Source organism: Pseudomonas sp. NFACC41-3 (genome assembly GCF_900109505.1).
GTDB classification, from domain to species: Bacteria; Pseudomonadota; Gammaproteobacteria; order Pseudomonadales; family Pseudomonadaceae; genus Aquipseudomonas; species Aquipseudomonas chlororaphis.
In genome coordinates this window covers 492,086-606,512 of the sequence record NZ_FOAE01000005.1, presented here as the reverse complement: position 1 = coordinate 606,512, position 114,427 = coordinate 492,086, and the positions used below count along the sequence as shown (strand labels likewise).

The window sequence follows — 114,427 nt, the reverse complement described above, 5'->3', positions numbered from 1 at the left end:
GAGGTCGGCGGGCGAGGCGGGGCTCGACAGGCGCGCGAGAAAGTCCGGGTGGCCGACCAGGCACTGGGTGCTGTTGCCCAGCACCTTCATCACCAGGTCGCTGCTTTCCAATGGCGGGAAGCGCACCCGCAGGGCGATGTCGAAACCTTCGTGGATCAGGTCGACCCGGCGGTTGGTGCTCTCGATGAACAGCTCCACCAGCGGGTACTTGAGCATGTAGCGGGTCAGCATCGGCCCGACCCAGGAGTTGAGCAGCGCGGTCGGGCAACTGATGCGCACCAGGCCCTGGGGCTCGGAACGGTTGCGCTCGATGACTTCCGCGGCGCTTTCCGCTTCCACGCGCATGGCCAGGCAACGCTGGTAGTACTCATGACCGATTTCGGTGAGCGAACAGTGGCGGCTGGTGCGGTGAATCAGGCGCACGCCGAGGCGTTCCTCGAGCTGGGCAATGCGTCGGCTGAGCTTGGACTTGGGCATGTCCAGGGCGCGTCCGGCGGCGGCGAAACCACGGTGTTCGACGACCTGGGTGAAGTAGTAGAGGGTATTGAGGTCTTCCACCATCGTTCTCCAAATAGAACGCTAAGAGCGATTTTTGCAGTCTAGTGCATCAAAGGTATGAGTTTTAAGGTGTATCCAACGAAATAACTCACCCATTTCGGAGGCACCCGCATGAAAAACATCATCGGTATCTACACCAGCCCACGGGCCCATTGGGTGGGCGACGGCTTCCCGGTGCGCACGCTGTTTTCCTACGACAACCTGGGCAAGCACATCAGCCCGTTCCTGCTGCTCGACCACGCCGGCCCGGCTGAATTCACCCCGACCCAGGGACGGCGCGGCGTGGGCCAGCATCCCCATCGCGGCTTCGAAACCGTGACCATCGTCTACAAGGGCGAGGTGGAGCACCGCGACTCCACCGGCAGCGGCGGCAAGATCGGCCCTGGCGACGTGCAATGGATGACCGCGGCCTCGGGGATTCTCCACGAGGAATTCCACTCCGCAGCGTTCGCCAAGTCCGGCGGCACCCTGGACATGGTCCAGCTATGGGTCAACCTGCCGGCGCGGGACAAGATGGCCGCGCCCGGTTACCAGACGATCCTCGATGGCGACATTCCGGCCATCGCCCTGAAGGACAAGGCCGGCACCCTGCGGTTGATCGCCGGCGAGTACGATGGCACCAAGGGCCCGGCCCGCACCTTCACCCCGATCGACGTCTGGGACATCCGCCTGAATGCCGGCAAGCCCCTGACCCTCGACCTGCACGAGGGGCGCAACACCGCCCTGGTGCTGCTGCGCGGCACGCTCCAGGTCAACGGCCAGGAACGGGTGCGCGAAGGCCAGCTGGTGCTGTTCGAGCGCGACGGCGACCAGCTCAGCCTGGAAGCCAACAACGACGCGGTGGTGCTGCTGCTCAGCGGCGAACCGATCGACGAGTCCATCGTCGGCCACGGCCCGTTCGTGATGAACAGCGAGGCCGAGATCCACCAGGCCTTCGTCGACTTCCAGTCCGGTCGTTTCGGCCAGATGCCTGGCTGACCCCGCGTACCGACTTGCACAGGACGTGTCGGCCGGTTCAGGGCCAGGGATGGCTGATGCCTTCAATAAATGCCCTAGACGAAAGAGGAACTGCACATGAACAACTTCAATGCTGCCAACTTCAATGGCGCCAAGCCGACCATCGACCCCAACGACGCGGCGATGCTGCTGATCGACCACCAGAGCGGGCTGTTCCAGATCGTCAAGGATATGGACGTGCCGCAACTGCGAGCCAATGCCATCGCCCTGGCGAAAGCCGCTACTTTGCTGAAGATGCCGGTGATCACCACCGCATCGGTGCCCCAGGGCCCCAACGGCCCGTTGATCCCGGAAATCCACCAGGAGGCACCTCATGCCCAGTACGTGGCGCGCAAAGGCGAGATCAACGCCTGGGACAATCCCGAGTTCCGGGCGGCGGTCGAGGCCACCGGCAAGAAAACCCTGGTGATCGCCGGCACCCTGACCAGCGTCTGCCTGGCGTTCCCGTCGATCGCCGCGGTGCATGAAGGCTACAAGGTGTTCGCGGTGGTCGATGCCTCGGGCAACCATTCGCGGCTGGCCACCGATCTGACCATCGCCCGCCTGGCCCAGGCCGGGGTGGTGCCGATCGACATCATGGCCACGCTTTCCGAGCTGCAGGGTTCGTGGAACCGCCCGGACGCCGAGCAGTGGGCCGCGGTCTACGCCCAGGCCATGCCGCATTACCAGTTGCTGATCGAGAGCTACCTCAAGGCCCAGCAAGTGGCGAACGAGCACGAAGTGCTGGACTCCCAGCGCTGAACCTGCACCCCCACGCCGACGTCCAGTCGGTATCGACAAGAAGCGAGGACTACCCCATGACTACTGCCTACAAGCGTCTCGACAAAGACAACGCCGCCGTGCTGCTGGTGGATCACCAGGCCGGCCTGCTGTCCCTGGTGCGCGACATCGACCCGGACAAGTTCAAGAACAACGTGCTGGCCCTGGCCGACCTGGCCAAGTACTTCAAGCTGCCGACCATCCTCACCACCAGCTTCGAAACCGGCCCCAACGGCCCGCTGGTGCCCGAGCTCAAGGCGCTGTTCCCGGACGCGCCGTACATTGCCCGGCCCGGGCAGATCAACGCCTGGGACAACGAAGACTTCGTCAAGGCGATCAAGGCCACCGGCAAGAAGCAGCTGATCATCGCCGGCGTGGTGACCGAGGTTTGCGTGGCGTTCCCGGCGCTGTCGGCCCTGGAAGAAGGCTTCGAGGTGTTCGTGGTCACCGATGCCTCCGGCACCTTCAATGAGCTGACCCGCGATTCGGCGTGGAACCGCATGTCCACCGCCGGCGCGCAATTGATGACCTGGTTCGGCCTGGCCTGCGAGCTGCACCGCGACTGGCGCAACGACATCGAGGGCCTGGGGACCTTGTTCTCCAACCACATCCCGGACTACCGCAACCTGATCACCAGCTACACCACCCTGACCCAGGGCAAGTGACCTGCCAGCGGCGGCTACACAAGGCAGCGAGCACGACCGGGCTATAGGAGGTGTCGCCATTCCCTGTAGCCGCTGCCGCAGGCTGCGATAGGACCGAAGGTCCTCCAGCGGTTTCAAGACCCTGCGCCTGCTGCGCAGTCGATCGCAGCCTCGCAAGCTCGGCAGCGGCTACAGGGTTAGCGCCGATCGGTAGGTCACAACCCCTGTAGCCGCTGCCGCAGGCTGCGATAGGGCCGAAGGTCCTTAAGCGATCTCAAGATCCTGCGCCCCCTGCGGGGTCGATCGCAGCCTCGCGGGCTCGGCAGCGGCTACGGAGTGAGCAACATCGTTGCAGGCAGGGGCCTCCCATGAGGCCCCTGTTTTTGTTTCTCCGGCTATACCTGCAAGGTCGCTTGTGTGAGATTGTCGCGCCTCTGACCGTGCTGGAGTTGCTTGATGCCGAACCTGTTCGCCGACCACCCGCTGTTCGCCGCGCTGGTCCTGATCCTGCTGGACATGCTGCTGTGGCGCCTGATCGGCGCGCGGGGCGGTTACTGGAAGCTGCTGGTGCGGGTGCTGATCTTCACCCTGTACAGCGTGCTGCTGTTCAACCAGGGCCTGAACCCGATGCAGGCGGCGCCCTGGCCGGAGGACGTGCCGCTGCACCTGGCCGCCACCGGGTTGCAGATCGCTTGGTGGCTGTTCGGCGCGCGGACTCTGACGGTGTTGCTCGGCACCCTGATGATGCAGCGGGTCGGGCATACCGGGCGGCTGTTGCAGGACTTGATGGGGGCGGTGATTTTCCTGATCGCCATCATCGCCGCCATGGCCTATGTGCTGGAGCTGCCGGTCAAGGGCGTGCTGGCCACCTCCGGCGCGGTGGCGATCATTGTCGGCCTGGCGCTGCAAAGCACCCTCAGCGACGTGTTCTCCGGCATCGTGCTGAACACCACCAAGCCGTATCAGCTCGATGACTGGATCTCCATCGACGGCACCGAAGGCCGGGTCACCGACATCGACTGGCGCGCCACTCGGCTGCAGACCTCCCAGGGCAGCATGGCGGTGATCCCCAATTCCCTGGCGGCCAAGGCCAAGATCATCAACTTCAGCCGTCCCGCCGATATGCACGGGCTTTCCATCAGCCTCCAGGTCAGCCCCCATGCGCGGCCGCAAACGGTGATCGAGGCGCTGGAGCGGGCCATGCTCGGTTGCCGTTTCCTGCTCCCCAAGCCGGCCCCCAGCGTGGCCCTGAAAAGCTCGGGCAATGCCGGGGTGGAGTACGAGATCAGCGGTTTCGTGGCCTCCATGGGGCAGAAGCGCGAAGTGCGCAACCAGCTGTTCGACCTGGCCTTCCGGCACTTGCAGGCGTCCGGCGTCAGCCTGCTGTCCAGCGGTGAAAGCAGCATGGCGGCCCAGCTGTCGCGCCCGCGGGCGCTGCTGGACAGCTCGAGCATCTTCTCCACCCTGCGCCAGGAAGAGAAGGAAACCTTCAGCCAGAACATGACCCTGCAGACCTTCCGCGCCGGCGAGACCATCCTGCCGGCGGGCGAGGTCAGCGATCACCTGCTGATCATCGAATCGGGGGTGGTCTCGGTCAGCCTGATCCGCGATGGCAAGCCTTTCGAGGCCGGGCGCATGGGGCCGGGCGAAGTGATAGGCGAGGCGGGGGTTGCCGATCAGGCGACCGCGGCGGACTTCTCGGCCAAGACCTTCTGCACCCTGTACCGCATCGAAAACGAATACCTCAAGCCGTGCCTGGACGCGCGGCGCGACATCAGCGACGCGATGAAAAACCTCCTGGATTTCCGCCAGCACATCGCCCAGACGCTGACCCAGGAAACCCCGCGGCCGGCGGTGAAAAAAGGTTTTATGCAGTGGCTGCGCCGGCGCGCCTGAGCGTCCATGCACGGCCCCTGCAGGCGCGCAGCTTGCGCGCGATCCGCGTAGCGGCCACCGGACGCCAGGGCAATCGAGCGTCGAGTGGCCGCTCCCACAGAAGACCGGGGACATTGGTCACCTGGTCTTAGGCGCAATTGGTTATTGGTAGGGACCGGGCCCGGGCTTAACGTAGCGCCACATTCACTGGATCTGGAGCCACACATGCAACCGCGTATCGACTTCTACACCGCTTCGCCGGACGCCCTCAAAGCCATGATCGCGCTGGAAACCGCGGTCTCGAAACTGCCCCTGGAAAAGTCGCTGATCGAGCTGGTGAAGCTGCGCGCCTCGCAGATCAACGGCTGCGCCTTCTGCGTCGACATGCACACCGCCGACGCGCGCAAGAGCGGGGAAACCGAGCGTCGCCTGTACGCGGTCTCGGTCTGGCGCGAAACGCCGTTCTTCACCGACCGCGAACGGGCGGCCCTGGCCTGGACCGAGTCCCTGACCCGGGTCAGCGAAACCCACGCCCCGGATGCCGACTACGAGCTGCTGAGCAGCCAGTTCAGCCCCAGCGAGCAGGTCGACCTGAGCCTGGCCATCGCCACCATCAACAGCTGGAACCGCCTGGCGGTGGGTTTCCGCAAAATGCCCCAGGCCTGATTCTCCCGGGCTCAATGGCCGTCGGCTGATGGCGCCGACGGCGGGGTGACCTTGCGCATCAGGGGCACCATGGCCGTGGCGATGATGAAACACACCATGATCATCAGGAACGCGTCGCCGTAGGTTTGCGTCTGCGCTTCGCGGTAGGTCAGTTGCCAGAGCTGGCGCAGGCTGGCGCTGACGCCTTCGTCACCGCTCTGGCCCAGCGCCGCGAAGTTGCCGCCGACCCGGGCCAGCCATTGGTTGAGCGCTTCGTTGCTGCTGTTGAGGTGTTCGGCCAGGCGGGTGAAGTGCAGGTTGGTGCGGTCGTTGAGAATGGTGGCGCAGGCAGCGATGCCGATGGCGCCGCCGAGGTTGCGCATCAGGTTGAACAGCCCCGAGGCATGTTTGAGCCGCGCCGGCGCCAGCCCGCCCAGGGTCAGGGTCACCGCCGGTGGCACCGCCAACTGCTGGGCGATACCGCGCAAGGCTTGCGGCAGCAGCAGTTCCCTGGCCCCCCAGTCATGGGTGATGGGGCTGAAATCCCACATCGACAAGGCGAACAACCCCAGGCCCGCCATCATGATCCAGCGCAGGTCGATGCGGTTGGCGAGAAACGCATACAGCGGGATCGCCAGCACCTGGAACACCCCGGTGGAAAACACCGCCATGCCGATATCCAGCGCGCTGTAGCCACGCACCCGGCCGAGAAACAGCGGCGTCAGGTAGATGGTGGCGAACAGGCCGATGCCGGTGACGAAGGAGAAGAAACAGCCGAGGGCGAAATTGCGCTCCTTCAGGGCGCGCAGGTCGACGATCGGGTTGGCCACGCGCAGGGTGCGGCCGATAAAGGCCAGCCCGGCCAATCCGCAAATCCAGGCGGTGGCGAGGATGGTGCTGTCGCTGAACCAGTTCCAGCGCGGGCCTTCTTCCAGGGTGTACTCCAGGCAGCCGAGAAACAGCGCGAGCAGCAGCATGCTCAGGTAGTCGGCGCCCTTGAGCAACGCCAGTTCCGGCTGGTCGATCCGCACCAGCATGGGCACCGCCACGGCGACGAAAATCCCTGGCAGCAGGTTGATGTAGAACAACCAGTGCCAGCTCGACACTTCGGTGATCCAGCCGCCGATCACCGGGCCCAGGGTCGGCGCCAGGGACGCCACCGCGCCGATGGTCGCCGCGGCGATCACCCGCTGCTTGCCAGTGAAGAAAAAGAATGCGGTGGTGAACACCAGGGGGATCATCGAGCCGCCGAGAAACCCTTGCAGGGCGCGGAACACGATCATGCTCTGGATGTTCCAGGCCAGGCCGCACAGCAGGCTGGCCAGGGTGAAGCCGACCGCCGAGGCGCAGAACAGCCAGCGCGTGGAGAACACCCGCGACAGCCAGCCCGACAGCGGGATGACGATGATTTCGGCGATCAGGTAGCTGGTCTGCACCCAGGCGGTTTCATCGGTGCCGGCCGACAGCCCGCCGCCGATATCGCGCAACGAGGCCGAGACGATCTGGATATCCAGCAGGGCGATGAACATGCCCATGCACATAGTGGCGAAGGCGAAGACCTTGGTCGCCGTGGCCATGTTGGCCGGATTCAGGGGCTGGGCCGGGGCGGCGAGGGCGCGGCTCATGGCGCGCTGGCCACGGCGGGTTCAGGCGCCGCCGGTTCGCTGCGGGTGTTGACCGCGGCCGTCACCGACAGGCCGGGGCGCAACTGGCCGAGCACCGCGTCCTGCGGATCGAGGATCACCCGCACCGGCACCCGCTGGACGATCTTGGTGAAGTTGCCGGTGGCGTTCTCCGGTGGCAGCACGCTGAACTGCGCGCCGGTGGCTGGGGCCAGGCTGTCGAGGTGGCCGTGGAATTCCCGGCCGGGCAGCACGTCGGCGCGGATTACTACGCGCTGGCCCGGGCTCATGTGTTGCAGCTGGTCTTCCTTGAAGTTGGCGTCCACCCACAGGCCGCTGGCCGGCACCAGCGACAGCAGTTGCGCGCCGGCCTGGGTGTAGGCGCCATTGCGCGCCCGACGGTTGCCGATCACCCCGTCCATGGGCGCGCGGATTTCCGTGTAGTCCAGGTTCAGTTGCGCCAGGTCGCGCTCGGCGCGGGCCTGGAGCAAGGCCGCCTTGGCTTGCAGTTTCTGGGTGGCGATCACTTGCAGCTGGCGCTGGGTCGCCAGCAGTTCAGCCTGGGCCCGGGTGTTGAGGGCCTGGGCGGTCTTGAAGCCGGCCTCGGCCCGTTGCGCGCTTTCCACCGACACCGCCGAGCTGCCCACCAGGCGTTTGTAGCGGGCATTGTCGTCGCGCGAGCGGGTCATTTCCGCGGCGGTGGCGTCGATCCCGGCGCGAGCCTGGCTGATTACCGCGTGCTGCAACTGTTCGGTGGCGTCCAGGTTGGCCAGCAGCGCTTCCTCGGCGGCCACCGCGCCTTCGGCCTTGGCCAGGCTGGCGCGGTAATCCCGCGAGTCGAGGCGGATCAGCAGGTCGCCGGCCTTGACCCGCTGGTTGTCGCTGACCAGCACCTGCTCGATGTAGCCGGACACCTTGGGGCCGATCACCGTCACGTCGCCGCCTATATAAGCGTCGTCGGTCTGTTCGATAAAACGCCCGCTGGTCCACCAATGCAGGCTGTAGAACACCAGCGCCGCCAGGGCCACCAGCGCCAGGGTGGCAAGTAGCAGGCGCTTGAGCAAAGGTGGCCTGACCGGGGCCGGGTCGGTGGCGACAGTGACAGGGTCGATGGCGGGCAGGCTGGTCATGACAAGTTCCTGGAGGAGGAATATTACGGTTGAAATATGATATTTGTAATATTTTATTGCAACTCAATCTTTGTACCGATCGTCAGGTGCGACCTGGGAGTTGGCGGATGACGCGGGTGATTGGCGAGGCGGAGGTAGGGCCCAAGCGGAAGCAGTTGGCGCAAGCCGTGGCGAAGACTATTGTTGGCAATCTGAATAACTGCCTGAAGAGAGCGATGCGATGAACACCAGTGATTTGCTTGAACAGTTGCTGCGCGCCGGCCAGGCCTCGATGACGCAGCAGGGTGGCGGGGCCTCGGCACCGCAGGGCGGGCTGGGAGGCCTGGGTGGCTTGCTCGGCGGCCTGTTGGGCGGTAACAGCGGCGGCGGTGCTCCGGGTGGCCCGGGCGCTGGCGGCCTGGGTGGTCTGCTGGGCGGCCTGCTGGGTGGTTCCGGCTTGGGCGGCGCGATCCCTGGCGGCGCGACTTCCGGTGGAGCCCCTCAGGGCCGCTCCGGCGGTGGCATGAACTACGCGGCGCTGGCCTCCCTGGGGATGATGGCGTTCCAGGCTTACCAGGCCTGGCAACAACAGCAACAATCGGCGGCGCCGCAACAGGCGTTGCGTACCGTCGACCAGCTGGCCGGCCCGGAAGCCGAAGAACACAGCCATGCCATCCTCCGCGCGCTGATCGCCGCGGCCAAGGCCGATGGCCGCATTGACGAGCAGGAAAAACAACTGATCAGCGCCGAGATCGGCCGTCACACCGATGACCCGCAATTGCAGCAATGGCTCGACGACGAAGTCGCGCGTCCCCTGGACGCCGCCGACGTGGCCCAGTCGGCCGCGGGCGAGCCGGGCATGGCGGCGGAAATGTACCTGGCCAGCGTGATGCTGGTGGACGATCAGCAGGACGCCGAGCGCGCTTACCTGGACGAGCTGGCGGCGGCGCTGCGGATCGACCCCGAGCTGCAACTGCACCTGGAGCAACAGGCCAAGGGCCAGGTGGCCTGAGCCACGAGGACCGGCTCCGCCAGGGGCCGGTCCATTTGTCCGCGTCGGGCGTGCCATTCGACGCCCGGCAGGCTCGATCCGCATCCCTCCCAATTTCTGCTTGGCTTCGACGGCGTGCCCCCGTGGCCGAGGTGGATTGTCGCAGCGCGGATTTATTCGCCATCTCCGGGTGCGGGCAGGGTGATAATGCCGGCCTGTCCATCATGCGAGCGCACCGTCGCCATGTTCGAGATCCAGCCGCAGAACCCCGAGCTTTTTCGCCAGCAGACCCGCCGCAGTACCTTGTTCATTGCCCTGATTTTCCTGTCCCTGGCCATGCTGCTGTCCAGCGCAGCGGTGCTGCTGTTCGGCACGCCGGGCGGCGATAACTTCAAGCTCAATGTCGCCGGCGTGCTGGCCGGGCTGGTGCTGAGCATGGTGCTGATGCGCGTGCGCTTCTGGTCGCAGCCGTGGATGGCCGCGGCGGTCTACGGCTGGCAGCTCAAGCGCAGCCTGATGAGCGTGACCAACGTCATGCACCACGTCACCGCGGGCGTCGAGGCCCAGGACCCGACAGCGATGAAACTGCTGCGCTTCTACCACCTGGGCCTGACCCAGATGCACCAGCTGGATGCCAACTCCAGCGCGTTGAGCCAGGCGGTGCATGAGATCGACCGGCACAAGGAGCGGATGCAAGCCCTGGGCATGGACACCGAGCAGAACCGCTTGAATCCGGACTGGATCGAAGCGGTGAAGCGGATTCCGGTAAAAAAATGAGTTGAAAAGGGCGCGGCTTCCAAGGTTTTCCCCGGCCGCTTCCGAACCCATTTCGCCATGTGACTGCCGCATGAAATCCAAAGGTTATATGCGCTGAATACATGGCAAAAAGGCAAAGAGTTATAACGTTAGATTTTATTTATATAAATGGACATAAGCATTAGCGCTATGCTGCCGCCAGTTTTTTACCTGGCCGCGGTTGATGCGTAGGGCTTATTGATGGATGTGGGTAATTTTGGTTTTGTAATCGCGGGCCTGTTGGTGGGTTTCATCGTAGGGATGACGGGGGTGGGAGGCGGTTCGCTGATGACCCCGATCCTGTTGTGGTTTGGTATCAACCCGGCGACCGCTGTCGGCACCGACCTGCTGTACGCCGCCATCACCAAGTCCGGTGGTGTGCTGGTCCATCAGAAAAACCGCAACATCGACTGGAAGATCACTGGCTGGCTGACCCTGGGCAGCGTGCCCGCGGTGCTGGCCACCCTGTGGTTCCTCAAGAGCCTGCACACCGACCCGCAAGCACTGAACAGCGTGATCAAGCAGGCCTTGGGTTTTGTGCTGCTGCTCACCGCCCTGGCGATCCTGTTCAAGAAAAAGCTCCTGGCTTTTGCCCAGAAGCACGCCGGCGATCACTACCACCTGAAGGATTCCAGCCTCAACGGCCTGACGGTGGTCACCGGCGTGGTCCTCGGCACCATGGTCGCCCTGACCTCCATCGGCGCCGGCGCCCTGGGCACCGTGGCGCTGTTCATCCTGTACCCCTTCCTGGCCACCAAGCGCCTGGTCGGCACTGAAATCGCCCACGCCGTGCCGCTGACCCTGGTCGCCGGCCTGGGGCACGCGAGCATGGGCAACATGGACTGGCAACTGCTGGGCTTTCTGCTGATGGGCTCGCTGCCGGGGATCTGGCTCGGCAGCCACATGACCGGCCGCGTCTCGGACGAACTGCTGCGGCCGTTCCTGGCGCTCATGCTGTTTTCCATCGGCTACAAGCTGGCGTTCTGACCCCGCGCTGGCGGGCCGAGCCAAGAGCCTCCTGCGGGAGGCTTTTGTGTTTTTGCGGTTTGAGCGCGCACGCTTGGGGCGGGCCGTGATGGACCCGCCCCCAGGCCTCTCTCAGCGTTGCGCCAACCAGTAATCGTGCAGCCCACGCGCCGCCTGTTCGACGCTGGCCACGGTCTGGCGATGCTGAGCCAGATCGAGGTCGGCCGGCAGTTCGAAGTTGTCCTGTTCGGCGCAGGTGACGATGGCTTGCAGCTGGGCGGCCTGGGCGGCGGGTAGCTCGGGCCAGTTGCTCACGGCCATGGCGCGGATGTAGCCAAAACACCATTCTTCCGCCAGCGTCAGCGGCTGGTCCTGATGCTCGGTCTGTTCGAAGCGCGGCTGAAAGCTCGCCGAGTCGCTCGCCAGCGCCGTGGCGAGGGCGTTCAGATGGCGCACGCTCAGTTCGATGAAGCGCTTGCACTCCTCGGGGTCCTGCCAGTCCGGGTTCTGCCCGCCCCAGATGGCCGGGAACCATTCGGCGATGTCCACCTGGGTCGGGCCGGACACCAGGGCGGTGCAAAAACCGTCCAGCTCGGCCAGGTTGAGCACGGAGTGGTCGTCGCCATACTTGAGCAGGGTGTCTTCGATGAATTCGAACTCGGCGGGGCTGAGCGGCTGGTTGTGCATGGAGGGTTTCCTTGGAAAAACGTGCGCCCCAGGGGCTGCGCGGAAAAAAGACGCGGAGGATGGCGCGTTCCGCTGTTTTTATCCAGCGCCGATCATCGTCGCGGAGCGCGTTGTCATAGCTGCGACGCGCTCCTGGTCGCTCCAGCGACCGGCCCGTCAACCGAGCCGGTCGCTGTTGTTCTCAGGGTTGCGCGTCATCCAGGGCCTTGAGCAGGGCATGGGCGACCTTGATCCGTTCGGCGTTGGGGTAGTTCTTGTTCGCCAGCAGCACCAGGCCGATGTCCTTGCCGGGTACGAACAGCACATAGGCGCCGAAACCGCCGGTGGAACCGGTCTTGTTCAGCAGGGTATCGGCCCGCGGTGCCTGGGGCGGGGTGAGCCAGCGGGTCGGGTGCGGTTCGAAGGCCATCTGCGACGAGTTGCCGGCCAGCAGGGCGTCCAGGCTGAGCGGGTAGGGGTACAGCTCCCAGCCCAGGCCCTGGGTCATGCCCTCGACCTGGTAATAGCCGGTGTGGGTGAGGGCGATGGCCTGCGGCCAGGGTTGCGCCAGCGACTCGGGCTTGAGGTTGGCCTGGACGAAACGCAGCAGGTCGGCGGCGCTGGTCTTGACCCCGTAGGCCTCGGCATCCAGGGCGCCGGGGCCGACCCGCACCGGCTTGCCGTCCTTGTCGTAGCCCTGGGCGTAATTGTCCATCTGTGACTTCGGTACCTGGACATAGCTGTGCTGCAGGCCCAACTGCGGGAACAGCCGCTGCTCCATCAGTTGCTCGAAGGGCTGCCCCAGGCTTTGCGCGGCCAGGTAGCCGAACAGGCCGATGCTCGGGTTCGAGTACAGGCGCTGGGCGCCGGGGGCAAAGGCCGGTTTCCAGCCCTGGTAGTAGCCGAGCATCTTGTCCTGGCTGTCCCACTGCGCCGGGAACTGCAACGGCAGGCCGCCGGCGCTGTAGGTCCCCAGTTGCAACAGGCTGATGTGCTCGAAGGCGCTGCCTTTCAACGCCGGCAGGTAGCGGCTGGCCGGGTCGTTCAGGGACAGCTTGCCGCTGGCCTGGGCATAGGCCCCCAGGGTCGCGGTGAAGAGCTTGCTCACTGAGCCGACCTCGAACAGCGTGTCGGCGTCGACGGCTTTCTGCCCCTCTTTGGAGGCCAGGCCGTAGTTAAAGTAATGGGGCTGGCCCTTGAGAGTGATGGCCACCGCCATCCCGGCGATGTCCTGTTGCTGCATCAAAGGGCGGATCGCCGCGTCGACCAGGGGCTTGAGCGCGCTGTCCGGCTGGCTGGCGGCCAGGCAGGCGCTGGCGCCGGACAGCAGCAGGGAAATGGTGAAAAATCCAGATAGGGCTAGGTTTTTGTTGTGCATGATGGGCTGGCATTCCATGATTTTGCAGAGTGATGGCCGCTGCACTCCGAGCGGCTTTTGCCAGCGCCTGCCATTGCAGTCAGGGAGCAGCGCGCTGCGAGCCGGCTCAATGTAGGCGGCCGACGAAGGATCGGCAAACGACGATATTTCGCAGGAGCCATTAGAAAAACTAGGGAGTGGTCATGATCCGACCCCATCTGCCGCTGAATGCCCTGCGCGCCTTCGAGGCTTCGGCGCGGCATTTGAGTTTTACCCGCGCGGCCATCGAGCTGTGCGTGACCCAGGCGGCGGTCAGCCATCAGGTGAAAAGCCTCGAGGCCCAGCTCAATGTGACCCTGTTCAAACGCCTGCCCCGCGGGCTGATGCTGACCAGCGAGGGCGAAACCCTGCTGCCGGTGCTGTGCGAATGTTTCGACCGCATCGCCGAAACCCTCGGCCGCTTCGAAGGCGGGCACTACCGCGAAATGCTCAGCGTCGGCGCGGTCGGTACCTTTGCCGTCGGCTGGTTGTTGCCGCGCCTGGAGGACTTCCAGGCCCGCCACCCGTTTATCGACCTGCGCCTGTCGACCCACAACAACCGGGTCGACGTCGCCGCCGAAGGCCTGGACTACGCCATCCGTTTCGGCAACGGCGCCTGGCACGGCACCGATGCTGTCCAGTTATTGGAAGCGCCGCTGTCGGTGCTCTGCGTGCCGGAACTGGCGCGACAGCTGCGCAGCCCCGCCGATCTGCTCGGCCAGACCCTGCTGCGCTCCTACCGCACCGACGAATGGCCGGAATGGTTCAGCGCCGCCGGCTTGCCGGCCAGCACCCTGCCTGCGCGCAGCATCGTCTTCGATTCGTCCCTGGGCATGATGGAAGCTGCGCAGCAGGGCATAGGCGTGGCCCTGGCGCCGCCGCTGATGTTCGCCCGGCAATTGCACGCCGGCAGCATCGTCCAGCCGTTCGCGGTGGGCATCACCACCGGCAGCTACTGGCTGACCCGCTTGCAGTCCCGGGCGCAGAGCCCGGCGATGCTGGCGTTCAAGGAATGGCTGTTGGGGACCGTGCAGAAGGGCTGAAGGCGATCTGAAGACATGGTGTTTCCCAGGGCGTAGAGCGTGCGGACGGGGACGGCGCCAATGCGGATCGCCAGAACCGCCTGGCGCCGTTCTGGCGATCGTTTTTCGCGCGACTCAGCCTTGCAGCGCGGTCATCAGCACCGGCACCAGTCGATCGCCTTGTGAGCCTGGATCCTGATCTTCGACCGGCTTGTTTACACCGTGTCTGGTGTGTTGCATCGACCGACTGAATCCACAATCGATTCCGGCCATTCACGCCTGGCCGCAACCCATAAAAAAGCAGCCGCTGGCGGCGAACCCTGCCGAGACGCAATGGTCAACCGATCAAGGGCCTCCAGGCCGCTTCATACCGACTGGCGACCCTTGATAAACGGATTCACTCCCATCCTGCTGGCTTGCAGTGCTCGTGGTGATTCTGCCGGTAGTGCATGCAGCACACTTCAGGGGGGAGCCGGAGAAGTTCAAGCCGGTTCGGGCCCTGCCTGGTGCGGGCGCTGACCGTTGATCGCATCCGCTCCTCTCGCGTAGGAGTACGAAAATGACTCAATCAATGCGGTTCTTCCTATCGATCGTCCTGGCGGCAGTATCCCTGTCATCGGCGAGCCTGTTGAACAGTGCAGGTGCGGCCACCGCCGAGGACCTGGCTACCGACTCCCGGCAAGCCTTGCAAATCCTCTATAAGGCCACTCCGTCCGCCGAAAGCCTTTCGCACAATGCCAAAGCCGTGCTCGTCTTCCCGAAAATCGTCAAGGCAGGCCTGGTGTTTGGTGGCAGCTATGGCGAAGGCGTGCTGATGAAAGGCCAGAAAGTGGAGAATTATTACAACTCCGTCACCGGGTCATGGGGGCTGCAGGCAGGCGCCCAATCGTACGGTTATGCGGTGTTCCTGATGACCGACAAAGCGCTGAACTATGTGCGCGAGACCAAGGGCTGGGAAGTCGGCGTGGGGCCAACCGTTGTCGTGGTTGACGAAGGGATAGCGAAGAATCTTTCGACTTCGACGCTGAAGGACGATGCCTACGCGTTCATCTTCGACCAGCAAGGGTTGATGGCCGGGGTCAGCATCGAAGGAACGAAGATTTCCCTGATCAAGCGCTGAAAAAAACCTAGGAAGGGTTTTGATCTTTTCAAGCGTTTCGCGTCAGGGCGGTCTAACGGGCGGCTCCTTCACCCAGGCGCCTTACATGGCAAGCAAGGCGCCTGGGTGGAGGAGCCTGCGCCAAGCCCTCTTGGGCACAGGATGCACGACGACATCTGCGGATTATTGAGCGCTATCACCGTCCTCGCCAAGAGGGGGTCCAATGAACCTTCCAAATCCATGTAAGGGTGCAAGTAATCTTCTGGCGCTGTGCGTGGTTGTGCTCCTGGCATTTATGATCTCCTGCAGCACATTGCCCAGGATAGTGCCCGACATGGCTCGCGCACCCTCTACGCCAGTGCAGCTCGACGGGGCCCATGGACCTCTGTCTGCCGAGCGCAGCAAAGCCATTCTCGACCGGCTCAAGTCCTCCGGCGCAGAGACCGACATCTTCGACGTGCACCTCGCAATCGAAGAGGCCATCGCCGGCAGCCCGCTGACGGAAGGCAACAAGGTCGACTTGCTGCAGGACGGCCCCAGCACCTACCAGTCGATGATCAAAGCCATGGAGGCAGCCCGCGACCACATCAACATGGAGACCTACATCTTTGACGATGACGAAGTCGGTCAGCGCTTCGCCGACGCATTGATCGCCCGGCAACAGCAAGGCGTACAGGTCAACCTGATCCGCGACAGTGTCGGCACCCTGGGAACATCGGCAGAGTTTTTCTCTCGATTGAGCGAAGCGGGCGTCAAGGTGCTGGAGTACAACCCTGTCAATCCGGTGACGGCCAAAGCGGGTTGGGATGTGAACCAGCGTGACCACCGGAAACTGTTGATAGTGGACGGTCGCATTGCCTTTCTTGGTGGGATCAACATCAGCAGCGTCTATTCGGGGGGCTCGCTCAGCTCTTACTCGAAGACCCGGCCCGGTGGCGATTTACCCTGGCGCGACACCGACCTGCGTATCGAGGGGCCCGTGGTGGCGGAACTGCAGAAACTGTTCATCGAAACCTGGACTGCCCAGAAAGGCGAACCACTCGCGGCCAGGCGGTACTTTCCACCCCCTGAACGCAAGGGCAGCGAGGTGGTGCGCGCCATTGGCAGTTCGCCAGATGAACCGTTCAGCCTGATCTACGCCACGCTGATTTCAGCGCTGCGCAGCGCACAGACCGAGATATGGCTGACCAATGCCTACTTTGTGCCCGACCCGCAGTTGCTAGCGGTCCTCAAGGAGGCGGCAGCCCGTGGAGTCGACGTCAAGCTGGTGCTACCCAGCAGTACCGATTCGTGGCTGGTGCTCCATGCCGGACGCGCTTACTACAGCGAGCTGCTGAAAGCCAACGTCAAACTTTACGAACGCCGTGACGCGCTACTCCACGTCAAGACTGCGGTAATCGATGGCGTGTGGTCGACTGTCGGCTCCACCAACCTCGACTGGCGCAGCTTCTTGCATAACGATGAAGTCAATGTCGTGGTGCTGGGCACCGGGTTTGCAAAAAAGATGCAGGCGGCATTCATGGCTGACCTGGCCAAGTCGAACGAAATCAAGCTGGAACAGTGGCAGCGCCGTTCGCTGGGTATGAGAGCCAAGGAGCAGATAGCGCGACTTTGGGAATACTGGTTATGAACCCAGTGCGCGTTGCCGGGATGCGCTGTTCTGCGTCTTGAGGGGATGGCGCGAGCCCGGGTTCGAGCCCTGGCGAGATCGACCGCGGGCAATGTTTGCGGGCGATGATTTTGAGCAGGCCGGATGGCCCTGGCTCGCCGTTGGCAGGCGGGATTGCCAATCCCGCCGCTTACGTTTACCCGCTGTTTACTTACCTGCCACCAACGCCGGAGTGCGCGGCGGGATCAGGCGTTTGCTGCCGGTGGACTCGTAGGCCGCCGCCAGGCGCAGCAGGTTCGAATCGTCGTAGGCGCGGCCGGCGAAAGTCAGCCCGACAGGCATGCCGATGTCCGGCATGACGCCCATCGGCACGGTGACCGTGGGCACGCCCAGGTGGCGGATGGCGAGGTTGCCGTTGGCCACCCAGACACCGTTGCTCCAGGCGATGTCCGCGGACGCCGGGTCGACATCGGCATTGGCCGGGCCGACGTCGGCCACCGTCGGGAAGATCACCGCATCGAGCCCCAGCGCGTCCATCCAGTCTTCCAGATCGATCTTCCGGGTTTGCTCCAGGCCGCGCAGGCCGTCGGGCACGGTGGGGATCTGATCCCAAGGGGTGATGCCGCGCTCGGCCATCTTCACGTACTCGTCCATGCCGGCGGCCAGGTCGCCTTCGCGGTTGGGCAGGGTGCCCGGGTCGTGGGGGAATATCAGCGGGCCATCGACATCCACCAGACGATTGAGCTGCGGATCGCCGTTGGCCCGCAGGAAGTCATCGAAGGCCCAGGCAGTCAGGTCCCACAACTCATGGTGCAGGAACTCCTTGGACACCAGGCCGCGGTTGAACACCGTCGGCGCGCCGGGGCGATCGCCCTCGCAATTGGACACCAGGGGGAAATCCACTTCGAGCACCTCGGCGCCGGCGGCTTCGAGCGCCTGGCGCGCCTGCTGCCAGAGGCCGATCACCGAAGGGCGGGTGTTGATGCGTTGTCCGGTCGGGCCACCGATCCCCGGCGCCTCGCTGGTGCCCGCCTCAGGGTCGGCGTTGATGTACATGCGCGGTACGCCGAAGCGCTTGCCGGCCAGGGCGCTGCTGCTGGCGGCCAGTTCCTGATAGGAAGCCGGGCGCACCGAAGCCACGCTGGGAATCGGCACCCAGGGTTGCAGGCGCCACAGATCGCCACGGGTGTCCGGGTCCTCGGCGACCACCACGTCGAGCACTTCGAGCAGGTCGGCCATGGTCCGGGCGTAGGGCACCACCACGTCCATGGTCGGGGTCAGCGGCCAGTTGCCGCGCACCGAGATCACCCCGCGCGAAGGGGTGTAGGCACACAAGCCGTTGTTCGAGGCAGGTCCCCGGCCGCTGGACCAGGTTTCCTCCGCCAGGCCAAAGGCGGCGAAGCTGGCGGCGGTGGCGGTACCCGCGCCGTTCGACGAGCCCGAGGCGAAGGGTGCGGTGAGATAGTCGGCGTTGTACGGGCTTTCGGCGCGGCCATAGACCCCGCGCTGCATGCCGCCGTTGGCCATGGGCGGCATATTGGTCTTGCCCAGGCAGATCGCCCCGGCAGCGCGCAGCCGTTCGATGGTGAACGCGTCGCGATAGGCGATCAGCCTGGCGAAGGCGGGGCTGCCGGAAGCCGCGGTGAGGCCCTTGACCAGATAGCTGTCCTTGGCGGTGTAAGGGATGCCATCGAGCGGCCCCAGGGTTTCGCCCCTGGCCCGGCGGGCATCGGCGGCCTGGGCTTCCTTGAGCGCGTCGGGGTTGCGCACCACTACCGCATTGAGGGCGGTAGGCGTGTCGGGGCCGTCGTAGGCATCGATCCTGGCGAGATAGGCCTGGACCAGTTCGACCGCGGTAGTCTGGCCTGATTCGAGCGCGGCGCGCAGTTGGGCAATGGAAACCTCGGTGACTTCGATCATGCTGTTACCGCCGGCTGCTGAGGGGTGATGTAGTGAAAGTTGCCATCACACTGGCACTGGGATTGGGGCGGCTTGGGCACATCGTTTATCTCACAATGGGTGTTCATATCGGTTCTCGTTGCGCGGCACGACGCGACTGGGGCTGGGCTACAACCTGAGCGGGGTATTTTGCACCAAGTTGCCGACGGGGAATCGTTAAAGGTTTTGCCGTCGTTGTTGGCGGCTGATCGGCGACTGGCGCCCGCCGTATAGCGGTTGCCGGGCATCGGCGGTTTTTACCTCACTCAGGCCCCAAAAAGTAAGTAGCTGTTTTAAAAACAAATTTATGCATCTTTGACTTCACAGGCGACGAAAAAGTTGATAAATTTCCGCGCGTTCTTGCAGAGGCCCCCACGGGGCTTGCAGTGAAAGCAAGCAACAGCAGAGATAGGGGCGTCGCCAAGCGGTAAGGCAGCAGGTTTTGATCCTGCCATGCGTTGGTTCGAATCCAGCCGCCCCTGCCATCTCTCATCCCTCCCTCTATTTATCAAACGCTCCCCCCAAGGCACGGCCTCGGCTCCATCCGGATGCTCAAGCGGCCCGTTTTTGTGTGCCCGGGATATTCCCATCACCTCAGCTCTGGTCCGGCGCTAGCGAAAGCGCGGCGCGATGGCCTCGGCAAACGGGTAATGGACAAAGTAGGGCCGGGCTTCGTCGATGACCCGCTGGAACGAGGGGCGCTGTATCAGCCGCTCGAAATAGGCGCGCAAATGGCGATGGTCATCGGTAAAGGCCACCAGCGTGCTGGCATAGAACAAGGCCGGGGCGGCGGCGCAATCGGCCAGGCTGAAGTCCGGGCTGGCCACCCAGATTCTCGAGGCCAGGCGCTGTTCGAGCATGTTGTATGCGCTCAGCAGGGCTGCGCGTTCCCGGCTCAGGTCGCCGTGGGTGCCATACAGGCGATCGGCGACTATCCGCTGCATCGGCCCCTGGACATGGCAATCGAAAAAACGGTCCCACAGCCGGACTTCCAGCGCGCTGTCCCAATCATCCGGAATCAATGGCTGCCGGCCCCGATAAAACCGGTCCAGGTACTCGATGATCACACTCGATTCCGGCACATCGCGCTGCCGGGCGTGATCGCGGATGACCGGGAACTTGCCCAGCGGCCACAGGCTTTGCAGCTCGGCCCGGTCGGCGTCGTTGGCCAGGTCGATGATGCGTTTTTCAAAGGCGCTGCCGTGTTCGTAGAGGGCGATCAGCACCTTGTGGCAGAACGATGACAGGGGATGGAAATACAGGGTCAGCGGCATGTTCCGGTTCCTCGGTGAAGGGTGGGGCGCACGACGTGCCAGCAGGGAAACCCACCTATTATCGGCCGACCCTGGCGGCCACGCGCTGGCAGGCGACGAGCCGGGCTACAGCCCCCCTGAATATTTCACCGCCGCCGCGGCCCGCGACGGCACGTTGAGGATGCGCAGCAGCGACGACACATGGATGCGCACGGTGAAGGGCGAGATCTCCAGTTCGCGGGCGATTTCCTTGTTGGTCTTGCCCTGGGCGATCAGGCGCAGCACCTCGTGCTGGCGCGCGGTCAGGGTGGCGCCGGTGCCCAGCGGCAGCAGGCCGGAAGGGGCGAACTTGACCAGCACTTCGCCTTGGCGAATGGCCAGGACCGCCTGGCCGATCTCGTCGGGGGCGATGTTCTTGCCAATAAAACCGTCGACGCCGGCGGCCATGACCTCGCCGATCAGCGCCTGGTCATCGACCATCGACACCACGATCAGGGTGGTGCGCGGCAATTGCTTGCGCAGTTCGGCCAGCTGGCTGACGCAGGTCAGGCCTGGAAAACGCAGGTCGAGGATCAGCGTGTCCGGCTCGTCGCCGGCCCGGGTCAGGGCGAGTACCCTGTCCAGGTCGCCGGCCTGTTCGATCAGCGCATCCGGCAGCAGGCGCTGGACCGTGCGCAACATGCCCTCGCGAAACAGCGGGTGATCGTCGGCTATGATAATCCGGCATGCCATGGGGTGACTCTCCTTGGGTCGAGCTTTCCTTGAGGCAGCTACTTTAGCAGCGGGCCAGGCAACTGCCTGTGGTTCGTGTCGAGTACGACGACTGGCGCACAAGGATGTTCCCCATGAAATTCGAGAAAAACACCGAGCTCGACCAGGCCAACCTGCGCATTATTGTCGGTTCCTGCGCCGTGGCCTATATCGGCGTGCTGGGTTTCCTGCCCGGGCAGCGGGTCGATACCTACCTGCCGATCGTGATCTATATCGTCCTGTTCCTGCTGCTGTCGATCGTCCTGCGCCAGGCCATCGTGCACTGGCCCGGGCATTATCCGGCGCGACGGATCCTGAGCATGGTCCACGACTACACCGGCACCTCGTTCGGCCTGGTGGTCGGCGGAGAGGCGGCACTGCCGCTGTACGCGGTGATGGTCTGGGTCAACCTGGGCAACGGCATGCGCTATGGCTCGCGCTACCTGGCGATTGCCACGGCCCTGGCGCTAATGGCGCTGTTGGTGGTCTATCGCCTGACGCCGCTGTGGCAGGCGCAACCCTTCATGGTGCTGATGCTGCTGATCACCAGCACGGTGATCCCGGCCTACGCCCATATCTTGCTGGAACGCACGCGCAAGGCTTCGGAGGAGGCGATTGCCGCGAACCTGGAAAAGTCGCGTTTTCTCGCCCAGGCCAGCCACGACCTGCGCCAGCCGATCCACTCCATCGGCCTGTTCACCGCCTGCCTGCGCGAGGCGCGCCTGGGCGACGAAGAGCGGCGCCTGGTGGACAACATCGACCGCTCGCTGCTCAACGTCTCGCAATTGTTCCGCTCGATTCTCGACCTCTACACCCTCGACAACGGGCGGGTGCAACCCAGTTTCCAGACCCTGCACCTGGGCGAATTCCTCGCCGACCAGATACGGCAGAACGCCGAAGCCGCGCGCTGGGCCGGGGTCGAGCTGCGCCTGCGCCCCTGTTCTCACTGGGTCCGGGCGGACCCGACGCTGCTCGCCACCATGGTCCAGAACGTGTTGTCCAACTGCTTCAAGTACGCGGCGCGGCGATCGGTGCTGATTGGCGTGCGCCAGCGCGGCGCGGGGCTGGCCATCGTCATCTATGACCAGGGCCGGGGGATTGCCGAGGAACACCTGCCGAACCTGTTCGAGGAGTTCTATCGCGTGCGCGAGCTACGGGACAAGGACGTCGAAGGCGTGGGCCTGGGCCTGTCCATCGTCAAGCGCCTGGGGCAGTTGATGGGGCTCGAGGTGGCGATCCGTTCGCGGCTGGGCCACGGCACCGCGGTGAGCCTGTTCGGGTTGCCCCTGGCGCCACCGCAGCTGCAAGCCGCCAGCCTCGACGAGGCGCGGCAGGCGGGGCTGCTGACCGGCTTGAAGGTGTGCCTGGTGGAGGATGACCGCAACGTGCTGCTGGCCACCTCGGCCTTGCTCGAGCGCTGGGGCTGCGTGGTCCAGGCCGAGCTTTGCGGCCGGGACCTGGTCAGCGACTGCGACGTCATCGTCGCCGACTATGACCTGGGCAACCACGCCACGGGCATCGAGTGCATCGACAGCCTGCGCCGGCAGCGCGGCTGGGCGGTGCCGGCGCTGATCCTCACCGGGCATGAGGTGGAGAAGATCCAGGCCGCGTTGCACGACCGCAATATCGCCATCCTGTCCAAGCCGGTGCGCCCGGCCGAACTGCGCGGCAGCTTGCGGGCGCTGCGCCAGCATTCTGCGCCGGCGGTCATGCCCGAGATGTGACAGGGCGGTTCAGCGAGTAGCGGCCACTCCCCGTGCCAGGGCAAGGGGAGTGGCGGTGCATGACTGCCAGGGTTTTTCCAATCACTGCGCACACACCTCCCGCACACAGTCGCGCAACCAGCGATGCGCCGGGTCGCTGTTCATGCGTGGATGCCAGAGCATGGACACGGTGATTTCCGGCGTGGCCAGCGGCAGGGCGAAGCTGTGCAGGCCGCTGCGCAGGTTGTGGGTGTGGCGCTCGGGGACGGCGGCGATCAGGTCCGAAGCGCGGACCAGGGCCAGGGCGGCGGAGAAACCGCCAACGACGGTGGCGATATCGCGCGTCAGGCCCGCCGCCTGCAACGCATTGTCCACCAGCCCGCGATCAAGGCCCTGGCGCGATACCAGCACATGCTCGCCGGCGGCGTAACGGGCGGCGCTGATCGGCCCGCGGCTCAGCGGATGGCCGTTGCGTACCACGCCGATAAAACGATCGCGGAACAGCGCGCGGGTGTGGATTTCCGGGCTGGCGTTGGCGTCCACCACGCCGGTATCGAGGTCGACCGTGCCGTCGCGCAGGGGCGTGCTGTCCTTGCTGGTTTTCTGCAGGAAATGCAGGCGCACCCCAGGGGCTTCGGCGCGCAGGCGGGCGACCAGGGCCGGGCCGAAGTTCTCGACGAAACCGTCGCTGCTGCGCAGGGTGAAGGTGCGCACCAGGCGCTGCAGGTCGAGCCGTTCGACGGGGCGCAACATGGCTTCGGCGTCCTGCACCAGGCGGCCGACCCGCTCGCGCAGTTCCAGGGCGCGTGGGGTCGGCACCAGGCCGCGGCCGGCGCGCACCAGCAGCGGATCGCCGGTGGTTTCGCGCAGGCGCGCCAGGGCCCGGCTCATCGCCGACGGGCTTAGCCGCAGGCGCTGGGCGGCGCGCGCCACACTGCCTTCGGCGAGCAGCACGTCGAGGGTGATCAGCAGATTGAGATCGGGTGTGGACATGGCGGCGGTCCCGTCTGGCACAAAAGTGAGATGGCGTCAGACGCACGAATAACCTGTAAAGGTTGCGTCTTCCGCCATGTTAGACCGCGGGCTAGATTGGCGACAGCGCCATTTCGCGCGGGTCAGAGAAGGAGTGCAACGTGAAGCCAGTCAATGCCGGAGCAGAACCGGAAGCGGTATCAGTCGGCTGGGCATTGGCCAGCCTGTCGCTGTCGATGTTGCTGGCGTCGCTGGGCACCAGCATCGCCAATGTGGGCTTGCCGACCCTGGTGCAGGCGTTCGGGGCGAGCTTCCAGCAGGTGCAGTGGGTGGTCCTTGCCTACCTGCTGGCGATGACCGCGCTGATCGTCAGTGTCGGCCGGCTCGGCGATTTGCTGGGACGGCGGCGCCTGCTGCTGATCGGGATCCTGCTGTTCACTCTGGCCTCGATGCTCTGCGCCGCTGCCCCGACGCTGGGGATGCTGATCGGTGCCCGGGCACTGCAGGGCGTCGGCGCGGCGATCATGATGGCGCTGACCCTGGCCCTGGTTGGCGAGACGGTCAGCAAGGCCCGCACCGGCAGCGCCATGGGCCTGCTGGGCACGATGTCGGCGATCGGCACCGCCCTCGGCCCGTCCCTGGGCGGGGTATTGATCGCCGGGTTCGGCTGGCAGGCGTTGTTCCTGGCCTGCGTGCCGTTGGGCGGGCTGACCTGGGTGCTGGCTTATCGGTGTCTGCCGGCCGCTGGTCAGGCCCGGGCCCTTGAACGAGGCGCGTTCGATCCGCTGGGCACCTTGCTGCTGGCCCTCATGCTGCTGGCCTACGGGCTGGCCATGACCCTGGGCCGCGGCCATTTCGGCCTGCTCAACGCTGGGCTGCTGTTGGCGGCGCTGATGGCGGCCGGCCTGTTTGTCTGGGTGGAAGCGCGGGTGGGCGCGCCGCTGATACGCCTGGCGCTGTTTCGCGACGGGGCCTTGAGCGGCAGCCTGGCCATGAGTGCGCTGGTCTCGACGGTGATGATGGCGACGCTGGTGGTCGGGCCTTTCTACCTGGCCCACGGGCTCGGGCTGGAAACCTTTGCGGTGGGCCTGGCGATGTCGCTCGGCCCCTGTGTCACCGCGCTGAGCGGCGTGCCGGCCGGGCGCATCGCCGATCGTTTGGGCGTGCGGCCGATGATCCTCGCCGGCCTCGGCGCCATGGTCCTCGGTTGCCTGATGCTGGCGTTGCTGCCCGCGAGCCTGGGCATTGGCGGCTACCTGGCGCCCATCGTTGTCATCACCCTGGGCTATGCGACGTTTCAGACCGCCAACAACACCGCGGTGATGAGTGAAGTGGGCGCTGAGCAGCGCGGGGTGATTTCCGGCCTGCTCAACCTGTCGCGCAACCTCGGGCTGATCACCGGTGCCTCGCTAATGGGCGCGCTGTTCGCGGCGGCGACAGGGGAGCTGAGCACGGCGAGCGCCGAGGCCGTCGGCAGCGGCATGGGCTTCACCTTTGCCCTGGCCGCGGGGCTGGTGCTCATGGCGATACTGGTGGCGCTGCTCAGCCAGCAGCGTCGATGGCGGGCGCTGGATTCAGTGGCTTAGTACAAAGCCATTCCAGTTCGCAGCAGCCAAACAGCCTCTGTAGGCGCGAGGCTTGCCCGCGATGACCTAACCTCATTCGACGCAGGGGGCCGGGCCCTGTCGCGAGCCATTGACCGACCGCTACAGATAGGCCGTTCAAGCCTGAGCGCCTTCCCCCACCAGCAACGCGCTGTAGGCCCGCAGCCGCTGCACGAACTCACTCACCGAACCCTGGGAAACATAGGCCTGCTTGAGGAAGAACGCGGCATACTCGGCCATCCCTGGTTCGGCCGCCGTCAGCAGATGGGCATGCTCCTCCAGGGTGGTCGGCCAGCCGCGTTCCTGCTCGCCGCGCAGCAGGTTGGCCGAGCGCAGCGCCTTGCGCGCCGCGGCCCGTTGCAGGCGTTGCTGCTGCAACGGTTCGCGGCTTTGTTCCAGCTGCTGAGCGTAGCCTTCCAGCACCTGGGGGAAGTCGCCATTCAGCGCCAGGGCGATGGTCCGGCTCGGGCGGAAAGGCTCGAAGCGCAGCCCCAGGTCATTGCCCCAAATGCAGCGGCACTGATGCTTGAGCCAGAAACCCCAGCGGTAGCGATTGTCGGGCGCCAGCACCTCGTTGAGCACGCCGATGTCGAAGTCGATCTTCGACACCTCCGGGTGCCGCGCCTCCAGCGCCTGCCGAGTCTGCTCCAGCCGCTGGCGCTCCTCGGGGCTCGGTGCCCAGGCCAGGACCAGGGTCACATCCAGGTCGGAGGTGCCCGGCCGCGCGTCGCCACGGGCCACGCTGCCGTAGAGGTACAGGCCATCGAGCAGCGCCGGAAAACGCCGCGAGAGCATCGCGCGCAACTCATCCACCAGGTGGCTGAACGCCGGTTGCAACGGCTGGTCGGGCAGGGACTGGATAAAACCTTCGGCGTCGACGCCTGGGTACTGCGACATGGTGATCTCGGTGGGGCAATGGCGATGAAAACCGCCCGGGCCAGGCGGGCGGTTGGCAGACAGTCTGGCTGACTTCACGGATCGCGCAAGCCGGCGCGGTTCAACGCCACGCCGTCACGGGTCGAGGCTCGCCAGATCGTTACCGAGGGGCGTCGGCGACTCGCCGCTGATCGCGCACAGCAGCGCTGTGATGGTTTCCCCCTCGACCATGCCGCGCTCTTGCAGCAGGTCCGCCACCGCGCCGACCGCCGGCCAGTAGCGATGCACCAGGCAGCTGGCGCGGGCCATGGCCCGGGATTCGGCGTCGAGCAGCTTGCGCGGCGGCAGCAGGCTGATCAGCTCATGAGCGCGGCTCAGGTCGCCGCGGCCGCTGCCTTTTATCAGCCTGTCGGATCGACCATGGCGGTAGATCGCTTCGGCTACCGGGCCGGCAAAGCAATGCAGCAGGTCGCGCTCGATGGACTCGACCATCGACGGCAGGTATTCGGCGATCCCCGGGGCGTCGAAGGCCGGGCGCGGGACCAGGTAATCGGCTTCCACCAACCCCTCTACATAGCGCGGGTTGCCCCGCAGATCGAGCATCGGACCCGCGTCGGCTTCGGCCCTGGTGCGCACGGTAATGCGGGCGATCGGCTGACCGTTCCACCAAAAGGCCAGGGCGTGGCCGGCTTCGTGGATGGCCGTGCAACGCGGACGCTGGTTCATGGTCTTCTCCCGTGCTCTGTACGCGTCGGGCGGACGAAAAAGGCGGGGCATCAGTCGAAAAAACCGCCAGAGGCCCCCGCGGGCGCTGTCCCTATCATTGGCTTCGGCCGTGGGCCCCGGGTAAAAGCTTGTCCCTATCAACAACCAATAGTCCGGCTATTAGCGATCCGCCACAGAGGGGCTAGCCTTAATTCAGCGCTGGCGCGAGCCGGCCGGATGAGACCTGATCGAGAGATAACGAAAAACGAGTCAGAAGCGTACCGGGCTTACCGTGGGCCACCGTCCTGGCAACTCGCTTGCCGCTCTGCAGCATGCCCTGTGGCCACACCCATCAGTTGAGCGAACTGTGAGCCCCGCAACCTATGTCATTGCTTTCGCCTGTCGCTATTTCGCGCCCATCCGGGCCGGATAGCTGGATGAATACGACCAAAGGTAGCTCCTCATGGCAAACGAATCGAAATGCCCGTTCAACCATGCCGCCGGCGGTGGCACGACCAACCGCGACTGGTGGCCGAACCAACTGAACCTGAAGATCCTGCACCAGCATTCGCCCCTGTCCGACCCCATGGACGAGGACTTCAACTACGCCGAAGCCTTCAAAAGCCTGGATTTCCAGGCCCTGAAACAAGACCTGCATGCGCTGATGACCGACTCCCAGGACTGGTGGCCCGCCGACTTCGGCCACTATGGACCACTGTTCATCCGCATGGCCTGGCACAGCGCCGGGACCTACCGCGTCGGTGATGGCCGTGGCGGCGCCGGTTCCGGCCAGCAGCGTTTCGCGCCGCTCAACAGCTGGCCGGACAACGTCAGCCTCGACAAGGCGCGCCGGCTGCTGTGGCCGATCAAGCAGAAGTACGGCCGCAACATCTCCTGGGCCGACCTGATCGTGCTCACCGGCAACGTCGCCCTGGAGTCCATGGGCTTCAAGACCTTCGGTTTTTCCGGCGGTCGCCCGGATGCCTGGGAGCCGGACGAAGACGTCTACTGGGGCTCGGAAAACAAATGGCTGGGCGGCGACACCCGCTACGGCAAACCGGATAAAGCCGCCATGCAAGAACCCGGCGAGGGCCAACTGGTGGCCGAGCCTGGCAATGAAGAAAGCCGTACCGACCAGGGGCGCAACCTGGAAAACCCCCTGGCCGCGGTGCAGATGGGCCTGATCTATGTGAACCCGGAAGGCCCCGAGGGCAACCCGGACCCGCTGGCCGCCGGCGTGGATATCCGTGAAACCTTCGGCCGCATGGCGATGAACGACGAAGAAACCGTGGCCCTGATCGCCGGCGGCCACGCCTTCGGCAAGACCCACGGCGCCGGCCCCGCCGACAATGTCGGCGCCGAACCCGAAGCCGCCGGCCTGGAACTGCAGGGCCTGGGCTGGAAGAGCACCTTCGGCACCGGCAAGGGCGCCGACACCATCACCAGCGGCCTGGAAGTGACCTGGACCACCACGCCCACCCGCTGGAGCAACAACTACCTGGAAAACCTGTTTGGCTTCGAGTGGGAACTGACCAAGAGCCCGGCGGGCGCGCACCAGTGGACGCCCAAAGGTGGCGCCGGCGCCGGCATCATCCCCGATGCCCACGACCCCTCCAAGCGGCGCAACCCAACCATGCTGACCACCGACCTGTCGCTGCGCTTCGACCCGATCTACGAGCCGATCTCGCGACGCTTCCTGGCGAACCCCGACCAACTGGCCGATGCCTTCGCCCGCGCCTGGTTCAAGTTGATCCACCGCGACATGGGCCCGCTCTCGCGCTACCTGGGCCCGGAACTGCCCCACGAAGAATTGCTGTGGCAAGACCCGATCCCCGCGGTGGACCATGCCCTGGTCAACGACAGCGATATCGCCGCACTCAAGGCCAAATTGCTGGCCTCGGGCCTGTCGGTGTCGCAACTGGTGTCCACCGCCTGGGCGGCGGCGTTCAGCTTCCGTGGCTCCGACAAACGCGGCGGCGCCAACGGCGGGCGCCTGCGCCTGGCCCCGCAAAAGGACTGGCCAGTCAACCAGCCCGAGCAACTGGCCAAGGTGCTGGCGACCCTCGAAGGGGTCCAGAAGGACTTCAACAGCGCGCAATCCGGTGGCAAGAAAATCTCCCTGGCCGACCTGATCGTGCTCGGCGGCAGCGCCGGCATCGAACAGGCCGCGAAAAACGCCGGCCTCGACATCAGCGTGCCGTTCTCCCCAGGGCGCATGGACGCCAGCCAGGAGCAGACGGACGTCGAGTCGTTCGGCTACCTCGAACCCATCGCCGATGGCTTTCGCAACTACCTCAAGACCCGCTACGCGGTACCGGCCGAAGCGCTGCTGATCGACAAGGCGCAACTGCTGACCCTCACCGCCCCCCAAATGACGGTGCTGATCGGCGGCCTGCGCGTGCTCGACATCAACGTCGGCCACACCCCCCACGGCGTCTTCACCACACGGCCGGGCGCGCTGACCAACGACTTCTTCGTCAACCTGCTGGACATGGGCGTGGAATGGAAACCTGTCTCCGACGCCCAACAAGAGTTCGAAGCCCGCGACCGCAAGACCGGCCAGGTCAAATGGACCGGCACCCGCGTCGACCTGGTCTTCGGCTCCAACGCCCAGTTGCGGGCCCTGGCCGAGTTCTATGCCAGCGCGGATGGGCAGGAGCAGTTCGTGAAGGACTTTGTCGCGGCGTGGGTCAAGGTGATGAATCTGGATCGGTTTGATTTGCGGTGAGGAGGGCGCCTTGAGGTCTGGAAACAGGGCGCTTGACCTGATGGTTCAGGTCGGGGGCACCAGGCCGGAGATAGGCGCGTCATAAACCATTCGGTGTTTTGAAAGTTGCTGACGCCTCCCAGTGTGGAGGCGTTTTTTTGTCCGAGGGGAAGGTGCAGTGACTGTTCGCGGAGTGGCGATTGCCTGGGCTCATTGGCACAGGACGGGGGATATCCACCTCTTGAAAGGTGTCGATAACCTGTCCTTTCTCTGACTACTCAAGTGCATTTGATCTGATCAGGATCAGGTTTTCCTTACGGCAATTTTGGATAATTCCTACCCCTATACCTTCGTCTCTTTGGGTATGGTAGCAAGCCTGATTTGGACGCCTGATGTGGCGGCCACAGGCCCATCAGATCAGGCGTCGAGAACATGCAAGTGGTGTGAGTGCGGAGTTGATCCTCGTGCATTTTTACAAATAGGCTGCTGCCCTGATGTGCTGCCTGGGCACATGAACAGCGCTGGATTGTTCAGTCATTTCCGTGGCGGAGCCAGGTATCAGTCCAGGTAGTGCAAGGTGCGGTTGACGCTTGGTATTGGACGCCAAGTTCATACACCGGGCGCCTCAATACGTTGACCAAGGATGAGTCATATGCGTCAAAGGGATTTGAGATTCACCTTCTCCGTGCTGTCCGGCCGGATGGAGTTCGAGGTCGTAGAGTTCACCCTGGAAGAAGCCATTTGCGAGCCTTATCGGCTGACGCTCGAACTGGCCAGCGACAACCCCGCCCTCGATTTTGCCCAGGTCCTCGATCAGCCGGCGTTGCTGACCATCTGGCAAGGCACCACGGCTGTCCGTCATGTGCATGGCATGGTCTCCCGCTTCACCCAGGGCAAAACCGGGTTCCGCCGCACACGTTACCGTGTCGTGGTCGAGCCACAGCTGGCCCGACTGGTCCTGAGTTCCGACTGGCGTATCTTCCAGCAGAAAAACGTGCCCGAAATACTCAAGTCGGTATTGGCCGAGCACGGCATTCTGGATTATCAGCAGAGCACTCATACCGAGCACCTGCCTCGCGAATATTGCGTCCAGGCCGGGGACACCGACCTTTATTGGTTCGACAGGCTTTCCACCGAAGAAGGCCTGTTCTACTACTTCAAATCCGACGCGACCTCCCACACGCTGATCCAGAGCGACAAACTCTACGTTCAGGAACGCATCCAGGGTGATCCGGTGCTGTACAGCGCACAGCCGGCTGCGGATGCCACGCGACCGGTGCTGTATGCGTTCAGCTACACGGAAAACGTCCGCACGGCCGAACAGACCCAGCGTGACTACACCTTCAAGCGTCCGGCTTTCGATCAGCAACAGCGTCTTGTCGGCGAAGAGTTGCAGCACCAGGCCCGGCACTATGAACGCTACGATTATCCCGGGCGCTACAAGGCCAGCGCGGCCGGCAAACCCTTCACTGAAAACCGCCTGCGTGGCCACCGTCGGGACGCCCAGGTCGCCCTGGTCGAAGGTGACGATCCGCGTTTGATCCCGGGTCTTTCCTTCCAGTTGACGGGTCACCCCCGGCAAGACTTCAACCGCTGGTGGCGTTCGGTTCGCATTACCCACCGAGGCGTGCAGCACGCCAGCCAGCAGGAAGAGTCCGCCGACGCCGAAATGGGCGTGAGCTACGACTTCACCGCCGAGATCATTCCCGAAGAAATGGAATGGCGCCCGGCGCCCCTGCCCAAGCCCCGTATCGACGGGCCGCAGATCGCCAGCGTGGTGGGGCCGGAAGGCGAGGAGATCCACACCGACGAATTTGGCCGGGTCAAGGTCCAGTTCCCATGGGACCGGGAAGGCCGGAGCAACGAATTCAGTTCCTGCTGGGTCCGGGTCTCGCAGAACTGGGCCGGCGCCGACTGGGGCCATATGGCGATCCCGCGTATCGGCCAGGAAGTCATAGTCGATTATCTCGATGGCGACTGCGACCAGCCGATCATCACCGGCCGCACCTACCGTGCGAGCAACATGCCGCCGTACCCACTGCCGAATCACAAGATCCTCAGCACCATCAAGAGCAAGGAATACAAAGGCAGCCGTGCCAACGAACTGCGCATCGATGACACCACCAAGCAAATCAGCGCGGCCCTGATGAGCGATCACGGCAGCACCGCGCTGCACCTGGGGTACCTGACCCACCCGCGCCCCGACGGTGGTGCGCCACGGGGTGAGGGTTTCGAACTGCGCACCGACGAGCATGGTGCGTTGCGCGCAGCCAAGGGGCTGTTGCTCAGCACCGAAGAACAGTTGAATGCCGGCGGTGGCCACCTTGATCGTGGCACCGTCGTTCAAGTGCTGGAGGCCGCGCTGCAACTGGCCAAGGGCTTGGGAGACTATGCCGCCGATCACCAGGGCATCGACCACGACACCGATCCTCAGAAAGCCCTCAGTGAAGCGGTTCGCGATCTGGGGCATGGCGCCAACGATGAGTCGGGCAAAACCAACGGTGGCACACCGGCCATCGCCCTGAGCGGCCAGGCGGGTATCGCTGCCGCCTCTCCCAACAGCGTCACGCTGGCGGCCGGGGAGCATATCGACAGCGTGGCCCAGCAGAACCAGCAACTGACGTCAGGCCAGAAGTTCGTGGTCAACGCCGGCACCGATCTCGGGCTGTTCGCCCAGGGCGGGGAGATGCGTCATATCGCTCACCAGGGGCCAATGTTGCTGCAGGCCCAGAAGAACACCATCCGCCTGGAGGCGGACCAGAGCGTAGAGGTCAGTGCGAGCAATCAGCACGTGCTGATTGCCGCGAAGGAGCACATCACCCTGATGTGTGGTGGTGCCTACCTCACCCTCAAGGGCGGCAACATCGAGCTGGGGATGCCGGGCAACTTCATTGTCAAGGCGGCCAAGCACAGTCACGTCGGACCGGCACACGCCTCGACCACCTTCAACACCTGGGACTCCACGCCATTTGATGACGCCTTTGTCCTGCGTGACGAAAACACCTTGGAGCCCCTGGCCAATACGGCGGTGGAACTGCTGCGTGGCGATGGGGCGCCCCTCAAACTCACCACCGATGCCCAGGGGCGCTTGCCGAGGCAACAGGACCTGGCCATGGATCGGGTTCAAATACGTGTTTTGGCCAAGGGAGCCAGTATCAAGGGTGACAGGGAGTCCACCACATGAGCAGCGAAGCGAATACCCAGGAAGTGATAGTGCCGCGTGCGCGCGACAACCTGGGCCGTCCCGTCTACACCAGTCAGCTCACCCGCACTGAGGATCAGCGCGACAAGGTGTTACTGGTGAAGCAGCAGGTCACCATTCCGGTGATTTTCATTCCCGGCATCATGGGGACCAACCTGCGCAACAAGAAGACCTTGAACAGTGTCTGGAGTCCGCCCAACGCGTCGTTCAGCTTTGGCGATATCGCGGGGGCCCTGGGAGCATTGTTTGTCTGGGGGTTCCGGGGTCCGAAAAGACGACAGGAGTTGCTCAAGGCCGATGATGTCGAGGTCGATGATCGTGGAACGGTCGACCCCGGCGAATCGGGGCTGAGCGAGGAGGCCGCGCGGATGCGCGGTTGGGGCAAGGTCATGCGCACCTCCTACAACCCGATCATGGCGCTGCTGGAAAACCGGCTGGACCATATCGTCAAACAACGCGAGCTTCAGGGATGGTGGAAAGCTGAAAGCCTGCGCTCGCCTGCCGACTATGGCGAAGAGCTGGGCAGTGCCGCTCCCCTTAGCAGCGACGAGCTGAGCGCGGCGGGCAAGTATCAGTTCGATGTCTGGTGCGCAGGCTACAACTGGCTGCAATCCAACCGTCAATCCGGCCAGGACGTGCGCGACTATATCGAGAACACGGTATTGCCTTTCTATCGCGAGAAGGGCGGGGTCGACCCTGAGCAACTGGCGCGGACCAAGGTCATTGTGGTCACTCACTCGATGGGTGGCCTGGTGGCCCGATCGCTGACTCAACTGCATGGCTACAAGCGGGTGCTGGGCGTGGTCCATGGTGTGCTGCCCGCGCTTGGCTCATCGGCCATCTATCACCATGTGCGCTGTGGCTACGAAGGGGTGCCCCAGGTTGTCCTCGGCGCCAACGCCGGTGAAGTCACGGCGGTAGTGGCCAACTCGCCCGGCGCGTTGGAACTGACCCCCTCCGCGGAGTACCGGGAAGGGCGCCCTTGGTTGTTCCTGTGCGATGCACAGGGGCAGGTCATGAAGGATATTGATGGGAAGCCCCGTGCTTATCCTCAGCACGGTGATCCTTATGAGGAGATCTATAAGAGTTCAGCCTGGTATGGGTTGGTGCCGGAGCAGAACGTCAAGTATTTGGATATGTCGGGCAGAGCAGCCAAGGGCAAGCTAGGTCCACGAGCAGATTTCGATGATCGAATGGATGAGGTAGCCAAATTTCATCGTGAACTTGCAGCGGCTGGGTATTACCCCGAAACCTACGCTCATTATGGCGCCGACGACTCCTCTGACAGGCACAGTTGGCGGGACATGATCTGGCAAGGCGATTCAACTTCCCTGGAGTCATCCGGTTCTACCGTCAAGGATGATGAGAATGGCAGTTACAACGGCTGGTTCCGCCGTGGCCTGCCTGCTGTGGTCGAAGGTCCGTTGCGGTTTGCCGTGACGCAGGAATCATCCGGCAGCGGTGGGGACGGGACCGTACCGACCGACTCCGGACTGGCCCCTGGCAAAGCCGGCATCAAGGCCAGCTTCCGCCAGGGCGGCAAGGGCGTCGGGCAGTACAACACCGACAAAGGCTACGAACATCAACACAGCTACAACGACAAGCGTGCCCAATGGGCCACCCTCTATGGCGTTATCAAAATTGCCCAGCATGCTGACTGGGCAGGAGGTTCATGATGCGCCGGCGTCAGCTCTTCACTGTTCTTGGCATGGTCGCCTTGACCAGTATCACCAGTTGCACATCATTCTCCTCTTCTCGGAACCCTTCCATGGACAAGACCGGATGGATCACCCATTGCTTTGGCAGATTCCTGATTGATTTGCCGCCCCAGGCGGAAATTAGAGCGGGGTACTACCTGTGGGGTGACAATATCGAGGCTCTCGACGAGACGCCTGCGGGCTTTGCCACCAAAATCAATCAACGTGAGCAGGAATTAAAAAGCCAACAACATGATTCGAAGGGCAGCATGTTTCTCCGCCGTTTGGATTTCGGGGCAGGTGCATCTGGGTTGTTATCTTGGTCTTCGGAAGTCGCTTCTAAGGTATATCTTCTAGATACCTACGTTGTTTCTCACCCAACATGGCGTGCTTATAGATGGAAAGGAAAGGTGTCGGCAGATAGAGAGCCTCGCGCCATAGAGCTTTCTACCCTTCTAGCCCGTAGTCTTCGCTCCCGTGAACCTAATGAAGTTCCTTCCGAGCCCGGATTCTGCATTGATCGTGCCTATATCGCAGGCAACAGTTTTCAGAGTGAGCGTTTCGATATTGGAGTGACCTTCCCGAATCATCCAGGCGCTCATTTCGAATTCAGTTCCAGCACCGGAGCAGAAGAGAATCGCCTGCTGGATCGGGTGGGTGGTTTCCTCGCAGGTGCCGCCAGGATGGTACTGGGGATCGAGACCCTGCGTAAAAGGGAACGGGGCGGTCCGGTTCCCGCTGACGAGTACCTGTTGGCTGGCACCGACAAGGGGCAACGCATCTATACGTTCGCCTGGGAAGCTCAAGGCAAGGATGACTCGATTACCGAGCCAAACATTTCAGCCGCGCTTGGCGTACTCGAACGTAGCCCTGACAGCAGCGGCAAGCTGCCTGCGCCCCCATTCAAGTCAGACAAAGAAGCGCTGGAATTGTGGGACACCATTATTGGCTCTATCCGCTTGCGCCCGGTGTCTTCTGCGCCGCGTGGCAGTAACGCAGGCAGCCCCGCTCCAACTGCCCCGGCGGGGAATACGAAGGCCGTGGACGACGATTACGCCATCGAGAGATTCCTGGCCGACCTGAAGCCGAACAACAACTGGATGGATGAGTTGTAGGAGCTTTGTCGGCATCAGTACGCGTTGGGGCAGAGGGTACTTCTCTCTCTCTGGATCATCACTCTTCACAGCCGACACTTTTCCTTCGGCGGGCATAAAGCCTGCCGAGGCAGAAGTGTCGGGTGGTACAGCGGAAAAGGACTAGATGTGAACATCATTCGAGATGATGAGGACCGCAGGGATAACGGCCGGTTTCACCGAGAGTTGCCATCGATTGTCGAAGTCCTCCAGCAGTTAGAAGATTCATGATGCGTGCCCATCAGTTCCTCACTGTTCTTGGCATCGTTGCCCTGACCGGGATAACCAGTTGCACATTATTTTCTTCTTCTCGGGACCCAGTCATGGACAAGAGCGGATGGATCACCCATTGCTTTGGCAGATTCCTGATCGATTTGCCGCCCCAAGCGGAAGTCAGAGCGGGGTATTACTTGCGTGGGCAGGTTATTGAGCCACTAAAGGACGATCTCGCTGCATTCACGTCCAGGATCGATCAGCATGAGCAGGAGCTTAAACGGCAGCAGCATGATACGAAGGGAAGCATGTTTGTGCGCCGGTATGATCTGGGCAAAGGCTCAACCGGGATACTGTCTTGGGCTTCCGATGCCAGCATCGAGTCGTATTACCTGTACGCCTATGCTGTTTCAGAACCTGTGTGGCAGCCTTATTACTGGAGGATTGAGATGGAGCCAGATCGCGAGCCTCGTGGCATTGAGGTCGCGAAGAACCTGGTACGCGATCTTCGCTCTCGCGAACCCAGTGAAATTCCCACCGAGCCGGGGTTTTGTATTGATCGTGCCTACATCGCAGGCAGTAACTTTCAGAGCGAACGTTTCGATATCGGCGTGACTTTCCCGGATCATCCTGGGGTTTATTTCGAGTTCACCTCCAGCACCGGAGCAGAAGAGAACCGCCTGCTGGATCGGGTGAGTGGTTTCCTCGCAGGTGCCGCCAGGATGGTGCTGGGGATCGAGACCCTGCGCAAAAGGGCGCTTGGTGGACCGGTTCCGGCCGACGAATACCTGTTGGCCAGTACTGACAAGGGGCAGCGTATCTATACCTTTGCCTGGGAAGCCCAGGGCAAGGATGGCTCGATCACCGAACCCAATATCTCCGCCGCGCTCGGCGTGCTTGAACGTAGCCCCGACAGCAACGGCAAGCTGCCAGCGCCGCCATTCAAATCAGACAAAGAAGCGCTGGCGTTCTGGGACACCATCATCGGCTCCGTCCGCCTGCGCCCGGTGTCTTCGCGTGACGGTAATACAGCAGGTTCCTGAATATTTGTCCTTCGGAGGGCGCAAGGCCCAGGAGGGAGGAGTGTTTGTGAGTACAACGGAAAAGGAGCAGACATGGACATCATCCGACTCGGCGATTCCACCAGTCACGGTGGAGTCGTGATTGAAGCGTTCAACCAGACCGACCTGAACGGCAAACCCATGGCTGGGGTCGGGCACAAGGTCACCTGCCCTCTATGCAAAGGTGTGTTTCCTATTGCCGAGGGCAGTGCCTTGCTGGATGTCGGCGGTGTTCCCGTGGCGCTCCATGGAATGAAAACCGCCTGTGGCGCCAGCCTGATCGCCAGTGGGCCCAAAGGCGACGCCGGTAGTTAGTCAGGTAGAGGGTGGGTAATTACACGGACTTGCCCACCCGTTTGCACTCGACCCGACCACTCTGCATTCTCCCTGGCCGGCGATTTCTTCGAATGTGATCAACGCGCGCTTTAACCATGACCAGCAGAGAACGGCCAGAAGCGGCCGTTCTGAACCCTACCCATCAACAAGTAGGCTCCCGGCGAAATGACGACGGTGTTTGTCCGAACCAGCGTTTGCAGGAGCGGGTAAACGCCGACTGTTCTGGATACCCGAGAATGTCGGCAATCTGGCTCAAGGGCACCCTGGTTTCTCGCAGGTACTGCAGCGCCAGCTCCTGCCGGACACTCTCCTTGATGGCCTCGAAGTGCGTGCCCTCGGCTTGCAGTCGGCGGTGTAGGGTGCGTGGATGAAGCGCCAGCATCGCTGCGATATCGGACTTGCTGGTGTAAGTAGTGCCAAGCATCCGCTTGAGGGCTTGGCGGACACGGACGCTGACGATGTCCCCGGGCATGCGAAAGTGGCGGGACAAATAGTCTTCGGTGATCTGCCGCAGTGCCGGGTTGCTTCCCTGGATCTTGCCGTGCAGTACCGCCGCATCCAGATGCAGCGCAGCCCGCTCCTGCTCGGCGATGACCGGCGCATTGAAGAACCGACGATAGCTGCTCAGCGGGGCACTCGGCGCGTGCGGCAGGGTGACGAGCTTGAGCCTGTACTGCGACCCCATGACGAACTGGGCAATGCGGTGACTGGTTCCCAGGCACAGATCGATGTTCTGGCGCTGGCTGGGGCGACCTGACAGCTGGATTTCCACGGCAAGCTCGAAAGCACCCTCGACCAGTGGGCTGACAGGATTGCTGGTCACTGCCAACCCTGGACTGTGGGTGAAGAGGTAGCGGGAGGTGAGTTGCAGTGCGTCATAGACCGTCTCGGCATTCTGGATCACAACCCCCAAGGGCCCAAGGGTGCCAATATGCTGCTCCTGGGCAATTCGCAGCCCCAGATCCGGGCAGCCAGATGCTTCATTGCTGGCTTCCAGCAGGTGTGTCACGGCCCTGAGGGACAGCAGCGCGTCGTCGTCCTGCAGGATTGCGGGATCGATATGGTGCTGCAGCAGCAGAGGCGCGGGATCAATGCCGAGCCCTCGCATCACCGCGATATAGCCTGAAATCCCACTCGCGCGAACCATGGTCGTCATGGCCTGTAAGGTAAAAACAATGTCCCGTAACGTCAAGAAGCGTGTTGATTTAGAGTAGATAGTCCTCCCGGACAAGCAGTACTTCCGGGAGAGTTCGATGGCAAACGCTCAGCATTTCGATGTTCTGATAATCGGCGCCGGCATTTCTGGTATCAGCATGGCCTGCCAGCTGATCCGTGAGTGCCCCGGCAAATGCTTTTCCATCCTCGAACGGCGCAACGCCATCGGAGGTACCTGGGATCTATTCCGTTATCCCGGCATCCGCTCTGACTCGGACATGATGAGTTTAGGCTTCCGCTTCCGGCCCTGGACGGGGCGCCGAGTTCTGCCTGATGGCCCGTCGATCCGGGACTACGTGAATGAGACGGCCAAAGCGGCAGGCGTGGACAAGCACATCCAGTTCGGCATGCGCATTCTCTCTGCCGACTGGTCCACTGCCAAAGGTTGCTGGGTAGTTGAAGCCTTGCAGGAACGCAGTGGTGAGGCGCGTATCCTGACCTGCAATTTCCTTGTTTCGGCCACCGGCTACTACGACCATGACCAGGGCTATCTGCCCAATTTCCCGGGTATCGAATCCTACAAGGGCCAGTGCATTCACCCGCAACACTGGCCTGAGAGCCTGGACTACCGAGGCAAGCGTGTCGTGGTGATCGGTAGTGGCGCTACGGCGGTTACCCTGCTCCCCGCGATGGCCAATGACACCGCGCACATCACCATGCTGCAACGTTCGCCCAGCTACGTGTATTCGATGCCGGAGGTCGACAAGCTGGCCACAGTCTTGCGGCGCTATCTGCCCGATAGTTGGGTTTACCAACTGTCTCGCAAGCGCAACATCCTGCTGCAGCGAACTGGCTACAAGTTCTCCCGCCGCTTCCCAAGGCTAACTCGCTGGCTGTTGTTGGCCTTGGTGCGCAAGCAACTGGGTCCGGACTTCGACATGGAGCACTTCACGCCACGCTACATGCCCTGGGATGAGCGGCTGTGCGCCGTGCCCAATGGCGACCTGTTCAGGGTGTTACGCGAAGGCAAAGCCTCGGTAGTGACCGATCATATCGAATGCTTCACCGAGTCAGGAATACTGCTGAAGTCGGGGCGCGAACTGGAGGCCGACATCGTCGTCACCGCGACCGGCTTGCGCCTGCAGGCACTGGGTGGGATGAAGCTGTCCATCGATGGCATAGAGCAGGCGGTCAACCAACGCATGACCTACAAAGGGGTGCTGGTGCAGGACATCCCGAACTTCGCCTATCTGTTTGGCTACACCAACATCGCCTGGACGCTGAAGATCGACATGGCGGCCGAGTTCGCCTGCCGTGTTCTGAATGAAATGAGCAGGCGCAAGCTGTCCATCGTCACGCCGCGAGCCCCCACGGGAGAGATCCAGGCCGAAAGCGTGTTCGGCTCTCTGCAGGCGGGCTACGTGCAGCGCGGCGGTGCATTCTTGCCTCGGCAGGGGCGCAGTGGCCCCTGGCGGGTCCTGAACCATTTCGAGCTCGATCAAGTCATGTACCGGCGTCCCGTGGATGACTCCGGCCTCGAATGGTCGCGGGAAGTATGAGCGCGGAAGCCCTGCACAGCTGGCCCTTTCCATCCGCATCTTCAGGAGTAGCAAATGAGTTCAACACAGCAATGGATGATCTACGGCGCCTATGGCTACACCGGCGAGTTGATGGCTCGTGAAGCGGTGCGTCGCGGTATGCGGCCTGTTCTTGCCGGGCGCTCGGCCTGGAAGCTATTGCCGCTGGCCAAGGAGCTGGGGCTGGAATACCGCGCCTTTGATGTCGCCCTGGCGCAGGCCAACGTAGCGGGCATGTCCGCAGTCCTGAATTGCGCCGGGCCGTTTTCGTCGACGGCGCAGGCCTGGGTCGAGGCCTGCCTGAATGCGCGCGCGCACTACATCGACATCAGCGGCGAAATCCCGGTGTTCCAGATGTGTTATGCGAAGGACGCCGAGGCGGAAAAAGCAGGCATCATCCTGTGCCCGGGAGCTGGGTTCGATATCGTGCCGACGGATTGTCTGGCTGCCATGCTCAAGCACCAGTTGCCCGATGCGCAGACCATCGACCTGGCCTTCTCCTTCGGCACGCGCCCCAGCGTAGGTACGGCGCGAACCATAGTCGAGAGCGCCAAGGAAGGCGGGCTGATCCGCCGCGATCATGCCTTGCAAGCGGTAGGCAACGGTCACTGCTTGCGCCGCATTCGCTTTCCCGGAGGCGCCCGTTGGTCGGTGACCATTCCCTGGGGAGATGTCTACACCTCCGGTATTTCTACTGGCGTACCGAACGGGATGGTGTACACCGCCTTGCCGCTGGCGCTGGGACTGCTGATGCGTATCAGCAGTCCGTTCCGCGGCCTGATGGCCACCGCATGGGCGCAAAAGTGGCTCGACCGCCTGGCCGTGCGCCTGTTCGGTGGCGGGCCGGACGCCGAGGCCCGGGAGAACCAGCGCAGCGAGTTCTGGGGCGAGGCCGTCAGCGCTTCGGGCAAGCGCGTGTCAGCGACCATCTCGGCACCCAATGTCTATGCACTCACCGTAGATACGGCATTGACCCTGACCCAACATTGCCTGAACGCGACCAGCCAGGCGGGGTATTTCACACCCTCAATCCTGATGGGGCACGAGATGATTGCCAGCCGTCCTGGCGTTGAAGTGCGCACCCATTTCTCGGATTGAGTGCATAGCGCCAACGCGATCGTAGAGGTTCCGATGAGCTATACAGAACAAGCCGCCTGGAAGCGTATCCAGGCTTTCCTTCCTGCTGCTTACCGCATCGATGCAGGCAACGCCCCCAGAGAAGATTACTGGGCCTGGCACCCGCATTGGTTGAGCGTTACTAAACGATCACACTTCGCGCGGGCAACCGTGCGGCAGTCATCGAGCGTTTCAAGCAACCGAACGCCATCTTCACCGCGTCGTCGATCGCCGCGTCCAGCATGCGCTCACCCGTCGCGGGCGCGGCGGTTTCTATCGCGGCCTGGCCGAACACCGCAAACATGGCGTCGAGCCGGGCCTGGTTGGCGACCCAGTACTCTCCGCTTTGGCCATTCCAGTCGGCGACCTGATAGGCATTTTGCTCTGCCATGACATCTCCTCGTTTTGATTCGTTCTTAACTAGCGAAAGACAACCGCTCCTACCATTGCGTCAAACTCGACGATCCGTGCTTCACCGCGCCTATCTACGCCAACCTCTTCGAAGGCGACGACGCAACCGGAGAAGGGAATCTGTGCTCTCAAACCAGCATCGACTGCTGGGCGAAGATACCCGCCATCGCGCCTTGCCATGATGCCGTGGTGACCGATGCCATGAGGGGGGTTGCCAGGTCGCCGGCGGCGTAGATGCCAGGCATGCTGGTTTCGCGGCGCTCGTCGACCTTGAGGGCGATGCCCAGGGGTGTATCGACCGTGTCGAGGCCCAGCGATTCATGCAGGCGTGCGGACGGCTTGTTGCGCGGATGGGCGAACAGGATGTCGACCGCGACAGAGGGGCCGGCGTCGAGCCTGACGGTGGCGTTATGGCTCTCGTCATGGTCGATTTCGGTGATCCGGCCATCGACGACAGAGATGCCGCGGCGCGCCAGATCGGCCCGGATGTCGGGTGGAATGTCGTGACCATTGGCGAAGACCGTCAATGTGTCGGTCCAATCGTGGTACAGCCTGACGTAGTTGTGCGACGGCGGGCCGGACCAGACGAGGCCCCAATGCCGGCCGGCAACTTCAAAGCCGTCGCAATAGGGGCAGGGCACGATGGAGGAGCCCCAGCCTTCGGCAAAGCCGGGAACTTCAGGCATCTGGTCGGCGACGCCATAGCTCAGGATCAGGCGGCGCGCCCTGAGGCTTTCGCCATCGCCAGTGAGGACGGAGAAATCGTCGATGACGCCGGAGATGCTCTCGGCCCGCGCAGTGATCAGCCTGACCGTGGGATAGCGCGCCAGCTGCTGCCGCGCCTCGGCCAGGATCTCCAGCGGTGGCTTGTGGTCGTGGCCGAGCAGGCCATGCGAGTGGTCGGCGAAGCGATTGCGCGGCAGGCCGGTGTCGAGAACGGTGACCTTGCGGCGGGCACGGCCGAGCTGCAAGGCGGCGGCAAGACCGGCAAAACTGCCGCCGATGATGATGACGTCATTCATGGTGATGGGCTCCGCGCTGTGGATGAAGGGAATCGGCTTGCACACTTAAGATACTTCGGAGTACCCTAATTCAAGAATTAGAATACTGTCAAGTACTGGAATTTTTATGAGCGAAAACAGCCAGAGCCGGCGCGGCCGGCCCGCCAACGAGGCGCTTGGCCAAACGATAGCCGACGCCGCGTGCGAACTTTTTGTGGAATTGGGTTTTCAAGCGACGACCATGGATAAGGTCGCCAAGCGGGCGAAGATATCCAAGCTAAGCATCTATCGGCACTTCGAGAACAAGGAGGCGCTGTTCAGCGCGGCCATCGCGGCCCACTGCCAGCAGTTTGCACCTCAGGCCCTTTTTGAAGGCGTCGACGGTTCGGCCGAAGATCAGCTCATGGCGGTGGGATCAACCCTGCTTCGCACGCTGTTGAGCCCGGACGTCCGCAGTGTCGAAGCCATGATCATGGCCGACAAGACCAATCAAAAGTCGTTAAGCAAGCGCCAATATGAAGCCGGCCCCGCCTATGTCATCGCCCAAATCGAGGCCCTGTTGCGTCAGTTGCACGCGAAGGCGGTTCTGAACGTGCCCGATCCTCTACGATCAGCTCGCTTGTTTGCCGCGCTTTTCAAAGGGTCCGATCTTCTGATTATCGCGCGCTTCGATGAGGCGAGAGCCGAGGACGATAACGAAATCGAATCCTATTGCCGGTCGGCCGTCGCCATGTTCATCGCCGCGCACGGTGGCAACGACCACGCGGGCGGATAAGCATTTGATTGCTCCGGGCAGCTTGGCCTGGGCGGTCGTCCAGGCGCTTCGTCATATTGGGCTGGCGTGCGCCAATATGGTGAACAGGGCGGTGAGTTGGTTTTGATTTGAAGCTCTTTTACGTGAACCAGGAAAAAACGCCGTTTATCGCAGGTGATGAGTGGCGTTTTATTGGCTGGAAGGATGCTTTCGGCCAGAAGCGGGCATTCGTTCGTGTCGGCCAACGACGAAATGAAAGCGAGTCAGCACGCGTTGTGCGACATCCATCTATCTCCTCTACGACTGAATCTGCGATTGGCTAGGTAATGATTCGGTCATTTGTGCGTGACACACCGCCAGAATTTCATCGGCCAGCGCCGAGTCGTCAGGACAGGCGCGCGACAAGATGACCGCCCCGACCGCGCGCGCCAGCAGGTCGATCATTTTCACCCTCGCTTCACCCGGCGCCGCATCCGGTCCGGTCGGGTATTTTTCGCCGAGCGTTTGCAATGTGCGCTCGATGCCTTCAGCGAATGCCGACTTCAAATCGTCCGACTGACGCGCCGCGTCACCGCACAACGCCGCCATGGTGCAACCCGTGGCGCGCCCATCGCGATGATCCCTGGACACATACACATCGATGAAATCCTTCACGCTCAATTCTTCGGCGCTGGCAAGTGACTGCGCAAGGCTGTTAGCCGAGGCTTCGGCCATCAGGTCCGCCTTCGAACCGAAGTGTTTGTAGAAACCGCCATGGGTGAAACCGGCGGCGGCCATCAAGTCGGCCACGCCGACACCGTCAAAACCGCGCTCGCGAAACATGACTGAGGCCGTTTCGACGATGTGCTCCCGATTTAGCTGGGCCTGAGCCTTGGACACTCGCATGGGAAATACCTCTCTACCGCTGGAAATTCATCGGCTGATGATACATAGATGTTGACCATAATCAAAATCGTTGACAGTTTAGATTTCGATCATCATCCTAATCGAAAGCGACCTGACCATTTCCCCACGGGCACGGAACAAACACCCATGAGCGACCTGAATCTGTTTACCCCTTACACGCTTGGCGCGCTGACGCTGGCGAACCGCGTGGTTCTCGCGCCACTGACGCGCAATCGCGCAGGCAAAGGCTTTGTGCCGAGTGAGTTCGCGGCTGCCTATTACAGCCAGAGGGCCAGCGCGGGCTTGCTGATTTCCGAAGCCTCGCAGATCTCGCAGCAGGGGCAGGGCTATCAGGACACCCCGGGCATTTACACGCAGCCGCAGATAGAGGGATGGCGCAAGGTGACCGATGCCGTGCACGCCAAGGGCGGGAGAATTTTCCTGCAGTTGTGGCATGTGGGCCGCGTATCCCACGTGGATCTGCAACAGCACGGCGCGGCGCCGGTAGCCCCTTCCGCGCTTCGTCCTGCGACCAAGGTGTTCGTCAACAATCGTTTCGAGGACGTTTCCGAGCCGCGAGCGCTGGAGACTGACGAACTGCCGGGCATCGTCGACGATTTCCGCCAAGCGGCGGCAAACGCCATTGCGGCAGGCTTCGACGGCGTGGAAATCCATGGTGCAAACGGCTATTTGCTGGACCAGTTCATCAAGGACGGCTCCAACCTGCGTACGGATGCGTACGGCGGCTCGATCGCCAACCGTGCGCGCCTGCTGCTGGAAGTGACGGCCGCCGTGGTCGCCGAAATTGGCGCTGATCGCACGGGCATCCGCCTTTCGCCTGTCTCGCCGGCCAATGGCATATCGAGCAGTGATCCACAGGCTCAGTTCGATTACATCGTCGAGCAACTCAATGCTCTGGACATCGTTTATCTGCACGTCGTCGAAGGCGCGACCGGTGGGCCACGCGATGTGGCGCCCTTTGATTTCGATGCCTTGCGCCGGCGCTTCAAGAACACTTACATCGCCAACAACGGCTATGACCTGGACCTGGCCACGGCACGCCTTGCGCATGACAAGGCTGACCTGATCGCCTTTGGCCGTCCATTTATCGGCAACCCTGATCTGGTGGAGCGGCTCAAGACCGGTGCGCCACTGTCCGCCTTCGACCCCACCACGCTCTACGGCGGCGGTGCGGCGGGATACATCGACTACCCGACGCTTGCCGAATCAAGCGCTGCCGCGAACTAGGCACTGGCCGATCGAGCCTGGTTTTACTCGTGCATCAATCCCAATTCATGTCCCCGAAAAAGAGCTGACATCATGACGACTCGCCCCACCGTTCTCATCACTGGCGCTTCCACCGGCATCGGCGCGGTTTACGCCGAGCGTTTCGCCCAACGCGGGCATGCTCTGGTGTTGGTCGCCCGCGACCACTCGCGGCTGGAGACGCTCGCTGCAACGTTGCGTGGCGAACACAACGTCGCCATTGAAGTGCTTCCGGCCGACCTGACTCAACTCAGCGACCTGCACATCGTCGAAGCACGCCTGCGGGATGACGAGCGCATCGGCATCCTCGTCAACAATGCCGGCGCCGCACAGTCCGGCCACTTCATCGAGCAAAGCACCGACAGCGTTGCACAACTGGTGGCCCTCAACACCACCGCGCTGGTGCGGCTCGCCAGCGCCATCGCGCCACGCCTGGCCAAGGCAGGTGAAGGCGCGATCATCAACATCGGTTCGGTGGTGGGGCTGGCGCCGGAGTTCGGCATGTCGGTCTACGGGGCGACCAAGGCGTTTGTGCTATTCCTTTCCCAAGGCCTGAGCCTGGAACTTTCGTCGCAGGGTGTTTATGTGCAAGCCGTATTGCCCGCCGCCACCCGCACGGAGATTTGGGATCGCGCCGGTATCGACATCAACACCTTGAGCGAAATCATGGAGGTGGGTGACCTGGTCGATGCCGCACTGGTTGGTTTCGACCGTCGCGAACCGGTGACCATTCCTCCGTTGCAAGAAGGCGAGCGCTGGGATGCCTTGCAAGCCGCGCGCCAGGGGCTTTTGTCGCAGATCAGGCAATCCGCCGTGGCGCAACGCTATTTGACTCAGGTCTGAACCATGTCAAGCAGGTCGGCCTCGCCCCGCAATCGGAGGGAATAAACATGACCCCCATGGCTACCCGCAATCACCCGGGTTCGCAGCTGTCATTTATCAATGCGGTGAACCAGTCGGTTCTGATTGGCGGGATACCTTTCGCCTATCGTGACCTGGGACCCAAGACGGAGGTCCCGCTGGTCATGTTTAACCATTGGGGTGCCGTGCTGGATAACTTTGACCCTCGCATCGTCGACGGTCTGGCAAAAAACCGGCGTGTCATCGCGACCGATTACCGCGGTATCGGTGGCTCGGGTGGCGCCGCGCCATTGACCGTCGGTGAAATGGCTGACGATGCAATCGGCCTGATTCGTGCGCTGGGTTTTGACAAGGTTGACGTGCTCGGTTTTTCACTCGGCGGCTTCGTCGCTCAAGACATCGCCCTGAAAGCTCCCGAACGAGTGCGCAGATTGATCCTCACCGGAAGCGGACCGGCCGGTGGCACAGGCATCGACAGCCTCGGTTCGGTGACCTGGCCCTTGATGATCAAAGGTTTGCTGACGCTGCGAGACCCCAAGTTCTATCTGTTCTTTACCACCACGGCCAATGGCCAACGCGCCGCGTCGGAGTATGTGCAACGTTTGAAAGAGCGCCAGGAAGATCGGGACAAAGGCCCGACACCCCGCGCGTTTCTACGGCAGTTCAAAGCCATTACCGCGTGGGGCAGGCAGGCCGCGCAAGATCTCGGCCGCCTGCGGATGCCGACCCTGATCGCCAACGGGGACAACGACATCATGGTGCCCACCGTGAACTCGATCGAGCTGGCGCAGCGAATCCCCAACGCGCAACTGATCATTTATCAGGACGCCGGGCACGGCAGCATTTTCCAGTACCACACCGATTTCGTGGCCAAGGCCGTGGCGTTCCTCGACGCCTGACGGCCTGTGCCTCTAAGCGCATCAAGGTTGCCGTGGCCGCGCCCATTCTCACTTCACCGACAAGAGTATCTGCAACATGAAGGCATTTTTTATCGACCGCTACGGCAAGCAGAACGGAGTGCTTGGCGAAGTGCCCGACCCTGCGGTCGGTGTGCATGACGTTCTGATCCAGGTGCATGCAACGAGCGTGAACCCGTTGGACTCAAAGATCAGAACGGGAGAGTTCAAGCTGATCCTGCCCTATACCTTTCCATTGGTGTTGGGCAACGACCTGGCCGGAGTTGTCGTTCGCACGGGGTCGGCGGTGAAACGATTCAAGCCAGGAGACGAAGTCTATGCCCGTCCTCCCGAGGCCCGGATCGGCACCTTTGCCGAACTGATTGCCGTGAACGAAAGCGCGCTCGCGCTGAAACCCTCGAATCTCGATATGGCCGAAGCGGCTTCCATTCCCTTGGCCGCCTTGACGGCCTGGCAGGCGCTGGTTGAGATCGCCCAGGTGAAAAAAGGCCAGAAGGTGTTGATTCATGCCGGATCCGGCGGTGTCGGCACGCTTGCCATCCAGCTCGCCAAACACCTCGGCGCCTTCGTTGCGACCACCACCAGCACGGCGAATGTCGAATGGGTGAAAGCACTCGGGGCGGATGTGGTCATCGATTACAAACAGCAGGATTTTGCAAACGAGTTACGTGATTTCGACGTGGTGTTGAACAGCCTCGGCGCCGATGTACTGGAGAACTCGCTCAAGGTTCTCAAGGCTGGCGGACAGCTCATTTCCCTTTCGGGGCCGCCGACCGCGCAATTTGCCCAAGAGCAAGGCTTGTCCTGGGTGCTGGGGCAAGTCATGCGCCTGCTGAGCAGCGGTATTCGCAGAAAAGCCCGCAAGCACGGGGTGAACTACACCTTTTTGTTTATGCGCGCCGACGGGATGCAACTGCAGAAAATCACCTCGCTTATCGAGGCTGGCGTCATCAAACCGGTCATCGATCGTTCCTTCCCTTTTGAATCGATTGCAGAGGCGTTGCGGTACGTCGAGCAGGGCAGGTCAAAAGGCAAAGTCACCGTCACAATCAAATAGCGCATTACAAAACATGTCGGTAGATAACCTAGACGCCACCCAGTATCAGGTTCCCGCGCCTGAACCAGAGCCGCCCAACATGCCCACACAGGAGCCATTGCCACCGAAAGTCGCGCCTGCAGAAAAGCCGACGATCATCTGGCGCAGTTTGCTACTGGAGCAGTAACGAGAAATGCTTCATTGCAATTGAAACGATGCTTGCTGCGTCACCGGCTCCCAGCGAATGGCAAGTTCGCCGAAAACCGTCATTCACGAAAGGGCCATCGGACGACCAGAACCCCCGCGCACCAAGCCCCGCCAGCCGCCGAACTATAATTAACAAGCACCCCATCTGCCCGGCGAGTACCGCTGCGCCCATCGGTTACCCAGCAAGCTCACCCGCCCGGCAGAGGGCAGTCCAACCAATGGGACGGGACGCCCAACTGATGACACGAGAGGGACCCGCCATGAAACTTCATTCCTTCCAGCATTACTCCCATGGTCTGGAAATGGCCGTTCACGACGCCTGGATCACCACCAAGGTGAAGTCGGCCCTGACCTTTGCCGAACCGACCCGTGGCCTGCCGATCAATGTCAAAACCCATGCGGGCATGGTCACCTTGAGCGGTCGGCTCAACACCCATAAACAGTGTGAGCAGGCTGTCAGCCTGACCCGTGGGGTACACGGCGTCGCCGGCATCGATGCCAGCGACTTGCAGACCCATATGTTCACGCCGGGAAGCCTGCCTGAAGCGCCCAACGCCGAAGAGACCAGCGAATACCCTTCGCCGTCGGCGACGAAAAGGGACGACAAATGACCAAGGCGAAGGCTTGAGCGTCGTGCCGGGAGGCCAGCGCGACGCTGGGTTCGATAGCCCTTTCGGCGGGGCCTCAGGAGGATCGTCAGCATGTTGAAAGCCCTGCCCGGTCGGGTGGGGCTTTCTCTCAACTGGCAAATGCACCCAGCCATTCTGTATCTGGCCCGTTGCAACGCGCAGGCAGTCCCTTCAGCCCAGCGCGGCCAGCATCAGATCCAGATTCTCCACCGCCGCCCCTGCCGCGCCTTTGCCCAGGTTGTCGAACACCGCCGCCAACAACACCTGACCCTCACCCTCGAACACCATCAAGCGCATAGCGTCCGTATCGTTCAGCGCCCGCGGATCAAGGCCCGTGAGTTCTTGTGCCTGCCGAAGCGACATCACCTGCACACAACCGCTTCCGGCGTAATGCTGCTCCAGGCAGGCATGGATGCGCGGGGCATCCACGCCGGGCGCGAGCAGGCGCAGTTGTAGAGGAATGGTCAGCACAATGCCCTGGCGAAAGGCACCGTAGGCCGGGACGAACAGCGGCCGTTCGCTCAGGCCACTGTGTTGCTGGATTTCCGGCACATGCTTGTGGGCCAGGCCCAGGCCGTAGATCTGGAAAGGAGCGGCTTGGGAAGCATTCGGCCCTTCGTGGGCTTCGACCGCGGTGCGGCCGCCGCCGGAGTAGCCGGAGATCGCGTTGATGCTGATCGGGTAGTCCTTCGGCAGCAGTCCGGCTTGCAACAGGGGACGCAGCAGGCCGATGGCGCCGGTGGGGTAGCAGCCGGGGTTGCTCACGCGCTTGGAGGTGGCGATGCGTTGTGCCTGTTGCGGGTGCATCTGCGCGAAGCCGTAGGTCCAGTGGGGGTGGGTGCGGTGCGCCGAGCTGGCGTCGATGACTCGCACGGCCGGGTTGCGAATACTGGCGACGGCATCGCGGGCGGCATCGTCGGGCAGGCAGAGCAGGGCGATGTCGCAGGCGTTGATGGCTTCGGCGCGGCGTTGCGGGTCTTTGCGCTGGTCGGCGGCGAGGGTCAGCAGGTGCAGGTCGCTGCGGCCCTGCAGGCGCTGGTGGATCTGCAACCCGGTGGTGCCCTGGTCGCCGTCGATAAATACGAGGGGGGTGCTCATGCTGTGTGCTCGCAAGAAGGAAGAGTTGGGCAAATCTTCCAACTGAAGCTGAAATAGAGAAAGTTGAATTTAATAACGCTAAGCTTCAGTTTTTCTGAATCTGGAGCAGGCCATGCGTGAGATCAGCCTCGACCGGCTGCGCACCCTGGTGGCGATTGTCGACCTGGGTTCCTTTGCCGAAGCGGCCCGCGCGCTGAACCTGGCGCCGCCTACAGTCAGCCTGCATATCGCCGACCTGGAGGCGCGGGTGGGCGGCTCGCTGTTGTCGCGCACCCGCGGCCGGGTACAACCCTCGGCCATTGGCGAAACCCTGGTGGAACGGGCGCGGCGGCTGTTGGCCGATGCCGAGCAGGCGCTGGAGGATGTGCAGCGCCAGGTGCTGGGCCTGGCCGGGCGGGTGCGCCTCGGGGCATCCACCGGCGCCATCGCCCAGTTGCTGCCCCAGGCCCTGGAAACCCTCGGCCAGCGCCATCCTGGCATCGACCTGCAGGTGGCGGTGCTGACCTCCCAGGAGAGTTTGAAGAAGCTCGCCGAGGGTTCGCTGGATATCGGCCTGGTGGCCCTGCCGCAAACCCCGGTCAAGGGCTTGCGCATCGAGCCCTGGCGCAAGGACCCGGTCATGGCTTTCCTGCCGGCCCGCTGGCAATGCCCCGACCCGGTGACGCCGCAATGGCTGGCCGCCCAGCCGCTGATCCTCAACGACCACAGCACCCGGTTGTCGCGCCTGACTTCGGAGTGGTTCGCCCTGGGCGGCCAGCAACCCACGGCGCGCATCCAGCTCAACTACAACGACGCGATCAAGAGCCTGGTGGCCGCCGGTTATGGCGCCACCTTGCTGCCCCACGAAGCCGCCACGCCGCTGCCCGACACCCGGATCGCCATGCGCCCGTTGCAGCCGCCGCTGTGGCGCCAGCTGGGCATTGCCCATCGGGATGGAGAGGTGGAGCGCTCGACCCAGCATGTGTTGGAGGTGTTGTGGGGCTTGAGCGCCGATTGATAACGGGGTGTGTTAGCCCAGCAGATGCCTGGAAATATGCTTCGAGATTTCCACCATCGAAGTCTTGCCGGTGAACTCGAACTTCACCTGGCCCAGCGATGAAAAGTAGATCTCCAGCTCGGAGTCCAGGTCGAAGGTCCCGGAGGTTTCCACCGAGTAGGCGACGATGTTTTTGTAGGGCAGGGAGGTGAAATCCTTTTTGCTGCCGGTGATGCCCTGTACGTTGACCGCGATGATGCGCTTGTTGGTAAACACCACGCCGTCGCGCATGGCCTTATAGGCGTCGATCACCTGCTCGCCTTCCAGCAACAGGTCGCTGACCCGTTCGGCGTATTCGTCGTTTTGCTTGAGCTTGAAGAAGCCTTTGTTGTTGAAGTCGATCATGGGGGGAGTCCTTATTTTTGAAGCGATATTCCAGGTTTTTTGCTGGCTGTTAAGGCGTGTCGGACCTGGCTCAGGTTCCATCGGCTCCTATGCAAAGCGTATGGTCTTTGCGATGAGTCCGCCGTTTGGGTATTGGTGGTACAGCGTTATACCAAGAGGTTGCTGGTAGCAGATATCAGTTAAGGCGATGTCTCTGATGGTCTTCGGATTATTTTGATTGATTTTTAGCCGGAATTAATAATTTATGAGGCGACTGTTACTTTGGGCTGCACATGATTTTATTTTCATACGGCATCACTGGTTAAGACCAACTGTTGGGAACTGAAAGGATGAAACGGATTTTAGCGGTATTGCTTTTGACCACAGGCAATATGGGTAGCGTCGCTTACGCAGGGGTTGATGTTGCAGCGGCCCGGCAGTCGTTGAAGAATTATGGTCTTGGCTATTGCATCGTTAATCAGTTTAAAAATGAGTCCGATGTGAAGAGCGATATTGAGTCGGCTATTGGCGCCTATTCCTTCATGGGAAGTGGTATGCATACCATTCTTCAGAATGAAGACATCCTGGAGACATTGCATAACCCGTACGACGCAACGACGGATTTTGTATTTTCCATGTATGAGAAAACCCAGGCCAGTAGCAAGTATAGGGATAAGAAAGTCGTATTTTATGCCTGCCTCGATATCTATAACTCCAAGGCGTTCGACGATTTTATCAAGACGCAGGACCCGTACATTTCCAAGTGAAGGGGATCATCACTGATCCGGTTCTCTCAGACTGAGCGCGATATCCAATATCGCGCTCGTCACCCTGACTTAAAACAACTTCCAGCCATAACTCAGCAACAACCGGTTCTCATTGATATCGGTCCGATAATTCGAGTGCGCCACCACCGCGAGTCGGCTGCGCGCGAGGCGTCAGGCGTCAGGGTGTTCGGCGCGCAGTTCGTCGATCATCCGCAAGCAGTGGCTGAGCCCCGCCGACACATCGCCGACCCGCCGGCTGATGATGATCGGCGAGGTGGCGTTGGCTTCCAGCAGCGGGCTGAAGCCGATGTCGTCGCGGTGCAGCAATTGCACCGAGGCCGGCACCAGGGTGATGCCGATGCCGGCGCCCACCAGGCCGATGGCGGTCTGCAGTTCGTTGGTCCACTGCACGACGCGGATGTTCAGGCCGTGGGTGTTGAACAGCGCGATCACGTGGTCGGCGTAGCTCGGGCGCGGGTTGCCGGGGTAGAGCACGAAAGGCTCGTCGGCCAGTTGCGCGAGGCTCACCGGCTGGCCGATCAGCGGATGGCCGGCGGGCAGGGCGGCCACCAGGCGATCCTCGGTCTGCACCTTCTGCACGATGGCCGGGTCGTCGATGCGGATCCGCCCGAAGCCGATATCGATGCGCCCGGCCTTGAGCGCTTCCACCTGCTGCAGGGTGGTCATTTCCGATAGCCCCAGTTCCAGGGCCAGGGTCTCGTGGCTGCGCAGGCGGCGGATCAGTTCCGGCAGCAGGCCGTACAGGGTCGAGGGGGCAAAGCCGATGCCGAGCCAGGTCTTTTCGCCGTGGCCGATGCGCCGGGTGTTGTCGCAGACCTTGGCCAACTGCTCCAGCAGCACGCTGGAGTGCTCATAGAAAAAGCGCCCGGCTTCGGTCAGGCGCAACGGCCGGCCGCGCTCCAGCAACAACACCCCGAGTTCTTCTTCCAGTTGCTGGATCTGCCGGCTCAGGGGCGGCTGGGCGATGTGCAGGCGCTCGGCGGCCTTGGTGAAGTTGAGGGTCTGGCCCAGCACCTGGAAGTAACGCAGATGACGCAGTTCCATAAGGCCTCCGCGGGCAAAGGTTGGATACCTTTAAGGTATCAAGCCAGACCAATTCTATATTGGAACCCCGGAAAAAGCCGTACGAGAATCGGCTCCATAACGTCAAGAACCTGATGGGTATGGAAATGCTTTCAAGTGCCATTGAATCGATCGAAACGATCATCGTCGATCTGCCAACCATTCGCCCGCACAAGCTGGCGATGCACACCATGCAGAACCAGACCCTGGTGCTGATCCGCCTGCGTTGCGCCGACGGCATCGAAGGCCTGGGCGAATCCACCACCATCGGTGGCCTGGCCTATGGCAATGAAAGCCCGGACAGCATCAAGACCAATATCGACCGCTTCTTCACGCCGCTGCTGCTCGGCCAGGATGGCGCCAATATCAATGCCGCCATGCAGCGCCTGGAGCGCAGCATCCGCGGCAACACCTTCGCCAAATCCGGTATCGAAAGCGCCTTGCTCGACGCCCAGGGCAAACGCCTGGGGCTGCCGGTCAGCGAACTGCTCGGCGGCCGGGTGCGCGACGCCTTACCGGTGGCCTGGACCCTGGCCAGCGGCGACACCGCCAAGGACATTGCCGAAGCGCAAAAGATGCTCGACCTGCGCCGCCACCGCATCTTCAAGCTGAAGATCGGCGCCGGCGAGGTGGACCGCGACCTGGCCCACGTGATCGCGATCAAGAAGGCCCTGGGCGATCGCGCCAGCGTGCGGGTCGACGTCAACCAGGCCTGGGACGAAGCGGTAGCGGTGCGTGCCTGCCGCGTCCTGGGCGGCAACGGTATCGACCTGATCGAACAGCCGATCTCGCGCAACAACCGCGCCGGCATGGTGCGCCTGAATGCCATCAGCCCGGCGCCGATCATGGCCGACGAATCCATCGAGTGCGTGGAGGACGCCTTCAACCTGGCCCGCGAAGGCGCGGCCTCGGTGTTCGCCCTGAAGATCGCCAAGAACGGCGGCCCGCGCGCGGTACTGCGCACCGCGGCGATCGCCGAGGCGGCGGGCATCGGCCTGTACGGCGGCACCATGCTCGAAGGCGGCATTGGCACCCTGGCGTCGGCCCATGCCTTCCTGACCCTCAATACCTTGAGCTGGGACACCGAACTGTTCGGTCCGCTGCTGCTGACCGAGGACATCCTCGCCGAGCCGCCGCTGTACCGCGATTTCCAGTTGCACGTATCCCGGGCGCCGGGCCTCGGCCTGAGCCTGGACGAGGAGCGCCTGGCGTTCTTCCGCCGCGACCAAGCCTGAACTGCCATTCATCACGTCTTAAGGAGAGCACCATGCTGTTCCACGTCAAAATGACCGTGAACCTGCCGGTCGACATGAACCCCGAGCGCGCCGCGCAGCTCAAGGCCGACGAAAAGGCCCTGGCCCAGCGCCTGCAGGAGCAGGGCAAGTGGCGGCACCTGTGGCGCATTGCCGGCCTGTATGCCAACTACAGCGTGTTCGACGTCGACAGCGTGCAGGAACTGCACGACCTGCTGATGCAACTGCCGCTGTACCCGTACATGGCTATCGAAGTGAACGCGCTGTGCAGGCATCCTTCGTCCATTCATGCGGACGACCGCTGAGCCCGCGCCACACTCTAATAAATACAAGATGAGGAATAACCATGAACGTCCGAATTTCCCACACTGCCAGCGCCCAGAAATTTCTCGAAGAAGTCAGCGGCCAGCTCAACGACCAGGGCAACCCACGCACCAAGGCCCTGGTGTACCGCATCCTGCGTGACACGGTGAACATCATCGAAGACCTCGACGTGACCCCGGAAGAGTTCTGGAAGGCGGTCAACTACCTCAACGTGCTCGGCGCGCGCCAGGAGGCCGGGCTGCTGGCGGCCGGCCTGGGCCTGGAGCACTACCTGGACCTGCTGATGGACGCCGCCGACGAACAGGCCGGCAAGACCGGCGGTACCCCGCGCACCATCGAAGGCCCGCTGTACGTGGCCGGCGCGCCGCTGAGCCAGGGTGAAGCGCGCCTCGACGATGGCGTCGATCCGGGCGTGGTGCTGTTCATGCAGGGCCAGGTGCGCAACACCGCCGGCGAACCGCTGGCCGGAGCCATAGTCGACGTCTGGCACGCCAACACCGGCGGCACCTATTCCTACTTCGACACCACCCAGTCGGAGTTCAACCTGCGTCGACGCATCGTCACCGATGCCGAAGGTCGCTACCGTTTCCGCAGCATCGTGCCTTCGGGCTACGGCTGCCCACCGGACGGTCCGACCCAGCAGTTGCTCGACCAGCTGGGCCGCCACGGCCAGCGTCCGGCGCATATCCACTTCTTCGTCTCGGCCGATGACCACCGTCACCTGACCACCCAGATCAACCTCGATGGCGACGAATACCTGCACGACGATTTCGCCTACGCCACCCGCGACGAACTGATCGCCAGGATCACCTTCAGCGACGATCAGCAGCGTGCGGCGCAATACGGGGTCAGCGGGCGTTTCGCCGAGATCGACTTCGACTTCACCCTGCAGTCGTCGGCCCAGCCCGAGGAGCAGCAACGCCTGGAACGGGTGCGAGCTCTGGAGGACTGACAGCGCGGCAGATCCCGATTCGGGGCCACGGGATAACGTGAGTGATCCCGTGGTTTTTGCCGTTGTGAGCCGTGGTCGAAGTCTTGCGTGACGTGTCAGCGGTGGCGAACGATCACCGCCTGACATTAACAATCCCAATAATAAAAACGGGGAGTGACCCGCTTATGGAAACCCATCTGTTGAGTGAGCGCAGCCGGGTATTTGCCCAGGCCGATCCCTACGCTGTGTCCGGCTATGTCAATCAGCACGTGGGCAGCCACTGCATCCGTTTGCCCAAGGCCGGCAGTCTCCAGGCCAGCCTCAATCATCGGCAGTTCGCCAGCCTCGACCTGTGCTCGATCAGCTACGGCGGCAGCGTGCGCGTCACCTCGCCGGCGCTGGAAACCATCTACCACCTGCAAGTGCTGCTGCGTGGCCACTGCCTGTGGCGCGGCCATCGCCAGGAGCATTATTTCGCCCCCGGCGAGCTGCTGCTGATCAACCCCGACGATCCGGTGGACCTGACCTATTCCGACGATTGCGAGAAATTCATCATCAAGGTGCCCACCCGCCTGCTGGAATCGGTGTGCGAGGAGCAGCGCTGGCTGTATCCGGGGCAGGGCGTGCGCTTCGTGGGCAACCGCTACCAGCTGGATGAGCTGGAAGGCTTTATCAACCTGCTGGGCGTGGTCTGCCGCGAAGCCGAAGTCGCCGAATGCATCCCCCGGGTGCAGGAGCATTACGCGCAGATCGTCGCGAGCAAGATGCTCAGCCTGATGAAGACCAATATCCGGCGGGTGGGCCTGGGTTCGTCGTCGGCGACCTTCGAGGCCATCGCCGATTACATCGAGCGCAACCTCAAGCAGGACATCGGCTGCGAGGAGCTGGCGCAGCAGGCGCAGATGAGCCTGCGTTCGCTGTATGCGCTGTTCGAGCGCAACGCCCGCACCACGCCCATGCGCTACATCCGCCAGAAGAAACTCGAGCGGATCCACGCCTGCCTGCGCGACCCCGGCTGCAACGTGCGCAACATCACCGAACTGGCCATGGACTTCGGTTTCCTGCACCTGGGACGCTTCTCGGAAAGCTACCGCAAACAGTTCGGCGAACTGCCGTCCGACACCCTCAGGCGCCGGCATTGATCCGCCCATGCCTCTGCAGGAGCGGTGCCGGTGCCCGCCGCATCATTCCTGATTCCTCATGTAGCCGCTGCCGAGCTCGCGAGGCTGCGATCGACTGCGCAGCAGTCGCAAAACCTGAAACCACGATCGTCCTGGATAAACCGGCGAGGCCCGAATGGCGGTCGCTACGTCGGAATGCCGCCCAACCCGGTCGCAGCCTCGCGGACTCGGCAGCGGCTGCGGCTGTAGGACTTGCCCTACAAAACTCTGCAGAAAACGGATAGTGGTCTGCACGCAACGGATATTGCCCGCGCGTACCCCGCCCTAGCATGAGCCTTGCCTGAATAAAAACAATGGAGGCGGCGGCCATGACCCTGCGACCCGAATACCTTCACTCCCTGCTTGAAGAAGACCGTGACCGGGGCGTCTACCGCTGCAAGCGGGAGATGTTCACCGACCCCCGGCTGTTCGACCTGGAAATGCAGCACATCTTCGAGGGCAACTGGCTGTACCTCGCCCACGAGAGCCAGATCCCCAACAACAATGACTACTACACCACCACCATGGGCCGGCAGTCGGTGTTCATCGCGCGCAACAAGGACGGCGAACTCAATGCCTTCCTCAATGCCTGCAGCCACCGTGGCGCCATGCTCTGCCGGCACAAGACCGGCAACAAGTCGTCCTACACCTGCCCGTTTCACGGCTGGACCTTCAACAACTCCGGCAAGCTGCTCAAGGTCAAGGACCCGGCGGCCGCGGGTTACCCCTCGAGCTTCAACTGCGAAGGCTCCCACGACCTGACCAGGGTCGCGCGCTTCGAGTCCTATCGCGGCTTCCTGTTCGGCAGCCTCAACCCCGACGTACTGCCCCTGGTGGAGCACCTGGGTGAGTCGGCGAAGATCATCGACATGATCGTCGACCAGTCCGCCGACGGCCTGGAAGTGCTGCGCGGTTCCTCGAGCTACATCTACGAAGGCAACTGGAAGCTCACCGCGGAAAACGGTGCCGACGGCTACCACGTAAGCTCCGTGCACTGGAACTACGCGGCCACCCAGAGCCAGCGCAAGCAGCGCGAAGCCGGGGAAGAGATCAAGACCATGAGCGCCGGCAGCTGGGCCAAGCAGGGCGGCGGTTTCTATTCCTTCGACAAGGGCCACATGCTGCTCTGGACCCGCAGGTCCAACCCCGAGGACCGCCCCCTGTACGAGCGCCGCGACGAGCTGGCCCGCGACTTCGGCCAGGCCCGCGCCGACTGGATGATCGAGAACTCGCGCAACCTGTGCCTGTACCCCAACGTCTACCTGATGGACCAATTCAGCTCGCAGATCCGCATCGCCCGGCCGATCTCGGTGGACCGCACCGAGATCACCATCTACTGCATCGCGCCCAGGGGCGAAAGCGACGAAGCCCGCGCCATGCGCATCCGCCAGTACGAGGACTTCTTCAACGTCAGCGGCATGGCCACCCCGGACGACCTGGAGGAATTCCGTTCCTGCCAGATGGGCTATCAGGGCTGCAACAGCGCCTGGAACGACATGTCCCGCGGCGCCGAACACTGGGTCGAGGGCGCGGACGACGCGGCCCGGGAAATCGACCTGCAACCGATCCTCAGCGGCGTGCGCACCGAAGACGAAGGCCTGTTCGTGATGCAGCACAAGTACTGGCAGCAAACCATGCTCGAGGCGGTGGCCGCCGAAGCCGCACGAACCATTGCCGTGGAGGCTGTGTGATGAGCATTTCCCATGACACCGTGCGCGACTTTCTCTACCGCGAAGCGCGCTACCTGGACGACAAGGACTGGGACAGCTGGCTGGAGCTCTACGCCGCCGACGCGACCTTCTGGATGCCGTCCTGGGACGACAACGACGAGCTCACAGAAGACCCGCAGCGGGAAATCTCGCTGATCTGGTACGGCAGCCGCTGCGGCCTGGAAGACCGGGTGTTCCGGATCAAGACCGAGCGCTCCAGCGCGAGCATTCCCGACACCCGCACCTCACACAACCTGAGCAACATCGAGCTGCTGGAGCAGGCCGACGGCCTGTGCAAGGTGCGCTGCAACTGGCACACCCTGAGCTTTCGCTACAAGACCGTCGACAGCTACTTCGGCACCAGCTTCTACACCCTCGATGTGCGCGGCGAGACCCCGCGGATCCTGGCCAAGAAAGTCATCCTGAAGAACGATTACGTTCGTCAGGTCGTCGATGTCTACCACCTCTGAGGCGACCGCCATGACTCATCACATCGCACTCAATTTCGAAGACGGGGTGACCCGCTTCGTCGCCGCCAACGCCGGCGAAACCGTAGCCGATGCCGCCTACCGCCAGGGCATCAACATCCCCCTGGACTGTCGCGACGGCGCCTGCGGCACCTGCAAGTGTTTCGCCGAAGCCGGGCGCTACGACCTGGGCGAGGAATACATCGACGACGCGCTGACCGCGGCTGAAGCCGAGCAGGGCTTCGTGCTGACCTGCCAGATGCGCGCCTTGAGCGACTGCGTGGTGCGGGTGCCGGCTTCGTCGCAGGTTTGCCGCACGGCCCAGGCCACCTTCGACGCCACCATCAGCGCGGTGCGCCAGCTGTCCGACAGCACCATCGCCCTGTCGATCAAGGGCGAGGCCCTGAGCAAGCTGGCGTTTCTGCCGGGGCAATACGTCAACCTCGGCGTGCCCGGCAGCGAGCAGACCCGCGCCTATTCCTTCAGCTCGCTGCAGCGCGACGGCGAGGTCAGTTTCCTGATCCGCAACGTGCCGGGCGGCCTGATGAGCAGCTTCCTCACCGGCCTGGCGAAAGCCGGCGACCCCATGAGCCTGGCCGGGCCCCTGGGCAGCTTCTACCTGCGCGATATTCGCCGGCCGCTGTTGCTGCTGGCCGGTGGCACCGGGCTGGCGCCGTTCACCGCGATGCTGGAGAAGATCGCCGAGCAGGGCAGCGAGCATCCGCTGCACCTGATCTACGGGGTGACCAACGATTTCGACCTGGTGGAAATGGATCGCCTGGAAGCCTTCGCCGCGCGCATTCCCAACTTCAGCTTCAGCGCCTGCGTGGCCAACCCCGAGAGTCGCCACCCGCTCAAGGGCTACGTGACCCAGCATATCGAGCCCAGGCACCTGAACGACGGCGATGTGGATGTGTACCTGTGCGGCCCGCCGCCGATGGTCGAGGCGGTCAGCCAGTTCATCCGCGACCAGGGCATCGCCCCGGTCAATTTCTACTACGAAAAATTTGCCGCCAGCGCGGCCTGATTTCCACCCTGACTCTGTGCCCGCGATAGCGATAGTGCGTGCACAGCCGGGCATTCAGCCTGGCGGCTGATCGCGAGCAAGCTCGCTCCTACAGGTGGCATATCGGGTTTATTGGCATGAGGTTTTGAGATGAGCAGATTCAAGGAAAAAGTCGCCCTGGTCACCGGGGCGGCGCAGGGCATTGGCCGGCGGGTCGCCGAGCGGCTGGCCGAGGAGGGCGCGCGGCTGGTGCTGGTGGATCGCTCCGAGCTGGTGTTCGCGTTGCAGGCCGAGCTGGCCCCCAGGTTCGAGGTGCTGGCGCTGACCGCCGACCTTGAGCAGTACGCCGAATGCAGCCGGGCGATGGCCGCGGCCGTCGAACGTTTCGGGCGCATCGACGTGCTGGTCAACAACGTCGGCGGCACCATCTGGGCCAAGCCGTTCGAGCACTATGCAGAGCAGCAGATCGAAGCCGAAGTGCGCCGCTCGCTGTTCCCCGCCTTGTGGTGCTGCCACGCGGCGCTGCCGTACATGCTGGAGCAGGGCAGCGGCGCCATCGTCAACGTGTCGTCCATCGCCACCCGCAGCATCAACCGCGTGCCTTACGGCGCGGCCAAGGGCGGAGTGAATGCCCTGACCGCCTGCCTGGCGTTCGAGACCGCCGGGCGCGGGGTGCGGGTCAACGCCACCGCCCCCGGCGGCACCGAAGCGCCGCCACGGCGCATTCCGCGCAACAGCGCCGAGCAGAGCGCCGAGGAACAGGTCTGGTACCAGCAGATTGTCGACCAGACCGTCGACAGCACCCTGATGAAACGCTACGGCACCCTCGACGAGCAGGCCGCGGCAATCCTGTTCCTGGCCTCCGACGAGGCGTCCTACATCACCGGCCTGGTGATGCCGGTAGGCGGTGGCGACCAGGGCTGAATCGCCGACGACCCGACGAACTGTCGGGCTGTGCAATCTCAAAAAAACAACAAGAGTCAGATGCCATGCGAAACATAGACAGCAATCAATTGATCGACGGGGCACGCTTCAATGCCTTTCATTGGCGCGTGCTGTTCTGGTGCGCGCTGATCATCATCTTCGACGGCTACGACCTGGTGATCTACGGCGTGGTGCTGCCGGTGCTGATGCAGGAGTGGGGCCTGAGCCCGCTGCAGGCCGGGGCGCTGGGCAGTTATGCGCTGTTCGGCATGATGTTCGGCGCGCTGTTTTTCGGCACGCTGTCGGAGCGCATCGGCTGCAAGAAAGTCATCGCCATCTGCGTGGTGCTGTTCAGCGGTTTCACCCTGCTCAACGGGTTCACCACCACGCCCACCCAGTTCGGTATCTGCCGCTTTATCGCCGGCCTCGGCATCGGCGGGGTGATGCCCAACGTGGTGGCGCTGATGAACGAATACGCGCCGAAGAAAATCCGCAGCACCCTGGTGGCGATCATGCTCAGCGGCTACTCGGTGGGCGGCACGCTGTCCGCCGGCCTGGGCATCGTGCTGCTGCCAAGTTTCGGCTGGCAGGCGGTGTTCTATGTGGCGGCGATTCCGTTGTTGCTGCTGCCGCTGATTCTCAGGTTCCTGCCCGAATCCCTGGGCTTCCTGCTGCGCCAGGGCCGGGACGACGAAGCGCGCCAGGTGCTGCAATTAGTCGAGCCGGGCTTCGTCGCGCAACCCGGCGACTCGTTCGTCAAGGCCAACCTCAAGACCGCCGGCGCGCCGGTGGTGCAGCTGTTCCGCGAAGGCCGGGCGCTGAGCACCCTGATGCTCTGGGTGGTGTTCTTCTGCTGCCTGCTGATGGTCTACGCGCTCAACTCCTGGCTGCCCAAGCTGATGGCCAGCGCCGGTTACAGCCTGGGCTCGAGCCTGATGTTCCTGCTGGTGCTGAACCTCGGGGCGATTTTCGGCGCCGTGGGCGGCGGCTGGATCGGTGATCGCCTGCAACTGCAAAAGGTCCTGGTGGCGTTTTTTATCGTGGCCGCGCTGTCCATCAGCCTGCTTGGCTTCAAGAGCCCGCACGGGTTGCTGTACGCCCTGATCGCGATTGCCGGGGCCACCACCATCGGCACGCAGATCCTGGCCTTCGCCTGCGTCGCCCAGTTCTATCCAGTGACGATCCGCTCCACCGGCATTGGCTGGGCCTCGGGCATCGGCCGCGGCGGGGCCATTGTCGGGCCGCTGCTGGGCGGTGCCTTGGTGAGCATCGAGCTGCCGCTGCACTATAACTTCATGGCCTTTGCCATTCCGGGGGCGGTGGCGGCACTGGCGATGTGTTTCGTCTACCAGCGGCCCGCCAAGGCGCTGCCGGTCAGACAGGCCAGCGCGCCGTCCCTGTAGCAGGGCCCATGACCGGTGCGGGCGCCCAGGTGCCGGCACCGGTGGTTCAGTCATGCCAATCACCGCTGACCGCGGCTGAGCCGAATCCGTAGATGCCGGGCTTGCCGGCGATGTGGACGCTGCGCGGTGGCTGGCAGGCCGCCATCATGAGCAAGCTCGTTCCTGCAGTGACTGCTGGTTGCAGATAGCGTGCAGACGCCGCGGCACGGCGAGCGAGCGGCTGGTCGGATACGCTGTCGCGAACCCTTTCTTGAGCCTGGGGCGCAAACCCCAGCACCTATACTCAATCCAGGCATGGTCGTGTGGTATCCGGTTGAAGCCTGCCCCGTCGTGAGCGGGTGGCCGTGGTCGACGCTGTGCGAGGGTTGCCATCTTGTACCTGCGTGCGCTGATCGTTGTGATGCTGCTGGTGCTGGCCGGATGCGCCGCGACCCAGCGTGTCCGCGAGGCGGTGGCGCCGGTGGTGGTGCCGGCCAGCACCTGGCGCCAGGTGGACCGGGAAATCGCCGAGGCTTCGCAGCAGGCGGTGATCCAGGTCAAGGTGTTTGCCCGCGGCTCCATGGAGCACTGGCGGGTGCGGGTCTATGCCGTCACCGAGGAAAACTTCATCCCCTGGTTCAGCAGTTACTGGACCCAGGAATGGATGGCCATGAAAGTCAGTTGGTACAGCCTCACCGCCGGCGACGAGCAGGACGCGGCGGCGACGCGGCTGGCGGAGTACCTCAAGGAGCAGTATCAGGAACAGGTGCTGGCACCGGTGGCGGTGGAGATCGACCCGGATGCGATTCTCAACCAGGCCACGGAGTTCTATATCGAGCTGCTGGACAAGCAGGTACAGGTTATCGCCCAGCGTTATCGGTTGCCGGCCAGGCAACTCGATCAACGGCTCAATGGCGTCCAGGCGATTCGCCTGGGGCCACCGCCGGCGCGCGATGCGTCGTTGTATCAGGTGTTGCATGCCAAGCCTTTGACTACGCTGCCGGCCTACTCGGCGCTGTACCAGCAGATCCATAGCGCGCCGGCGGGCACCGGCGAGGTGTCGTCCGAGGCCGGGATTGTCTCGGTGGCCAGGCAGGCCAGCGAAAAATTCGAAGCGCAGATGGCCGGCCGTGGCATTGCCGGCGCCGCGTCGGCGGTGGCCGGCAAGGTCGCGGGGGCGGTGATCTCCCTGGGCGCCGCGGGGTTTCGCGCGATAGCCCATGAGAGCGACCGGGCCGAGACCGAGGCGCAGATTCGCCAGAGCCTGGGCAAGGCGTTCGACCAGGCCTGGTTCAAACTGTTGAACAACACCGGCAACGGGGTGATGGCCGGGGTGTATTACCTGGCCGGGCATATCGAGGGCGAACTGGGCCAAAGCGCGGTGCCGGAGCCCCCGCTGGAGACGGTACCGGGCACTGTGCATCCGCCTGCCACGCCGGGCCTGAGCGCTCCGCAAACCGGTTGGCAGCCGGAGCCATGACGCCCGGCGGTCGGTCGATTCAGGTTTTTTCGCGCCGGCTTGTCGATTGTCGGCGATGCGGATCGACCAATTCCCAGAGTGACCGACAGCAAGGTCGGGATCCGATGTTCAACCCCAATCAGCAGGAGCAGGATCATGTCTTATGTCGATGGTTGTGTACTGGCGGTACCCACCGCCAACCGCGAGGCCTTCAAGCAGCATGCGCAGGTCGCGGCGAAGGTGTTCAAGGAGTTCGGCGCCTTGAGCGTGGTCGATTGCTGGGGCGACGACGTGCCCGAGGGCAAGCTGACCTCGTTCCCCATGGCGGTCAAGCTCAAGGCGGACGAGACGGTGGTGTTCAGTTGGATCATCTGGCCGTCCCGCGAAATCCGCGACGCGGGCATGCAAAAAGCCATGGAAGACCCGCGGCTCAAGCCCGACGTCTGCCCGATGCCGTTCGACGGCCAGCGCATGATTTATGGCGGGTTCACCATGCTGCTCAATGCCTGAGGCGTCACCAGCGAAACATCGGCAGCGGCCGCAGCGGCGTACGCAGCAACTGCCGGGCCGAAGCGCGCGCCAGCATCCAGTGAAAACCCTGGTCGGGGTAGCGTGCCTGCACCTCGCGGATAAACGGGCGGGGCAGGCCGAAGCTGAGCAAGCCCAGGGAGACGTCGATCGTGTCGGCCTGCCGGAACGCTTCGACGCTCGTGGCGTGGGCCTGGCGATAGGGGCGCAGTTTGTGATGCTGCTCGATCAGCGAGCTGACTTGCTCCACCAGCTGTGACTCGCCGCGCTCGGCCAGAAAGGCCCGGGCCAGTTGGATCGACGGCGCCAGGTAGTCGAGGGTGCCGTGGGTCCAGATACCCAGGTCATGAAAGGCCGCGGCGATCTGCACCGCGCAGGACAGCGGCCGGTCCTGCGGATTGAGCGCGGTGTAGAAGCTCAGCACTCGGTATATATGATTGCGATAGCCGGGCAGGTCCTTGCCGATCACCGTGGCGAAAGAGGCAAGGATCTGTTCGGTGAGCGGGCATTCGAGAACGACGTCCATGTGGTCTGCTCCGGGTCTGGAAGGGCGACAGTATAAGGCTCGGTGCAGGGCTTGAGGATGCGGGCGTCGCGGCGTATCGACAGGTCACGGATCGATTCGACGCCAGGAACAAGGGCGGGCCCGATGCTGGCCCGCCCTTTGTTCATTGCGCCGTTCGCTGGCGGTATTCGGTGGTGGTCATGCCGGCGTAGCCCCAGTTATCGGTGTCGACTTCCTCGATGACGATGTGGGTCAGTTCCGGGGCCTTGTTCAGCACCCGTTGCAGGGTTTCGGTGATCTCGCGGATCACCTGGGCTTTCTGTTCGCGGGTCACGCCGTCACGGGTGATGCGGACGTTGACGAAAGGCATGGCATTACTCCTAAGGAAAAGATGGGGGTTGCAAGGGACGGGAGGCACGCCGGCCTCCCGCCGGATTTACCATTTGCCGCTGCTCATGCCGCCGTCCACCGGCAGCACCACGCCGGTGGTGAAGCCGGCGCCGGACAGGTAGAGCACCGCGTCGGCGATTTCCTCGATGCGTCCGACCCGTCCGGCCGGTTGCAGGCCGTCGAGGAAGGCACGGTGCGCCGGGTCGTGCATCGGCGTGTCGATGATCCCCGGGGCCACCGCGTTGACCTGGATGTTGAACGGCGACAGCTCCAGGGCCAGGGCGCGGGTCATCTGGTTCACACCGCCCTTGATCAGCACCGGCAACGCCGCCGGGACCGCCAGGTTCGGTTGCAGCGCGACGCTGGCGCTGATGTTGATGATGTGGCCCCGGCGCCGCTCGATCATGTGCCGCGCGGCGGCCTGGGAGGCGTAGACCACGCCCTTGAGGTTGGTCTCCAGCAGGCTGTCCAGCTCCTCGGGGCTGTAGTCGATAAACGCCTTGGGCAGGAAAAAACCGGCGTTGTTGACCAGCACATCGACCTGGCCGAAGCGGTCGATGGCGCGTTCGACCAGTTGCGTGGCGGTGGCCGGGTCGGCGATGTCGCCTTCGACCCCGAGAAAACGCTCGCTGTGGCCCAGGGTCTCGGCCGCCGCGGCCAGCCGCTGTGCCGAGCGGGCATTGCCGACCACGTTGTAGCCGCGGGCCAGGTAGGCCTGGGCCAGGCCGAGGCCGATGCCGCTGGAGGCGCCGGTGATGATGACGGTGCTGGTGTGGTTCAGGGTGTGGCTCATGGGGATAGTCCTGTTCTGCGGTGAGAGTGGTTCCAGCGCTGTTGGGCAGAACTATATTTGTGTGCCGAATGCTGATAAATAGCGCTTCATGTACTTCACTTGATACATGGTGTAATCAATGAGTCGGCAATTCGACGATGTGCTGCTGGGCAGCATCGAGCTGTTCTGCATGGCGGCGGAGATCGGCAGCTTTACCGGCGCGGCGCTGGCGGCCGGGGTCACGCCGGCGGCGGTCAGCCGCTCGGTGTCGCGCCTGGAAGAGCGGCTCGGCGTCCGCCTGTTCGTGCGCACCACCCGCAGCATCCGCCTGACCGACGGCGGGCGCGACTATCACCAGCAATGCCGCAGCGCGCTGAACCAGATGCTCGAAGCCGAGCGCCAGTTGACCGGGCAACAGCTGGCGCCTTCCGGCACCTTGCGCATCAGCCTGCCGACCACCTACGGCCATCTGCGGATCCTGCCGCTGCTGCCGGAGTTTCGCCGGCGCTACCCGCAGATGCGGGTGGAGGTCAACCTGAGCAACCGCAATATCGATTTCGTCGAAGGGGGCTACGACATGGCGATCCGGGTGCGCGCGCAGCCGGATTCCGGGTTGGTCGCGCGGTTGCTGGAGGACGCCGAGCTGGTGGTGTTCGCCGCCCCGGATTACCTGGCGCGGGCCGGTACTCCGCAGCGGCTCGACGACCTGGCGCAACACGAGTGCATCCAGTTCGAGTTGCCCAGCAGTGGCCGGCGCATCGCCTGGCTGTTCAACGGCGCCGACGGCCCCTGCGAAGTGCTCGCCGAGGGGGCCTACGTGTGTTCAGAAGACCTACAGGGGGGCGTGACCTTGGCCAGGCACGGCGCCGGCCTGTTCCAGACCTACCGTTTCATGGTCGAGCGCGAGCTGGCCGAGGGTTCCCTGGTGGAGGTGCTGCAGCCTTACGGCGGCCGTTCGCGGCCCTTCAGCCTGCTGTATCCCCACAGCCGGCACGTGCCGTTGCGCCTGCGCGCCTTTATCGATTTCCTGCTGGAGAAACAGCAGGGCTGGAAGACCTGAAGCGGGGATGGGCAGCCCGGGATGGATTGGTTAGTATGGCGACCGGGCTTCCTGGGCGCCCACCTCGCGAAAGCGCAAGCACCTTCAATTCCCGCAAGCACTACGCTTGCATACCCCCTCCGGGCCAATAGCGAGCAGGCCGATTCTCTTGGAGTTGGTATGCCTATCAAGAAATCCGTTCCCCGTTCACCCGCCAGTCAGGCCGCCAGCCTGGTACTGCGCGAAGCCAAGCGCCTGCATCGCACTGCAACCAGCGGTTCGCTGGCCAGCGCCTTGCCGATCCTGCGGCGCTTGCTGGCGAGCAACAGTTTGCCTGGCCTGTCGTTGCCCGAGTTGTATCGACAGCGAGACAAGGTGCAGCGCAAACACCTGCTGCGCACCCTGGCCAGTGAGGCCGGTTTTGCCCATTGGGAGACCTACCGCCAGGTCCTCGATGAACTGGCGCCCGAGCAGTTGCAGCATTTTGAACTGGTCTACCGCCAGGCGGGTCATCTCAACTGCTGGTTCTCGTCGCCGGACGAAGCCCGGGAGTACGTGGCCCATCATGGCGGGCGGCTGTTGTGCGTAGGGCAACAGGCGGTGGTGCTGGTGGATCTGCCGGCGGCGTAAGGCGCTATCCATAGCGGTACACAAGCACGGCACCCGGGGTTTCCCGGGTGCCGTTTTGCGTTTTCAGGGCACTACGCCGACATGACCCTGTTACTTGCACGATTCTCCTTTATTTACGTGCCTCGAGAATCAGGTTGAACGGCGTCTCTGCGGCCCGGCGGAACTGGCTGAAGCCGGCTTCGCTGAAGACCTGGCGCAGGCGCGCTTCGCCGGCCTGGGCACCGAGCCCCAGGCCGACTTCCTGGGACAGCGAGTTGGGCGTGCAGATAAAGGTCGAGGCGGCATAGAACAGCCGGCCGACCGGGGTGATGTTCTGGTCCAGTTGATCGTTGGCGAACGGCTCGACCAGCAGCACGCTGCCGTCGTCTTTCAGCGCCTGGAAGGCATGTTGCGCGGCGCCCACCGGGTCGCCCATGTCGTGCAGGCAGTCGAAGAAGCAGATCAGGTCGTAGTCGTTGCCGGGGTAGGTCTTGGCGCTGGCCTGGGAGAACTGCACGCGGGCGGTCACCCCGGCTTCCTCGGCGCGTTGCGTCGCGGTAGTGACTGAGGGCTGGTGGTAGTCGAAGCCGAAAAACTGCGAGGCGGGATAGGCCTGGGCCATGATCACCGTCGATGCGCCATGCCCGCAGCCGACATCCGCCACCTTGGCCCCGGCCTGCAGTTTTTCCACCACGCCGTCCAGGGCCGGCAGCCACTCGGCCACCAGATGCGCCCGATAGCCGGGGCGGAAGAAGCGCTCGGTGCCGCTGAACATGCACGGATGGTGGTCGCCCCAGGCCAGGGCGCCGTCGCCGCGCATCGCCGCCAGCAGTTTGTCCTTGTCGTGGAACAGCGCGGAGACCACCACGGCGCCACCGGCCACGTACACCGGCGAATCCTCGATGGCCAGCGCCTGGGCCTGTTCTTCCGGCAGGCGGAACTGGCCGCCCTGGTGTTCCATGTAGCCGGACGCGGCATGGGCGCTCAGCCATTCGCGCAGCAGCCGTGCGTTGCAGCCGGTCTTGGCGGCCAGCGCCTCGGGGCTGATCAAGCGACTGTCGGCCATGGCCCGGTACAGGCCCAGTTCTTCGCCGAGAATCATATTGGCGAGCATCGCCGCGCCGCCCATGTCTGACACCAGCTTGCCCATGAAATCGTTGAGCTTGGCTTCGTCCATGGCCTGGTCCTCCGCTGTGAGGGTCACTGTCGCCGACGGCCCGGCAGTGGCCGGATAGAGATACGCGGCGTGCGTGGGGAGGCCATGTCCCGGCGCTGCCGAATGAGTGGGCCTGGCAGGGCCGGCCCGTGTTCTGAAGAGCTGATGCACGCACGCCTCCCGGGTGGGACGGGGTGCGTGCCTACCGTTCAGGCAGGTGAGGCTGGCCATCGGGCCTGGGCGTCGAACCCGTGGCGGCAGGCGAGGCTGCGCGTGGGTTCCGGGGGCGCCCGGAACAAGCGATTGCTGGTCGGTAGATGAGTCAGTTTAGTTCCCCGGCGGGGGCATCGCGGGGTTGGCCGATAAGGGGGCGGGGCGCCGCCGACGGCGCCCTGGGGCAAGGTCGGTCAGGCCGTCAAGGCGTGCCGAACATCGCGGTCCAGTAGATGCCGGCATCGCTTTTCGGATCGACCGCATAGGACGCGCCCAGTTCGCGATACTGCGGGTTCATCAGGTTGGCGCAATGGCCCGGGCTGGCCAGCCAGCCATCGACCACCTTGCGCACGCTGTCCTGGCCGGCGGCGATGTTCTCGCCGATCTGCTGGCCGGCATAACCCGCCAGTTCGGCGCGGTCGCCGGGGGTACGGCCGTCGCGGTCCTTATGGTCGAAGAAGTTGTGATTGGCCATGTCCCGGGTATGGTCCTGGGCCGCGCTGGCCAGGGTGGCGTTCCAGGCCAGCGGGGTGGCGGCGGCGAAGATCTGGTTGCCGCACTGGCGCGGCTGCGCGCGGGCGCTGTTGAGGCTTTCCAGGAGCTTCTGGCCCTCGGCCTGCCAGTCGCCGAGGCGCGCGGTCAGCAGTGGCCGGGCGAGGACGATGCGCCATTCCTGGCCGGTGCGGCTGACACCGATATCGACGAACTGCGGGTCCAGCACCACCTGGCAGAAACTTTCCTGCACCGCCTTCATGGCCGCCTGGGCATTGCGCGGTCCGGACAGGCTGATGGCCTGTACATTGACCATCGGGTAGGCGCTGCTGGCCAGGGCCTGCTGCAGGTTGCCGATGCTGTTGGCCGGCAGCACCAGGCGCGGGTCGGCGGCCAGCGGCGGCAGTTCCTGGGACACCTGGCCGGCGCAGCGCTGGACCTGGCTGCGGTAGCTGTTGATCGATGTCACCAGTTGCGTCTCGTCGCTCGCCACGGCGGCGGTGGCGAAGGCCATGCTCAGCGACAGCAGGGTCAGCGGCAGAACGGAGGATAGGCAGCGCATGGAGATCTCCCTTGAGTGAATTGCGCCCATGATGCGCGATTTTGCCCCGCTCGGCGCAAGGTCTTTTTGCCGAAAACCGGCGCCGTTATCCGTCCTTGCCGTTGCCGGCGCGGCGCCGGTTACGGGCGGACGGCGGCGAACTACACTCAAGTCCAGTCGCCGCAGCCGGCAGGCTGGCGGCGGCTTTCCCGTGCCCGGATCGGGCTTTTGGCGAAGGTGCGAGCATGCGTCCGACAGCGATTGCCGGCGGTTTTCTGATCCTCCTGTGCGGGGGGCTGGCGATGGCCGCGACTGAAACAGCGGACCCCGAAGTGGCGCAGGACAAGGCCCAGGTCCTGGAGCAGAAAGCCGCGGACCAGCAGCCGGCGCCACGCAGCGAAACCATTACCCCTCCCGAGGCCCAGGCGGTGGACCCGGCCGGCGCCGCGCCGCTGGACGATGCCATCACCTGCCTGGCGCGGTCCATCTACTGGGAAGCCAAGGGCGGGGCCGCCGCCGACATGGAAGCCGTGGCCAGCGTGGTGCTCAACCGGCTCGGCCATGAGGGGTTTCCCGATACGGTGTGCGCGGTGGTCAAGCAGGGTTCGGAGCAACGTGCCTGTCAGTTTTCCTGGTGGTGCGACGGGCGTGCGGATCAGGTGAAGGAAGACGAGCCCTACATCGCGGCCAAGGAAATCGCGCGCAAGGCGCTCAACCAGCAACTCGCGGACCGCACCCACGGCGCCCTGTATTTCCATGACCGGCGCGTGCGGCCCGCTTGGGCCAGGCAATACCGCAAGACCGCCGAGACCGGCAAGTTCCTGTTCTACAAGCCGCGAGGCGACAGCGCCCGTTAGCCCGGTTTGCCCAGGCCATCTGTAGGAGCGAACTTGCTCGCGATAGCGTCCGTGCTGACACGCCGCATAGCGAGCAAGCTCGCGCCTACAGGGACTGCGTCAAATACGCGGGCGGAGTATCATGCCGGCCCGCCGCCGACGCCTGCTGTCCCAGGCGTGCCGCAACCTTTGGAGCCCACCGCGCAATGCCCATCATCAGCCACTTCCAGACCCCGTGCCCGGAAGCCGTCAACAGCCAGATCCTGCAAATGGTGGTCGACTACCTGACCGACATCAGCGCCGTGGCGATCCCGCCCAGCAACCTGCTGTACAACATTTACCAGTACGCCATCGGCTTTGAGGTGCATCTGTACCTGCAGGCCCTGGACGGCGCCCGGGGCATCGCCGTGGAACTGCTGGTGGCCACTGACGAGGACGACCCGCAGCAGGTGCTGGGTTTTGTGCTGTACCTGCCGGTCAAGGACGATCCCGAGGCGTGCGGCGTGGCCTATATGGCGGTGCGTGCCAGCCATCGCCGGCAGGGGATCGCCCGTTCGCTGCTGGCACGGATGCGCGAGCGCTACCCCCATGCCGAACTGACCTGCGCGGTGGGCAAGGTGGCCTGGTTCGAAGCACTGGGCTTCCAGGTGCTGGGCGTGCGCGGCCCGCAGGTGCAGATGAACACCCGCGATCACGCCACCGACGGCTTGATGGGCCTGCTGGACACGGCGCCGATCTATCGTTCGCTGGAGGTGCGGCAGATTCACAGCTACCTGCTGCAAAAGCATGGCAAGCGGGCGATGCTCGATGCCGAAAAACAGCGTGACCGCCACCTCGACCAGATGACCCGCAACGCCCAGGCGCTGGTCCGCGAGCGCCTGGGGCAGGGCTGAGGCCGCTCGGTCGCTCAGCCCTTGAGCCGCACGCTCAGCCCGGCTTGTGCTGGTCGGCGGCCATGATCGAGGGGGCCAGGGAAATGCCCGCCATCTGGCAGATGTCCGCCAGCGTCGCCTGCTGTTTGTGGAAGGCCTTGGCCAGGTCCAGGGCGGCCTCCTGGACGTTAAGGCCGAACGTCTTGATCACCTCGCTCTGATCGAACAGGAAGCCATAGGCCAACAGTTCCGGGGTGCGCGATTCGTCCTTGGGCACGATGACGATTTTCCAGAAACGGGTCGGGTAATGCACCGGGCCCTTGCCGAAGTCCTGTTCGACGCAGGAATCCCCCAGCACCGGGCCGGCGAAGATGATGGCCTGGCCGCCCCCGGCTTCGATCTGTTCGGCCAGCTCGCCCTCGAAGTAACCCCAGATGCCTTTGCGATTGCGGTACAGGGCGCCGTCGGGCGACTCCTGGTTGAACAGCTCGTGCTGCGGCGTGCAGTTGGTCCAGTGGTAGGTGTCGGCGTTGGCGTACTCGGTGTCGACCCCTGGCTGGCCCCAGCAGCTGTCTTCGCGGCGCACGATATGGCCGCGATCGAAGTTGCCGGCCGGCGCGTAGATGTCGCTGTTGGTCAGCTGGTAGCGGCTTGGCACCCGGCGGTCGAGGCGCCAGCTTTCGCCGCCGAAGCCGCGGCGGCCCCGCGCATCGCCGCGGACCTCGGGTCGGTAGTCGGCATTGGAGGCCGTCCACATCGGCATGCGGTACTGCTTGTTCATCACCAGCGAATAGCGGTGATAGGGCAGTTCCAGCGGGGCGTCGTCGTCCAGGTGGGAGAGCCTCATGGCCGGCACATTGCGCGCCACGGCTGCATGTTCGCGGTAGTCGCCGACGCGGTAGAGCTGGGCCAACAGGTCGCCTTCGACGAAGGGCGGCGGCACCGGCACCCCGAGAAAGTCCGGGTCGTAGCCGGGACGGGCCTCGTAGTCGAGGTCGAAGGTCAGAGTCTTTTCCAGGGCCTCGACCGTCGGAGCCGGTTCGGCCGGCACCGGCTCGGCAGGTGCCGCGCCGAGGATGGGCGCGACGCTCGTTGGGCTGTCCGCGGCGTGACTGAGGATGTTGATGGTGGTGGGGCCGGAGATATGAAAGATGTTCTGCGACCTCTCGGGCAGGCCTGGGCGGGGCGGCGTAACAGGTAGCGCTTCGTTGACGCTGAGCGTGGCCAGCGGGTCGGCGGTCTGCTCCATGAGCTGGGCCAGCAGCTCGGCCGGCCTGCCACTCAGTTGCAGGGCCTTGAGCGCGCCGACGATGCTGCTGACCCGGGTGCCCTCGTTGGCCACCCAGTCCACCGTGCTTTCCTCGTCCCCTTCGGCGTTCCAGAGGCTGCGGTCGGTCTTGAGGATGTTGCCGGCTTCGTCGGTCCTGGGGATGCCGCAGTGATGCAGGGCGATCAGCTCCCAGTTGTCGCTGAACACCGGGGAGCCGGAAGCGCCTTCGGCGGTGTCGGTTTCGTAGTGCAAAAAACCCTGGTCGAGAATGTCCAGCAACCGGTTGTGGGTGGTGGCGTACTGGCGCGGGCCGCCATCGGGGTGCTGGATGATGTTCATCGGCCGGCCACGCAGGGTCTTGCCGGTGGCTTCGATCAGGCGGATGCAGCCGTAGTCCGACAGCGCCTCGCCGCGTGAGCCCTGCGTGGAGATGGCCACCAGGCAGAAGTCCAGCGCCTCGTCGGCGAAGTAGAACTGATCCGGCTGCAGGTTGAAGTAGGTGCCTTCGTTGATGCCGCGCTCCTGCCTTTCGTAGAGAAAGTTGGCGGCGCAGTCCACGGCATCCACATACCGGGGGAACACATGCTGGTTGGTCAGCAACAGGCTGGGCGAGACCAGGAAACCGGTGGCGAAACCTTCGACCACCGTGCCCGGGCGTGGCGCATTGACCAGCCGCGCCACCGGCCTTGCCGCCTGGCGGGCGGTTTCGCTGGGGGCGTAGAAGGTCGGGTCCCAGGTGCCGATCCGCCGTTCCAGCCCGGCCCGGGTCAACAGGGCGCGGGCGTTCTCGCGGGCGATCCACTTGGCCAATTGCTGCGGTGAATCGCCGGCGCCCGGGCCCAGTTCGCGGATGCGCGACTGCGATTCGCTGCGTGCCCCGGCCTGCTGGTTCCAGCGTTGCAGGGCTTTGGCCATGTTGCTTCGGCGGGCAGTGGCAACGGCATCTGGCGTCTTGCTCATGGGCACCTCCTGGCGAGTACGGGATTCCTTTCGGGCTAGCCATTTGAGCGTAGACAACCAGCGCGCTGGCAGACGGCTGGCGGCATGCCAGCTCGTCGGATCCACCGGCCTTTATGCGCCTTTGCCGGCGCGCTCCTGCAAGCGCTCCAGCAATACCTTGGCCACGCCCTGGGCCGAGCCCGGGTTCTGCCCGGTCACCAGCTCGCGGTCGATCACCACGTTCTCGCTCCATGGCGAGCGGTTGCTGCGGTACAGGCCGCCGGCCTGTTCCAGGGCGGTTTGCGGGTAGAAGCGCATGGCGCCGCCGCCCAGCAGGCCCTTGGCCAATTCCTCTTCCTGGTTGCTGATCACCGTGAATTGGTAGCCGGCGTAGATCCAGCCTGGGGCGCTGGCCTTGCCGCCGCTGGCCAGTTGGCGGGTGAAGTCCTGCGCCTGGGGCAGGGTCGACAGCAGGGCGATCGGGCCGTGGCAGACCAGGGCGGTGGTCTTGTTGTTCTGGTGGAAATTGCTCAGCAGCCGGCCCAGCTCAGGGCTGTGCAGCAGGTCCTGCATCGGTGCGTGGCCGCCGGGCACGTACAGCGCATCGAAATGCTCGTAGCCGATCTGCTCGACCCGGGCCAGGCTGATCACCGGCGATTCGCCGGGGGAGGTGATTTTCAACTGGTCGAGCAGCGCCTGGTGCGCCTGCAGTGCGGCGACATCGTTGTTGAAATACATCTTGTCGGTGGAGGAGCGGTCCAGGGTCGGCGCCTTGCCCTGCGGGGTGGCGAAGGTCACCGAGTGGCCGGCCTCGAGCAGCTGTTTGACCGGCTGCATCAGTTCGTTGAGGTAGAAGCCGGTGGCAAACACCTTGCCGTCCTTGAGGTCGAGGTGGTCGGAGTCCGAGAGCACCACCAGGACGTTTCCGGCCTGGGCGTTGAAGGTGGCGGCGGTGATGCTCATGGCAAGAGCGAGGGTGCTGAGTGGGCGCATGTTGGTTTCCAAAGTGTGAGGTCAGGGAGCCGGCGGTGGCCGACGGGTGATTCACTGTATTCATGCCTCTGTGGGCGATAAACTCGCGCCACTGGAAATCACTTGTTCCCTGGAGATAAAGGTGAGCCGTCGATTCGATTATCTGGCTGACGTCGAGGTGTTCGTCAGCGTGGTGGAAAAGGGCTCGTTGAGCGCCGGCGCGGTGGCCTTGGGCACCACGCCTTCAGTGGTCAGCCGGGCGATTTCCCGGCTGGAGGCGCGCCTGGGCGTGCAGTTGCTACGGCGTACCACCAGACGCCTGAGCCTGACCGAAGCCGGCCTGTTGTACCTGGAGCAATCGCGCGCGGCGTTCGAGTTGATCGACGGCGCGGAGCGCAGCATCCAGGGCCAGGACGGCGAGCTGAACGGGCGGGTGCGCCTGAGTGTGCCGACCACCTATGGCCATTACCGGTTGCCGGCGCTGCTCGGCGGCTTTGCCCGGCACTACCCGCAGGTGCGCATCGAGCTGAGCATCAGCAACCGCAATGTCGACTTGGTGGCCGAAGGTTACGACCTGGCGATCCGCCTCGGGCCACTGCCCGACAGCGGCCTGGTCGGGCGCAAGCTGGAGGACGCGCCGCTGTGCCTGGTGGCGTCTCCCGACTACCTGCGCCGCGCCGGCACGCCACGGCGCCTGGAGGACCTGGCGGCCCATGCCTGCCTGCCGTTCATCATGCCCAGCAGCGGCCGGGTCGGTGCCTGGCTGCTGCGTGAGCAGGGGCGGGACCTGGAGTGGACGCCCCAGGCGAATATCCAGGTGGCCGACGATGTGCTGGGCATCGTGTCCCTGGCCGAACACGGCATGGGCATTTGCCAGACCTACGAGTTCATCGTCCGCGAGCGGATCGCCAGCGGCCGCCTGGTGGAACTGCTGCCGCAGGCGGGCGGCCGTTCGCGGCCTTTCTCGGTGATCTACCCGCCGCACCGCCAGCTGTCGGCGGCGGCGCGGGCCCTGATCGATCACCTGACCCAGGCCGTGGCGCAGTGACAGGTCGACTGGCCATCAGTCCCGCCATTGCTCGGGAGAAGGATTAAAAAAGCGCCAACTGCCGTGGGGAAGGGGATTTACTGAGAATCGGGCGCTGATTACAATGATAATCATTGCTATTCATGTCCTTCCCTTCCTTGAGTGCACACCTTGAAGTCATCCTGTCCGCGTGCCCGCCGTAAAACCCTGATCAAACGCCTGTGGCCGACACTGTCCTGCTGTCTGGTCGCCAGCCCGCTGTGGGCACAGGAGGCGGTCGAACTGCCGGCCACCGATATCCAGGCCGATCGGCTCAGCCAGGACACCGGCTACACCACCTCGCAAGCCAGCACCGCGAGCAAAAGCAATGTGCCGATCAAGGAAGAGGCGCAGTCGATCAACGTGGTGACCCAGCAGACCCTGGCCGACTATCAGGTGCACTCGCTGAGCGACGCCATGAAGTTCGTCAGCGGCGTCAGCCAGGGCAACACCCTGGGCGGTTCCCGGGACTCGCTGGTCAAGCGCGGTTTCGGCACCAACGACGACGGCTCGATCCTGCGCGATGGCGTGCGTTCCAACCTGGGGCAGAACTTCAGCGCCACCACCGAGCGGGTCGAAGTGCTCAAGGGCCCGGCGTCGATGCTCTACGGCGCCCTGGAACCCGGCGGTCTGGTGAACATCATCAGCAAGCAGCCGCAGTATTCCCAGAGCACCACCCTCAGCGGCTCGGCCTACAGCGAGGGCGGCGGCAGCATGGCCCTGGACACCACCGGGCCGCTGGGCGATACCGGCCTGGCCTACCGCCTGATCGCCGAGCGTGGCCATGAGGACTACTGGCGCAATTACGGAGTCAACGAGCACACCCTGGTGGCGCCGTCGCTGACCTGGACCGGCGAGCGCGCCAGCCTGACCCTGAACTACGAATACAACGACTACTCCAGCCCCTTCGACCGCGGCACCGTGTTCACCAACGGGCATCCGGCGGACATCGACTACGACAAGCGCCTGGATGAACGCTGGGCGAAAAGCGTGGGCATCCGCGAAGTGGCCAGCGCGCGCTTCGAGTACCAGCTGAGCGACGCCTGGAAAACCCGCGTCACCTACGGCTGGAACAACGACCGCTACAGCCTGTCGATCGCCCAGCCCCAGCTCCCGATTGGCGGTTTCACTGGCAGTCTCCTGTCACGCGCTGCAAATGGCGCACACTACGACGACGAAACCCGCTACGCCAGCTGGGATTTCATCGGCCAGCAGGAGCTGTTCGGCCAGCGCCACGACCTGCTGGTGGGGGTCGACAGCGAGCACTCCGACCAGTACCGCGGCAAGACTTACCGCAACAAGTTCCAGACTGGCTTCAACGTCACCGCGCCGGTCTACGGCAACCTGGCCGAGCCGAGCCTGGTCAGCGCCACCCAGAGCAACCTGCGCAACCAGCTGACCTCGAGCTCGCTGTACTTCAAGGACAACTGGCACCTGGACGACCGGTGGATCCTGGTATTCGGTGGCCGCCAGCAGCATTACGACCAGTACAGCGACCAGGGCCTGGGCAAGAGCTACAAGGTCAACCGCGACAGCAACGGCGATACCTTCGTGCCGTTCCTCGGCCTGGTGTTCAAGGCCACCGACAGCCTGTCGCTGTACGGCAACTACAGCCGTTCGTTCAAGCCCAACACCGACGTCGATGACGCCGGCAACACCTTCGATCCGGAAGAGGGCCGCAGCTACGAGGTGGGCGCCAAGTACGATCCGCTGCCGGGCCTGAACATCAACCTGGCGCTGTACGACATCGAGAAGAAGAACGTGGTGACCACCACCACGGTCAATGGCGTGAGCCTTTCCGAAGCCGCCGGCAAGGTCGGCTCCCAGGGCGTGGAGCTGGACGTCACCGGGCGCATCGCCGAGCGTTGGGACCTGATCGGCACCTACGCCTATAACCACACGGAAATCCTCGACGACCCGAGCAATGAAGGTCACCGCCTGGCCAACGCCCCCAAGCACACCGCCAGCCTGTACCTCAGTCATCACCTCAACGTGCCCGCAGAATTCGGCGCCTGGCACGCGGGCGGCGGCGCCCGTTATGTCGGCGAGCGCGCGGCCAACAACGCCAACGATTTCTGGCTCAGCAGCTACACCGTGGCCGATGCCTTCGTGCGCTGGGAGTCGCCGCTGTTCGGCTACAAGACCAGTTTGCAGTTCAATGTCGACAACCTGTTCGACAAGCAGTACTACCCGTCGTCCACCGGCAGCCAGCTGCAGGTCAACGTCGGCGAGCCACGCACCGCACGTCTGAGCGCCAGTGTGACCTTCTGACCACCCCCGGACCGCTGCGCGTCGCCCTGCGGGGTGGCGCGTCGGCGGGCCCCGTTTTGCCGCTGCCTCTTATTCCCCCGCACATTTCACTCTTCATGGCATTCCCGCCAATCTCCCGACTTTGCCCTCCCGCGGCCCGACTCCCCGCGGCCCGGCGTCAAGAAAGCCCTGGCCCGGTCGATAGTTGAAGGCGAATTGGGCTATTTGCCACTATCGTTGCTGACTGAACCGCTCGCCGAAGGCGGTCATCCTGTTTTGCCCTCTGCCGTTTTTCTTCCCGCCCCGTACATGGAGTAAGAGTGCATGGCTTTCCCCCCACGTTTTCTCGAGCATTACCGCAAAGCCGACCGCATCATGATGGGCCTGATCTGGCTGATGTTCGCCTATGCGCTGGGCCTGGCGTTCTGGCACGACACCTTCACCCAGGCGCTGCTGGTGGGCGGTGGCACCACTCTGGTGCTGAGCCTGCTGTACCGCGTCATCAGCGGCACGCGCCTGATGCGCTGCTGCATCGCCATCGGCTTCATGTTCATGGCGGCGCTGCACATCAACCAGGCCAAGGGTTTGATCGAAGCGCACTTCGGCATTTTCGTGCTGCTGGCGGTGCTGACCTTCTATCGCGACTGGCTGCCGATCCTGCTGGCGGCGGTGACCATCGCCCTGCATCACGTGCTGTTCCATGTGCTGCAGCACCAGGGCTTTCCTGTCTACGTCATGGCCCATCACGGCGGTTTCGGCATGGTGGCGGTGCACGCCTTCTATGTGGTGGTGGAGACGGTGATCCTGCTGTACCTGGCGGTGCACAGCCATGCCGACGCGGTGGAGAGCCAGGACATGCTGGACAAGATGCTCGCCGCCACCTCACAGCTGACCGTCGAGGTTCATCAGGGCGAAAGCGCCAAGGCGCATGTGTCGCTGGCCCAGCGTTTCGACCACTTCATGCAGCAGATCACCGCCCTGGTGGATGGCGTGGTGCGCGACACCCATGGCCTGCGCGAACTGGGCCAGGACCTGGCGAAAACCAGCCAGACCCTGGAGCAGGGCGCCCAGCACCAGTTGACGGAAATCACCCAGATGACCGGCTCCATGCAGCGCATGGGCGATGCCATGGGCGACATCGCCGTGCATGTCGAGCAGGCGGTCGAGCGTGCGGGGCAGGCCAGCGCGCAAATCAGCCGCGGCCAGCAAAGCGTCGATCGCGCCCAGGCGGAAATCACCCAGTTGGCGTCACGCATCAACGGCACCAACGAAACCGTGCAACGCCTGGCGGGGCAGGCGCAGCAGATCGGTAACGTGCTGGAGGTGATCGGCAGCATCGCCGCCCAGACCAACCTGCTGGCCCTCAACGCCGCCATCGAGGCCGCCCGCGCAGGCGAGCAGGGCCGTGGTTTTGCCGTGGTCGCCGATGAGGTGCGCAACCTGGCCCAGCGCACCGCGCTGTCCACCCAGGAAATCAAGACCATCATCGAAGCCCTGCAACAGGGCAGCCGCGAGGCCGCCGAAGCCATGCACGACAGCCACGAAGGCGCCCAGCGCTGCGTCGAAGACAGCCGCCAGGCCTCCGCGATGTTCCAGGCCGTCGGCGCCGATATTTCGCATATCGACCAACTCAACGGCCGCATCGTCAGCACCACCCGCGAACAATCCAGCGCCAGCCTCGACATCGTCGGCCGCCTGCACTCGGTCCAGGCCATCGCCCAGAACACCGCCGACGACATGGGCAGCCTGGCCCTGAGCAGCCAGCGCCTGCCACCGATCGCGATTCGCCTGGAGGCGTTGGGGCAGACGTTTCACAAGTAACGGGGGAGGGACGCCTGTTTGCCGATAGGCAGCGGGCGCCATCACTGCTGCTGGTTCGCAGGCCCTGACTGGAATCCGGACTACAGGTCATTCAGACCGGTCAACGTCAATCTCAGAGTTCTCCAAGTTTCCAGGAGCCACCCGATTCGCCAAGTTAGGAGGCCTCGCACCAGGCATAGCCGGTGTGAGGTTTTCTGGGGGAATGGGGAGCAACATGGATGAGTGGCTACGTCGCCAATAGCCCGAAGGGCTATCGCAACAAGGGGATCGAACCGGTCGATCTGGGGGCCCAGCGCTGGGCGGAGTACAAGGATCTGCCGGCGAAAGCAGAAACCCAATCGCCGACAGCAGGATGCTCCTTTACCAAACCCTGCAAGCTGGCTGACGGGGTTATCAACTACGCCAGCTCCTTCATCCCTACTGAGGCCGTCAAGGAGTACGGCGAGTTTGCGTTGTTGGGTGGGCGTGAAACCGATGCGGCGGGAAACCTCAGTCTGAGGAAGATCAGCGGGAACATCCCGGCGGCATCAGGCAGCTTCATGCTCGGTGCAAATGCACTGGCGTCTGCTGGAGTATCGTGCGGTGGTCTTTGCCGCTCTGCTGTTGGAGGCGGTGCTGTTACTTCTGGCGTGGTCGCGGGAAGCCTGCTCGGTGTTATTGCCATGCTCGCACCGTCGAGCCTGGGCGACAGCGCCCTGTATACCGAGGAACAGCTCAAATCGCTCAGTGCAGGCCGGACCCGGGTTCGACTGCATATCGAAGAGCAAGCCGACGGTACGCTCAAGGGCTATGGCTACAACACCGAGAAACGCCGCGATTGGGAAATGATCCCCGTGGTTCGGTTTCAGATCCGGGACCAGCAGCAGGTGGCCGACCTCGGCGATGGCGTCACCCTGATCTGGACACCGGCGGTCGATCCTTCCAGCACCTCGGGTATCCCACCGTTAGAGGCTGCACCGCAAGCGCCCCCTATCTGGATTTATCCCCCCACCGAGCAGGCGGATACTATCATCGTCAGTCCGCTCTATCCGCCGGAGTACCAGGACTTCATCCTGGTGTTCCCGCCAGGTTCAGGGGTACAGCCGCTCTATATTGTGATGAATGTCCGGAAGACTTCCGGAACCGCTTCCGGTGAGGGTGAGGACATACAGGGTGTTTGGTTGATCGGTGCGAATTCGGGGGTAGGGGTGCCGATTCCGAAAGAGGTTGGCGATGCCTTGAGAGGGCGTGATTTTAAGAGCTTTAATGCATTCAGAGCCGCTTTTTGGAAAGCGATTGCAGAGACGGCAATTGTTGAGCAGTTCGTCAAACAAAACATTAGTCGTGTGCGTAGCGGCAGAGCTCCTCGTGCAAGGGAGATAGACAGCATTGGTGGGAGAATGTCGTATGAGTTACACCACCTCGAAAGAGTGTCCGAGGGTGGTGGCGTGTATGACATTGATAACTTAAGAGTCAACACACCACGAAATCACATTGATCTTCATAGAAGTGAAAAAGGTTAGCAATGACAGACGATCTCATGAGAAACACGTTCTCTGATTACACAGAGTCCGAGTTCATCAGGCTTTTGGAGGAGCTTCGTAGAGCAGACGAGGAAGATGAAACAGACGCTCGTGCGGACGTGCTTTTGTTGCACTTCAAGAAAGTCAGCCAGCACCCGGCAGGCTCCGACCTCATCTACTACCCCGAAGAGGGTGCAGATAACTCGCCCGAAGGTGTTACGCAAATCGTAAAAGCGTGGCGGGCCGCGAATGGTTTACCGGGCTTCAAGGCGTAACCCCCACCTTGTTGAGCGCCAAACAGAAACGACAAACAGACCCGCATTTCGAGAGCAGATATCTCTATCAGGTCCCATTGGAAACCCAAAAGCCCCGCTTATGCGGGGCTTTTTCATGGCCGGGAGCGGGTCAGCCCGGAGGCAGGCTGGCGCGTATCTGGCTGACGCGTTGTTTCACGTCTTTCCAGGGCGCCTGGCCCGCCAGATCCTGGCGCAGGAAGCGCAGCAGGTCGGCGATCTGCTGGTCGTCGAGGCTGTGGCGGAAGGCGGGCATGTAGCCCAGTGCCGGGTTGGCCGGTTGGGCGATGCCTTCGAGGATCACGCGGATCGCGTTGTCGGGGCTGTCGGCGTAGAGGTTGCTGTTGAGGGCCAGGGAAGGGCGCACGCCGGTCAGGGTCGGGCCTTTTTCCTGGGCGTGGCAGGCCATGCAGGCCCCCGAGAACAGCCGGGCACCGGGGGAGCCTAGGGGCTCGGTGCGTTGCTCGGCCTGGTGGTTCAGGGTGGCGGCGCTGGCTTGCGGGGTGCTGGCCGGCTGCAGGCTGGACAGGTAATGGGCGATGGCCCGCAGGTCGGCTTCCGGCAGTTGCGCCAGGCCTTCGTGGATCACCGGCGCCATCGGGCCGGCGGCGACGCCATGGCGCGGGCTGTAGCCGTGGCGCAGGAAGTCCAGCAGGTCCTGTTCGGTCCAGGCCAGCGGGGCATTGCCGCCGACCAGGGCATGGGCGCTCCAGTCTTCGGCAACGCCGCCGCTCAGGTGGCGCTGGCCGCCGCGTTCGCCAAACAGCGGGTCGCGGGGCGAGTGGCAGGCGCTGCAATGCCCCAGGCCCTCGCTCAGGTAGGCGCCACGGTTCCACTGGGCGCTGCGCCCGGGATCATCGGCCATGGCGCCGGGTCTGAGGTAGAGCCAGTTCCAGGCGAGGATGCCCGGGCGAATATTGAAGGGGAAATGCAGGTCGGTCTGCGGTGGCTGGTGGCGGACCGGCGGCTGGCTCATCAGGTAGGCGTAGAGCGCCTTGAGGTCTTCGTCGCGGGTCTTGGTGAAGGCGGTGTAGGGGAACGCCGGGTACAGGTAACGCCCGCGGCGGTCGATGCCGTGGCGCATGGCGCGCTCGAAGGCCGGATAGGACCAGCTGCCGATCCCTGTCTCGGGATCGGGGGTGATATTGGTGCTGTACAGGGTGCCGAACGGGATGCGCATGGCCAGGCCGCCCGCGTTGCGTGCCCCGCCCGGCGCGGTATGGCAGACCGCGCAATCGCCCACGGCCGCCAGTTGCTCGCCCCTGGCGACTTGCTCATGGCTGAAGTACTGGGTGTCGTGATTGTCCAGCGGCGCGATGGCCGGCTGCCAGCTGAGAAAGGCGCCCGCGGTGGCGGCCAGGCTCAGGGTGATCAGGCTCCAGCCGGCGATGCTCTTGAATTTGCTCATGGGCGAGCCTCCTGGCCAGGGCGGTCAGTGCCGGGGGCTCGCTGCAAGGCTTGCAACACCCGCTCCGGGGTAAAGGGTACTTGCCGCAGGCGCACGCCGACCGCGTCGAAAATCGCGTTGGCGATGGCCGCCGCGCTGGGTACCGAGGCCGATTCGCCGGCGCCCATGGACGGTTCTTCCGGGCGGTCCAGCAGTTGCACATCCACCTCGGGCAGTTCGTCGAAGCGCAGGATCGGATAGCCGCCCCATTCCAGGGAGGTGCTGCCGGAGCGGTCGAAGCTGACGTATTCCTTGAGCACTCGGCTGCACGACTGGACGATATTGCCGTGCACCTGGTGACGCACGCCGGCCGGGTTGACCATACGCCCGCAGTCGTGGCTGACGAAGATCTTGTCCAGGCGAATCTGCCCGGTGCGCCGGTTGACGCTCAGGTCGCAGACCCACGCGGCCCAGGCGGCGCCGAAGCCGGGGAACTTGCTGTGGAAATACCGGGCATAGGCAAAACCCCGGCCCTTGACCCATTCCTGCGAGGCTGGCGCGGGGTGGCGGTGGGCGCTGCCGTGCTGCCAGTCGGCCTGTTTTTTCAGCGCCTCGATCAGCGCCAGGGCGCGCGGGTCGTCCAGGTAGCGCAGGCGGAAGGCGATCGGGTCCTGCCGGGCGATGTAGGCCAGCTCGTCGATCCAGGATTCATGAGCGAAGACATTGGGCAGCGCGGAGACCCCGCGCATCCACGAGGCGCGAACGATCGGCGCGGCGTCCTGGCAGACGATGCGCATCTGTGGGAAGCGGTATTGCGGGATCGCCGTGCGGTCGCCCATCTGCTGGATGTCGGGACGGTTGGCGACGGTGCCGGTGAGCAACAGCGCCAGGGTGCGGGCGTTGTTCGAGGGGTAGCAGGTCTTCAACTCGTAGGCGGCCACTTCGCGTTTGCCGTCGAGGCCACCGCGGACCTGCATCAGCTGCGCGGTGCCCTTGGGTTCCCAGCCGGCTTCCTGTTCGCGCATCAGTTGCACCCGCACCGGGCGCCCGACCGCCTGGGAGAGCAGGGCGGCATCGGCGGCCACGTCGTCGGCGCAGTTGCGTCCGTAGCAACCCGAGGCCTCCATGCGGTTGATCTGTACCTGTTGCGGCGCGCGTCCCAGCAACAGGGCGATGTCCTTGCGCAGGTCATGGGGGTTCTGGCTGCCGGTCCAGACCTCGGCGCGCTCGGCGTCGATCATCGCCACCGCGCAGGAGGGGCCGATGGAGGCATGCAGGTGATAGGGCCAGACATAGTCGACATTGAGCGGACTGTTGAGCGTGCCCAGGCTGCTGTCGATACCGGGATCGTCACGCAGCACGCGGTCCTGCTTGGGATGGGCCAGGAGCGTTTCCCGCAGGATGTCCGGCCGCAGGTCGGGCAGCGCGTCCCAGGGTTTCCACTGGACCTTGAGCTGACGCATGGCGTCGATGGCCTGCTCCTCGCGCTCGGTGACGATGCCGACAAAGTCACCGATCACCACCAGTTTGACGATGCCCGGCAAGTGCGCGATGGACGCCGTGTCCACCGCGATCAGCGCGTGGCCCAATGGCGCGCTGGCGTCGGCGCCGGGGTAGGGCGGGCGTACCACGCGGCCGTGGAGCATGCCGTCCAGGCGCAGGTCGTGGACATAGGTCAGCTGGCCGGTGACCTTGGCCGGGATGTCCACGCGCGGGGTGGACTGGCCGACATAACGACCGGCGCCAACCGCCTTGAGTTCGACGCGAGGGTCCAGGGGCAGGTGCAGGTCCTGCCCGCGGGCCAGTTCGGCGTAGCTCAGGCGTCGTGTAGGGCGAGCGCTGACGTAGATCTGTCCGCGCTCGACCCGCAACCCGGCAATCGGCTGGTCGAGGATTTCCGCCGCGCCTTCCAGCAGCCACTGGCGCAACTGGGCGGCGGCCTGGCGCAGGGGCAGGGCGCTGACCTGGAGGGTCGCGCTGGCGATGGTCGGGCCCTGGTCTGGGGTTCTGGCGGTGTCGCCGAGGATCATCCGCACTTGCTCGAAGTCGACATCCAGTTCGTCGGCGACGATCTGTGCCAGCGCGGTGCGTACCCCAGTGCCGAGATCGACATGACCGCAGAACGCGGTGACGTGGCCGTCGGCGTCCAGGGCGATAAAGCTGTCGACGTGGTCCGGCGTCGGGTCCGCTGGCAATGCGCTCGAGTTAAGAATCTCGGCTGTGGCCAGCAAGGGTTTGGGCAGCAGGGTGCTGATCATGATCAGGCCGCCGGCCTGGAGCAGGCGGCGACGGGTCAACGGCAGGTCGTTCATGGCCGACCCCGCTCTGCCAGCAGCTGGCGGGCTCGTGCCGCCGCTTGCAGGATCTCGAAGTGCGCGCCGCAGCGGCAGAGGTTGTAGGCCAGCTCGTTCTTGATTCGTTGCTCGTCGGCCTCGGGTTCGCGCTCGAACAGCGCCACCAGGGTCATGATCATGCCGTTGCTGCAGTAGCCGCATTGCGCGGCCTGCTCATCGATGAATGCCTGTTGCACCGGATGCGGGCGCTCTTCCTGCACCAGGCCTTCCAGGGTGGTGACGTGTTTGCCTTGCACGCTGGACAGCGGCAGGGTGCAGGAGCGGGCGGCGATGCCGTCCACCAGCACCGTGCAGGCGCCGCATTGGCCCAGGCCGCAGCCGTACTTGGGGCCATTGAGGCCGAAGTCGTTGCGCAGGGCATACAGCAATGGGGTGTTCGGCGGCAGCTGATCCAATAAAAGGTGGCGGCCGTTGAGGGTAAAAGTCATGGCAGCTTGGGTCCTGTGGGTGAGTGGCGTGGCGCGCGACATGCGCGACAGCGGTCAGGGCAGGTTTGAGCCGGCAACGGGCTTATTGTCAGGGGCTGGACAACAAGGTGGCGCTCAGGTGCTGTGCAGATTGGCGGGGGCGAAGCATGCGGGGTTTATGGTGGGTCGATAAATAAGACGATTCTGGTTTTTTGTAGGCCTAAGCCAGGGAGTAATTCGGTTTTATCTGAGCAGATTCCTGAGAAAATGATGGCTAGTAGCCATAATTGTTGCTTGTGACAGCCCGGGGCACGGCGTAGGATGCGCGCCCTGATCAGCCTGGCTGAACCGTTTTACCCGAATGCGACATGGATTGTTATGACTCACTCCCCCCGTTTTTTCTCGCCGTTGCTCATCCTGGCAATGGCGACGATGCCGGCTTTCGCCGATCCCGGTGCCCAGCGCGCCGAGCTGCTGCAGGTTTACCGCCAGGCCGTCGAGCATGACGCCCAGCTGTCCGCGGCGCGCCACGAGTACCAGGCCCAGCGCGAAAGCGTCCCCCAGGCCCGGGCCGGTTTGCTCCCCACACTCAATGCCGGCAGCACCGTGGAATCGGTGCGTCTGGAGCGCGATGAGCCTGGCCTGACCCGCACGCGCAGCACCACGGTATTCCAGGCCAATCTCAACCAGCCGCTGTTTCGTGCCGATCGCTGGTTTCAACTGGAGGCCGCCCATGCCAGCACCGCCCAGGCCGAGCTTGAATTGGGTGCGAAGGAGCAGGGGCTGGTGCTGACCACGGCCCAGGCCTATTTCGAAACCTTGCGTGCCCTGGACCTGCTCGCCGCCTCCAAGGCCGAGGAAGCGGCGCTCAAGCGCCAGCAGCAACAGGCCCAGGCCCGCCTGGAAAATGGTGCCTCGAGCATCACCGATGTGCTCGACGCCCAGGCCGCCCATGACAACGCCGGGGCCAATCGCAAACTCGCCGAGCGCAAGGTCGACGATGCCTTCGAGGCCTTGTCCCGCCTGACCCGCCAGGACTATTCGACGATCGAGGGCATTCAGCATCAACTGCCGGTGGAGCTGCCGGTGCCCAACGATGCCAACGAATGGGTCAGTCGCGCGGTGCGCCAGAACCTGGCGTTGCAGGCCAGCAGTTACGCGGTGATTGCCGCCGAACAAACCAACCGCCAGCGCAAGGCCGGTTATGCGCCGACCGTCGATGCGGTGGCGTCCTGGCGCAAAGGTGAAAACGACAGCTTCGGCTACAGCAACCCCACCGATTTCGGGCGCGATGGCTATCGGGGCAATGTCACGCAGAGCAGCATCGGCCTGGAGCTGAATATTCCGTTGTACTCCGGCGGCATGACCCGCTCGCAGGTGCGCGAGGCGACCGAGCGGCTGGCCCAGAGTGAAGACGAGCGCGAGGACCGTCGCCGTGAAGTGGTGCAGAACACGCGCAATTTCTACCGCGCGGTGAATTCCGATATCGAGCAGGTCATTGCCCGGCGGCAGACGATTCGTTCCGGCCAGGCCTCGGTCAAGGCCAACCAGGTAGGGCGGGACCTGGGCTCGCGTAACACCGCGGATGTGCTCAATGCCCAGCGTCAGCTGTACAACGCGGTGCGTGAGTACAACAACGCGCGCTACGACTACATCATCGACACCCTCAAGCTCAAGCAGGCGGCGGGCACCCTGAGCCCGAAGGACCTGAGCGATCTGGCGATGTACCTGACCAAGGACTACGACGCCGATCGGGATTTCCTGCCACCGCAGGAGCGCAAGGCGCTCTGACGGGCAACTCATACAGATGAATGAAATAAATCTCAATCAATGATGTCGTATTGATACTAATTGTTTCTTGTTTGATATAACATCTTGAAATATTAGGACTTTACGGCCGCAACGCGGCATGCATGGAAGCTTATGAGCGAACAAGGAAGGGGCGCCGAGGCGCCCACGCCAGACACTGGCCTGGTCTGTCTGGTGATGATGGCCCGGTTTCATTCGGTGGCGGCGTCCGCCGAGCAACTGGCCCACGAGTTCGCTCCAGAGAACCAGCCGTTCACCCAGCGCGAACTGCTACTCGCCGCCCGCAAGCTGGGGCTCAGGGCCAAGTCGGTCAGCACCTCCATCGCGCGCCTGGAGCGCACGCCATTGCCGGCGATCGCGGCCGATGGCGACGGCAGGTTTTTCATCATTGCCAAGCTGGACCAGGGCCAGGCGCTGATCCAGGACCCGCGTGCGGATCGGCCTGAGGTGATCTCCTTCGAAACCCTGGCCGCGCGCTGGACCGGCGAGCTGGTGCTGCTGCGTTCCGAAGCCGGGTTGCCAGGGGAAACCTCGCGGTTCGATTTCACCTGGTTCATTCCCGCCATCGTCAAATACCGCAAGTTGCTGGGCGAGGTGCTGCTGGTGTCCTTTGCCCTGCAGCTGTTTGCCCTGGTGACGCCGTTGTTTTTCCAGGTGGTGATGGACAAGGTGCTGGTGCACCACGGGCTGACCACCCTGGATGTCATCGCCGCCGGGTTGCTCGGCATCATGCTGTTCGAGTCGGCCTTGAGCGGCTTGCGCAGCTACGTGTTCGCCCATACCGCCAGCCGTATCGATGTGGAGCTGGGCTCGCGCTTGTTCCGTCATCTGATCAACCTGCCGCTGGCGTATTTCCAGGCGCGCCGGGTCGGCGATTCGGTGGCCAGGGTGCGTGAGCTGGAGAACATCCGCAGCTTCCTGACCGGCAACGCCATTACCTTGTTGCTGGACGTGCTGTTCTCGCTGGTGTTCATTCTGGTGATGTTCTACTACAGCGGCTGGCTGACCCTGGTGGTGCTGTTGTCGCTGCCGCTGTACGTGCTGGTCTCGCTGTTTGTCACGCCGTTGCTGCGCGCCCGCTTGCAGGACAGCTTCACCCGCGGCGCGGAGAACCAGGCGTTCCTGGTGGAGACGGTGAACGGCATCGACACGGTGAAATCCATGGCCGTCGAGCCCCAGGCGATTCGCAAGTGGGACAACCAGATGGCCGCTTATGTCGCGGCCGGGTTCAAGACCCAGACCTTGTCCACCATCGCCAACGAGAGCGTGTCGCTGATCGGCAAGCTGGTCACGGTGGCGACCCTCTGGCTGGGCGCGCGGCTGGTGATCGACGGACAGCTTTCGGTGGGCGAACTGATCGCCTTCAACATGCTGGCCGGCCGGGTCAGCGGCCCGATCATGCGCCTGGCGCAGTTGTGGACCAGCTTCCAGCAGACCGGTGTTTCGGTGCAGCGCCTGGGCGATATCCTCAATACCCGCACCGAGCTTTCCCAGGCCACCCGCAGCGCCTTGCCGCCGCTCAGGGGGCAGATCGAATTCGACCAGGTGCATTTCCGTTATCGCGCCGACGGTTCCGAGATCCTGCGTGGGATCAACCTGCAGATCGCCGCCGGCGAGGTGATCGGCGTGGTGGGGCGTTCCGGTTCGGGCAAAAGCACGCTGACGCGCCTGCTCCAGCGCCTGTACGTGCCCGAGCGTGGGCGGGTGCTGGTGGACGGCATGGACCTGGCGCTGGCGGACGTGTCCTCGCTGCGCCGGCAGATCGGCGTGGTGTTGCAGGACAACATGCTGTTCAACCGCAGCATCCGCGAAAACATCGCCCTGAGCGATCCGGGCGCGCCGCTGGAAACGGTGATGCATGCCGCCAGCATGGCCGGGGCCCACGAATTCATCCTGGAGTTGCCCGAAGGCTACGACACCATGGTCGGGGAACATGGCACCTCGCTGTCCGGCGGCCAGCGGCAACGCATCGCCATCGCCCGGGCCTTGATCGGCAACCCGCGGATCCTGATTTTCGACGAGGCCACCAGTGCGCTGGACTATGAGTCCGAACGGATCATCCAGCAGAACATGCAAAGCATCTGCGCCGGGCGCACGGTGATCATCATCGCTCACCGGTTGTCGGCGGTACGCGACGCCAATCGCATCCTGGTGGTCGACCGCGGGCAGATCGTCGAGCAGGGCAACCATGCCGAACTGCTGGCGCACCAGGCTGGCCACTATTCGCGCCTGCACCGTATGCAGCAGGGCTGAACAGCGCCCGATTCACAGGTTATTTGTTCGGCCGCCGCCCTCGCCGCAGGGGCGGGGCTGGATGCCATCCGGATTCAAGGACCGATTGCCCATGAGCGCCACTCCTTCGTTATTGCAGCGCTACCGCGACGCCTGGCAGCACGCCTGGCGCCAGCGCAAAAGCATGGACAGCGTGCAGCGCCTGCCCCATGAGGCGCAGTTTTTGCCCGCCGCCCTGGAGTTGCAGGACACCCCCGTGCACCCGGCGCCGCGGATCTTTATCTGGAGCATCCTCGGTTTTGCCGTGCTGGCCCTGTTGTGGGCCTTTATCGGCAAGATCGAAGTGGTGGCGGTGGCGCCGGGCAAGATCGTGCCCAATGGCAAGACCAAGCTGATTCAGTCCAGCGAAACGGCGGTGGTCAGGGCGATCCACGTCAGTGACGGCCAGGCGGTGAAAGTCGGCGAACTGCTGGTGGAGCTCGACCCGACGGCGGCGGATGCCGACGTCAGGCGGATTCAGAGCGAGCTGCTGGCGGCCCGCGTCGACAGCGCCCGTGGCGCGGCCATGCTCGATGCGATCAACCAGCAACAGCCGCCGGCGTCGCTGCTCGGCCCGCTTGCCAACGCCGGCGCCAACGCCAACCCGGAGCAGGTGCAGAGCGCCCAGCGCTGGTTGCAGGGGCAGTACCAGGAGTACCGCAGCAACCTGGAACTGGTGGACGCGGAAATCCTCCAGCGCAGCGCCGAAATCCAGTCGGCCCAGGCCCAGGTGGCCAGCCTGCGGCAAACGGTGCCGATCGCCACGCAATTGGCCGAGGACTACCGGCGGCTGCTGGAGCAACAGTACGTGGCGCGCCATGAGTACCTGGAAAAGGAGCAGGCGCGCCTCGACCTGCTGCGCCAGCTGAGCGTGCAGCAGGCCAGTGTCTTGCAGTCCAGCGCCGCCCAGGCCGAGGCGCGGCGCCGGCGCGAAGGCGTGGTGGCGCAGAACCGTCGGGCCATGCTCGACCTGCAACAGGAAGCCAATCAGAAAGCCGCGAGCCTGATCCAGGAACTGGCCAAGGCCCGTTACCAGGAAACCCTGACCAGCCTCAAGGCCCCGGTGGACGGCACCGTGCAACAACTGGCGATCCACACCGTCGGCGGCGTGGTCACCCCGGCCCAGCCGTTGATGGTCATAGTGCCCGCGGACCAACCGGTCGAAGTCGAAGCGATGCTGGAAAACAAGGACGTGGGCTTCGTCCGCGCCGGCCAGCCGGTCACGGTAAAAGTGGAAACCTTCACCTTCACCAAGTACGGCACCGTCGACGGCGAGGTGCTGAATGTCTCGAACGACGCCATCGAAGATGAGAAGCGCGGGCCGATCTACAGCAGCCGCATTCGCCTGAAGTCCGATCACCTGATGGTCAATGGCCAACGCGTGGCGCTGTCGCCGGGCATGTCGATCACCGCGGAAGTGAAGACCGACCAGCGCCGGGTGATCGACTACTTCCTGAGTCCCTTGCAACAGCATGTGGATGAGAGTCTGCGCGAGCGCTAGGACGGTTGAAGTGAAGTTCCGGGCGTATCGCCAGGCATCAATGATTTTTTCAGTGTGTGGGGAATAACCGGTATGGCCAGATCCGTAAGTCGAAGTCTGTATTGGCTGGGTGCGGCAGCGGCAGTCGTGCTGCTTCTGTACTCCTTGCTGCCAACCACGCAAGACAGCCCCTATATGAAACTTCACTCAACGGGGGAGGGCAGTGTTTTTACCGGGTGTGAGTTTTCATCCATCCAGCACGACGTGCCTGCCTTTCGATTCTCCATGAGCCCGCAGGCCTGTCGCCTGGTGCGTTATGACGGCAGCAGCGGCATCGAATTCACCCTCGAGTATCCAACGGCAGAGGTGGTCAGCGACGACGCCAAGGGCAGCCGTTACCCGATAGCCTTGTTTATCCAACGTATCTCCATGGAAGGCTTCGATGCCGATAGGCACCTGCGCGGCAAGCATCCCGTGGCGCTGGCGGACGGGATCGAGGGTTATGAGGTCGGTGGTTTCCAGGAGCGCAAGTTCACAGGGAAAGACGGTGTCTCGGTGTATGTCTCGGACTACGTGGCGACGGTCCGGGCGAACCGCCTGTATGGCAGCGGATTATGGGTTTTCTACCAATACCCAAAGGAACTTACGGATGTAAGGGCAGTGGATGAGTTTGCCCTGAGTGTTCTTGATAAGTTGGTTGCTGAGTAAATGGTGAAATAAAAGAGGGCTGACCCCAGAAGAAGTTTAAAGCGGCAGTGGTTGGGGGCATGCAAAAAAGAAGAGAGGGAAGAGATGGGTTTTTTAAAGGGGTTGTTGTTTAAAGCGTTCATTTTTGTATGGCAACTACTTCGATTTTTTGTTGCGATTTTCCTGTTGGTAGGGCTTTGTTATTACATTTTTATCGTAATGTTTTCTCCGAAGGTTTTAGAAAGTGTGGAGCCGGTGTCGACGCAGTCTATATGTGGTCGCCTTTCAGGGCGGGTAATAGTAGTGCCTCGTAACTATGTTGTTTTTTGGGCCGAGTATGAAGGCGAGAGTTCGTGGGATAAAAATACTTTTCATAGTGAAAAAACGTGTGATGCAAATATGACTTCCTTGCCTATGGTCGTGTCCTGGCCAGATTTTCAACCCGCGAACCAGTCTAAGTACTTTAGTGAGGGACTGAGGTTTGATGGCTTGGAAATTGTAGTTTCACCTATTAAGTACAAAGGCTTTGATTTGAGGTCACGACTTGCTGCCCTTCTGGGGACTGCAAAAGGAGAGGAAGTCGAAGGTGCTACTTATATTGAGGAGTTAGGGCTCTATTTTGTTAAGCGCAAAGACAGGAGCTTTCCAGAAATTCTGAATGGTTATTATTGGAGTGAAGAGCGCGGAGAGGTTCAAGCAGTGTTTGAATGCCTCGGTGATCAGGCAGGGGAAGGTTTTTATAATTGTCGGGGAGAGTTTGTTTTTAGTCAGCTTGATGCACTCATGAAGGTTGGCTTCACACCGGAAAAGCTAAAGGCGTGGAAACGTATCGTAAGTTTAACGGAAGAATTTGTTCTGTCTAAAGTAGAGAAATAGGGAGAGTCTTTGTGCCGCAAGGATTAACGGTTGTAGATTTGGATTATGCGAAAGCACTGTTGAGTTCGGCGGGGCCCGGCGCAATGTATGATTACCTGGCTGTCAGAGGGTATAAGTATGCTGTGCTTGCTAATGGAGTTGCAAAGGGGAACTCTATAGCAGGGGAAGTGGCAATCAACTTCATGAAGACAACAGCGGCAGATGCAGGTCATGTTATGTCCGAAGACGATGTGAATCGGATTCGTAGGCAAATGGCTAGCGAATACGTCAGCACATTGAGCGACAAGCTGGACGCCAAAGGAGTTGTTTCCGCAGATATAACTTATGAAGAAGCTTGGGGGTTTCATCGTAAGGTTTTTGATAATAATGGATTGTCAGTCGACGCTTGGACATTGAATTCTGTATTTGAAGTTTTGGGTGGAAATAGCCGGGCAGTTTACTGGGGTAATGTTTTGGACTTTGCCGGCAGTCCTGGGTGGGAGCTTGCGCTTTCTTACGAGACAGACAAGCTTATGGCGTTAGCTGCTCGTATAGGTACTGCTGAAACCAAGCAAATAGCAATGAACTGGATTAACCGGGTCGACTCTCCTTCGGGAGACTGGACCGTTGTTACTAGTCTGACATCTCAAGTTTACAAATGGGTTCGTGGGCTGATAGTTGACGAGGCCCCCGATATGTCGGTCCCTAATCTTATTAACATCGACATCAACCCTTCCCCCCAACCCCAACAACACATCCAGGGCGAAAGCAAAGCCCAGCAGGACGTCGCCAACGGCTTCATTCAAAACTCGGCGACCAACAGCATTTTTGCCGTCGGCGGCATTCTCAACAAAACCGACTTCACCTCGACCCAGATGGCCAGCCTGGCCTCGGGCGGTATTCGTCCCGGTGAGATGCAGCTCGACCCCAATGCCCGGCCCAACACCTACCTGTCGAATTTCTACCAGGCCCCGGACAGCACCAAGCCGGACTTCAGCCTGCGCAATGCCGTGACCCTGAACGGTCTGTCGGCCATGACCACCTTCAACACCTACGTCGATCCGCTGCTGCTGGACCTGACCGGCAACGGCGTGCACATGACCGACATCCGCGACGGTGTGCTGTTCGACACCGACCACAGCGGCACGCTCAAGCGCAGCGGCTGGGCCGATCGCAGCACCGGCATGCTGGTGATCGACGATGGCAGCGGCCAGATCAAGGACGTCAGCCAGATGTTCTCCGAGTACTACGGCGGCAAGGCCGGGGTGAACGGCGCGGCGGGCGAGACGAAATTCAAGGACGGTTTCGCCGCCCTGGCGAGCGAGGACGCGAACAAGGATGGCGTGATCGATCAGCGCGATCCGATCTGGAGCAAGCTGCGGGTCTGGGTCGACGGCACCCATGACGCGAAAGTCGATGGCGGCGAACTCAAGACCCTGGCCGAGCTGGGCATCACCCAGATCAACGTGCGTGCGGCGGCGTCCACTCAAACCGAAGTGCGGGACGGCAACCGGGTGCTCGCCACCGGTTCGTTCACCATCAATGGCAAGAGCCAGGAAGCGCTGGCGGTGGATTTCCTCGGTGACCCGGTCAGCAACACCCTGAGCGCCCAGGGCGCGGGCACCAAGGTGACCTCGACCAGCAACGGCATCACCACCACCGCCTATGCCAGCCAGAGCACCACGGGCGAAACCCTGGACGCGGCGCAGCTGGGCGTGGGCAACCTGTACGGCGGCAGCGGCAACGACACGCTGATCGCCGCGCCGGCCGGTGGCTGGCTGGTGGGTGGCGGTGGCAGCAACACCTATGTCGGCGGCAAGGGCGACGACGTCTTTGTAATCAGCGCCTCGGACGACATGAAGAACCTCCACGGCAACGGCGGCCACGACACGGCGATCGTCGTCGGCGACAAAGGCGTGGTGCTGAACATGGCCCAGGCCGGCCTGACCATTGCCCAGGGCGGCAGCGGCGACGACACCCTGATCAGCGGCGGCAACGGCAGCGCCTTCATCAAGGGCGGCTCCGGCAATTCGACCCTGGTGGGCGGTGGCGGCAGCGACGTGCTGGTCGGCGGCAGCGGCCACAACACCATCATCGGCGGCAGCGGCAAGGCGGTGATCTACGCCGGGCCCCAGGGCGATGTGATCTACGCCGCCGAAGGCGGCAGCATCATTCACGCCGGTGGCGGCGCCGACCGGATTTTCGGCGGCGCGGGCAATGACGTGATTGAAGTCGGCCATGGCAACGCAACCATCGACGGCGACGGCGGGATCAACCTGGTGACCCTGCACGGCAACCATGGCGACTACCGCATCACCCGCACCGCCAGCGGCTATGAAGTGGCCGACAAGGTCGCCGGGCGCGACGGTACGGTGACCCTGAAAAACATCCAGAAGCTGAATTTCTCGGATATCTCGGCGGTCGATCTGCAGACCCCCAATGCCATGCCGGTGGCCGACGTGCTGAGCCTCGATAAGGACGGCAAGGCCTTCAACCGGACCCAGCCTCACCTGATTGCCGCGCAGAGCCTGCTGGCTAACGATCAACACCTCAACAGCCAGGGCGCGCTGCGCATCGCCAACGTCGGCGACGCGGTTGGCGGCTCTGTCAGCCTCACGGCCCAGGGCGATGTGCTCTTCACTCCGGATGCCCGCTACACCGGCCTGCTCAGCTTCAAGTACGGCGTGGTCGATGCCGCCGGCAACCTGTCGGCTTCGGTGGTGGACCTGAGCAGCGGGCAGACCGCGCCGATGCGCGCCGGGGTGACCTTGCTGACCCCGGAAGTGCCGCTGGACCCCTTGGCGGCCCAGGAGTGGTACCTGAGCGATACCAACGTGCTGCCGGTCTGGCAGGACTACACCGGCAAGGGCGTGCGCATCGGCCAGTTCGAGCCAGGCGGCCAGTTCGCCACCGCGCCCGAGATCTTCGACATCGCCCACCCGGACCTGGCCGCCAACGTCGACCAGGCCTGGCTGCAGACCCAGCAGAGCAACGGCAGCTTGCCGGGCCTGGTGTCCAACCACGCCACCATGGTGGCGGGGGTGATGGTCGCGGCCAAGAATGGCACGGGCGGGGTAGGGGTGGCCTACGGCGCGACGCTGGGCGGCTATTACCTGGCCAACAGCGGCGCCGACCTCGCCGGGTTGGGGCATATGGTCAGCTTCGACATTGCCAACAACAGCTGGGGCTTCACCAACGATTTCGCCCTCAGCAGCTTTCAGGACGGCTTCGTCAACACCGCCACGGCGCTGAGCATGAATGCCCAGTACGCCGCGAGTAACGGTCGCGGTGGCCTGGGCACGATCATTGTCGCGGCCGGCGGCAACAGCCGCGCGACCGGCGGCAATGCCCAGGGCTCCTTGACCAACAACAACCGCTTCTCGGTGGAAGTCGGCGCGATCAACGCCCAGGGCGACTTGTCGACCCTGCAGATCGGTTCCTCGCCGTTCTCCAACCCGGGCGCCAGCCTGCTGGTGTCGGCGCCGGGCAGCAACGTGGTGTCCACCAGCCATATGCTGGAAACCGACCGTGGCTCGACCTTCGGCAACGACTACACCAGCATGCAGGGCACCAGCTTTGCCGCGCCGATCGTCTCCGGCATCGTCGCGCTGATGCTCGAGGCCAACCCGAACCTGGGCTACCGCGACGTGCAGCAGATCCTTGCGCTCTCGGCACGCCAGATCAACGACCCGTCCACGCAGTGGAGCGACAACGCCGCCCACAACTGGAACGGCGGCGGCATGCACACCAGCAACGACTACGGCTTCGGCGAAGTCGACGCGCGGGCCGCGGTGCGCTTGGCCGAAGCCTGGATGACCCAGAGCACCGGGGCCAACGAGTATGTCTACAGCGCCTCCAGCGGCGCCCTGGGCAAGAGCCTGGCGGCGGGGGGCACGCTGAGCTCGTCCATCGCCATGAATGCCGGCCTCAATGTGGAACACGTCGAGATCGATTTCGACGCCCAGGTGGGCCGCCTTGGCGACCTGACGCTCAAGCTGATCTCGCCCGACGGTACCCAGAGCGTCCTGCTCAACCGCCAGGGCAAGGTGCCGGACGGCATGCCGGGGGCGAGCGCCACAGACCTTGGCAGCACGCAGTCGGGATCGTTCAGATACACCTTCATGACGACCCATGACTTCGGCGAACGCTCGGCGGGCAACTGGACCTTGCAGGTGAGCGATTCGGCTTCCGGCCTGCCGGTCACGCTCAATGCCTGGTCTCTGCGTTTGTACGGCAGCAAGAGCACCCCGGACGACACCTACTTCTACACCGACGAATACCTCAAGTCGGTGGTCGGGCATGCCAACCGTGGCGTTCTGGACGATGCGGTCAACGGTGTCGCGGGCGGGCGCAATACCCTCAACGCGGCGGCGGTGTCGGGCGATAGCTCGGTCAACCTGCTGACCGGTGTCGCCAGCCTCGGCGGCGCGGCGTTGACGGTGAAAAATCCGCCGAGCATTCAGAACATCGTCACCGGCGACGGCAACGATGTGCTGGTGGCTGGCAATGCCGATGCCTTGCTCGACGGCGGGCGTGGCAACAACAGCCTGACGGGGGGCGCGGGCAAGGACTTCTTTGTGGTCCATCGCCGCGATGGCGGCAGCGATGTCATCAGCCACTTCGAGGCCGCCCGTGGCGAGATCATCGACCTGGTGGGTTTTGCCGGGAAGAAGTTCACCGACCTGGTGCTCAGCCAGCAAGGCGCGGACGTCAAGATCGACCTGGCCAAGGGCCAGAGCATTGTCCTGAAGAACCAGTCACTGGCCGGGATCGGCGCGGCGAACTTCAAGTTCCAGGACACCTTTGTCGCCCCGACGGCCTACGTCAACAGCGACGCCTCGGCGGTCCAGCCGCAGGAAGGCCTGGGCACGGTGCTGCTCAACGGCGGCGGCAAGGGCGTGATGTACAGCAGCGACGCCCAGGGCAAGATGGTGGCGTCCTTGAGCGGCACCATCTACAGCCATGACAGCGCGACTTCGGATGTGTTCGTGGTGGCGGCCCAGTCGGGCGTCAAGGACTACAACAACGCCTTGCGCGGCTTCCGCCATGGCATCGACAAGATCGACCTGCGCCAGACCGGGGTGACCGATTTCAGCCAGTTGACCCTCGAGCACAAGAATCGCGCGACCCTCAACGGCCTGACGCAGATTCACGGGGTGTATGTGACCCGTAACGGCGCCCAGGGCGCCGACTCGAACGTCAACCTGCTGTACCTGGATGCGCTGGATGTGGCGCAGGTCAGTGCCTCGGACTTCATCTTCGCCGAGCATGCGCCGCAGGTGGTGGCGCCAGTCGGCCCGGTGGTGGCCCCGGTGGAACAGCCGACGGTGACTGTACCGGGTACGCTGACGCCGATTGTCGAGCGTCCTGGTGTCGACAAGCCTGTCGTGGTGCCGCCGCTGCCGCCTGTCGATCTGCATCCGACCGTCAGCGTTCCAGTGGTCGATCCGGTGCTGAAACCTTCGGTGACGATCCCGGACATCACCCTGCCGGAACACAAGACGATCGAGCAGATCCTCGCCGAACGCGGTGTCGACCTGAATCCGAAAGTGCCGGAACACAAGACCGTCGAGCAGATTCTCGCCGAGCGTGGCGTCGGTTCGTTGCAGCCTTCAAAGCTGCCGGATATCGGCCCGGTAGGACGCGATCAAGGGGGACGCACGCCGGTGGATGTGCCGAGCCCGCGGCCGATTGTGATTCCCGATATCCCGGTGGTCGATACCAGCCATCGCGACCTGGATATTCCGAGTCGTCCGCGGGTTACTGTGCCCGATATCCCGACGGCGTCGAACCCGTGGCTCAAGTTCGATGACCCGGTGCCATCGGTGACTGACACCGAGGATTTCTCGTACGCTTCGATCCGCGACAGAATCCGTTCGCGTCCAACGCCCACCACCGTGGACCCGGTGACCCGCTCGTCGCGCGACCCGCTTACGCTGAGCCCGTTGCCGAGCGTCGATCCTGCGCCCGTGGCCAGCGATCCCAACACCATGACGGTCAAGGGCTTCTTCGCCAACGTCAGCCTGGGCGACGAAAGCAAGACCATCAACATCGAGGCATCGAGCGCCAAGCTGGTGGCCGGCAACGGTGACAACAAGGTCAACGTGACGGGCAGCCGCGCCGAGATCACCCTGGGCAACGGCAACAATGTGATCGCCGGCGACATCAACAAGCTCACGGTCGGCCATGGCAACAACAGCATCACCGACAGCGGCTCCTTCGCCACGGTGAAGCTGGGCGATGGCAACAACAAGGTGCTGGTCAGCGGCAGCATGCCCACCGTGGAAGTCGGGCACGGGGTCAACGACCTCGAGTTCAGCGGCAGCATGGGCCAGCTGGTGTTCGGCCAGGACATCAGCCCCGAGCGCCTGTGGTTCCAGCACGAAGGGCAGGACCTGCAGATCTCGGTGATCGGCAGCCAGCAGGAGGTCACGCTGCATAACTGGTATGCCGCAACCCCTGAGCGTCCACGGGACATCATGACCGGCGACCGTCACCGGTTGCTGGGCAACGATGTGGAAAACCTGGTCCAGGCCATGGCGGCGTTCGCGCCGGCAGCCCCGGCGACCATGACCTTCGGCGCGGCCGAGCAACAGGCCTTGCAGCCTGTGTTGGCGGCCAACTGGACGTGACCGAGTAACTTGACTCACTAACAGGGCCCGCGATGGAGATCGCGGGCCTTTGTCGTTCTTGTTAGGGGCGGGTAGGTAAGCCGTCGTTAATCCCCGGATACAAACAGGCGCTGCTTTCAGGTTGCACGGCAAAGGGCGCGACGTTAACCCTCGCCCGTCGCTGCAAAATAAGCGACCGGGTTTGGCAGCCCGATGTTGTCACTGGGCGCAAGGCGCCACCTTCAGTGAGGTGCTTTTTTCGGCCTACGCTTTCTATGGTGGCCGTGCGTAGGGCGCATTTGTGCGCGCCGGGTTCCTAGTGCACCGGTCTACCAACCTGCGTACGGCCGCCACCCTTTCGTTTGGTAGCGATGGTGACGGCTCCTGAAGGATGCACACTCATACCTCACAGGCCCTTGCTCTCTTTGCTGAGCCTTACCGCTTCTGCGACTTTTCCAGGCTCGAAACCGATCCACTCGATAAGCCGACGAAGCAAGCCTGGGGCTTTCGCCACCAGCCCTTGGCTGCGTGGCACCGTCACCAGATCACGCCGCTGCTCGATGCACGCCACCAGGGCGGCCACCACCTGTTCCAACGCAACGAACTGCCAGACCCCCTGATGGTTATTCCAGACCAGGGTAGAAGACGGCCCGTCGATGACCGCCTCCATCATCGGCGTCTGGAAGAAGGTCGGGTGGAACGATCCGACGCCCACGTCGTGCTGACGAAGCTCCAGGCGCAGGCTGTTACACAGGGCCCAGACTCCGGCCTTGCTGGCGGTGTAGGCTGTGTTCAACGGCGAATGGACGAAAGCCGCCATGGACGAGATGGCCAGTAGATAGCCCTGGCGCGCCTTCACATGGGGTAGTGCAGCGCGGAAGGTGCGCGCCACGCCGTTGAGGTTGATATCGATGACCCGGTCAAACGTGGCGGGGTCGATGTACTCCAGGGCGACTACCGAGCTGACGCCAGCACCGGCGATCACTACATCAATTGCGCCGAAGTGCTGCGCGGCCTTCTTCAGCGCTGTTTCCAGACTCTCAATTGAGCGCACGTTGGCCACCCAACCGGCAGCGACATCAGGCCCGCCCAGGGTGGTAGCCATGGCATTCAAGCTATCCAAATCGAGATCCAGCAAGACCAGCTTCGCGCCTTTGTCGCGCAGGGCTTGCGCGGCGGCCCTGCCGAGACCACCGGTGGCACCAGTGATGGCAATGACGCGGTCAATCAGCGAGTAGTTTTTCATAGGGTGGGCCTTAAGCAAATAGTGGGGCATCAGTCTGGGGTCTGATTGCGAACGGCCTCTTCTTCCAACTGGTGGAGCAACCGTTGCAGGTGGGTATCGCGTGCCAGATGCCAGTCCGTGAAAACGTTTAACAGGCCGCGCATCAGGGAAATGGGCGCCCAGCGAGCCGGTACAACGATGCGCGGCTGGCGCTTTTGCAGGCCGCGCACCACGCCACGTGCCACCAGTTCCGGTTGTATCGCCCGATGCAGGAAGGCTGGCAATAGGGTCTCGTTCATCTCGGTGGCGATGGCATTACCCCCGAAGGCAACTTTGGCGATAGCGGTCGCCGTCCAGCCGGGATAAAGCACACTGGCGCTGGCTCCGGTCGCACTGAGCTCAGCGCGCAGCGAGCGGGCCAGCGACTCCACTGCTGCCTTACTCGCGGCATAGGGAGCATTGGCTATGCCGTTCAAGTAGGCATAGACCGATGACGTGACCAGCATCTGGCCCCGGTTGCGAACGACCTCCGGCAGTGCGGCGCGCATCGTGTGCCACACACCAAACAGATCCACCTCAATGATGCGGCGGAACTCCGCTTCGTCGCAGGTGCGTAGGGTCGCAGGTACGCCCCGCCAGGAGATGCCGGCATTGGCGAAGGCCACATCGAGACGGCCGAAGCGCTCGACTGCCTGGCGTACCACCGCCTTGGCCGCCTCGGCGTCGGTGACATCGAACGCCAGCGGCAACACGCGTTGGCTGTTGAACTCCTGGGCCAGCTTGTCCACCGCGTCCTGCGAGGTATCGGTCAGCACCAGGCTGGCACCCCGCGCATACAGTTCGCGTGCACTGGCGGCGCCGATGCCGCCAGCCGCGCCGGTGATCAGAACCACTTTGCCTTGAAGGTCGTACATATTCTTATCTCTTCGTTGGGATGCTTGGCACGTTGCGCTTGAGGAAGTCGAGTTGATCACCCACCACCTGCTCGAAGGCTTCGCCCACATAAATATCGAAGTGCCCATGGGCATAGCGCTTGATCTCATGACGTGGCGCGCGTCGGGCGTGACGCAGCGTCTGCTTCGCCGGTGCCACGCTGTCGGGATCGCACACGCAGAACAGCACGGGGGCCTGGATACGAGGTGTACTGCGTCCGGGGTAGTAGCGAATGATGTCCAGGGCAAAGCGCGCGGCGGCCTCTTTGCGGATACGTGCATCTGACGGGATCAACCCGTTATAGCCACTCCAGGCATCCGGCGAAGTCATGAATGCCGTATCGCCAGGTCGACCGGCGAGCGGAACCAGAATGGGTTTGGCGCCGAACCACGAACCGATTCGGTCGGCCAGGGCCATTAAGGTGAGGCGAAGAGATACCAGGGGCTTGATGGCAAGACTAGAGCTCAGACCGTCGGTGAAGGGACATTGTGAGATGACAGCGGCCACACCGGCATCGCCGGCCGCGGTGGCCAGCACATGTCCGCCACCGAACGAGGTGCCCCAGATAACGACACGCTGCGGGTTCACATCCGCGAGTCGACGGGCGTGAGCTATCGCGGCTTTCCAGTCTTCGAGTTGGCGGTTGATATCCAGCAGTTGGCGTGGCTCACCCTCGCTGTCGCCGAAGTGGCGATAGTCGAAGACCAAGCAGGCGTAGCCGGCGGCGGCGAAGCGTTCGGCAAAGGCAGGCAAACGCATCTTGCGCGTCCCGCCAAGTCCATGTGCCATCACTACCACCGGGAAAGGTCCGGCACCCAGTGGGCGGTAAAAATCGGCAACGCAATGTGAGCCGTTGGAGAAGAACTGGATTGTCGCTGGTGCCAGAAGTTCGGTGATCGTTTTCATGAACAGCATCCGCTGGAATGGCTGGAGTGCTGTCATTTTCGGCCGCTGCTGTTATGAAGGCTTGACGGTACCCGACGCCCCGCTTGACACTTTGCGCCAAACAACAAAAGGCCAACCCACCTAATGAGGCCCGATGAACCAGCCCTTGTATAGGCGCGTAGTGCCCGAGAGCTACGTGCAACTGATCTATGAATACCTGGAGGCGCTCGGTCATGAGCCCGAGTCGGTACTTGGCCGGCCCTGGCCCACACCCGCCCAAGGGGGCGGCGGCGTTGACGTGGAATGCTGGGATCGCCTGTTGGTGATAGCGGCGCAAGAGTTAGGCGATCCGCTGTTAGGACTGCACCTCGGTCAAACCATCAGCGCCCGGCATATCGGTGTGCTCGGATCGGTGCTGCTGGCCTGCGGTAATCTCGGTACTGCTCTGCAACGATTGGAACGCTACATTCGCCTGGTGTACGACGTCATTCCCATGACTCGCCGCAACGGCGACGGCTGGTTCGAATTGGTATGGGATGTCAGCCAGTACCAGCCCGGACCTTTGGTGAATGAAACCGGTATGGTTGCTGTAGTGCAGTTCTGCCGTGCCCTAGTGCGCGGCACCGTGAACCCGTTGCGGATCGATTTCAATCATTCCGGCCCTCTTGACTCCAGACCTTACGAAGCATTCTTCGGTTGCCCGGTACATTTCGGTCAGGCCGAGGCGGTGTTGCGTTTCTCCGCGCAACTACTCGAACTGCCCTTTAAGAGCCCCGATCCTGAGCTAGTCTCCCTGTTGGAACAACATGCGGATCGCCTGCTGGCCCAGTTGCCACAGCAGGATGAGTTCGTGGCACACCTGCGCAGGACCATCGCCCATGTCATGCGCGAAGGTGAGCCGAGCATAGAGCGAATAAGTCCCCGACTGGGCACCTCGTCACGCACGCTACAGCGCCGTCTAAAAGAGGCCGGCACCAGCTTTCGCTATGAGTTGAACCTAGTGCGCCACGAACTGGCGCTGTCGTACCTGCGCGATCCACGCCTGCAAATCGTGGATATCGCCATGCTGCTGGGCTATTCGGAGCACAGCGCCTTCTCTCGCGCCTTCAAGGAGTGGAGCGGAAGGTCGCCCCATGAGGCTAGGCAACTTAGTTCGAAGAGTTACTGAGCGGGGAATCGTTGGAATTAGGGAGGGCTTCAGGAGCAGTGTCTGATCGGCCTCGGGAATTCACTCCTTCATGATTATCAGCAGATGGCCGGTAGCGGTCGCTTGTGAACGTCCGCTTATGGCCGAAAGCAGCCATCATTCTTGTTTAAATCCACCCCTCATCCGAACCAATTGCCGCCTTTAATAAGAAGCATTACTATTCACGCCTCCCCACCCTCAGCACAGCGCAATGACCCCCAAGCCTCCCCGCCGCCCAGGCTTTTTCGAGCACTACGAAGAGTTGATCGGCACCTGGACGCGTCGGCTGAAGAACCGTTCGCAGGCGGAAGACCTGGCCCATGACACCTTTGTCCGGGTGCTGGAGTCGGATGCGGCGGCGGTGCAGCAGCCGCGGGCGTATCTGCACCAGACGGCGCGCAATATCGCGGTGGATGCTTATCGCCGCGAGGATCGGCGCGGTGCCATGGAGCGGGAGGCGGTGTATCCAGTTGCGTCGCCCGGCGGCGACCCGGAGCATTTCATGCATGCGATCCAGCTGGCTGATTCCATCGAGCGGGCCCTTGGCGAGTTGCCGTTGAACTGCCGCAAGGTGTTTGTCTGGCAGAAGCTCGAAGGCCTGACCCAGGCCGAGATTGCCGAGCGCCTGGGGCTGTCAAAAAACATGGTGGAAAAGTATATGATCCGCACCCTGCGGCATCTGCGCGAGCGCGTGGACGGGCCGCGCTGATGAATGCCGTGCCTTTTTCACCCCCAGCCCAACAGGATGTTCCATGACGCAGACTCGTGAGTGCGCGTGCGGGCAGGCGACGGTTCGCGATGAGGCGGCGCTGTGGTTTGTGCGCCTGCAAGAACCGGCGATCGATGTCGAGGAGCGGCAGCGTTTCGACGCCTGGCTGGCGCAGCACGAGGCGCATCGGGATGAATACCAACTGCTGCACACCCTGTGGGCGGCCACGGACCGGGTGCCCAAGGCGCGTTTGCAGGCGCTGTGCGCAACCCCGAACCCGAGCATCAGGCGCCGCCCGCTGTTGCGTTATGCGGTGGCGGCCAGTGTGCTGGCGGTGGCCGTGGGCCTGGGATTGTTCAGCGGTTTGAACCCGCCTGCGCTGTACAGCGCCGAGTTCGCCACGGCCCCGGGCGAGCGCCGCCATGTGGCCTTGCCCGATGGTTCCCAGGTCGACCTGAACAGCCGCAGTCGCTTGCGGGTGCGTTATGAACAAGGCCTGCGCAGCGTCGAGTTGAGCGAAGGCGAGGCAATGTTCAGTGTCGAGCACGACAGCAGCCGGCCCTTTGTGGTGGCGGCCGGGCCCGGCAAGGTCACGGTCACCGGCACGCGCTTCGATGTGCGCCGCGATGCTGCCCAGACCCGGGTCGCGGTGGAGCAGGGCAGCGTGCGGGTGCAGGGGCGCGATGCCGCCGACAGCGACTTCGTCAACCTGAGCGCGGGCCTGGGCACCGCGGTCGATGCCCGGGGCCAAGTGGCCGCGGCCTACGCGGTGGATCCCCAGGCGCTGACCGCCTGGCGCAGTGGCAAGCTGGTGTTCAACAACGCCAGCCTCAACGAGGTGGCCGCCGAGGTGTCGCGTTATCGCGAGCAGCCGCTGCGGGTCGGCAGCGAGGCGGTGGGCAGGTTGCGCCTGACCAGCGTGTTCAAGGCCGACGACACCGACGCGCTGCTCAAGGCCTTGCCGAGCATCCTGCCGGTGGCGGTGAAGACCCACGCCGACGGTAGCCAGGAAATAATTGCGCGATAGATTCAGGTTTTTTTCGAGTTCTTCGTCTTCTTGTCCAACTGCAACTGGTTTGCATTAACAGACGCATCTTCTTGCGATCAACAGGACTGCTCGAACTTGAAACGCCTCGACCTGAATAACAACAATCCTTGCTCGCCTTCCACCCGCTGGCTGCCGCTGGCCCTGGCCCTGGCGGTCAGTGCCGCGCTGCCCCAGGCCCATGCCGAACAGGCGTCGAGCGCTATCCACATCCAGGCCCAGCCGTTGGGCCAGGCCCTGAGCCAGTTGGGGCTGCAAACCTCGCTGCAGGTGTTTTTCAGCCCTGAGCTGGTGGCCGGCAAGCAGGCCCCGGCGGTGGACGGCAAGCTGTCGCCGGAGCAGGCGCTGCGCCAGTTGCTGCAAGGCAGCGGCCTGCAATACCAGATCGACGGCGGCTCGGTGACCCTCAGCCCGGCGCCGTCGGCGGCGGGTGGCGGCCCTCTGGAACTGGGCGCCACCAGCATCAGCGTGGTGGGTGACTGGCTGGGCGACGCCAACGCGGCGGTGGTGCAGAACCACCCCGGCGCGCGTACGGTGATCCGCCGTGAGGCCATGGTCGAGCAGGGCGCGATGAACGTCGGCGACGTGCTGCGTCGGGTCCCCGGCGTGCAGGTGCAGGACGCCAACGGCACCGGCGGCAGCGATATTTCCCTCAACGTCGGCGTGCGTGGCCTGACGTCGCGCCTGTCGCCGCGCTCCACGGTGCTGATCGACGGCGTGCCGGCGGCCTTCGCGCCTTATGGCCAGCCCCAGTTGTCGATGGCGCCGATCTCCTCGGGCAACCTCGACAGCATCGACGTGGTGCGCGGCGCCGGTTCCGTGCGTTATGGGCCGCAGAACGTCGGCGGGGTGATCAACTTCGTGACCCGGGCCATCCCGGAAAAAGCCACCGGGGAAATCGGCAGCACCCTGGAAACCTCCCAGCGCGGCGGCTGGAAGCACATCGACACGGCCTTTCTCGGCGGCACCGCGGACAACGGCATCGGCGCCGCGCTGCTGTACTCCGGGGTCAACGGCAACGGTTATCGCGCCAGCAACAACGGCAACGACATCGACGATGTGATCCTCAAGACCCATTGGGCGCCCACCGACCAGGACGATTTCAGCCTCAACTTCCACTACTACGACGCCAAGGCCGACATGCCCGGCGGCCTGACGCAGAAGCAGTACGACGCCGATCCCTACCAGTCGGACCGCGACTGGGACAACTTCAGCGGCCGCCGCAAGGATGTGTCGTTCAAGTACCTGCGCCAGATCGACGACCGCACCCAGTTCGAAGTGCTGACCTACTACTCCGACAGCTTCCGTGGCAGCACCATCGCCGCCCGCGACCAGAAGACCCTGGTGTCCTATCCGCGCACCTACTACACCTTCGGCATCGAGCCGCGGGTGTCCCATGTGTTCGACTTCGGCCCGACCACCCAGGAAGCCAGCGTCGGCATGCGCTACCTGAAAGAAGGCATGCACGAAGAGGCCAGCCGCCTGGCCCTGGTCAACAACCAGCCGGTGGTGCGCCCGGGCTCCGACGGCCATGTGTACCAGGACCGCACCGGCGGCACCGAGGCCACGGCCTTCTACATCGACGACAAGATCGACGTCGGCAACTGGACCATCACCCCGGGGATCCGCTTCGAAAACATCCGCACCGAATGGCACGACCGCCCGGTGGCCGGCACCAATGGTGTGCCGGTGCAGGAGAAGCGCCGCGAGATCAACAGCAACGAGCCGCTGCCGGCGCTGAGCCTGATGTACCACCTCTCCGATGCGTGGAAACTGTTCGCCAACTACGAGACGTCGTTCGGCAGCCTGCAGTACTTCCAGCTGGGCCAGGGCGGGGTGGGCGACCAGACCGCCAACGGCCTGAACCCGGAGAAGGCCAAGACCTACGAGATCGGTACGCGCTACAACGATGAGGTGTGGGGCGGTGAGCTGACGGCGTTCTACATCGACTTCTCGGACGAGCTGCAATACATCAGCAACGATGTCGGCTGGACCAACCTCGGCGCGACCAAGCACCAGGGGATCGAGGCGTCGGTGCACTACGACCTGGCCGCCCTGGACCCGCGCCTCGACGGCCTGACCGCCAATGCCGGTTTCACCTACACCCGTGCGACCTATGAAGGCGGCAGCTCGGCGTTCAAGGATCGCGACCTGCCGTTCTACTCGCGCCAGGTGGCGACGCTCGGCCTGCGTTACGACATCAACCGCTGGACCTACAACATCGATGCCTTCGCCCAGTCCAAGCAGCGCTCGCCGGGCAGCATGGTCAACGCCGACGGCAGCTTCAACGACAACTACATCACCGAAGGCAGCGCCGACGGCCAGTACGGCGACATGCCGGGCTATGTCACCTGGAACGTGCGTGGCGGTTATGACTTCGGTTCGCAGCTGTCGAACCTCAAGCTCGGCGCCGGGGTGAAGAACCTCTTCGACAAGCAGTACTTCACCCGCTCCAGCGACAACAACTCCGGCCTCTATGTCGGCGCGCCACGGACCTTCTTCGTCCAGGCCAGCGTTGGCTTCTGACCGACCGCGTCGCGCCCATCGCGGGCAATCGAGCGTCGACCGGCCGCTCCTACAGAAGCGAGGCTTGCCCGCGATTTTTATGCCCGGCGCAAACCCCTGTAGCCGCTGCCGCAGGCTGCGATCGAGCGGCACGCTCGTAGGGATCTTGCGGGCGCTGGAGACCCTGCGGGTCTATCGCAGCCTCGCGGGCTCGGCAGCGGCTACAGGGAGCGGTGACGCCCTCGATATTCCGGTCAGCCCCGATGCTTGTGTAGCCGCTGCCGCAGGCTGCGATCGAGCGGCACGCTCGTGGGGATCTTGCGGGCGCTGGAGACCCTGCGGGTCTATCGCAGCCTCGCGGGCTCGGCAGCGGCTACAGGGAGCGGTGACGCCCTCGATATTCCGGTCAGCCCCGATGCTTGTGTAGCCGCTGCCGCAGGCTGCGCAAAGGCCCGCAGGGCCTTCCTGCAATCTCGAAAACACAGTGGACGTTCGATGGCCCGCGAAAGGGCTCAGACCTTCAACACTTTGCCGCTGGCCGCCACGCCGATCAGCATCACCGCGATCAGGCCGAAGGCGATGCTCAGGCTGCTGCCGTGGGCGATAAAGCCGATCAGCGCCGGGCCGGCGAGGATGCCGGCGTAACCCAGGGTAGTGATGGCCGGCACGGCGATGGCTTCGGGCATGACGGTCTGTTTGCCCACCGCGGTGTACAGCACCGGCACGATATTCGAGCAGCCGACGCCTACCAGCGCGTAACCCACCAGCGCCGCTTCCCAGGCCGGTGCCAGGGTCGCCAGCAGCAGGCCGGCGGCGGCCACCGAGCCGCCCATGACGATCACCCGCGTGGCCCCCAGCTTGTGCACGATGGCATCGCCGGTCAGGCGGCCGACGGTCATGGTCAGGGCGAAGGCCGCGTAACCCAGGCCGGCATAGGCGGCATCCACCTGGCGTTCGGCGCTGAGGAACACCGCGCTCCAGTCCAGCACCGCGCCTTCGGCGAGGAACACCACGAAGCACAGGCAGCCAATGAACAGCACCACGCCGTGGGGCACGGCAAAGGCCGGGCCCGAACTCTGGCTGCCGTACGGCAACATGTGCGGCGCCGCCTTGAGCAGGGCGACGACCAGCAAGGCCACCACCACCAGGGTCGCGCCCAGTGGCGACAGGCCGAGGCCAAGCATGGCGCTGACCCCGGCCGCGCCGACGATGCCGCCGAGGCTGAACAGGCCATGGAAGCCCGACATCATCGGCCGGCCGCTGGCCCGTTCGACGATCACCGCCTGCAGGTTCACCGTGGAATCCACCGTGCCCAGCCCGGCGCCGAACAGGAACAGCCCGGCGATCAGCAGCGGCACCGTGCTCACCGTGGCCAGCAGCGGCAGGGCCAGGCAGATCAGCAGGCTGCCGGCAGCCATCACCCGCCGGCAACCGAAGCGCCCGGCAAGCACCCCGGCGATCGGCATCGCCAGGATCGAACCCACGCCCAGGCACAGCAGCAACAGGCCCAGGGTGCCTTCATCGAGCCCGGCCCGGGCCTTGGCGTAGGGCACCAGCGGCGCCCAGGCGGCGATGCCGAAACCGGCGATGAAAAAGGCGATGCGCGTGGCCATCTGTTCCAGGCGGCCGGGGCTGATCTGTTGCTCTGAGGTGTGGGTGTTGAGGGCTGTCATAAAAATCCTTGGCGGTCACCCCGGGCGCCTGTCAGGCAATGGACGCTTGGCGCCATTGCTGCTGCCGCTGGAGGACCGAGTCTGCCGTTTCACCGACCAGTTGTTGATACACCGCTGGCGACATGGCGCCTTCGGTGTTGATAAGCAGGACGCCCGAGTGGGCGTCGAGGTGCGCGACGGTGCGCCGCGCGCCATCCTTGCACATCGGGCTCAGTCCCGCGAGGCCCGCGGCGGCGAGCGCGTCGGGGAGTGTGACCAGGCAATCGTTCGAAGGTTACAGGAAGCGCCAGGCCGGGCCAGCCATCGACGAGTCCAGCGCGCCACTGGCCAGGCCCCGGCTCGCAGCCCTGGAAATAATATTGCGTGGCTGGCGAATTTGTTTCGCATAATCGCCAGCCTTTGCACAATTTCATTCCATTGATTGCCCACCACTGATTGCCTGCCCATGGATTGCCCGCATGACCACCAGCCTGGATGCCTACGACCTGAAACTGCTCGCCGAACTGCAACGCGATGCGCGCACCCCGCAAAGCGAGTTGGGGTTGCGGGTGAACCTGTCCACCGCGGCGGTCAACCGGCGCCTCAAGCGCCTGAGCGATGAAGGGGTGATCGAACGCTACAGCGCGGTCATCGCGCCCGAGGCGTTGGGTTATGAGCTGAGCATCATTGTCGAGGTGGAGGTGGAGAGCGAACGCATCGATCAGCTCGATGCGCTCAAGCGCAGCTTCCAGGCCTGCCCGCAGGTGCAGCAGTGCTACTACGTGGCGGGCGAGTGCGATTTTGTGCTGATCTTCGCCGTGCGCAACATGGCCCAGTACAACGAACTGACTCGTGAGCTGTTCTTCGAGAACAACAACGTCAAGCGCTTCAAGACCCTGGTGGCCATGAGCCGGGTCAAGGTCGGGCTGGATGTGCCGACCACCCCTTGAAACACCTTAATTCCCTGTAGGAGCGAGCTTGCTCGCGATCAGCCGCCAGGCTGAAAGACATGGCGGTGCATGCGGGATTTTTATCGCGAGCAAGCTCGCTTGTATGTCTTAAGGTGGGCAAGGGGGCTCTTGTCACGAAACAAAACGACAACGCGGCGCCCTTGGGCGCCGCGTTGTCGTGGGGGAGGCCGATCAGCCCTGGCGACGGGCATCCAGGCTGAAGCGACCGGCACCGAAGGCCACCACTTGCAGCAGGCCGCCGGCCATGGCGATGTTCTTGAAGAAGTGGATGAACTGGTTCTGGTCGCCCAGGTTGTTGTGGAAGGCCAGGGCGGTGGCCACGCTGAACACAGCCAGGCCCAGGGCTACCAGGCGGGTGCGGTAGCCGGCGATCAGCAGCAGGCCGCCACCCAGTTCCACGGCGATGGCGATGCCCAGGGCCAGTTGCGGGAAGGGCAGGCCGACCGACTGGATGTAGCCGACCATGGCGGCCGGCGCGGCGATTTTCGAGAAGCCGGAAAGGATGAAGATGGCGCTGAGCAGGACGCGCCCGATCAGGCTGATGCTGGCGTTGCTGTTGGAGGTAGTGGACAGGCTGTTGGTCAGTGTGGACATGCTGGATTCTCTCAGTGGGTTCGGCCTCACCACCTTGGTGCGCCGCGATGGAGAGAAGTTTGCCACTGGCGTTATGAACGTAATAGCCGAATAATTTCGAGTGTCAGATTCGATTTTTTAGAACGTAGCCTTTGCGAGAACAGTCCCATGTCCAGCAACCCCGGTACGCCCACCCTCGATCAATTGCGCATCTTCCTCACCATCGTCGAGGTCGGCAGCTTTGCCGGCGCGGCGCGCAAGCTGCATCGCGCCACCTCGGTGATCAGCTATTCCATAGCCAACCTGGAGCTGCAACTGGGGGTCAGCCTGTTCGATCGCAAGACCACCCGCAAACCCCAGCTCACCGAGGCCGGGCGCACGGTGCTGGCCGAGGCGCGGAGCATCTACAACGGCATCGACGGCCTGCGGGCCAAGGTCAAGGGGCTGCTGCAAGGCCTGGAAGCAGAGGTTCACCTGGTGATCGACGTGATGTTCCCGGCGGCGCGCATCGTCGATGCGCTGAAAAACTTCCGCCGCGAGTTCCCCACGGTGCAGCTGCACCTGCACATGGAGGCCCTGGGCGCGGTGGCCGAGATGGTGCTGGCGGGGCGCGCCGCGGTGGGTGTCAGCGGCATGGTGCACCGCGATCTGACCGGTATCGAGCGGGTGCAGGTGGGGTTCGTCCAGCTGATCCCGGTCGCCGCCCCGGAGCATCCGCTGGCGCAAGCATCGGTCAACCTGCCGGGGGCCGGCCGCGAGCATGTGCAACTGGTGCTGTCGGACCGTTCCGAGCTGACGCGCAACCAGGATTTCGGCGTGGTCGGCACCCACAGCTGGCGCCTGGCGGACCTGGGCTCCAAGCATATGCTGCTCAGGGAAGGCATCGGCTGGGGCAACATGCCGGCGCCGATGGTCGAGGAGGACCTGGCCAGCGGGCGCCTGGTGCAACTCGATCTGCCAGGCAGCCAGAGCCTGCCTTACGGCTTCGACGCCATCTACCGCCTCGACACGCCACCGGGGCCGGCGGCGTCCTGGCTGATCGATTGGCTGGCGGCCCAGGTTCAGTCCGCCGGCTCGGGCGCGGCCTGATCGGCCTCCTGGAGCGGGCCGAGGGCCTGGGCCAGGAAGTCGACGAAGAAGCGGATTTTCTGCGCCACATGGCGATTGCTGGCATACACCGCGTAGATGGTCCGGCGCGGCATGGAATAGCAGGGCAGGACCCGCTGCAACTGGCCGCTGTCGAGCAGCGGCTGGGCGATGAACGAGGGCAGGGCGCCAATGCCCAGCCCGGCCTGGAGCATGTCGCTGAGCATCAGGCTGTTGTCTACGGCAAAACGCACCGGCAGTTCCAGGCGGCTGCTGCCTTGCGGGCCTTCCAGCTGCCAGTGGCCTGGATGCTCGGCCAGGCGATAGGCCAGGCAGCTGTGCTCGCGCAGCTCATCGACCGTCTGTGGGCTGCCCTTGGCCTGCAGGTAGGCCGGGGCGGCGCAGATCACCTGTTCGATTTCCCCCAGGCGCCGGGCGATCAGCGACGAGTCGGTTAGTTGTCGGCGAATCCGCAGCGATACGTCGAAGCCTTCGCCCACCACATCCAGCAGGCGGTCGTCGAGGGTCAGGTCGATACGAAATTGCGGGTAGCGCCGCATGAAGTCGGCGAGGATCGGCGACAGCACCTTGAGGCCGAACGACAGCGGCGCGTTGACCCGCAGGCGACCGCCGGGCTCGCGGGTGCCGGCGCGGGTCGCGCATTCCAGGGCCGTCAGTTCGTCGAGCAGGTGGCAGCACTCGCTGAAGTAGGCCTGGCCAGCGTCCGACAGGCTCATGCGGCGCGTGGTGCGCAGCAGCAACAGGCTGCCCAGGTGTTCCTCCAGCTGGCGCACCTGCTTGCTGACCGCGGCGGTGGATTGCCCCAGGTCGTTGGCCGCGAGGCTGAAGCTGGCGCGCTCCACCACGCGGCGAAAGGTGCGCATGGCTGCCAACACATCCATATTGTTTCTCCTGGGTTGAATATGTCTTAACGAAACGGCTGATTATCGCCGAATTGTTAATCCATACCATGGACACTTCATTTCACAGGAGTGTCGTCATGGCTGTTTCCCGTTTGTTGCGTGTCATCCCCGGCCTGGCCGCCTTGTCGCTGTTCAGCGCGCTGTGCGGCGCCGCGCCCCAGGCCGAAGTCGGCGTCAGCCCCTGGGGGCCGAAGGATGAGATCGGCCGCCTGAACCTGATCACCGAGCAGTCGCGGGCGGCGATCATGGCTCGGGTCAGCGGCAGCCAGGCCTACGACCTGGCGGTCGAGTATTTCGTCGGCATGCCCAGTTGGCAGGCGGCGGGCGATCCGCCCTACCAGATGTGGATGACCCACACCCCCCACGGCAATGTGATCGCCGACCCGATGCAGGTCGGCGAGCCGATGAACCGGCATGTCAGCTACACCGGCTCGGCGGTGTCGATGTATGCCCACATGGGCACCCATATCGATGCGCTCAACCACTTCGGCCTCGACGGCAAGATCTGGAACGGCTTTCGCGCCGACCAGCACCTGGGCGACCGTGGCTGGAACGTCACCGGCGCGGAAAAACTGCCGCCGATTGTCGCCCGCGGGGTGCTGATCGATGTCGCTGCGGCCAAGGGCGTGGACATGTTGGCGGACAATTACCGGGTGACCCGGGCTGACCTGCAACAGGCGCTGAAGGCGCAACAGGTCAGCCTGGAAAAGGGCGACGTGGTGCTGATCCGCACCGGGCGCATGCGCGACTACGAAAAGGCCCAGGCCTATATGGCCAACCCGCCGGGCATGAGCCTGGACGCGGCGAAGTTCCTGGTGGAGGAGGGCGGTGCCATGGTGGTGGGCGCCGATAACCTGAGCTTCGAGACCTTCCCGTCGGAGGTGGAGGGCAACTACCTGCCGTTGCACACCTACCTGCTGGCGATGCAGGGCGCGCCGATCCTGGAGCTGGTCAACCTCGAAGGCCTGTCGCGGGACCGGGTGTACCAGTTCGCCTTTATCGGCGCGTCATTGAAGTTGCGCGGTGCCGATGCCGCGCCGATTCGGCCGATTGCCTTGCCGATTCGCTAGCCACCTGCCGTCCGGTCAGCCCCGATGTTTATGTAGCCGCTGCCGCAGGCTGCGATCGAGCGGCACGCTCGCGGGG

Annotated in this window: 97 protein-coding genes and 1 tRNA gene (1 of these 98 only partly in view); 63 read left to right on the top strand and 35 right to left on the bottom strand. The window is 63.6% G+C overall.

Annotated elements, in window-relative coordinates:
• Window positions 1–561, bottom strand: the 5' portion of a protein-coding gene (locus BMY68_RS24295) for a LysR family transcriptional regulator (RefSeq protein WP_009044791.1). 348 nt of this gene lie to the left of the window's left edge; 561 of the gene's 909 nt are visible here — the first part of the coding sequence; it begins with the start codon at window positions 559–561; its stop codon lies off the left edge, out of view.
• 108 nt (window positions 562–669) lie between these two features.
• Here BMY68_RS24295 and BMY68_RS24290 point away from each other — a divergent pair, with 108 nt between their 5' ends.
• The 5 genes from BMY68_RS24290 (at window position 670) to BMY68_RS24270 (ending at window position 5,519) form a co-directional block, all read left to right on the top strand.
• Complete coding sequence (locus BMY68_RS24290) at window positions 670–1,536, top strand: pirin family protein (RefSeq protein ID WP_085533907.1); 867 nt, start codon at window positions 670–672, stop codon at window positions 1,534–1,536.
• Between the two features lie 96 nt (window positions 1,537–1,632).
• A complete protein-coding gene (locus BMY68_RS24285) occupies window positions 1,633–2,316 on the top strand; it encodes an isochorismatase family protein (RefSeq protein ID WP_062825194.1) in 684 nt (227 codons plus the stop codon).
• A gap of 56 nt (window positions 2,317–2,372) precedes the next feature.
• Window positions 2,373–2,999, top strand: a complete 627-nt coding sequence (gene ycaC / locus BMY68_RS24280; protein ID WP_062825195.1) for an isochorismate family cysteine hydrolase YcaC — start codon at window positions 2,373–2,375, stop codon at window positions 2,997–2,999.
• Between the two features lie 435 nt (window positions 3,000–3,434).
• Window positions 3,435–4,874 (top strand): mechanosensitive ion channel family protein, encoded by a 1,440-nt coding sequence (locus BMY68_RS24275; RefSeq protein ID WP_085533909.1) that lies wholly within the window; start codon window positions 3,435–3,437, stop codon window positions 4,872–4,874.
• Between the two features lie 204 nt (window positions 4,875–5,078).
• The gene (locus BMY68_RS24270) at window positions 5,079–5,519 is read left to right on the top strand and encodes a carboxymuconolactone decarboxylase family protein (RefSeq protein WP_009044786.1); all 441 of its coding nucleotides are present in this window, start codon (window positions 5,079–5,081) and stop codon (window positions 5,517–5,519) included.
• An 11-nt stretch (window positions 5,520–5,530) separates the two neighbouring features.
• On the opposite strand, the gene BMY68_RS24265 is transcribed toward BMY68_RS24270, so the two are convergent.
• Together BMY68_RS24265 and BMY68_RS24260 are read right to left on the bottom strand one after the other, a co-directional pair.
• Window positions 5,531–7,123, bottom strand: a complete 1,593-nt coding sequence (locus tag BMY68_RS24265) for a DHA2 family efflux MFS transporter permease subunit (protein ID WP_085533911.1) — start codon at window positions 7,121–7,123, stop codon at window positions 5,531–5,533.
• Window positions 7,120–8,250 carry an HlyD family secretion protein gene (locus BMY68_RS24260; RefSeq protein WP_085533913.1) on the bottom strand — a complete coding sequence of 377 codons (1,131 nt, stop codon included), beginning with the start codon at window positions 8,248–8,250 and terminating at the stop codon, window positions 7,120–7,122. The genes BMY68_RS24265 and BMY68_RS24260 overlap by 4 nt, the downstream gene beginning before the upstream one ends.
• Window positions 8,251–8,470: 220 nt before the next feature.
• On the opposite strand from BMY68_RS24260, the gene BMY68_RS24255 reads away from it, so the two are divergent.
• From BMY68_RS24255 to BMY68_RS24245, 3 genes are all read left to right on the top strand, one after another.
• Window positions 8,471–9,241, top strand: coding sequence for a DUF533 domain-containing protein (locus tag BMY68_RS24255; protein WP_009044783.1), 771 nt, complete (start codon window positions 8,471–8,473; stop codon window positions 9,239–9,241).
• Window positions 9,242–9,463: 222 nt separating this feature from the next.
• Window positions 9,464–9,997: a DUF3087 family protein gene (locus tag BMY68_RS24250; RefSeq protein ID WP_085533915.1), complete on the top strand. Its 534-nt coding sequence runs from the start codon at window positions 9,464–9,466 to the stop codon at window positions 9,995–9,997.
• Window positions 9,998–10,216: 219 nt separating this feature from the next.
• On the top strand, window positions 10,217–11,002 hold the full coding sequence (locus BMY68_RS24245; RefSeq protein ID WP_037004885.1) for a sulfite exporter TauE/SafE family protein: 786 nt from the start codon (window positions 10,217–10,219) through the stop codon (window positions 11,000–11,002).
• Between the two features lie 111 nt (window positions 11,003–11,113).
• On the opposite strand, the gene BMY68_RS24240 is transcribed toward BMY68_RS24245, so the two are convergent.
• Both BMY68_RS24240 and ampC read right to left on the bottom strand, forming a co-directional pair.
• A complete protein-coding gene (locus BMY68_RS24240) occupies window positions 11,114–11,668 on the bottom strand; it encodes a UPF0149 family protein (protein WP_085533917.1) in 555 nt (184 codons plus the stop codon).
• Between the two features lie 181 nt (window positions 11,669–11,849).
• Window positions 11,850–13,025 (bottom strand): class C beta-lactamase, encoded by a 1,176-nt coding sequence (gene ampC / locus BMY68_RS24235; RefSeq protein WP_085533919.1) that lies wholly within the window; start codon window positions 13,023–13,025, stop codon window positions 11,850–11,852.
• A gap of 182 nt (window positions 13,026–13,207) precedes the next feature.
• Here ampC and BMY68_RS24230 point away from each other — a divergent pair, with 182 nt between their 5' ends.
• The 3 genes from BMY68_RS24230 to cls all read left to right on the top strand — a co-directional run bounded on the left by BMY68_RS24230 (window position 13,208) and on the right by cls (window position 16,794).
• A complete protein-coding gene (locus BMY68_RS24230; RefSeq protein WP_062825203.1) occupies window positions 13,208–14,086 on the top strand; it encodes a LysR family transcriptional regulator in 879 nt (292 codons plus the stop codon).
• Window positions 14,087–14,624: 538 nt separating this feature from the next.
• Window positions 14,625–15,185: a lipid-binding SYLF domain-containing protein gene (locus BMY68_RS24225; RefSeq protein ID WP_037004879.1), complete on the top strand. Its 561-nt coding sequence runs from the start codon at window positions 14,625–14,627 to the stop codon at window positions 15,183–15,185.
• Between the two features lie 313 nt (window positions 15,186–15,498).
• A complete protein-coding gene (gene cls / locus BMY68_RS24220) occupies window positions 15,499–16,794 on the top strand; it encodes a cardiolipin synthase (RefSeq protein ID WP_085533920.1) in 1,296 nt (431 codons plus the stop codon).
• 186 nt (window positions 16,795–16,980) lie between these two features.
• On the opposite strand, the gene BMY68_RS24215 is transcribed toward cls, so the two are convergent.
• Window positions 16,981–18,693, bottom strand: a complete 1,713-nt coding sequence (locus BMY68_RS24215) for an amidase (RefSeq protein ID WP_085533922.1) — start codon at window positions 18,691–18,693, stop codon at window positions 16,981–16,983.
• A gap of 428 nt (window positions 18,694–19,121) precedes the next feature.
• Between BMY68_RS24215 and BMY68_RS24210 the strand changes: the two genes are divergently transcribed.
• Window positions 19,122–19,196: transfer RNA gene (locus BMY68_RS24210), tRNA-Gln, on the top strand.
• A gap of 126 nt (window positions 19,197–19,322) precedes the next feature.
• Here BMY68_RS24210 and BMY68_RS24205 read toward each other — a convergent pair.
• On the bottom strand, window positions 19,323–19,985 hold the full coding sequence (locus tag BMY68_RS24205) for a glutathione S-transferase family protein (protein ID WP_085533924.1): 663 nt from the start codon (window positions 19,983–19,985) through the stop codon (window positions 19,323–19,325).
• 105 nt (window positions 19,986–20,090) lie between these two features.
• Window positions 20,091–20,696: a LuxR C-terminal-related transcriptional regulator gene (locus BMY68_RS24200; RefSeq protein WP_009044773.1), complete on the bottom strand. Its 606-nt coding sequence runs from the start codon at window positions 20,694–20,696 to the stop codon at window positions 20,091–20,093.
• Between the two features lie 113 nt (window positions 20,697–20,809).
• Between BMY68_RS24200 and BMY68_RS24195 the strand changes: the two genes are divergently transcribed.
• On the top strand, window positions 20,810–22,438 hold the full coding sequence (locus BMY68_RS24195; RefSeq protein ID WP_085533926.1) for a hybrid sensor histidine kinase/response regulator: 1,629 nt from the start codon (window positions 20,810–20,812) through the stop codon (window positions 22,436–22,438).
• 81 nt (window positions 22,439–22,519) lie between these two features.
• Here the strand turns inward: BMY68_RS24195 and BMY68_RS24190 are convergent, their stop codons facing one another.
• Complete coding sequence (locus BMY68_RS24190) at window positions 22,520–23,410, bottom strand: LysR family transcriptional regulator (RefSeq protein WP_085533928.1); 891 nt, start codon at window positions 23,408–23,410, stop codon at window positions 22,520–22,522.
• Window positions 23,411–23,550: 140 nt separating this feature from the next.
• Here BMY68_RS24190 and BMY68_RS24185 point away from each other — a divergent pair, with 140 nt between their 5' ends.
• Window positions 23,551–24,975 (top strand): MFS transporter, encoded by a 1,425-nt coding sequence (locus BMY68_RS24185; protein WP_085533929.1) that lies wholly within the window; start codon window positions 23,551–23,553, stop codon window positions 24,973–24,975.
• A gap of 135 nt (window positions 24,976–25,110) precedes the next feature.
• Here BMY68_RS24185 and BMY68_RS24180 read toward each other — a convergent pair whose 3' ends face one another.
• Both BMY68_RS24180 and BMY68_RS24175 read right to left on the bottom strand, forming a co-directional pair.
• Entirely contained in the window at window positions 25,111–25,890 is a 780-nt protein-coding gene (locus tag BMY68_RS24180; RefSeq protein ID WP_085533931.1) for a nucleotidyltransferase domain-containing protein, read from the bottom strand.
• 114 nt (window positions 25,891–26,004) lie between these two features.
• Complete coding sequence (locus tag BMY68_RS24175) at window positions 26,005–26,595, bottom strand: hypothetical protein (RefSeq protein WP_085533933.1); 591 nt, start codon at window positions 26,593–26,595, stop codon at window positions 26,005–26,007.
• 442 nt (window positions 26,596–27,037) lie between these two features.
• Between BMY68_RS24175 and katG the strand changes: the two genes are divergently transcribed.
• The 6 genes from katG (at window position 27,038) to BMY68_RS24145 (ending at window position 36,902) form a co-directional block, all read left to right on the top strand.
• The gene (gene katG / locus BMY68_RS24170; protein ID WP_085533935.1) at window positions 27,038–29,302 is read left to right on the top strand and encodes a catalase/peroxidase HPI; all 2,265 of its coding nucleotides are present in this window, start codon (window positions 27,038–27,040) and stop codon (window positions 29,300–29,302) included.
• 631 nt (window positions 29,303–29,933) lie between these two features.
• Window positions 29,934–32,465: a type VI secretion system Vgr family protein gene (gene tssI, locus BMY68_RS24165; protein WP_085533937.1), complete on the top strand. Its 2,532-nt coding sequence runs from the start codon at window positions 29,934–29,936 to the stop codon at window positions 32,463–32,465.
• Complete coding sequence (locus tag BMY68_RS24160; RefSeq protein ID WP_085533939.1) at window positions 32,462–34,159, top strand: esterase/lipase family protein; 1,698 nt, start codon at window positions 32,462–32,464, stop codon at window positions 34,157–34,159. The genes tssI and BMY68_RS24160 overlap by 4 nt, the downstream gene beginning before the upstream one ends.
• A complete protein-coding gene (locus BMY68_RS24155) occupies window positions 34,156–35,295 on the top strand; it encodes a T6SS immunity protein Tli4 family protein (RefSeq protein ID WP_092160543.1) in 1,140 nt (379 codons plus the stop codon). Before BMY68_RS24160 ends, BMY68_RS24155 begins: the two co-directional genes overlap by 4 nt.
• Before the next feature lie 245 nt (window positions 35,296–35,540).
• A complete protein-coding gene (locus BMY68_RS29945; protein ID WP_239694126.1) occupies window positions 35,541–36,569 on the top strand; it encodes a T6SS immunity protein Tli4 family protein in 1,029 nt (342 codons plus the stop codon).
• Window positions 36,570–36,641: 72 nt separating this feature from the next.
• Window positions 36,642–36,902 (top strand): PAAR domain-containing protein, encoded by a 261-nt coding sequence (locus BMY68_RS24145; protein ID WP_009044761.1) that lies wholly within the window; start codon window positions 36,642–36,644, stop codon window positions 36,900–36,902.
• Window positions 36,903–37,065: 163 nt separating this feature from the next.
• Here the strand turns inward: BMY68_RS24145 and BMY68_RS24140 are convergent, their stop codons facing one another.
• Window positions 37,066–38,115 carry an AraC family transcriptional regulator gene (locus BMY68_RS24140; RefSeq protein ID WP_204840078.1) on the bottom strand — a complete coding sequence of 350 codons (1,050 nt, stop codon included), beginning with the start codon at window positions 38,113–38,115 and terminating at the stop codon, window positions 37,066–37,068.
• Between the two features lie 61 nt (window positions 38,116–38,176).
• Here BMY68_RS24140 and BMY68_RS24135 point away from each other — a divergent pair, with 61 nt between their 5' ends.
• Both BMY68_RS24135 and BMY68_RS24130 read left to right on the top strand, forming a co-directional pair.
• Window positions 38,177–39,637, top strand: a complete 1,461-nt coding sequence (locus BMY68_RS24135; RefSeq protein ID WP_085533941.1) for a flavin-containing monooxygenase — start codon at window positions 38,177–38,179, stop codon at window positions 39,635–39,637.
• A 54-nt stretch (window positions 39,638–39,691) separates the two neighbouring features.
• Window positions 39,692–40,753, top strand: coding sequence for a saccharopine dehydrogenase family protein (locus tag BMY68_RS24130; RefSeq protein ID WP_053261973.1), 1,062 nt, complete (start codon window positions 39,692–39,694; stop codon window positions 40,751–40,753).
• Window positions 40,754–40,913: 160 nt separating this feature from the next.
• Here the strand turns inward: BMY68_RS24130 and BMY68_RS30205 are convergent, their stop codons facing one another.
• Together BMY68_RS30205 and BMY68_RS24115 are read right to left on the bottom strand one after the other, a co-directional pair.
• Window positions 40,914–41,162 (bottom strand): hypothetical protein, encoded by a 249-nt coding sequence (locus BMY68_RS30205; protein ID WP_239694125.1) that lies wholly within the window; start codon window positions 41,160–41,162, stop codon window positions 40,914–40,916.
• Window positions 41,163–41,310: 148 nt separating this feature from the next.
• Window positions 41,311–42,204, bottom strand: a complete 894-nt coding sequence (locus BMY68_RS24115) for an NAD(P)/FAD-dependent oxidoreductase (RefSeq protein ID WP_085534406.1) — start codon at window positions 42,202–42,204, stop codon at window positions 41,311–41,313.
• A 106-nt stretch (window positions 42,205–42,310) separates the two neighbouring features.
• Between BMY68_RS24115 and BMY68_RS24110 the strand changes: the two genes are divergently transcribed.
• Window positions 42,311–42,958, top strand: a complete 648-nt coding sequence (locus BMY68_RS24110) for a TetR/AcrR family transcriptional regulator (protein ID WP_009044753.1) — start codon at window positions 42,311–42,313, stop codon at window positions 42,956–42,958.
• A 276-nt stretch (window positions 42,959–43,234) separates the two neighbouring features.
• Here BMY68_RS24110 and BMY68_RS24105 read toward each other — a convergent pair whose 3' ends face one another.
• Window positions 43,235–43,822: a TetR/AcrR family transcriptional regulator gene (locus BMY68_RS24105; protein WP_085533943.1), complete on the bottom strand. Its 588-nt coding sequence runs from the start codon at window positions 43,820–43,822 to the stop codon at window positions 43,235–43,237.
• Between the two features lie 147 nt (window positions 43,823–43,969).
• On the opposite strand from BMY68_RS24105, the gene BMY68_RS24100 reads away from it, so the two are divergent.
• The 5 genes from BMY68_RS24100 to BMY68_RS24080 all read left to right on the top strand — a co-directional run bounded on the left by BMY68_RS24100 (window position 43,970) and on the right by BMY68_RS24080 (window position 48,720).
• Entirely contained in the window at window positions 43,970–45,070 is a 1,101-nt protein-coding gene (locus BMY68_RS24100; protein ID WP_009044751.1) for an alkene reductase, read from the top strand.
• 72 nt (window positions 45,071–45,142) lie between these two features.
• On the top strand, window positions 45,143–45,931 hold the full coding sequence (locus BMY68_RS24095; RefSeq protein WP_085533945.1) for an SDR family NAD(P)-dependent oxidoreductase: 789 nt from the start codon (window positions 45,143–45,145) through the stop codon (window positions 45,929–45,931).
• Between the two features lie 47 nt (window positions 45,932–45,978).
• Window positions 45,979–46,848, top strand: a complete 870-nt coding sequence (locus tag BMY68_RS24090) for an alpha/beta fold hydrolase (RefSeq protein WP_085533947.1) — start codon at window positions 45,979–45,981, stop codon at window positions 46,846–46,848.
• A gap of 76 nt (window positions 46,849–46,924) precedes the next feature.
• Window positions 46,925–47,923 (top strand): NADP-dependent oxidoreductase, encoded by a 999-nt coding sequence (locus tag BMY68_RS24085; RefSeq protein WP_085533948.1) that lies wholly within the window; start codon window positions 46,925–46,927, stop codon window positions 47,921–47,923.
• 446 nt (window positions 47,924–48,369) lie between these two features.
• On the top strand, window positions 48,370–48,720 hold the full coding sequence (locus BMY68_RS24080) for a BON domain-containing protein (protein WP_085533950.1): 351 nt from the start codon (window positions 48,370–48,372) through the stop codon (window positions 48,718–48,720).
• A gap of 189 nt (window positions 48,721–48,909) precedes the next feature.
• On the opposite strand, the gene argC is transcribed toward BMY68_RS24080, so the two are convergent.
• Complete coding sequence (gene argC / locus BMY68_RS24075; protein ID WP_085533952.1) at window positions 48,910–49,836, bottom strand: N-acetyl-gamma-glutamyl-phosphate reductase; 927 nt, start codon at window positions 49,834–49,836, stop codon at window positions 48,910–48,912.
• Window positions 49,837–49,948: 112 nt separating this feature from the next.
• On the opposite strand from argC, the gene BMY68_RS24070 reads away from it, so the two are divergent.
• A complete protein-coding gene (locus BMY68_RS24070) occupies window positions 49,949–50,833 on the top strand; it encodes a LysR family transcriptional regulator (RefSeq protein ID WP_009044742.1) in 885 nt (294 codons plus the stop codon).
• 12 nt (window positions 50,834–50,845) lie between these two features.
• Here BMY68_RS24070 and BMY68_RS24065 read toward each other — a convergent pair whose 3' ends face one another.
• On the bottom strand, window positions 50,846–51,217 hold the full coding sequence (locus BMY68_RS24065; RefSeq protein ID WP_009044741.1) for a PH domain-containing protein: 372 nt from the start codon (window positions 51,215–51,217) through the stop codon (window positions 50,846–50,848).
• Window positions 51,218–51,546: 329 nt separating this feature from the next.
• Between BMY68_RS24065 and BMY68_RS24060 the strand changes: the two genes are divergently transcribed.
• The gene (locus tag BMY68_RS24060; protein ID WP_085533954.1) at window positions 51,547–51,963 is read left to right on the top strand and encodes a hypothetical protein; all 417 of its coding nucleotides are present in this window, start codon (window positions 51,547–51,549) and stop codon (window positions 51,961–51,963) included.
• Between the two features lie 171 nt (window positions 51,964–52,134).
• On the opposite strand, the gene BMY68_RS24055 is transcribed toward BMY68_RS24060, so the two are convergent.
• Window positions 52,135–53,028: a LysR family transcriptional regulator gene (locus tag BMY68_RS24055; protein WP_063432273.1), complete on the bottom strand. Its 894-nt coding sequence runs from the start codon at window positions 53,026–53,028 to the stop codon at window positions 52,135–52,137.
• Window positions 53,029–53,153: 125 nt separating this feature from the next.
• Between BMY68_RS24055 and BMY68_RS24050 the strand changes: the two genes are divergently transcribed.
• From BMY68_RS24050 to BMY68_RS24000, 11 genes are all read left to right on the top strand, one after another.
• Window positions 53,154–54,281: a muconate cycloisomerase family protein gene (locus BMY68_RS24050; RefSeq protein WP_175534870.1), complete on the top strand. Its 1,128-nt coding sequence runs from the start codon at window positions 53,154–53,156 to the stop codon at window positions 54,279–54,281.
• 32 nt (window positions 54,282–54,313) lie between these two features.
• Entirely contained in the window at window positions 54,314–54,604 is a 291-nt protein-coding gene (gene catC / locus BMY68_RS24045; RefSeq protein WP_009044734.1) for a muconolactone Delta-isomerase, read from the top strand.
• A gap of 41 nt (window positions 54,605–54,645) precedes the next feature.
• Window positions 54,646–55,575: a catechol 1,2-dioxygenase gene (catA, locus tag BMY68_RS24040; protein WP_085533958.1), complete on the top strand. Its 930-nt coding sequence runs from the start codon at window positions 54,646–54,648 to the stop codon at window positions 55,573–55,575.
• A gap of 164 nt (window positions 55,576–55,739) precedes the next feature.
• A complete protein-coding gene (locus BMY68_RS24035) occupies window positions 55,740–56,696 on the top strand; it encodes an AraC family transcriptional regulator (RefSeq protein WP_085533959.1) in 957 nt (318 codons plus the stop codon).
• 347 nt (window positions 56,697–57,043) lie between these two features.
• Complete coding sequence (gene benA, locus BMY68_RS24030) at window positions 57,044–58,405, top strand: benzoate 1,2-dioxygenase large subunit (protein WP_085534408.1); 1,362 nt, start codon at window positions 57,044–57,046, stop codon at window positions 58,403–58,405.
• Window positions 58,405–58,893, top strand: a complete 489-nt coding sequence (gene benB, locus BMY68_RS24025; protein ID WP_009044730.1) for a benzoate 1,2-dioxygenase small subunit — start codon at window positions 58,405–58,407, stop codon at window positions 58,891–58,893. Before benA ends, benB begins: the two co-directional genes overlap by 1 nt.
• A 10-nt stretch (window positions 58,894–58,903) precedes the next feature.
• On the top strand, window positions 58,904–59,917 hold the full coding sequence (benC, locus tag BMY68_RS24020) for a benzoate 1,2-dioxygenase electron transfer component BenC (protein WP_085533961.1): 1,014 nt from the start codon (window positions 58,904–58,906) through the stop codon (window positions 59,915–59,917).
• A gap of 129 nt (window positions 59,918–60,046) precedes the next feature.
• A complete protein-coding gene (locus tag BMY68_RS24015; protein ID WP_085533963.1) occupies window positions 60,047–60,820 on the top strand; it encodes a 1,6-dihydroxycyclohexa-2,4-diene-1-carboxylate dehydrogenase in 774 nt (257 codons plus the stop codon).
• A 65-nt stretch (window positions 60,821–60,885) separates the two neighbouring features.
• A complete protein-coding gene (locus BMY68_RS24010; RefSeq protein WP_085533965.1) occupies window positions 60,886–62,223 on the top strand; it encodes an MFS transporter in 1,338 nt (445 codons plus the stop codon).
• Between the two features lie 373 nt (window positions 62,224–62,596).
• Window positions 62,597–63,682: a hypothetical protein gene (locus BMY68_RS24005; RefSeq protein ID WP_085533966.1), complete on the top strand. Its 1,086-nt coding sequence runs from the start codon at window positions 62,597–62,599 to the stop codon at window positions 63,680–63,682.
• A 135-nt stretch (window positions 63,683–63,817) separates the two neighbouring features.
• Window positions 63,818–64,171 carry a DUF1428 domain-containing protein gene (locus BMY68_RS24000; RefSeq protein ID WP_085533968.1) on the top strand — a complete coding sequence of 118 codons (354 nt, stop codon included), beginning with the start codon at window positions 63,818–63,820 and terminating at the stop codon, window positions 64,169–64,171.
• A gap of 4 nt (window positions 64,172–64,175) precedes the next feature.
• Here the strand turns inward: BMY68_RS24000 and BMY68_RS23995 are convergent, their stop codons facing one another.
• From BMY68_RS23995 to BMY68_RS23985, 3 genes are all read right to left on the bottom strand, one after another.
• Window positions 64,176–64,715 carry a phosphohydrolase gene (locus BMY68_RS23995; protein ID WP_085533970.1) on the bottom strand — a complete coding sequence of 180 codons (540 nt, stop codon included), beginning with the start codon at window positions 64,713–64,715 and terminating at the stop codon, window positions 64,176–64,178.
• A 142-nt stretch (window positions 64,716–64,857) separates the two neighbouring features.
• Window positions 64,858–65,064 (bottom strand): tautomerase family protein, encoded by a 207-nt coding sequence (locus BMY68_RS23990; protein ID WP_007922853.1) that lies wholly within the window; start codon window positions 65,062–65,064, stop codon window positions 64,858–64,860.
• Window positions 65,065–65,130: 66 nt separating this feature from the next.
• The gene (locus BMY68_RS23985) at window positions 65,131–65,877 is read right to left on the bottom strand and encodes an SDR family NAD(P)-dependent oxidoreductase (RefSeq protein WP_009044723.1); all 747 of its coding nucleotides are present in this window, start codon (window positions 65,875–65,877) and stop codon (window positions 65,131–65,133) included.
• A gap of 118 nt (window positions 65,878–65,995) precedes the next feature.
• Here BMY68_RS23985 and BMY68_RS23980 point away from each other — a divergent pair, with 118 nt between their 5' ends.
• Both BMY68_RS23980 and BMY68_RS23975 read left to right on the top strand, forming a co-directional pair.
• Window positions 65,996–66,916 carry a LysR family transcriptional regulator gene (locus tag BMY68_RS23980; protein ID WP_009044722.1) on the top strand — a complete coding sequence of 307 codons (921 nt, stop codon included), beginning with the start codon at window positions 65,996–65,998 and terminating at the stop codon, window positions 66,914–66,916.
• Between the two features lie 159 nt (window positions 66,917–67,075).
• Window positions 67,076–67,525, top strand: coding sequence for a hypothetical protein (locus BMY68_RS23975; RefSeq protein WP_085533972.1), 450 nt, complete (start codon window positions 67,076–67,078; stop codon window positions 67,523–67,525).
• 109 nt (window positions 67,526–67,634) lie between these two features.
• Here the strand turns inward: BMY68_RS23975 and BMY68_RS23970 are convergent, their stop codons facing one another.
• Entirely contained in the window at window positions 67,635–68,681 is a 1,047-nt protein-coding gene (locus BMY68_RS23970; protein WP_085533974.1) for a class I SAM-dependent methyltransferase, read from the bottom strand.
• Between the two features lie 394 nt (window positions 68,682–69,075).
• A complete protein-coding gene (locus BMY68_RS23965; protein WP_053261951.1) occupies window positions 69,076–69,927 on the bottom strand; it encodes a CAP domain-containing protein in 852 nt (283 codons plus the stop codon).
• A gap of 224 nt (window positions 69,928–70,151) precedes the next feature.
• On the opposite strand from BMY68_RS23965, the gene BMY68_RS23960 reads away from it, so the two are divergent.
• Together BMY68_RS23960 and BMY68_RS23955 are read left to right on the top strand one after the other, a co-directional pair.
• Complete coding sequence (locus BMY68_RS23960) at window positions 70,152–70,763, top strand: cell wall hydrolase (protein WP_085533976.1); 612 nt, start codon at window positions 70,152–70,154, stop codon at window positions 70,761–70,763.
• A 185-nt stretch (window positions 70,764–70,948) separates the two neighbouring features.
• Window positions 70,949–71,635 carry a GNAT family N-acetyltransferase gene (locus BMY68_RS23955; protein ID WP_085533978.1) on the top strand — a complete coding sequence of 229 codons (687 nt, stop codon included), beginning with the start codon at window positions 70,949–70,951 and terminating at the stop codon, window positions 71,633–71,635.
• A 34-nt stretch (window positions 71,636–71,669) separates the two neighbouring features.
• Here the strand turns inward: BMY68_RS23955 and BMY68_RS23950 are convergent, their stop codons facing one another.
• Together BMY68_RS23950 and BMY68_RS23945 are read right to left on the bottom strand one after the other, a co-directional pair.
• Window positions 71,670–73,844, bottom strand: a complete 2,175-nt coding sequence (locus BMY68_RS23950) for a DNA/RNA non-specific endonuclease (RefSeq protein WP_085533980.1) — start codon at window positions 73,842–73,844, stop codon at window positions 71,670–71,672.
• 111 nt (window positions 73,845–73,955) lie between these two features.
• Window positions 73,956–74,816: a type 1 glutamine amidotransferase domain-containing protein gene (locus BMY68_RS23945; RefSeq protein ID WP_009044715.1), complete on the bottom strand. Its 861-nt coding sequence runs from the start codon at window positions 74,814–74,816 to the stop codon at window positions 73,956–73,958.
• Window positions 74,817–74,937: 121 nt separating this feature from the next.
• Here BMY68_RS23945 and BMY68_RS23940 point away from each other — a divergent pair, with 121 nt between their 5' ends.
• The 5 genes from BMY68_RS23940 to BMY68_RS23920 all read left to right on the top strand — a co-directional run bounded on the left by BMY68_RS23940 (window position 74,938) and on the right by BMY68_RS23920 (window position 81,709).
• On the top strand, window positions 74,938–75,843 hold the full coding sequence (locus BMY68_RS23940; protein ID WP_007922821.1) for a LysR family transcriptional regulator: 906 nt from the start codon (window positions 74,938–74,940) through the stop codon (window positions 75,841–75,843).
• A gap of 150 nt (window positions 75,844–75,993) precedes the next feature.
• Window positions 75,994–78,132, top strand: coding sequence for a TonB-dependent siderophore receptor (locus tag BMY68_RS23935; protein WP_085533982.1), 2,139 nt, complete (start codon window positions 75,994–75,996; stop codon window positions 78,130–78,132).
• 303 nt (window positions 78,133–78,435) lie between these two features.
• Window positions 78,436–79,932: a methyl-accepting chemotaxis protein gene (locus BMY68_RS30300; protein ID WP_085533984.1), complete on the top strand. Its 1,497-nt coding sequence runs from the start codon at window positions 78,436–78,438 to the stop codon at window positions 79,930–79,932.
• Window positions 79,933–80,150: 218 nt separating this feature from the next.
• A complete protein-coding gene (locus tag BMY68_RS23925; protein WP_085533986.1) occupies window positions 80,151–81,434 on the top strand; it encodes an S-type pyocin domain-containing protein in 1,284 nt (427 codons plus the stop codon).
• A gap of 2 nt (window positions 81,435–81,436) precedes the next feature.
• Window positions 81,437–81,709, top strand: coding sequence for a bacteriocin immunity protein (locus BMY68_RS23920; protein WP_085533988.1), 273 nt, complete (start codon window positions 81,437–81,439; stop codon window positions 81,707–81,709).
• 130 nt (window positions 81,710–81,839) lie between these two features.
• On the opposite strand, the gene BMY68_RS23915 is transcribed toward BMY68_RS23920, so the two are convergent.
• The 3 genes from BMY68_RS23915 to BMY68_RS23905 are packed head-to-tail and all read right to left on the bottom strand — an operon-like array spanning window position 81,840 to window position 85,896.
• Entirely contained in the window at window positions 81,840–83,135 is a 1,296-nt protein-coding gene (locus BMY68_RS23915) for a cytochrome c (protein WP_085533990.1), read from the bottom strand.
• Entirely contained in the window at window positions 83,132–85,426 is a 2,295-nt protein-coding gene (locus BMY68_RS23910; protein ID WP_085533992.1) for a xanthine dehydrogenase family protein molybdopterin-binding subunit, read from the bottom strand. Before BMY68_RS23910 ends, BMY68_RS23915 begins: the two co-directional genes overlap by 4 nt.
• Window positions 85,423–85,896, bottom strand: coding sequence for a (2Fe-2S)-binding protein (locus tag BMY68_RS23905; protein WP_009044707.1), 474 nt, complete (start codon window positions 85,894–85,896; stop codon window positions 85,423–85,425). Before BMY68_RS23905 ends, BMY68_RS23910 begins: the two co-directional genes overlap by 4 nt.
• A gap of 357 nt (window positions 85,897–86,253) precedes the next feature.
• Here BMY68_RS23905 and BMY68_RS23900 point away from each other — a divergent pair, with 357 nt between their 5' ends.
• From BMY68_RS23900 to BMY68_RS23880, 6 genes are all read left to right on the top strand, one after another.
• Window positions 86,254–87,666, top strand: coding sequence for a TolC family outer membrane protein (locus tag BMY68_RS23900; protein WP_085533994.1), 1,413 nt, complete (start codon window positions 86,254–86,256; stop codon window positions 87,664–87,666).
• A gap of 132 nt (window positions 87,667–87,798) precedes the next feature.
• Window positions 87,799–89,937 carry a type I secretion system permease/ATPase gene (locus BMY68_RS23895; protein WP_085533996.1) on the top strand — a complete coding sequence of 713 codons (2,139 nt, stop codon included), beginning with the start codon at window positions 87,799–87,801 and terminating at the stop codon, window positions 89,935–89,937.
• 91 nt (window positions 89,938–90,028) lie between these two features.
• Window positions 90,029–91,456: an HlyD family type I secretion periplasmic adaptor subunit gene (locus tag BMY68_RS23890; RefSeq protein WP_085533998.1), complete on the top strand. Its 1,428-nt coding sequence runs from the start codon at window positions 90,029–90,031 to the stop codon at window positions 91,454–91,456.
• Window positions 91,457–91,528: 72 nt separating this feature from the next.
• On the top strand, window positions 91,529–92,143 hold the full coding sequence (locus tag BMY68_RS23885; protein ID WP_085533999.1) for a hypothetical protein: 615 nt from the start codon (window positions 91,529–91,531) through the stop codon (window positions 92,141–92,143).
• Between the two features lie 84 nt (window positions 92,144–92,227).
• The gene (locus tag BMY68_RS29730; protein ID WP_139214904.1) at window positions 92,228–92,998 is read left to right on the top strand and encodes a hypothetical protein; all 771 of its coding nucleotides are present in this window, start codon (window positions 92,228–92,230) and stop codon (window positions 92,996–92,998) included.
• Window positions 92,999–93,672: 674 nt separating this feature from the next.
• Window positions 93,673–99,609, top strand: a complete 5,937-nt coding sequence (locus BMY68_RS23880; protein WP_085534001.1) for a S8 family serine peptidase — start codon at window positions 93,673–93,675, stop codon at window positions 99,607–99,609.
• 385 nt (window positions 99,610–99,994) lie between these two features.
• On the opposite strand, the gene BMY68_RS23875 is transcribed toward BMY68_RS23880, so the two are convergent.
• Genes BMY68_RS23875 through BMY68_RS23865 form a run of 3 tightly spaced genes read right to left on the bottom strand, consistent with a single transcriptional unit; the run spans window position 99,995 to window position 102,652 of the window.
• Entirely contained in the window at window positions 99,995–100,834 is an 840-nt protein-coding gene (locus BMY68_RS23875) for an SDR family NAD(P)-dependent oxidoreductase (RefSeq protein WP_085534410.1), read from the bottom strand.
• A 29-nt stretch (window positions 100,835–100,863) separates the two neighbouring features.
• Window positions 100,864–101,727, bottom strand: a complete 864-nt coding sequence (locus BMY68_RS23870; RefSeq protein WP_085534003.1) for an SDR family NAD(P)-dependent oxidoreductase — start codon at window positions 101,725–101,727, stop codon at window positions 100,864–100,866.
• A gap of 4 nt (window positions 101,728–101,731) precedes the next feature.
• Window positions 101,732–102,652, bottom strand: a complete 921-nt coding sequence (locus tag BMY68_RS23865; protein WP_085534412.1) for an alpha/beta hydrolase — start codon at window positions 102,650–102,652, stop codon at window positions 101,732–101,734.
• A gap of 133 nt (window positions 102,653–102,785) precedes the next feature.
• On the opposite strand from BMY68_RS23865, the gene BMY68_RS23860 reads away from it, so the two are divergent.
• From BMY68_RS23860 to BMY68_RS23845, 4 genes are all read left to right on the top strand, one after another.
• Window positions 102,786–103,799 carry an AraC family transcriptional regulator gene (locus BMY68_RS23860; protein ID WP_085534005.1) on the top strand — a complete coding sequence of 338 codons (1,014 nt, stop codon included), beginning with the start codon at window positions 102,786–102,788 and terminating at the stop codon, window positions 103,797–103,799.
• A gap of 229 nt (window positions 103,800–104,028) precedes the next feature.
• The gene (locus tag BMY68_RS23855; protein WP_085534007.1) at window positions 104,029–104,526 is read left to right on the top strand and encodes a sigma-70 family RNA polymerase sigma factor; all 498 of its coding nucleotides are present in this window, start codon (window positions 104,029–104,031) and stop codon (window positions 104,524–104,526) included.
• 43 nt (window positions 104,527–104,569) lie between these two features.
• On the top strand, window positions 104,570–105,553 hold the full coding sequence (locus BMY68_RS23850; protein ID WP_085534009.1) for a FecR family protein: 984 nt from the start codon (window positions 104,570–104,572) through the stop codon (window positions 105,551–105,553).
• Between the two features lie 96 nt (window positions 105,554–105,649).
• The gene (locus tag BMY68_RS23845) at window positions 105,650–108,097 is read left to right on the top strand and encodes a TonB-dependent siderophore receptor (RefSeq protein ID WP_175534867.1); all 2,448 of its coding nucleotides are present in this window, start codon (window positions 105,650–105,652) and stop codon (window positions 108,095–108,097) included.
• Between the two features lie 491 nt (window positions 108,098–108,588).
• On the opposite strand, the gene BMY68_RS23840 is transcribed toward BMY68_RS23845, so the two are convergent.
• On the bottom strand, window positions 108,589–109,749 hold the full coding sequence (locus tag BMY68_RS23840) for an MFS transporter (RefSeq protein WP_085534011.1): 1,161 nt from the start codon (window positions 109,747–109,749) through the stop codon (window positions 108,589–108,591).
• 31 nt (window positions 109,750–109,780) lie between these two features.
• A complete protein-coding gene (locus BMY68_RS23835) occupies window positions 109,781–109,954 on the bottom strand; it encodes a hypothetical protein (protein WP_239694124.1) in 174 nt (57 codons plus the stop codon).
• A 253-nt stretch (window positions 109,955–110,207) separates the two neighbouring features.
• On the opposite strand from BMY68_RS23835, the gene BMY68_RS23830 reads away from it, so the two are divergent.
• Complete coding sequence (locus BMY68_RS23830; protein ID WP_062825261.1) at window positions 110,208–110,678, top strand: Lrp/AsnC family transcriptional regulator; 471 nt, start codon at window positions 110,208–110,210, stop codon at window positions 110,676–110,678.
• A gap of 192 nt (window positions 110,679–110,870) precedes the next feature.
• Here the strand turns inward: BMY68_RS23830 and BMY68_RS23825 are convergent, their stop codons facing one another.
• Complete coding sequence (locus BMY68_RS23825) at window positions 110,871–111,293, bottom strand: DoxX family protein (protein WP_007932743.1); 423 nt, start codon at window positions 111,291–111,293, stop codon at window positions 110,871–110,873.
• 147 nt (window positions 111,294–111,440) lie between these two features.
• Here BMY68_RS23825 and BMY68_RS23820 point away from each other — a divergent pair, with 147 nt between their 5' ends.
• A complete protein-coding gene (locus BMY68_RS23820; protein WP_085534014.1) occupies window positions 111,441–112,361 on the top strand; it encodes a LysR family transcriptional regulator in 921 nt (306 codons plus the stop codon).
• Here BMY68_RS23820 and BMY68_RS23815 read toward each other — a convergent pair.
• Window positions 112,334–113,260, bottom strand: coding sequence for a LysR family transcriptional regulator (locus BMY68_RS23815; protein ID WP_085534016.1), 927 nt, complete (start codon window positions 113,258–113,260; stop codon window positions 112,334–112,336). The genes BMY68_RS23820 and BMY68_RS23815 overlap by 28 nt on opposite strands.
• 98 nt (window positions 113,261–113,358) lie before the next feature.
• Here BMY68_RS23815 and BMY68_RS23810 point away from each other — a divergent pair, with 98 nt between their 5' ends.
• On the top strand, window positions 113,359–114,351 hold the full coding sequence (locus tag BMY68_RS23810) for a cyclase family protein (RefSeq protein ID WP_085534018.1): 993 nt from the start codon (window positions 113,359–113,361) through the stop codon (window positions 114,349–114,351).
• The last annotated feature ends 76 nt before the right edge of the window (window positions 114,352–114,427 follow it).

Coding starts and splice junctions, on each gene's coding strand:
- BMY68_RS23855 (WP_085534007.1), top strand. CDS start 104,029: ATGACCCCCAAGCCTCCCCGCCGCCCAGGCTTTTTCGAGCACTACGAA.
- BMY68_RS24085 (WP_085533948.1), top strand. CDS start 46,925: ATGAAGGCATTTTTTATCGACCGCTACGGCAAGCAGAACGGAGTGCTT.
- BMY68_RS24115 (WP_085534406.1), bottom strand. CDS start 42,204: ATGAATGACGTCATCATCATCGGCGGCAGTTTTGCCGGTCTTGCCGCC.
- BMY68_RS23920 (WP_085533988.1), top strand. CDS start 81,437: ATGACAGACGATCTCATGAGAAACACGTTCTCTGATTACACAGAGTCC.
- ycaC (WP_062825195.1), top strand. CDS start 2,373: ATGACTACTGCCTACAAGCGTCTCGACAAAGACAACGCCGCCGTGCTG.
- BMY68_RS24135 (WP_085533941.1), top strand. CDS start 38,177: ATGGCAAACGCTCAGCATTTCGATGTTCTGATAATCGGCGCCGGCATT.
- BMY68_RS24070 (WP_009044742.1), top strand. CDS start 49,949: ATGCGTGAGATCAGCCTCGACCGGCTGCGCACCCTGGTGGCGATTGTC.
- BMY68_RS23995 (WP_085533970.1), bottom strand. CDS start 64,715: ATGGACGTCGTTCTCGAATGCCCGCTCACCGAACAGATCCTTGCCTCT.
- BMY68_RS24160 (WP_085533939.1), top strand. CDS start 32,462: ATGAGCAGCGAAGCGAATACCCAGGAAGTGATAGTGCCGCGTGCGCGC.
- BMY68_RS23810 (WP_085534018.1), top strand. CDS start 113,359: ATGGCTGTTTCCCGTTTGTTGCGTGTCATCCCCGGCCTGGCCGCCTTG.
- BMY68_RS24015 (WP_085533963.1), top strand. CDS start 60,047: ATGAGCAGATTCAAGGAAAAAGTCGCCCTGGTCACCGGGGCGGCGCAG.
- BMY68_RS24270 (WP_009044786.1), top strand. CDS start 5,079: ATGCAACCGCGTATCGACTTCTACACCGCTTCGCCGGACGCCCTCAAA.
- BMY68_RS24245 (WP_037004885.1), top strand. CDS start 10,217: ATGGATGTGGGTAATTTTGGTTTTGTAATCGCGGGCCTGTTGGTGGGT.
- BMY68_RS23895 (WP_085533996.1), top strand. CDS start 87,799: ATGAGCGAACAAGGAAGGGGCGCCGAGGCGCCCACGCCAGACACTGGC.
- BMY68_RS24290 (WP_085533907.1), top strand. CDS start 670: ATGAAAAACATCATCGGTATCTACACCAGCCCACGGGCCCATTGGGTG.
- BMY68_RS24195 (WP_085533926.1), top strand. CDS start 20,810: ATGAAATTCGAGAAAAACACCGAGCTCGACCAGGCCAACCTGCGCATT.
- BMY68_RS23985 (WP_009044723.1), bottom strand. CDS start 65,877: ATGAGCCACACCCTGAACCACACCAGCACCGTCATCATCACCGGCGCC.
- BMY68_RS24205 (WP_085533924.1), bottom strand. CDS start 19,985: ATGCCGCTGACCCTGTATTTCCATCCCCTGTCATCGTTCTGCCACAAG.
- BMY68_RS23830 (WP_062825261.1), top strand. CDS start 110,208: ATGACCACCAGCCTGGATGCCTACGACCTGAAACTGCTCGCCGAACTG.
- BMY68_RS29945 (WP_239694126.1), top strand. CDS start 35,541: ATGATGCGTGCCCATCAGTTCCTCACTGTTCTTGGCATCGTTGCCCTG.
- BMY68_RS24200 (WP_009044773.1), bottom strand. CDS start 20,696: ATGGCATGCCGGATTATCATAGCCGACGATCACCCGCTGTTTCGCGAG.
- BMY68_RS24105 (WP_085533943.1), bottom strand. CDS start 43,822: ATGCGAGTGTCCAAGGCTCAGGCCCAGCTAAATCGGGAGCACATCGTC.
- BMY68_RS23825 (WP_007932743.1), bottom strand. CDS start 111,293: ATGTCCACACTGACCAACAGCCTGTCCACTACCTCCAACAGCAACGCC.
- BMY68_RS24275 (WP_085533909.1), top strand. CDS start 3,435: ATGCCGAACCTGTTCGCCGACCACCCGCTGTTCGCCGCGCTGGTCCTG.
- BMY68_RS30205 (WP_239694125.1), bottom strand. CDS start 41,162: ATGGCAGAGCAAAATGCCTATCAGGTCGCCGACTGGAATGGCCAAAGC.
- catA (WP_085533958.1), top strand. CDS start 54,646: ATGAACGTCCGAATTTCCCACACTGCCAGCGCCCAGAAATTTCTCGAA.
- BMY68_RS24050 (WP_175534870.1), top strand. CDS start 53,154: ATGCTTTCAAGTGCCATTGAATCGATCGAAACGATCATCGTCGATCTG.
- BMY68_RS23840 (WP_085534011.1), bottom strand. CDS start 109,749: ATGACAGCCCTCAACACCCACACCTCAGAGCAACAGATCAGCCCCGGC.
- cls (WP_085533920.1), top strand. CDS start 15,499: ATGGCTCGCGCACCCTCTACGCCAGTGCAGCTCGACGGGGCCCATGGA.
- BMY68_RS24265 (WP_085533911.1), bottom strand. CDS start 7,123: ATGAGCCGCGCCCTCGCCGCCCCGGCCCAGCCCCTGAATCCGGCCAAC.
- BMY68_RS24100 (WP_009044751.1), top strand. CDS start 43,970: ATGAGCGACCTGAATCTGTTTACCCCTTACACGCTTGGCGCGCTGACG.
- BMY68_RS24215 (WP_085533922.1), bottom strand. CDS start 18,693: ATGATCGAAGTCACCGAGGTTTCCATTGCCCAACTGCGCGCCGCGCTC.
- BMY68_RS23815 (WP_085534016.1), bottom strand. CDS start 113,260: ATGGATGTGTTGGCAGCCATGCGCACCTTTCGCCGCGTGGTGGAGCGC.
- BMY68_RS23865 (WP_085534412.1), bottom strand. CDS start 102,652: ATGAAAACGATCACCGAACTTCTGGCACCAGCGACAATCCAGTTCTTC.
- BMY68_RS23875 (WP_085534410.1), bottom strand. CDS start 100,834: ATGAAAAACTACTCGCTGATTGACCGCGTCATTGCCATCACTGGTGCC.
- BMY68_RS24190 (WP_085533928.1), bottom strand. CDS start 23,410: ATGTCCACACCCGATCTCAATCTGCTGATCACCCTCGACGTGCTGCTC.
- BMY68_RS23990 (WP_007922853.1), bottom strand. CDS start 65,064: ATGCCTTTCGTCAACGTCCGCATCACCCGTGACGGCGTGACCCGCGAA.
- BMY68_RS23965 (WP_053261951.1), bottom strand. CDS start 69,927: ATGCGCTGCCTATCCTCCGTTCTGCCGCTGACCCTGCTGTCGCTGAGC.
- BMY68_RS24260 (WP_085533913.1), bottom strand. CDS start 8,250: ATGACCAGCCTGCCCGCCATCGACCCTGTCACTGTCGCCACCGACCCG.
- BMY68_RS23905 (WP_009044707.1), bottom strand. CDS start 85,896: ATGACTTTTACCCTCAACGGCCGCCACCTTTTATTGGATCAGCTGCCG.
- BMY68_RS23860 (WP_085534005.1), top strand. CDS start 102,786: ATGAACCAGCCCTTGTATAGGCGCGTAGTGCCCGAGAGCTACGTGCAA.
- BMY68_RS23970 (WP_085533974.1), bottom strand. CDS start 68,681: ATGGACGAAGCCAAGCTCAACGATTTCATGGGCAAGCTGGTGTCAGAC.
- katG (WP_085533935.1), top strand. CDS start 27,038: ATGGCAAACGAATCGAAATGCCCGTTCAACCATGCCGCCGGCGGTGGC.
- BMY68_RS24060 (WP_085533954.1), top strand. CDS start 51,547: ATGAAACGGATTTTAGCGGTATTGCTTTTGACCACAGGCAATATGGGT.
- BMY68_RS23910 (WP_085533992.1), bottom strand. CDS start 85,426: ATGAACGACCTGCCGTTGACCCGTCGCCGCCTGCTCCAGGCCGGCGGC.
- BMY68_RS30300 (WP_085533984.1), top strand. CDS start 78,436: ATGGCTTTCCCCCCACGTTTTCTCGAGCATTACCGCAAAGCCGACCGC.
- BMY68_RS24130 (WP_053261973.1), top strand. CDS start 39,692: ATGAGTTCAACACAGCAATGGATGATCTACGGCGCCTATGGCTACACC.
- BMY68_RS23960 (WP_085533976.1), top strand. CDS start 70,152: ATGCGTCCGACAGCGATTGCCGGCGGTTTTCTGATCCTCCTGTGCGGG.
- BMY68_RS23850 (WP_085534009.1), top strand. CDS start 104,570: ATGACGCAGACTCGTGAGTGCGCGTGCGGGCAGGCGACGGTTCGCGAT.
- BMY68_RS23945 (WP_009044715.1), bottom strand. CDS start 74,816: ATGCGCCCACTCAGCACCCTCGCTCTTGCCATGAGCATCACCGCCGCC.
- BMY68_RS23975 (WP_085533972.1), top strand. CDS start 67,076: ATGCCTATCAAGAAATCCGTTCCCCGTTCACCCGCCAGTCAGGCCGCC.
- BMY68_RS23925 (WP_085533986.1), top strand. CDS start 80,151: ATGAGTGGCTACGTCGCCAATAGCCCGAAGGGCTATCGCAACAAGGGG.
- BMY68_RS24000 (WP_085533968.1), top strand. CDS start 63,818: ATGTCTTATGTCGATGGTTGTGTACTGGCGGTACCCACCGCCAACCGC.
- benB (WP_009044730.1), top strand. CDS start 58,405: ATGAGCATTTCCCATGACACCGTGCGCGACTTTCTCTACCGCGAAGCG.
- BMY68_RS24230 (WP_062825203.1), top strand. CDS start 13,208: ATGATCCGACCCCATCTGCCGCTGAATGCCCTGCGCGCCTTCGAGGCT.
- BMY68_RS23980 (WP_009044722.1), top strand. CDS start 65,996: ATGAGTCGGCAATTCGACGATGTGCTGCTGGGCAGCATCGAGCTGTTC.
- BMY68_RS24225 (WP_037004879.1), top strand. CDS start 14,625: ATGACTCAATCAATGCGGTTCTTCCTATCGATCGTCCTGGCGGCAGTA.
- catC (WP_009044734.1), top strand. CDS start 54,314: ATGCTGTTCCACGTCAAAATGACCGTGAACCTGCCGGTCGACATGAAC.
- BMY68_RS24090 (WP_085533947.1), top strand. CDS start 45,979: ATGACCCCCATGGCTACCCGCAATCACCCGGGTTCGCAGCTGTCATTT.
- BMY68_RS23890 (WP_085533998.1), top strand. CDS start 90,029: ATGAGCGCCACTCCTTCGTTATTGCAGCGCTACCGCGACGCCTGGCAG.
- BMY68_RS23915 (WP_085533990.1), bottom strand. CDS start 83,135: ATGAGCAAATTCAAGAGCATCGCCGGCTGGAGCCTGATCACCCTGAGC.
- BMY68_RS23820 (WP_085534014.1), top strand. CDS start 111,441: ATGTCCAGCAACCCCGGTACGCCCACCCTCGATCAATTGCGCATCTTC.
- BMY68_RS24110 (WP_009044753.1), top strand. CDS start 42,311: ATGAGCGAAAACAGCCAGAGCCGGCGCGGCCGGCCCGCCAACGAGGCG.
- BMY68_RS23900 (WP_085533994.1), top strand. CDS start 86,254: ATGACTCACTCCCCCCGTTTTTTCTCGCCGTTGCTCATCCTGGCAATG.
- BMY68_RS24175 (WP_085533933.1), bottom strand. CDS start 26,595: ATGAACCAGCGTCCGCGTTGCACGGCCATCCACGAAGCCGGCCACGCC.
- BMY68_RS23955 (WP_085533978.1), top strand. CDS start 70,949: ATGCCCATCATCAGCCACTTCCAGACCCCGTGCCCGGAAGCCGTCAAC.
- BMY68_RS24055 (WP_063432273.1), bottom strand. CDS start 53,028: ATGGAACTGCGTCATCTGCGTTACTTCCAGGTGCTGGGCCAGACCCTC.
- tssI (WP_085533937.1), top strand. CDS start 29,934: ATGCGTCAAAGGGATTTGAGATTCACCTTCTCCGTGCTGTCCGGCCGG.
- benA (WP_085534408.1), top strand. CDS start 57,044: ATGACCCTGCGACCCGAATACCTTCACTCCCTGCTTGAAGAAGACCGT.
- BMY68_RS24240 (WP_085533917.1), bottom strand. CDS start 11,668: ATGCACAACCAGCCGCTCAGCCCCGCCGAGTTCGAATTCATCGAAGAC.
- BMY68_RS24180 (WP_085533931.1), bottom strand. CDS start 25,890: ATGTCGCAGTACCCAGGCGTCGACGCCGAAGGTTTTATCCAGTCCCTG.
- BMY68_RS24065 (WP_009044741.1), bottom strand. CDS start 51,217: ATGATCGACTTCAACAACAAAGGCTTCTTCAAGCTCAAGCAAAACGAC.
- BMY68_RS24145 (WP_009044761.1), top strand. CDS start 36,642: ATGGACATCATCCGACTCGGCGATTCCACCAGTCACGGTGGAGTCGTG.
- ampC (WP_085533919.1), bottom strand. CDS start 13,025: ATGCACAACAAAAACCTAGCCCTATCTGGATTTTTCACCATTTCCCTG.
- BMY68_RS24080 (WP_085533950.1), top strand. CDS start 48,370: ATGAAACTTCATTCCTTCCAGCATTACTCCCATGGTCTGGAAATGGCC.
- BMY68_RS23885 (WP_085533999.1), top strand. CDS start 91,529: ATGGCCAGATCCGTAAGTCGAAGTCTGTATTGGCTGGGTGCGGCAGCG.
- BMY68_RS24250 (WP_085533915.1), top strand. CDS start 9,464: ATGTTCGAGATCCAGCCGCAGAACCCCGAGCTTTTTCGCCAGCAGACC.
- argC (WP_085533952.1), bottom strand. CDS start 49,836: ATGAGCACCCCCCTCGTATTTATCGACGGCGACCAGGGCACCACCGGG.
- benC (WP_085533961.1), top strand. CDS start 58,904: ATGACTCATCACATCGCACTCAATTTCGAAGACGGGGTGACCCGCTTC.
- BMY68_RS23880 (WP_085534001.1), top strand. CDS start 93,673: ATGTCGGTCCCTAATCTTATTAACATCGACATCAACCCTTCCCCCCAA.
- BMY68_RS24255 (WP_009044783.1), top strand. CDS start 8,471: ATGAACACCAGTGATTTGCTTGAACAGTTGCTGCGCGCCGGCCAGGCC.
- BMY68_RS24155 (WP_092160543.1), top strand. CDS start 34,156: ATGATGCGCCGGCGTCAGCTCTTCACTGTTCTTGGCATGGTCGCCTTG.
- BMY68_RS24035 (WP_085533959.1), top strand. CDS start 55,740: ATGGAAACCCATCTGTTGAGTGAGCGCAGCCGGGTATTTGCCCAGGCC.
- BMY68_RS23870 (WP_085534003.1), bottom strand. CDS start 101,727: ATGTACGACCTTCAAGGCAAAGTGGTTCTGATCACCGGCGCGGCTGGC.
- BMY68_RS24095 (WP_085533945.1), top strand. CDS start 45,143: ATGACGACTCGCCCCACCGTTCTCATCACTGGCGCTTCCACCGGCATC.
- BMY68_RS24010 (WP_085533965.1), top strand. CDS start 60,886: ATGCGAAACATAGACAGCAATCAATTGATCGACGGGGCACGCTTCAAT.
- BMY68_RS23835 (WP_239694124.1), bottom strand. CDS start 109,954: ATGTGCAAGGATGGCGCGCGGCGCACCGTCGCGCACCTCGACGCCCAC.
- BMY68_RS24285 (WP_062825194.1), top strand. CDS start 1,633: ATGAACAACTTCAATGCTGCCAACTTCAATGGCGCCAAGCCGACCATC.
- BMY68_RS23950 (WP_085533980.1), bottom strand. CDS start 73,844: ATGAGCAAGACGCCAGATGCCGTTGCCACTGCCCGCCGAAGCAACATG.
- BMY68_RS29730 (WP_139214904.1), top strand. CDS start 92,228: ATGGGTTTTTTAAAGGGGTTGTTGTTTAAAGCGTTCATTTTTGTATGG.